Source organism: Paenirhizobium selenitireducens ATCC BAA-1503 (assembly GCF_000518785.1).
GTDB classification, from domain to species: Bacteria; Pseudomonadota; Alphaproteobacteria; order Rhizobiales; family Rhizobiaceae; genus Allorhizobium; species Allorhizobium selenitireducens.
The window spans coordinates 224,406-314,374 of the sequence record NZ_JAEG01000009.1; the positions used below are offsets into that span (position 1 = coordinate 224,406).

At 62.1% G+C, this 89,969-nt stretch carries 81 protein-coding genes and 1 pseudogene (1 of these 82 only partly in view); 41 read left to right on the forward strand and 41 right to left on the reverse strand.

Translation table 11 applies throughout. The features are described 5' to 3' along the window. From L867_RS25300 to L867_RS0114460, 13 genes are all read right to left on the reverse strand, one after another. A protein-coding gene (locus tag L867_RS25300; protein WP_037173433.1) for a PaaX family transcriptional regulator C-terminal domain-containing protein crosses the window boundary here: on the reverse strand, positions 1 to 179 show its 5' portion. 697 nt of this gene lie to the left of the window's left edge; the window shows 179 of its 876 coding nt (coding positions 1-179); the start codon lies at positions 177 to 179; the stop codon falls past the left edge of the window. 564 nt (positions 180 to 743) lie between these two features. Then, a complete protein-coding gene (locus tag L867_RS0114405) occupies positions 744 to 1,868 on the reverse strand; it encodes a zinc-dependent alcohol dehydrogenase family protein (protein ID WP_028737554.1) in 1,125 nt (374 codons plus the stop codon). A 27-nt stretch (positions 1,869 to 1,895) separates the two neighbouring features. Further along, positions 1,896 to 3,815 carry a sodium:solute symporter family transporter gene (locus L867_RS0114410; RefSeq protein WP_028737555.1) on the reverse strand — a complete coding sequence of 640 codons (1,920 nt, stop codon included), beginning with the start codon at positions 3,813 to 3,815 and terminating at the stop codon, positions 1,896 to 1,898. After that, positions 3,812 to 4,240, reverse strand: a complete 429-nt coding sequence (locus L867_RS27715; protein WP_028737556.1) for a hypothetical protein — start codon at positions 4,238 to 4,240, stop codon at positions 3,812 to 3,814. The genes L867_RS0114410 and L867_RS27715 overlap by 4 nt, the downstream gene beginning before the upstream one ends. Positions 4,241 to 4,314: 74 nt before the next feature. Beyond that, complete coding sequence (locus tag L867_RS0114420) at positions 4,315 to 5,976, reverse strand: flotillin family protein (protein WP_028737557.1); 1,662 nt, start codon at positions 5,974 to 5,976, stop codon at positions 4,315 to 4,317. A gap of 48 nt (positions 5,977 to 6,024) precedes the next feature. Further along, positions 6,025 to 6,726, reverse strand: a complete 702-nt coding sequence (locus tag L867_RS25305) for a bacteriorhodopsin (protein ID WP_169734078.1) — start codon at positions 6,724 to 6,726, stop codon at positions 6,025 to 6,027. 48 nt (positions 6,727 to 6,774) lie between these two features. After that, a complete protein-coding gene (locus L867_RS0114430; protein ID WP_232363933.1) occupies positions 6,775 to 8,136 on the reverse strand; it encodes an ABC transporter permease in 1,362 nt (453 codons plus the stop codon). After that, positions 8,136 to 9,527, reverse strand: coding sequence for an ABC transporter permease (locus tag L867_RS26915; protein ID WP_084638565.1), 1,392 nt, complete (start codon positions 9,525 to 9,527; stop codon positions 8,136 to 8,138). Before L867_RS26915 ends, L867_RS0114430 begins: the two co-directional genes overlap by 1 nt. Beyond that, on the reverse strand, positions 9,524 to 11,353 hold the full coding sequence (locus tag L867_RS25315) for a sugar ABC transporter ATP-binding protein (RefSeq protein ID WP_084638566.1): 1,830 nt from the start codon (positions 11,351 to 11,353) through the stop codon (positions 9,524 to 9,526). The genes L867_RS26915 and L867_RS25315 overlap by 4 nt, the downstream gene beginning before the upstream one ends. Before the next feature lie 109 nt (positions 11,354 to 11,462). Beyond that, entirely contained in the window at positions 11,463 to 12,629 is a 1,167-nt protein-coding gene (locus L867_RS0114445; protein ID WP_028737559.1) for an ABC transporter substrate-binding protein, read from the reverse strand. Between the two features lie 45 nt (positions 12,630 to 12,674). Further along, complete coding sequence (gene attM, locus L867_RS0114450; protein ID WP_028737560.1) at positions 12,675 to 13,445, reverse strand: AttM family quorum-quenching N-acyl homoserine lactonase; 771 nt, start codon at positions 13,443 to 13,445, stop codon at positions 12,675 to 12,677. Positions 13,446 to 13,638: 193 nt separating this feature from the next. After that, positions 13,639 to 14,487 carry an alpha/beta fold hydrolase gene (locus L867_RS0114455; protein ID WP_028737561.1) on the reverse strand — a complete coding sequence of 283 codons (849 nt, stop codon included), beginning with the start codon at positions 14,485 to 14,487 and terminating at the stop codon, positions 13,639 to 13,641. 30 nt (positions 14,488 to 14,517) lie between these two features. Further along, positions 14,518 to 14,907, reverse strand: a complete 390-nt coding sequence (locus tag L867_RS0114460; protein ID WP_028737562.1) for a hypothetical protein — start codon at positions 14,905 to 14,907, stop codon at positions 14,518 to 14,520. Between the two features lie 175 nt (positions 14,908 to 15,082). Here L867_RS0114460 and L867_RS25320 point away from each other — a divergent pair, with 175 nt between their 5' ends. Both L867_RS25320 and L867_RS0114470 read left to right on the forward strand, forming a co-directional pair. Beyond that, positions 15,083 to 15,907, forward strand: coding sequence for an IclR family transcriptional regulator (locus tag L867_RS25320; protein WP_051438987.1), 825 nt, complete (start codon positions 15,083 to 15,085; stop codon positions 15,905 to 15,907). A gap of 137 nt (positions 15,908 to 16,044) precedes the next feature. Continuing rightward, a complete protein-coding gene (locus L867_RS0114470) occupies positions 16,045 to 16,914 on the forward strand; it encodes an alpha/beta fold hydrolase (RefSeq protein ID WP_169734079.1) in 870 nt (289 codons plus the stop codon). Between the two features lie 45 nt (positions 16,915 to 16,959). Here L867_RS0114470 and L867_RS25325 read toward each other — a convergent pair whose 3' ends face one another. Continuing rightward, entirely contained in the window at positions 16,960 to 17,745 is a 786-nt protein-coding gene (locus L867_RS25325; RefSeq protein WP_051438988.1) for an IclR family transcriptional regulator, read from the reverse strand. 131 nt (positions 17,746 to 17,876) lie between these two features. On the opposite strand from L867_RS25325, the gene L867_RS0114480 reads away from it, so the two are divergent. Beyond that, the gene (locus L867_RS0114480) at positions 17,877 to 18,719 is read left to right on the forward strand and encodes an AraC family transcriptional regulator (RefSeq protein ID WP_037173436.1); all 843 of its coding nucleotides are present in this window, start codon (positions 17,877 to 17,879) and stop codon (positions 18,717 to 18,719) included. A gap of 468 nt (positions 18,720 to 19,187) precedes the next feature. Continuing rightward, a complete protein-coding gene (locus L867_RS0114485) occupies positions 19,188 to 19,616 on the forward strand; it encodes an RrF2 family transcriptional regulator (protein WP_028737565.1) in 429 nt (142 codons plus the stop codon). Between the two features lie 29 nt (positions 19,617 to 19,645). Here the strand turns inward: L867_RS0114485 and L867_RS0114490 are convergent, their stop codons facing one another. After that, positions 19,646 to 20,488 (reverse strand): ferritin-like domain-containing protein, encoded by an 843-nt coding sequence (locus tag L867_RS0114490; RefSeq protein ID WP_028737566.1) that lies wholly within the window; start codon positions 20,486 to 20,488, stop codon positions 19,646 to 19,648. Between the two features lie 160 nt (positions 20,489 to 20,648). Here L867_RS0114490 and L867_RS0114495 point away from each other — a divergent pair, with 160 nt between their 5' ends. Genes L867_RS0114495 through L867_RS0114525 form a run of 7 tightly spaced genes read left to right on the forward strand, consistent with a single transcriptional unit; the run spans position 20,649 to position 29,588 of the window. Beyond that, a complete protein-coding gene (locus L867_RS0114495) occupies positions 20,649 to 22,967 on the forward strand; it encodes a NosR/NirI family protein (protein WP_028737567.1) in 2,319 nt (772 codons plus the stop codon). 24 nt (positions 22,968 to 22,991) lie between these two features. Then, positions 22,992 to 24,911, forward strand: a complete 1,920-nt coding sequence (gene nosZ / locus L867_RS0114500) for a TAT-dependent nitrous-oxide reductase (protein ID WP_028737568.1) — start codon at positions 22,992 to 22,994, stop codon at positions 24,909 to 24,911. After that, positions 24,908 to 26,284 carry a nitrous oxide reductase family maturation protein NosD gene (locus L867_RS0114505; protein WP_084638568.1) on the forward strand — a complete coding sequence of 459 codons (1,377 nt, stop codon included), beginning with the start codon at positions 24,908 to 24,910 and terminating at the stop codon, positions 26,282 to 26,284. The genes nosZ and L867_RS0114505 overlap by 4 nt, the downstream gene beginning before the upstream one ends. Next, the gene (locus L867_RS0114510; protein WP_028737570.1) at positions 26,281 to 27,195 is read left to right on the forward strand and encodes an ABC transporter ATP-binding protein; all 915 of its coding nucleotides are present in this window, start codon (positions 26,281 to 26,283) and stop codon (positions 27,193 to 27,195) included. The genes L867_RS0114505 and L867_RS0114510 overlap by 4 nt, the downstream gene beginning before the upstream one ends. Further along, a complete protein-coding gene (locus L867_RS0114515; RefSeq protein ID WP_028737571.1) occupies positions 27,192 to 28,019 on the forward strand; it encodes an ABC transporter permease in 828 nt (275 codons plus the stop codon). The genes L867_RS0114510 and L867_RS0114515 overlap by 4 nt, the downstream gene beginning before the upstream one ends. Continuing rightward, on the forward strand, positions 28,016 to 28,591 hold the full coding sequence (locus L867_RS0114520; RefSeq protein WP_028737572.1) for a nitrous oxide reductase accessory protein NosL: 576 nt from the start codon (positions 28,016 to 28,018) through the stop codon (positions 28,589 to 28,591). The genes L867_RS0114515 and L867_RS0114520 overlap by 4 nt, the downstream gene beginning before the upstream one ends. Beyond that, positions 28,584 to 29,588 carry an FAD:protein FMN transferase gene (locus tag L867_RS0114525; RefSeq protein ID WP_028737573.1) on the forward strand — a complete coding sequence of 335 codons (1,005 nt, stop codon included), beginning with the start codon at positions 28,584 to 28,586 and terminating at the stop codon, positions 29,586 to 29,588. The genes L867_RS0114520 and L867_RS0114525 overlap by 8 nt, the downstream gene beginning before the upstream one ends. Before the next feature lie 432 nt (positions 29,589 to 30,020). Here L867_RS0114525 and minE read toward each other — a convergent pair whose 3' ends face one another. Genes minE through minC form a run of 3 tightly spaced genes read right to left on the reverse strand, consistent with a single transcriptional unit; the run spans position 30,021 to position 31,857 of the window. After that, positions 30,021 to 30,281, reverse strand: coding sequence for a cell division topological specificity factor MinE (minE, locus tag L867_RS0114530; protein ID WP_028737574.1), 261 nt, complete (start codon positions 30,279 to 30,281; stop codon positions 30,021 to 30,023). Continuing rightward, complete coding sequence (gene minD, locus L867_RS0114535; protein WP_028737575.1) at positions 30,278 to 31,093, reverse strand: septum site-determining protein MinD; 816 nt, start codon at positions 31,091 to 31,093, stop codon at positions 30,278 to 30,280. Before minD ends, minE begins: the two co-directional genes overlap by 4 nt. 29 nt (positions 31,094 to 31,122) lie before the next feature. Beyond that, on the reverse strand, positions 31,123 to 31,857 hold the full coding sequence (gene minC, locus L867_RS0114540; RefSeq protein WP_028737576.1) for a septum site-determining protein MinC: 735 nt from the start codon (positions 31,855 to 31,857) through the stop codon (positions 31,123 to 31,125). Between the two features lie 309 nt (positions 31,858 to 32,166). Here minC and L867_RS0114545 point away from each other — a divergent pair, with 309 nt between their 5' ends. Then, positions 32,167 to 32,370, forward strand: coding sequence for a cold-shock protein (locus tag L867_RS0114545; protein WP_028737577.1), 204 nt, complete (start codon positions 32,167 to 32,169; stop codon positions 32,368 to 32,370). A gap of 390 nt (positions 32,371 to 32,760) precedes the next feature. Here the strand turns inward: L867_RS0114545 and L867_RS0114550 are convergent, their stop codons facing one another. The 8 genes from L867_RS0114550 to uxaC all read right to left on the reverse strand — a co-directional run bounded on the left by L867_RS0114550 (position 32,761) and on the right by uxaC (position 39,967). Then, positions 32,761 to 33,105 carry a cupin domain-containing protein gene (locus L867_RS0114550; protein WP_028737578.1) on the reverse strand — a complete coding sequence of 115 codons (345 nt, stop codon included), beginning with the start codon at positions 33,103 to 33,105 and terminating at the stop codon, positions 32,761 to 32,763. Positions 33,106 to 33,107: 2 nt separating this feature from the next. Continuing rightward, the gene (kduD, locus tag L867_RS0114555; RefSeq protein WP_028737579.1) at positions 33,108 to 33,869 is read right to left on the reverse strand and encodes a 2-dehydro-3-deoxy-D-gluconate 5-dehydrogenase KduD; all 762 of its coding nucleotides are present in this window, start codon (positions 33,867 to 33,869) and stop codon (positions 33,108 to 33,110) included. Next, positions 33,866 to 34,699 carry a 5-dehydro-4-deoxy-D-glucuronate isomerase gene (gene kduI / locus L867_RS0114560; RefSeq protein ID WP_028737580.1) on the reverse strand — a complete coding sequence of 278 codons (834 nt, stop codon included), beginning with the start codon at positions 34,697 to 34,699 and terminating at the stop codon, positions 33,866 to 33,868. Before kduI ends, kduD begins: the two co-directional genes overlap by 4 nt. Positions 34,700 to 34,724: 25 nt before the next feature. Continuing rightward, on the reverse strand, positions 34,725 to 35,498 hold the full coding sequence (locus L867_RS0114565; protein WP_037173442.1) for a FadR/GntR family transcriptional regulator: 774 nt from the start codon (positions 35,496 to 35,498) through the stop codon (positions 34,725 to 34,727). Between the two features lie 9 nt (positions 35,499 to 35,507). Then, on the reverse strand, positions 35,508 to 36,788 hold the full coding sequence (locus L867_RS0114570; protein WP_028737582.1) for a TRAP transporter large permease: 1,281 nt from the start codon (positions 36,786 to 36,788) through the stop codon (positions 35,508 to 35,510). A gap of 3 nt (positions 36,789 to 36,791) precedes the next feature. Next, on the reverse strand, positions 36,792 to 37,406 hold the full coding sequence (locus tag L867_RS25330) for a TRAP transporter small permease (protein WP_051438990.1): 615 nt from the start codon (positions 37,404 to 37,406) through the stop codon (positions 36,792 to 36,794). 127 nt (positions 37,407 to 37,533) lie between these two features. After that, positions 37,534 to 38,511 (reverse strand): TRAP transporter substrate-binding protein, encoded by a 978-nt coding sequence (locus tag L867_RS0114580; RefSeq protein ID WP_028737583.1) that lies wholly within the window; start codon positions 38,509 to 38,511, stop codon positions 37,534 to 37,536. Between the two features lie 49 nt (positions 38,512 to 38,560). Further along, positions 38,561 to 39,967 (reverse strand): glucuronate isomerase, encoded by a 1,407-nt coding sequence (gene uxaC / locus L867_RS0114585; RefSeq protein ID WP_028737584.1) that lies wholly within the window; start codon positions 39,965 to 39,967, stop codon positions 38,561 to 38,563. Positions 39,968 to 40,181: 214 nt separating this feature from the next. Between uxaC and L867_RS0114590 the strand changes: the two genes are divergently transcribed. The 12 genes from L867_RS0114590 (at position 40,182) to L867_RS0114645 (ending at position 52,364) form a co-directional block, all read left to right on the forward strand. Beyond that, positions 40,182 to 41,237: a Gfo/Idh/MocA family protein gene (locus L867_RS0114590; RefSeq protein WP_051438991.1), complete on the forward strand. Its 1,056-nt coding sequence runs from the start codon at positions 40,182 to 40,184 to the stop codon at positions 41,235 to 41,237. A 185-nt stretch (positions 41,238 to 41,422) separates the two neighbouring features. Beyond that, the gene (locus L867_RS0114595; RefSeq protein ID WP_028737586.1) at positions 41,423 to 42,136 is read left to right on the forward strand and encodes a FadR/GntR family transcriptional regulator; all 714 of its coding nucleotides are present in this window, start codon (positions 41,423 to 41,425) and stop codon (positions 42,134 to 42,136) included. Positions 42,137 to 42,199: 63 nt separating this feature from the next. After that, a complete protein-coding gene (locus tag L867_RS0114600) occupies positions 42,200 to 43,174 on the forward strand; it encodes a sialic acid TRAP transporter substrate-binding protein SiaP (protein WP_028737587.1) in 975 nt (324 codons plus the stop codon). Positions 43,175 to 43,245: 71 nt separating this feature from the next. Then, positions 43,246 to 43,821 carry a TRAP transporter small permease gene (locus L867_RS0114605; RefSeq protein WP_028737588.1) on the forward strand — a complete coding sequence of 192 codons (576 nt, stop codon included), beginning with the start codon at positions 43,246 to 43,248 and terminating at the stop codon, positions 43,819 to 43,821. A 3-nt stretch (positions 43,822 to 43,824) separates the two neighbouring features. Further along, positions 43,825 to 45,231: a TRAP transporter large permease gene (locus L867_RS0114610; RefSeq protein ID WP_028737589.1), complete on the forward strand. Its 1,407-nt coding sequence runs from the start codon at positions 43,825 to 43,827 to the stop codon at positions 45,229 to 45,231. Between the two features lie 57 nt (positions 45,232 to 45,288). Beyond that, positions 45,289 to 46,350 carry an L-idonate 5-dehydrogenase gene (locus L867_RS0114615; protein WP_028737590.1) on the forward strand — a complete coding sequence of 354 codons (1,062 nt, stop codon included), beginning with the start codon at positions 45,289 to 45,291 and terminating at the stop codon, positions 46,348 to 46,350. 385 nt (positions 46,351 to 46,735) lie between these two features. Next, entirely contained in the window at positions 46,736 to 47,182 is a 447-nt protein-coding gene (locus L867_RS25335; protein WP_210163641.1) for an IclR family transcriptional regulator, read from the forward strand. 392 nt (positions 47,183 to 47,574) lie between these two features. Further along, positions 47,575 to 48,387: a transporter substrate-binding domain-containing protein gene (locus L867_RS0114625; RefSeq protein ID WP_051438992.1), complete on the forward strand. Its 813-nt coding sequence runs from the start codon at positions 47,575 to 47,577 to the stop codon at positions 48,385 to 48,387. Between the two features lie 64 nt (positions 48,388 to 48,451). Beyond that, positions 48,452 to 49,732, forward strand: coding sequence for an NAD(P)/FAD-dependent oxidoreductase (locus L867_RS0114630; RefSeq protein ID WP_028737592.1), 1,281 nt, complete (start codon positions 48,452 to 48,454; stop codon positions 49,730 to 49,732). Between the two features lie 16 nt (positions 49,733 to 49,748). Then, on the forward strand, positions 49,749 to 50,720 hold the full coding sequence (locus L867_RS0114635) for an amino acid ABC transporter permease (protein WP_028737593.1): 972 nt from the start codon (positions 49,749 to 49,751) through the stop codon (positions 50,718 to 50,720). Then, positions 50,710 to 51,594, forward strand: coding sequence for a DMT family transporter (locus tag L867_RS0114640; protein ID WP_028737594.1), 885 nt, complete (start codon positions 50,710 to 50,712; stop codon positions 51,592 to 51,594). Before L867_RS0114635 ends, L867_RS0114640 begins: the two co-directional genes overlap by 11 nt. A 17-nt stretch (positions 51,595 to 51,611) precedes the next feature. Then, positions 51,612 to 52,364: an amino acid ABC transporter ATP-binding protein gene (locus L867_RS0114645; RefSeq protein ID WP_028737595.1), complete on the forward strand. Its 753-nt coding sequence runs from the start codon at positions 51,612 to 51,614 to the stop codon at positions 52,362 to 52,364. A 40-nt stretch (positions 52,365 to 52,404) separates the two neighbouring features. Here L867_RS0114645 and L867_RS0114650 read toward each other — a convergent pair whose 3' ends face one another. Next, on the reverse strand, positions 52,405 to 53,217 hold the full coding sequence (locus L867_RS0114650) for a PfkB family carbohydrate kinase (protein WP_028737596.1): 813 nt from the start codon (positions 53,215 to 53,217) through the stop codon (positions 52,405 to 52,407). Between the two features lie 138 nt (positions 53,218 to 53,355). Next, the gene (locus L867_RS0114655) at positions 53,356 to 54,369 is read right to left on the reverse strand and encodes an SIS domain-containing protein (protein ID WP_028737597.1); all 1,014 of its coding nucleotides are present in this window, start codon (positions 54,367 to 54,369) and stop codon (positions 53,356 to 53,358) included. Positions 54,370 to 54,590: 221 nt separating this feature from the next. On the opposite strand from L867_RS0114655, the gene L867_RS0114660 reads away from it, so the two are divergent. From L867_RS0114660 to cysG, 12 genes are all read left to right on the forward strand, one after another. Then, a complete protein-coding gene (locus tag L867_RS0114660; RefSeq protein ID WP_028737598.1) occupies positions 54,591 to 55,322 on the forward strand; it encodes a GntR family transcriptional regulator in 732 nt (243 codons plus the stop codon). Positions 55,323 to 55,651: 329 nt separating this feature from the next. Continuing rightward, positions 55,652 to 55,831, forward strand: a complete 180-nt coding sequence (locus L867_RS27720; protein WP_028737599.1) for a hypothetical protein — start codon at positions 55,652 to 55,654, stop codon at positions 55,829 to 55,831. Then, on the forward strand, positions 55,768 to 56,106 hold the full coding sequence (locus L867_RS28170; protein ID WP_332308400.1) for a nitrate- and nitrite sensing domain-containing protein: 339 nt from the start codon (positions 55,768 to 55,770) through the stop codon (positions 56,104 to 56,106). The genes L867_RS27720 and L867_RS28170 overlap by 64 nt, the downstream gene beginning before the upstream one ends. A gap of 45 nt (positions 56,107 to 56,151) precedes the next feature. Continuing rightward, on the forward strand, positions 56,152 to 56,739 hold the full coding sequence (locus L867_RS0114675) for an ANTAR domain-containing response regulator (RefSeq protein ID WP_051438993.1): 588 nt from the start codon (positions 56,152 to 56,154) through the stop codon (positions 56,737 to 56,739). Between the two features lie 48 nt (positions 56,740 to 56,787). Beyond that, positions 56,788 to 58,056, forward strand: a complete 1,269-nt coding sequence (locus tag L867_RS0114680; RefSeq protein ID WP_037173448.1) for a CmpA/NrtA family ABC transporter substrate-binding protein — start codon at positions 56,788 to 56,790, stop codon at positions 58,054 to 58,056. Positions 58,057 to 58,404: 348 nt separating this feature from the next. Beyond that, positions 58,405 to 59,703, forward strand: coding sequence for a CmpA/NrtA family ABC transporter substrate-binding protein (locus L867_RS0114685; protein WP_028737603.1), 1,299 nt, complete (start codon positions 58,405 to 58,407; stop codon positions 59,701 to 59,703). Positions 59,704 to 59,900: 197 nt separating this feature from the next. Further along, positions 59,901 to 60,794: a nitrate ABC transporter permease gene (ntrB, locus tag L867_RS0114690; RefSeq protein ID WP_028737604.1), complete on the forward strand. Its 894-nt coding sequence runs from the start codon at positions 59,901 to 59,903 to the stop codon at positions 60,792 to 60,794. An 11-nt stretch (positions 60,795 to 60,805) separates the two neighbouring features. Further along, the gene (locus L867_RS0114695; RefSeq protein ID WP_028737605.1) at positions 60,806 to 61,603 is read left to right on the forward strand and encodes an ABC transporter ATP-binding protein; all 798 of its coding nucleotides are present in this window, start codon (positions 60,806 to 60,808) and stop codon (positions 61,601 to 61,603) included. A gap of 5 nt (positions 61,604 to 61,608) precedes the next feature. After that, positions 61,609 to 64,071, forward strand: coding sequence for a nitrite reductase large subunit NirB (gene nirB, locus L867_RS0114700; protein WP_028737606.1), 2,463 nt, complete (start codon positions 61,609 to 61,611; stop codon positions 64,069 to 64,071). A 169-nt stretch (positions 64,072 to 64,240) separates the two neighbouring features. Then, a complete protein-coding gene (gene nirD / locus L867_RS0114705; RefSeq protein WP_028737607.1) occupies positions 64,241 to 64,570 on the forward strand; it encodes a nitrite reductase small subunit NirD in 330 nt (109 codons plus the stop codon). Between the two features lie 47 nt (positions 64,571 to 64,617). Further along, positions 64,618 to 67,290, forward strand: a complete 2,673-nt coding sequence (locus L867_RS0114710; RefSeq protein WP_028737608.1) for a nitrate reductase — start codon at positions 64,618 to 64,620, stop codon at positions 67,288 to 67,290. Further along, positions 67,247 to 68,779 (forward strand): siroheme synthase CysG, encoded by a 1,533-nt coding sequence (gene cysG, locus L867_RS25340; protein ID WP_051438994.1) that lies wholly within the window; start codon positions 67,247 to 67,249, stop codon positions 68,777 to 68,779. Before L867_RS0114710 ends, cysG begins: the two co-directional genes overlap by 44 nt. Before the next feature lie 363 nt (positions 68,780 to 69,142). On the opposite strand, the pseudogene L867_RS26920 reads toward cysG, so the two are convergent. From L867_RS26920 to L867_RS0114765, 9 genes and pseudogenes are all read right to left on the reverse strand, one after another. Beyond that, a pseudogene (locus tag L867_RS26920) lies at positions 69,143 to 69,881 on the reverse strand (IS5 family transposase). 73 nt (positions 69,882 to 69,954) lie between these two features. Continuing rightward, a complete protein-coding gene (locus tag L867_RS0114730) occupies positions 69,955 to 70,773 on the reverse strand; it encodes a MipA/OmpV family protein (protein ID WP_051439001.1) in 819 nt (272 codons plus the stop codon). A 176-nt stretch (positions 70,774 to 70,949) separates the two neighbouring features. Next, positions 70,950 to 71,282 carry an ArsR/SmtB family transcription factor gene (locus L867_RS0114735; RefSeq protein ID WP_028737611.1) on the reverse strand — a complete coding sequence of 111 codons (333 nt, stop codon included), beginning with the start codon at positions 71,280 to 71,282 and terminating at the stop codon, positions 70,950 to 70,952. A gap of 130 nt (positions 71,283 to 71,412) precedes the next feature. Beyond that, positions 71,413 to 72,525, reverse strand: coding sequence for an ABC transporter permease (locus tag L867_RS0114740; protein WP_028737612.1), 1,113 nt, complete (start codon positions 72,523 to 72,525; stop codon positions 71,413 to 71,415). A gap of 2 nt (positions 72,526 to 72,527) precedes the next feature. Next, on the reverse strand, positions 72,528 to 75,284 hold the full coding sequence (rbbA, locus tag L867_RS0114745; RefSeq protein WP_028737613.1) for a ribosome-associated ATPase/putative transporter RbbA: 2,757 nt from the start codon (positions 75,282 to 75,284) through the stop codon (positions 72,528 to 72,530). After that, positions 75,281 to 76,345, reverse strand: coding sequence for an HlyD family secretion protein (locus L867_RS0114750; RefSeq protein WP_037173452.1), 1,065 nt, complete (start codon positions 76,343 to 76,345; stop codon positions 75,281 to 75,283). The genes rbbA and L867_RS0114750 overlap by 4 nt, the downstream gene beginning before the upstream one ends. An 82-nt stretch (positions 76,346 to 76,427) precedes the next feature. Then, the gene (locus tag L867_RS0114755) at positions 76,428 to 77,258 is read right to left on the reverse strand and encodes a DUF3313 domain-containing protein (RefSeq protein ID WP_051438995.1); all 831 of its coding nucleotides are present in this window, start codon (positions 77,256 to 77,258) and stop codon (positions 76,428 to 76,430) included. A 201-nt stretch (positions 77,259 to 77,459) separates the two neighbouring features. Continuing rightward, complete coding sequence (locus L867_RS0114760) at positions 77,460 to 78,797, reverse strand: sensor histidine kinase (protein WP_028737616.1); 1,338 nt, start codon at positions 78,795 to 78,797, stop codon at positions 77,460 to 77,462. Then, positions 78,798 to 79,469, reverse strand: coding sequence for a response regulator transcription factor (locus L867_RS0114765; protein WP_028737617.1), 672 nt, complete (start codon positions 79,467 to 79,469; stop codon positions 78,798 to 78,800). Positions 79,470 to 79,658: 189 nt separating this feature from the next. Here L867_RS0114765 and L867_RS0114770 point away from each other — a divergent pair, with 189 nt between their 5' ends. The 3 genes from L867_RS0114770 to L867_RS27420 are packed head-to-tail and all read left to right on the forward strand — an operon-like array spanning position 79,659 to position 84,155. Beyond that, positions 79,659 to 80,810: an efflux RND transporter periplasmic adaptor subunit gene (locus L867_RS0114770; RefSeq protein ID WP_028737618.1), complete on the forward strand. Its 1,152-nt coding sequence runs from the start codon at positions 79,659 to 79,661 to the stop codon at positions 80,808 to 80,810. A gap of 1 nt (position 80,811) precedes the next feature. Beyond that, entirely contained in the window at positions 80,812 to 83,988 is a 3,177-nt protein-coding gene (locus L867_RS25350) for an efflux RND transporter permease subunit (RefSeq protein ID WP_051438996.1), read from the forward strand. A 23-nt stretch (positions 83,989 to 84,011) separates the two neighbouring features. Further along, entirely contained in the window at positions 84,012 to 84,155 is a 144-nt protein-coding gene (locus L867_RS27420; protein ID WP_156951568.1) for a hypothetical protein, read from the forward strand. Between the two features lie 185 nt (positions 84,156 to 84,340). On the opposite strand, the gene L867_RS0114790 is transcribed toward L867_RS27420, so the two are convergent. After that, complete coding sequence (locus L867_RS0114790) at positions 84,341 to 85,018, reverse strand: hypothetical protein (protein WP_037173456.1); 678 nt, start codon at positions 85,016 to 85,018, stop codon at positions 84,341 to 84,343. A 137-nt stretch (positions 85,019 to 85,155) separates the two neighbouring features. Beyond that, positions 85,156 to 85,782 carry an NADPH-dependent F420 reductase gene (locus tag L867_RS0114795; RefSeq protein ID WP_028737620.1) on the reverse strand — a complete coding sequence of 209 codons (627 nt, stop codon included), beginning with the start codon at positions 85,780 to 85,782 and terminating at the stop codon, positions 85,156 to 85,158. Between the two features lie 97 nt (positions 85,783 to 85,879). Between L867_RS0114795 and L867_RS0114800 the strand changes: the two genes are divergently transcribed. Further along, positions 85,880 to 86,779, forward strand: a complete 900-nt coding sequence (locus L867_RS0114800) for a LysR family transcriptional regulator (RefSeq protein WP_028737621.1) — start codon at positions 85,880 to 85,882, stop codon at positions 86,777 to 86,779. 380 nt (positions 86,780 to 87,159) lie between these two features. On the opposite strand, the gene L867_RS25355 is transcribed toward L867_RS0114800, so the two are convergent. Beyond that, positions 87,160 to 89,142, reverse strand: a complete 1,983-nt coding sequence (locus L867_RS25355) for a recombinase family protein (RefSeq protein WP_232363936.1) — start codon at positions 89,140 to 89,142, stop codon at positions 87,160 to 87,162. Between the two features lie 385 nt (positions 89,143 to 89,527). On the opposite strand from L867_RS25355, the gene L867_RS28135 reads away from it, so the two are divergent. Continuing rightward, positions 89,528 to 89,659: a hypothetical protein gene (locus L867_RS28135; protein ID WP_269748267.1), complete on the forward strand. Its 132-nt coding sequence runs from the start codon at positions 89,528 to 89,530 to the stop codon at positions 89,657 to 89,659. 15 nt (positions 89,660 to 89,674) lie between these two features. Here the strand turns inward: L867_RS28135 and L867_RS26930 are convergent. Beyond that, on the reverse strand, positions 89,675 to 89,969 hold a 295-nt coding region (locus L867_RS26930), incomplete at its 5' end, for an integrase core domain-containing protein (RefSeq protein ID WP_156951569.1).

An 89,969-nucleotide genomic window follows, 5' to 3' on the forward strand; every position in this document is an offset into this window, starting at 1 on the left:
ACCAGTGTCTCGCTGATCCCGAGCCGCGCGCAGATCTCGACCAGCGTGCCCATCCAGAGCACGCCGCCACGCGGCACGACGATATCGCCGTAGATGGTGACGATCATTGCCGGGGCACGCACCGTGAACTGCTGCTGGATCTGTGAAAACCCTTCGAATCCGCACGCAGCCTCGGCCATCTTACCTCCCGATACCTGTCCGGCGGACACGCTCGCCCGTCCGGAAAATATTACAACATCGCGGCCGCAGGAGGTAGGGCCGTGACATATGAATGTCAAATCACGGGGCCGTCCGACGGCTTGCCACACCTCCAGATTGGCCGCGGCACAACGACAGAAGGCAAAGATAGCCTGAGGCGTCGAGGCGATGATCCTCTGGTGCAGTTTCCGCCGCGGGGCCGGGAAATCGAACGCACGCACCGTGATTTCAACCCGTGCTGAAGGCCGATCGATGAAGATGCCGGCAACTGCGCCGAGCTTCGCCCGGCCGGGCCGATCATGCCGCCCGGATGTTCGAACCGCTCAACGATGAGCGGTTCTTCGCTGATCCGGACGGCGCCGCACGCATTTATCCGGCATCGGCTTCAATCAAGCGGCTTGCGCGCCCTTGTCGCGAGCGATCCATCATAAGTGGTCACGCAACGCCTTTCACGGGCCTGAACGACGCGCTGCCTGCCGCATGGAATCGGGCGGCAGGTCGCACTGCTTGTGCATAGATGGCGGTACAGCTTAGCGCAAACGATCTCAGAACAGGATGACCTGCCGGATTGCCTCGCCGGATGCCAGACGCTCGAAGCCTTCGTTGATCTCGTCCAGCGTGATCCTGTGCGTCATCAGTTTCTCAATTGGAAGTTTTCCGGATTGCATCATCGCGGCAAAGCGCGGGATGTCGCGCACCGGTACGCAGGAGCCGACATAGGAGCCCTTTAGCGTCTGCTCGCCCACGGTCAGCGAAACGGCCGGGATTACCAGCTCGGCCTTCGGATTGGGCAAGCCACCCGTCACCGTGGTTCCGCCGCGCTTCGTGATGTCATAGGCGAATTTTAGTGCAGACGCTGCGCCCGCCAGTTCAACGGCCAGATCAACACCTCCGTGCGTGATCGACTTGACCTCGGCAATGGCATTCTCAACCGTCGGGTCGATCGCATGGGTGGCCCCGAGTTCAAGCGCCATGGCACGCTTGCTTTGCGAGGGGTCGACCGCAATGATCGTTTCGGCCCCCGCAGCGATAGCCCCGAGCAGGCCGGAAAGACCGACGCCTCCCAGTCCGATGACGGCACAGCTTTGCCCCATCTTCAGCTCGCCGGAATTGAGCACGGCCCCGACACCGGTCAGCACAGCGCAACCGAGCAGCGCTGCCTTGTCCAGGGGAATGGACTTGTCGATCTTCACGCAGGAATTCTCCGATACGACCGCATGGGTCGAGAAGGCGGACACGCCGATGTGATGGTTGACCGCTTCGCCCTTGTAGCGAAGGCGCCGCTCGCCGCAGATCAAGGTTCCCTTGGCCGCCGAGACCGCACCGGGCTCGCAAAGGGCGGGCCGGCCGGAGGCGCAGGGCACGCAGTGGCCGCAAGACGGCACGAAGACAAGCACGACGTGATCGCCGGGGGCGAAGCGGGTCACACCCGGCCCCACCGCCTCGACAATGCCGGAGGCTTCATGACCCAGCGCCACCGGCATGTCGCGTGGCCGATCGCCGTTGATCACCGAAAGATCAGAGTGGCAGAGCCCCGCTGCGGCCATCTTCACACGCAGTTCGCCGGCACCGGGTTCATCGAGATCCACCTCGACGATTTCGAGCGGCCTGGTGTCTTGGTAGGGACGTCCTGCTCCCATCGATCTCAGAAGCGCAATCCTGGCTTTCATCTCACTCTTTCCTTGTGTCGGTGGTTCTCAGTGACGTCCGAAGGACAGCGCGGTGACGACCGCTATGCTGAATCCGATGGCTATCGCGATCATGAAGGTGTTGCGCCGGCGGGCGCGTTCGTCCGCTGTCTGGACGGGCCTCAGACGGGGGCGCGGTGAATAGGCGGGTATGACCATGGCAAGCGGGCTTGCCATTTCCATCTTGTAGGAGAGGAACCAGACAAGGCCGAGCCCCGCGACCCACATCATCAGGCTCCAGCCCCACAGGGACGGCATTCCCAGCACCCACTGTCCATCCAGACCGACAAAGGCGAAATTGCCGAAGACGAGGCCCGGACCAACCGCGAGAAACATCCAGGCAAGCGAGACGGACCACGCGGTGGAACGAAGCGCCCGCACGCGGGGGCTGCTGCGCAGTTGATCGAACAGGAAGCGTCGTGCTTCCTCGCCCTCCTCGCCAAGGCCACGGCGCTGCGTAAAGGCCGACACGAGCAGCGTGACCGCAGCGTTGGCCGCAAAGCCCCAGGCGGCGGAATGGATGGTCCAGGGATTGCGGCCCCAGGGAAGGTCAAGACCAAAGGAGGACAGGACAGCGATGCCGAGCGGCTCTGTCAGCACCACGCCGGCAATGCCGAAACCGACGCCCGTGACCGCCCCAGGCCTGGTGATCCAGCGCAGCCAGGTCATGCCAAGCAGCGGGGTCCAGAGCTGAAAGGCCAGCGGTAGGGCCAGCGATGCAAGGAGCGAAAGCGCGACGGGCGTGAGAACCTGCATGAACACGCTGATCAAGGCCAGGATGCCGATCACCACACGCGTGATGGTGACCGTATCGCGACGCGACAGGGCATTGTGGAATATGGGTTTGTAGACATGCCGCACGAGTGACTCGCCGGCGGAAAGCAGGGCAAGCCCGGACATCAGCTGCACACCGGCCAGCAGGCCGATGAACAGCCACGCGGAGAACCAGGGCGAGAGGCCGGCGAGCAGGCCCGCGACACCGCGCGCGGGATCGATCAGTTCTCCAGCACCGATGATGGCCATGCAGAGCGCCATCACCGCGCCGAACGCTCCTGCCATCACCCAGGTCTGCCCGGCTGCAAACCCACGCGGGCTGGAGGTTGAAAGCACCACCTTCAGCGCCATCGGACTGGCCTGCAGCCCCATCAGGGCGAAGGCGAATGAGAGGTTTGCCAGTGCCGTGCCTTCGTGACCGGCCGCGGCTTCCTTGCCGACGCCCGCGGTGAACTGGACGATGCCTGCCACGACGAAACGGCTGGCCGTGGCGGGGTCTGCGGCAATCTTGGCAAGCCCTGCGTTGAGCGCCGCAAAGCCTCCGATGCCGATCAGCGAGAAACCTGCAAGGCCGATTATGGCCGCGACCGCAAACAGGGCCTGGAGCGCGCCCAGATACCCGACGGCTCGCATGCCGCCGATGGCTACATAGGCGAACAGCATGAGGCCGATGAGCGCCGCGGCCATTTCATGGGATACCGCACCCCCTCCCAGCAACTGCACCAGACGGGACAGGGCCGACATCTGCAAGCCGGCAAAGGCGACGGCAAAAAGGACCGCAACGATAGCTGAAAAGGCCGTCAGGAACTCCGATTGCCAATAGGCGCGCAGCAATTCTGCAAGCGAGGAGACCCGCAAGCGCTGGCCGAGCAGCCAGATGCGTTTGAAAAAGACGACGCCCGGCAGAGCAAGGGCGATGCCCGCCTGCAACAGGACCGCAAGGCCGAAACCGTGCCTGCCAATCTCCTCCGTACCGGCCAGAGCGGCCCAGCCGGAAATGCTGGCCCCGGCAAGAACGAGCGCCGAGATCCAGGGGGAAAGGCCATGCGCGGCCGAGAAGAAGGTCTGATAATCGCCATTTGCCCGCGCGCTGAGACGTGCCCAGTAGAGCGTGACGACGGCGTAGAACAATGCGTAGAGCGGTAGCCAGATCACAGGCCTTCCTCCCGCTTGTCTTTGGGCCTTACGTGGAAACGCGAAAACGCGCCGCGCAATCCGTGGCGGGTGAAGAGATAGGCAAGGAAACCGAGGGCCAGGACGCCGAACAGGGTAAGCCCGGAATAGTAATCCGTCGCGGTCATCGTGCTGCCGGTGGCGGAGAGCACAAAGACCAGACCCAGCAACCCGTATGCACCGAGCCCCAGGGAGGTTTCGCCGGCGGAAAAGCCGGCATTGAACACGCCGTTGACGATGATGTGGGCAACAAAGGCCACGACGATAATGGAGACGCCGGAGGCCGAAACAAGCCAGATGTCGGTCTTGATGCCTTCGAGAAACACCCCGAGCCCCAGAAAGCCGAGCACGGCCCATATCGCGAAGATCAGGATGGAGCGTTCTATACTGGAGCCGGATGTATTCATGGCACGTCTTCCTGCGAGCGGAGGGACCCGGCCGGGCAAGCCCGGCCGGCGTTCACGATCAGTTGGGGACGGGTCTAGTCCTTGCCGGCTGGTGCGGCAGCGGACGGTTCGGTGTAGACGATCTTCGAAAGATCGCTCAGCGTGTGCGGCCTGTGGATGGTATCGGCAGACAACCCGATTTCACCGAGAAGCGTGTCGACGAAGGGGGCCTGGGTGCGATAGCGCAGCGCCGAACTGACGACCTGTTCGGCAAGGTTACCCTCGCGCGGCGCGCCGCCGTCGGGGCCTGCGCCGAGCTGGCCGGAACCGCCATATCCGCCCGAAAGGCCGGGAAGTCCTTCGACATGCACGATCTTGATGCCGTCGATCTTCTCCATCGGCTTGACGCTTTCGCGGATGATGGCCGGCAGGTTTTCCACCAGCGCCTTGTGCAGGGCGGAGCGGCGGCTGGCATCGGAACGCATGTTTTCGGCCGCGTTCAGCTTTTCCCTCCCTTCGGCTTCCACCTTCATGCGACCTTCGAGCGCGGCAACGGCTATGCGATCGGCATCGGCCCGATCTTGGGCGGCTGCCTTCTCAGCTTCGGCAAGGATGCGCACCCGCACGCCTTCCGACTCGGCCTGACGTTCAGCCTCGATGATCTCGATGGCCTTCTGGCGATTGGCGATCTCGGTATCCCTGATCGTCTGGACGTTTTCCTGCGCCGCCACCATGGCCGCACGCGCGCCTTCTGCCTGGGTCTGCGCCTCGGAGCGCTCCTTTGACTTCAGCGATACCGCGATCTCGCGGGTCTGTTCCTCGATCTGGATGACTTCGCGGCGCCGAATTTCCATCATCTCCACTTCGCGTTCCATCTCGATGCGGATGCGCTCGACGGCTTCGCGTTCGCGCAGCTTTATCGATTCGATCTCGCGCTCGCGCTGGGCGTTCTCGGCGGCGATTTCAGATTTCTTCGACGCCCGCTCGATAGAGACCTGGGCCTCGTGCGACAGGCGGGCATATTCGCTGTCACGCTCGATCTCCAGGCTGCGTTTTTCGGCTTCGAGGTTCTTGGCCCGGATGGCGACGGCCGTATCCTTCTCGATATCGTTGCGCTTCTTTTTGCGGCTTTCGATCTGCTCGGTCAGGTGCGTCAACCCTTCGGCGTCGAAGGCGTTGGACGGGTCGAAGAGCTTGATGTCCGTCTGGTCGAGCGAAGTGAGCGAGACGGATTCGAGTTCGAGACCATCGAGGGCGAGGCTCTCGGCCACTTCCTGCTTCACCTCCTTCACGAAGGCCTGGCGGTTTTCGTGAATGTGCTCGAGCGTCATCTTGGCAGCAGCGCCACCCATGGCATCGACGAAGCGGCCCTGGATCAGATCCTTCAGCTGCTCGGCGTTCATGGTGCGGTTGCCAAGACTGCGCGCGGCGGTAGCCACGGCATCGGTATTGGGCGCGACCCGGACGTAGAACTCCACCGTCAACTCGACGCGCATGCGATCCTTGGTGATCAGCGATTTCTCGCGGGCACGGGTCACCTCCAGCCGCAGGGTGTTCATGTTGACTTCCGTGAAGTCGTGAAGGATCGGCAACACCAGAGCGCCGCCGCCCATGACGACCTTTTCGCCACCGAAGCCAGTGCGCACGAAGCTCACGTCCTTCGTGGAGCGGCGGTAGAGCCAGTGCAGCAGATAGGCGGCGACAGCAATGACGATGGCCGCCAGGATGATGATGGCAATGACGTCTGCACCCTTCATGGACGTGTTCCTTTTGAATGAGCAGGGGTTTCAGGCGAGTGATGAAGTTCACGCATGCGCGTTCTCCTCGGTGACGAGAATGGCCGTCGTCAGGACCGCGACGCCAAAGGCCATTCGGTTGAGTATATCGGCCAGGTTGTAGGCCACCGACAGGCTGCCATCATCGGTCAAGCCGGCGAAAGCGGTCAGGAAATTGCCCAGCGGATAGATGGCCCAGCCGATCGTGACGATCAGCCTCAGCCAGAAATAGCCGCGGCGCAGGTGGTCACCCGTGGAAGTGCGCACCACATCGTCCATGTGGCCGAAGAAGAACTCTCCCAGCAGGTAGAGCCAGAAGACCAGCCCGATGAGGAAGGAGAGCGTGGGATGCATGATCTGCGCCTCGCCGAGATAGCGGACGAAGACCATCAGCACGGAAACCACCAGGAGGCGCCAGAACAATCCGGCTGACAGCTTGCCGGCCGTGCGAGCAAGGAAGAACAGCGCGACCACCTGCAACGGCATGGACACCAGCCAGCCCTCATAGTGGTAGACAACCGGCACGCCGTGGCCGGCAAGCCAGACATCGCGCGCCTCGTGGACAGCGCCTATGCCGACAAGCGCGGCGATGGCGCAGAGTGATACGGGTAGCCGCCAGTTGCGGCCGACCCAGGCCGTGCCAATCAGCAAAAGTACAGTGGTCGCGGCCAGGCCGAACAGGGCGATCGAGAAGCTCGCCGCAGTCAGGTCGGAAGTCTGATAGACCGCCATCGTCATTGTCTCCCTTCAAGGAAATCGTCGTGTCGCATTGCGTCCTCCTCAGATCTGCGTCCGGATGTGCGGCGACCGTGCATAGAGCGCCACCATGGGAAGAATGAGCAGGCCGAAGATGAACTGCTGCCATTTGAAATCGAGCCCGATGCCCACCAGGAAGCTCGAAAGCACCTGGAGCACGAGCACGCCGATTACGGTGAAACCGTATCCGCCGGCGCCGCCGAGCAACGAGGTGCCCCCGACCACGACTGCGGCAAGTGTGAGGAAAAGATACTGGTCGCCCACCCCGATGAAGCCGCCGCCGGACCAGCCAAGCAGCAGACCGCCGGTGAGCGCGGCAAAGAAGCCGGAGAGCGCGTACATGATCACCCAGTAGCGCATTTCCGAAATCATCACGCGGCTCGCCGAGGTGCGGTTCACACCCAGCGCATAGAGGTAGCGGCCATAGACGGTCGTTCTCAGCCCGATGATGAGAATGAGGGAAATCAGCGCCCAGATGGCGATTACCGGCGGGAAGGGCAGACCGAAGGTCGAGCCGTTCATGGCCGAGATATTGGAGAGCCACGGGGGAACCGTGCCGAACACGTTGCCGGAATAGGCAGAACCGATCGACGTGACGATCTGGACCCCGCCGGAGATGGCAAAGCCGGTGCCGAGCGTGACGATGAGTGCCTGACCCTGAAGACGATAACTCAGCAGCCCATTGATCACGCCGAAAATCAGGCCGGTGAGCAGCACGATCATCGTGGCAAGCCATGGCGGAACGCCAAGGCCGATCAGGTAGAGCAGGCCGACATTGGCACCGCCGATGATGAAGGGAATGGAAAGGTCAAGCCCGCCCAGCAGCGCGACCAGCGTCTGGCCAATCGATGCGATGCCAAGGAAGGAGGCGAAAAGCAGCATCGACTTGATGTTGTTACCGGAGGCAAACCCCTCGATGTTCATCGATCCCACGGAAAACAGGCCGGCGAGCACCATGATGCCGATGAAGGCTGACCGGTTCTGCTGGAATTGCCGACCGAGCGTCCGCGTCAGGACAAGGATGGCGAGCAGGATGGCGAGCGAGATGACATTCCAGATGCTGAAAAAGCCTTCGATCGACAAGGACAGCAAAAGGAAGGCGGCAAGCACCAGTGCCAGGCCGATGAGCGGCCAGCGATACTGCACCCATGCCTGGCGGAGCGGACCCGGTCCGTCCGGCATGACAGCTTCTCCTTCGAGGAACTGCCCGATGATATAGCGCCACGCCCAGACGAAAAGCGCGAGCGTCGCGATTGCTGACAGGATGACGACCTGTACCGCCATGCCCTGGGCAAAGCCGAAGCCAGCCCCCAGTCCTGCCAGGATAGTGCCGATGACCAGGCCGAGGATACGCGCGGGGAGGCTGATCTGTTGCAGCTTTTCCATCAGTCTACGGCCTCCGTGTCACGGGAACTGCTATTTTCATGAATGACATAGGTGCCGCCCAGAACCAGGGCCCCGATGATCACCGCAACGGCCGGACCGATGCTCTTGCGGCTCGACTGGCTGAGCGCGATTCTGAGGAACACGGCGATGATGACGAGAAGGATGGCAAAGAAGGCCAGCGGCGCCGCTTCCAGCAGCAATGCGAGCGTTTCGGGCGACAGGGTGGAGATTTCGAGCGGACCGGTCAGAGCGGCCTGCATGTCCATCGGCCCGGGCACGTAGGCGGGCGCCGCGCCAAGGCTCGCATAATCGAAGGTCGCGTGCAGGATGATGCCGAGCACCACCACCGAAAGGGCGACGAAGTAAAGCAGCGGCGAGAAGTTGCGGATGTAGCGCTGGATCACCGGAATGAGCAGCGTCAGCAACAGCGAGATGACCAGGATTGCGCCGTAGGCAAGGTTGGTCACGAAGCTCTGCACGGCTCCGAAGTTATAGGTCGAGAGGACATAGGTGATCATGTAGAGGTTAAGCGCGCCGAGCGCCGAGCCGAATACGCCGCCGCGTCCACCTGCAAGGGACGCCCCCCCGAGTACCAGCGCAGTCACCGCAATCAGCGTGTAGGTCGTGCCCTGCGACGGGTCCCCGGACGAGATCAGCGCCGTGAAACAGATCGAGGCCAGTCCGGCAAAGGCGCCGGAGATGAGGTGGGCGCCGATGCGCACCACGGTGATCGGCACGCCGGAGGTGTAGGCCGCGCGCTCGTCCGAGCCCATCAGCCGCAGATGCGTATAGAAGGCGGTGGTGGTGAACAGCAGCCAGGCAACCGTCGCCAGAATCAGGATGATCAGCACCGGCGAGAAGATCGAGGTGCCATAGCCCCATTCGGCCATGAAGGACGGCGCCATCCCGCCTGGGCGTGGCAAGATGACCAGGTTGATGCCTGACAGCGCGAGATAGCCGGACAACGAGACAATGATCGGCTGCACGCGGACATAAATGACGATCAGCGCGAAAATCAGCTGGTAGGCAGCGCCGACAGCCATGCAGTACAGGAAGACCGGAATGGGATTTTCCAGCATGCCGGCGGCCGTCAGTTGGATCATCGTGACGTTGATGAAACCGATCAGCGGGCCAACTGACAGATCGACCGTGCCGCGGCCGGAAATGGTCGATGCCATCAGCGCATAGGTGGCAAGGATCAGCGGTGTGACCACGATGATCGCTGCCCCGATGCCGGAGGCCGTCATCAGGGTTGGCGTACGCAGCACCGCGATGGACAGCAGGGCAAAGAACAGCGTGATCGGCATCAACAGGTAAGGATTGGACCGTGCCCCCTGCAAGTCGGCTTTTGCCGCTGCCTGCGGCGATGTCTCGGTAACGGGAAGGCTCATTGCCGCCCTCCTTCGATCCGTGCGCCATTCTCCCCGAACTCGACGATCCTGATCGGCTTGACGGATGGCGCAGCGTTCGGCCGAAGCCCTGGCCTGCCCGGCGAGACCGCCACGGCATCGTCCGCAGACCGTGGGGCAACCGTTGCCAGCACCTTGGGATTGAGATGATCGGGGACATTTACACGGGCACTCAGACCGTCCTCGAGAACCGGAGCGCTGCCCGATCCAGCCGATGCGGGCGCGCCGGGACGAAGACCGTACGAAGATGTCAGCCCCTGGCCGCCGGTATGGCCGAACATCGCTTCCAGCACACGCTTCGGCTCCAGTCCCTGTCCGTCGAAGGCATCGAAGGGCGCGCCATCGCGGAACACGATGACTCGTGTGGCAAAGCCGAGGAATTCCTCGATTTCGGACGAGAGATAGATGACCCCCCTGCCCTCTTCGGCGTAGGTGCGCAAGTGCTTGTAGAGCTCGGCCTTGGCGCCGACATCGATCCCGCGTGCCGGGTCATTGAGGATGATCACGTCGGGCCGCATGGCAAAGCCGCGCCCGATCAGCACCTTCTGCTGATTGCCGCCCGAAAGGGAGGTAATGCGATCTTCCTTCACGCCAAACTTGATCAGCAGATTTTCAGCTTCCCTTTTGAAAAGAACGGAAAGCGTCGAGCGGTCGATGAAGCCGAGAATGCCGCCACGTTTCTTCTCGCGATACAGCGGCATCACCAGGTTTTCGAAGATGGAAAGCGATGCGAAGATGCCCTCGCGCTTGCGGTCGCCGGAGACATAGGCGACCTTTCCCGCGACGGCTTCGGCAAGGGTGCGCACGGGCGACCAGGCACCATCACGGCCCGCCACCTGCACCAGTCCCTCGCTGGCAGCCATCACGCCAGCCAGGATGCGAACAAAGGCATCCTGGCCCTGCCCGTCGAGACCGGCGACACCGACAACCTCGCCGCGGCGCAGGTCGAAATCGAAGGGCTTCGAACCGGGCCAGACGACCAGTTTTCTCGCCTTCATGGCGCGTTCTGCCGTCTTCGGCACCGGCACTGCCGCCTGGCCATTCTTGTCCGAGCGATCCTCGCCGGTCATCAACCGGAGCAGGTTCTTCTCGGTAATGTCGGCCTTTTCCAGCACGCCGACATCGCGACCGTCACGAAACACGGTGGCACGATCGGAAATGCGGACAAGCTCGGCAATGCGATGGGTCACGATCAGGATCGTCGTTCCGCGGTCGCGCAAGGCGCGCATTCTGGAGAACAGCCGCTCGGTGGAGTCAAAATCAAGGGCCGCGGAGCTCTCGTCCAGGATCAGGATCTTTGGCTCGGAAAGAAGCGCGCGGGCAATCGTGATCCACTGCTTGAGCCCGAGCGGCAGCGTGCCGACCACGGCATGGGGGTCCACCGGCTCGCCGGACAGCTCTTCCATCAGCTCGGCCGCACGCGCCACCTTCCGCTCCTGCGAGAGCGTCTTGGTAAACAGCCGGTCCGATCCCATGAAAATGTTGTCGACAACCGAGCTTTCATCCGCGACCAGCACTTCCTGGTAAACGGTCGATATCCCGAGCGCCCGGCTCTCGGCCGGTGTGGAGGGCGTTTCTCCGAGGATGGAAACTGTTCCACTGTCTACGGGCAGTATGCCCGAGACGACCTTGGCCATGGTGCTCTTGCCGCAACCGTTTCCGCCAACGATGGCATGTATCTCACCAGCCCGGGCAGAAAAGGAAGCGCCATCGAGCGCCCGGGTCGGCCCGAAATACTTTTTCACGCCGCGCACCAGGATAGTCTCCCGGCCGGCAGGCTCTGCGATATCTGGGACGGAGAACGTCATGGATCTACCCATCTGGCCGGAGTGCGACCGATGAAACGAATGAACAGTCAGGGAAGGGGCGTCATTGGCGGGGTAGCCGCGCCACTGCGGCGCGACTACCCCGTCATTGTCAGGGCTTGTAGGCGCGAGGATCGGCCGGCCGCAGGAAGAAGTCGTCCAGGTAGGACGGATCGTAACCCCAGCCCTTGGCGCCGACCTTGAGCCATTCGGCGCTGTCGAGATTGCAGTTCTCGTCCATTACCTTGGTGAGATCGTCATAGGTGAGCTTCACCGGATCGACGAGGACCGACTGAATCTTCGGGCCCTGGCCTTGAAGCGTGCGCATCATGATGTGCCACATCAGCTGGATATCGTCGGCTGCAGGCCACAGCTGGTAGGAGGCGTTGATGTATTCCGGGTTCTTGCGCCAGTAGCACAGCGCACCGAGTTCCCCCCCGATCGCCACCGGAATTTCGCCACGGCCAGCCTGCTGAACGGCGCGCAGAACACCCATTTCAGCGGCGGACTGCACGACGATGCCGTCCAGCTTGCCGGGATTGGTGGCAAGCCATTTTTGCACTTCGCCCTGGGCCACCTGGTCGGTCCACATGCCGGCGACCGAGCCGACGACCTTGATGTCCGGCGACGATGCAAGACCGGCGAGAACGCCACGATTCTGGCTGTCGGAGCCCGAGGTGCCGGGAATGCCCTCGACGACGAGCACGTTGCCCTTGCCACCCAGCTGGTCAACCATGGCCTTGCCGATCTCGTAGCCGCCAACCTGATAGTTTACCGAGGAATTGATGGCGTATTCGGAGGTCAGGTAACCGGTCATCGAGAAGACCGGCACGCCCTTGTCGGCGGCATACTTGACCGACGCATTGAGGGCCGTCGGGTTGGAGCAGCACAGGATGATGGCATCGGCGCCCTGATCCACCAGCTGGCGGATCTGCTGGATCTGCGTGGAGTCGTTCAGGTTGGACTGCGTAACGATCACTTCAGAAAGAAGTCCGAGCTTCTGCCACTCCGGCACGATGACCTTCTGCAGCTCGTCCATGGCAGCCGCACGCCACGTATTGCCGGCATAGGAGGAGGCATAGCCGATCTTCCACGGCGGGCCCTTCTTCGCCTTGAAATCCCTCCACTTGCTCGGCCCGATGGGCTGCATCGGATCGAGCATTTCCTTGTTGTAGAGCCTCTTGGCCACATCGGGTTTCAACTCGTCGACGCCCTCGGCAAAGGCTCCGGTAGCGGCAACAGCGAACATCGCGGCCGTGCAGAGTATTCTCGTTAGCATTTCAACTCTCCTCCTAGTTGCAGTCTTGATCATTCAGTCATGCGTTTAGTCGTAGAAATCCTGCGGGGACTTGCGGAAACCGGGCCACGTCACCGGATCGTGGCCGGTGACCACCATGGCATTGGTGTCGTGCGCAATGCGCCGCAGCTTGGCCACGGAATCGGCGGCCTGTGCCGACGATACGACGAGCCCCGGAAGGGCCCTGTTCTCCCAGTGGTCCACCGTATAGGCCGCATCGATGGTCAACAGGATCGGGCCGCTCTCCGGCAGTGTGATCAGGAAGGACTGGTGCCCCGGCGAATGGCCCGGCGTGAAGATCATCCGCACCGTCCCGTCGCCGAACAGGTCGTAATTGTCGGTGAATTCGCCCCCCAGGAACTTCCAGTTCAGGCCCGGTCGATCGAAATCGGCGCGGATATAGGCGCCGGCCGAAAACCAGTGCGGCTTGAAGGCGTAGTCATATTCAATGCGCTGGACGATGTGCTGCGCTTTCGGGAAGCGCCCGATGGCGCCTGTATGATCGAGATGCAGATGCGACTGCACGACGTAACGAACATCCTGCGGATTGATGTCGATCATCTTCAACTGATCGACGCAGTTCTCCGAGACCGCCATCACGGGATCATAGGCATCCACGACCGAGCCCCAGTGGCCGCGCTTGTCGATGGCGGTTTCCACCGCATTGCCGCCATCGATAACGACAAGACCCTGCGGATGCCTGATCAGGAACCACGGCACGGGAATTTCGAAATCATCCTCGCCCTGGTTCATCTTGATGTACTTGGTCTTGGTCTTCAGGGTTCCCGTCTGGAACATGTGCAATTCGATCCCCGAAGACTTGCGCCGCGAGCGCGACGCCTCCTTCGGGGCCGGGGAGAAACTGGGGCGCGGTGCCAGCGACGAGGTGTTGGTTGGCCGCGAGGGGGACGAGGCATCGGTTTCGATGCGGCGCCCCTTGTCGTCGAATTCAATGATCTTCATCGTTCAATACCCGCTTTCGGAATCGGCTTCAGGTGCGCGCTTCAACAAGACGAAGCGCCTCTTTCAAATAGACTGCGAAGAGCGGATAGTTTTCGGACATCGGGAAGTGACCGATGTCCTCCATCTCGATGTAGATGCCACCGGGAATTTGGCGGGCGGTGTTTTCGGTGGCTTCCGGCGGCGTCAGGTAGTCGTAGGTTCCAGTCATCATGATAACGGGGCACCGCTTCGTATCGATATTGCCGAGCTTGCCCCTGAGATCATGGTCGATCGAGTAGAAGAACAGGTCGCCTTTGAAGACCTCGGAACCCTGGGTGTAATAGTGCCATGTCAGCCAGCGATCCATGTCCGGGCTCTGCGGAGCCATGAGGTCCCACACGCCGCTGGCGCAGACCTGCGCCGCGTTGGCATGGGGATGCCGCCACCAGTCCAGATAGAAGCCAGGCGCGTGTTCCGCCGCCTCGACGGGAATGACCGCGCGGAACTTGTCCGGGTGATGAAGCGCCAGTTGCAGGGCCACGTTGCCACCAAAGCTTGATCCCATGAAGATGGGACGGTCGAGCTCGAGCGCATCGCAAAGCGTGATGATGAAGTTCATGTAGTGGCGCGCGGTCAGCGTATACTCTTCCTTCCACCACTCCCGATTGAGTGGCGGGTCAGTCTTTCCATGCCGCGCCAGGTCATAGGCGATGACGTCGTAGCGGTCCGTGATCGTCTCGTCCTCGAGAAGGCCGCGCCATTGGTGGTTATGGCAACCGGCCGTATGCTGACAGACAAGCGGGATGCCCGTGCCGTTCCTGAGGTAGAAAACCTTGTATTCGTAGCCGTCCACATCGATTGTGACGTAACGGCCTATAACGGGTGAGTGCTTCGCCATTCCGGATTTCCTATAAGTGATGGGACGTCATCAGACCGGCACGCCGACCTTGCGAAGCAGCTCGAACTGGACGGTGAAGTTGCGCAGATTCTGGAACATCGCGAGAAGATTGCCTTCGATCTTCAGGTCGCGACGAAAGCTCGCCGACCAGATGCCGTGATACATCGGCTCCGGAACAGGCTTGGCGAACTCACGCCATGTGGCGGGGCTCGCTCTCAATGCAAAATCATAGGAATCAAGTGGTTGCGGATCCGTGTTGATGCGGTAGACCTTACCGTCCACCATCTCCACGATCACCTTCTGGACCCCCATGTCCCACAGATAGCTGCACGTGAAATACCGCGCCATGGCACCGATCGTCGGGTCCCGGTCCGAGGCCTCGCCGAAACGGACCGCCCAGTCGCGCACGCTCATGACCATGCCTAAAGCCTCCACCGCTGTTCCATTCTGCTCGAAGCACCGGCATAGGCGCTTTCCGCATTTCAATCTATGTTCAGTATCTTGAACACTTTTCAGTGGACGGGACGCTAATCGCCATAATATATAGATGTCAAGAAAAAAAGCAGTTCCTCGTTGAAAGCTTCCGGATCTCTTCATGGCCACCAGCGACAGCAAGCAGCAACAGACGCCTGCACTGGAAAAGGGCGCCCGCATCCTTGATCTCGTTGCGAGATCAAGGGGCTTTCTCAGCCTCTCGGATCTCTCGCGGGAGTTGAAGATCGCCCCATCCAGCGTCCACTCGCTCTGCCACACGCTGGTCGGGCTGGAGCTGCTCATCAGGCGCACCGACCAGACATTCCAGCTCGGGCCGCATGTGATGCGCTGGTCGAACGCCTTCACCCTGCAATCCGACGTGGCCACCGAGTTTGCCGCGATCTGGGATCACGAACCGGCCCTTCCCCGCGCAACATTCACGCTGACGGTCCAAGACGGCACCGAAGTGGTCTATATCGCGGCACGCAATTGGGAGGGGTTCCGCACTGCGATCGAGTTTCGCGTGGGCATGCGCCTGCCCGCCGCCTTCACGGCGACGGGGAAAGCGTTTCTCAGCCACATGAGCGACCATGAAATCCGCCGCCTCTTCGCCGATGGCCTGCCGGCGGCAAGAACCGTCCGGAGCGTGCAGAATGTGGACGCGCTGCTGCTGGAATTGCGCGACATCCGCCGCGATGGCTACAGCTGCGACGAAGAGCAGATTGCTGACGGCATGGTGTGTTTCGGAGCGACCGTGCTGGACGCACAGCACCGGCCGATCGCCGGAGTTGCCGTCAGTCTCGCTTCTGATTCCGACGCCATGGCCGATCGTGCATCGATCATTGCAAACGTGCTGGGGATGGCGGCCCGCCTCTCCCATCGCATGGGCGCCGATATCGCCCGGTCCGGCGAGACGACCGCCAGGCTGCGCCGGGATCCATTCTAAAAAATGAGATTCTTTGGTAAGTTCCAGCAGGGCTGAGGCCTTATCAGCTACCTCTCATGGTGACATGATCCCCCACGGGAAGGCGCAAGGTCGGCATGACGACGCGACCGCGCAAGCCCGGCCTTGGGAGGGGATCAATGCTGCACTTCAGTCAGGACAGATGTTCGAATGCTGCGCGGATGACGAAACTGCCGGCCTCGCGGAGACGGCTTGTCAAGACCGACGCGGGGGTCTTGGACGTGCTGGATATCGGTAGCGGACAGACGCACGCTATCATTCTCATCACGCACGGGCTCGGCAGCCTGGAGTCGTTCCAGGAAGTCGCGGAAGGGCTGGAAACGAGATTTCCAGGCAAGCGCATCATTGCCTATTCACGCCCCGGCCGCGGTCGCAGCGAGGGTCCGAACCGGCTCGAGCCCGCCGACTACCTCTCCTTCGAAGCTTGCCTGACCATTCCGGCAATCATGCGTGCGCTGGGCCTCGTCTCCGCCGATTTCGTAGCCCACAGCGACGGCGCGGCAGTTGCCATGCTGTTTGCCTGCATGACACCCTGGATGGTCAACCGAATTGTTGCCATCGCTCCGCAGGTCTGTGCCGATCCGCAGTATGTCGCATCGACCGCGGCTCTACGCGCGGCTCAGAATCTGCCCGAGGCGCTCGAACGACTTGGAGCGACCCACCTCGATCCAGCGCTGGCCGTGCATTATTGGACCATGGCCCGGTTGGCCCTTTGCGCCAACCCCGATTATGTCCTCGACCGCCTCCAGAAGCTGAATGCACCTCTCCTGCTGATCCAGGGCCTGAAGGACGATCTTGGCGCTCCTCAGCAGATGTCCGCCATTTCTGCGCGCGTGCCGGGCCAGATGAACTGGGTGATCCTTCGCCAGGATGGCCACTACCCGCAGCATGACAGCACCGACGTGGTGCTGGACATGATTTCCGGACACCTGAAGCAGCCAGTAGCAAATATCCGAACGGAGCGCCTCCTGGCGCATGCAGCAATCTGAATGGCAGATCAGCGTTCTTTCCAATCCGCCCGCCGCATCGGGGTCTCAGCCGACCACCTCGGCTCCAAGCCGCTGCGAAAGCCGGGATGCAACACTGCATACATTGGCGGAGAAAGCTGCACGGTCATCCGCCGACAGATCTTCGGAATCCACGCTGATCAAGACCGCAGCAACCGGGCGGTTGAGCGAGTTGACGACTGCGGCGGCGAAATTCGTGACGCCACGCTGACATTGGCCAATCTCGACAGCAACGCCCTCGATCCTGATCTGGCGAAGCTCGGAACCGAGCGCTTCTACCCCCGCCACCGAATTTTCCGTAAGTGCCTCGGGGAAGCGCGCATTGAAGACCCTTTGGACCTCGTGATCTGGCCAACGCGCCAGGATCGCCTTGCCGGCAGCGCAGAAGGCGGCAGGCAAACGCATTCCGGGCCTGACGGCAAAGCGCGCCAGGGCGTTGGTCTGGCGGGCGGCGATGAACACCACGTCGACGTCGTCCAGAATACACAGGGAGACGACGGAATCGCTGACCTCCCCGGATTGATCCCAAATCGCCGCGAACTCCACCGCGATATCGGTCTGCCGCTCGAAAGCGTTGGACCATTTCACGATATGCGGACCCAGAACGAAAGTCTGGTCCGGACGGCGGATGAGCAAGCCGAGCTGCGCCAGGGTGGTGCAAAGCCCATGCACGGTACTCTTGGGAAGCGCGGTTGCACGCGCGAGGTCGGAAACGGTGGGATACCGTTTGGCACCGGAAACGATGTCCAGGATGATAGACGCCCTTTCCACCGCAGGAACCAGCTTCTGCCGCAGGGTCTCCTCTTCGCCCAACTGGTTCCTCCCGGATCGCTTGTCACTGTCGATATCCTATCACTTCACCCATCGGGCAAGTCAATTCGCCTTGACCGCACTTGCCTTGGTCGAGCTCTTTTTCAAACCGGGAATCTTGCTATAGTGACATCATGACGGCAGCTGTACGTGTCATGTTGGGTAGTTTTGGCCGGGTTGCGCTCGTCGAACTGGGGCATTGCCTGGTACGACATGCGCATCCCCATTACCATATGCTGTTCAAGGTGGCCGGCGCGGATACCAATTTCATTGTCGATGACAAGCTGACCCCCCTGACGGATGGCTCCGCTGTACTCGTCGATGCGTGGCGCCCGCACGAATTCGTCTACCGTCCCGGACAGCCTTCGACGCAGATCCTCGCACTCTACATGGATTCCGATTGGCTGGCCTCACTCGGCGCCGATAGCGGCGAAACAAACCCGCTGCATTTCTTCAGATCCGCTGCAGGTCACGTTTCCCAGTCCAGTCATCGCATCCTAATGGCGATCGTGGAATGCATGAATGGCACCTCACCTTCGAAGGCCGATACCGAATTTCTCCTGAGCCAGCTGGTGCTCTCCATTCTTTTTCAGCCTTCATGGTCGGACAATGCCCCGTCGCAAGCTGGAAGGCTCAACCTCGTCGACTGGCGCATTCGCAAGGCTGTCAAATACCTTCAGCACAGTCACGGCGACTTCGAAACGATCGCGGACGTCATTGCGGAAATGGGCATGAGCCGGGCGAATTTCTTTCGCCAGTTCAAAGCCTGCACCGGCATGTCCCCGGGCCTGTTCCAGAACGTGGTTCGCCTTGAGCAAGCCATCCGGCTTACGATCGATTCCCAGGACAGCTTGAGCGCTGCGGCAAGCAGTCTCGGCTTCTCAGATCCCGCTCATTTCAGCCGCTTCTTCCGGAACCACACTGCCGTCTCTCCACGGCTCTACCGACAGGGTGCATCCGATCTATTGGCACGTTAGGCTCTGCCATCCGCCGACCGCCATCAGCTTGATGAAGGATGCCGGCCCTTGACCGGGCGAGACACGCACGGCGCTGATCCATTCGGATGTTGTGACCCATTTCGCGCGGCCCTCAAAGTGCAACCGGCCAGTCTCCTGAACCAGCCGAACTGCGTGTCTTTGCGGGAGAGATCCAGCCCAACCTGCTGTTTCATTGTGATGTCCTCCCCTTCTCAGCGGGAACAGAGTGCCGTCGTCGGGGTGACCGGGATATGCCGGCAGCAATTGCGTCGCCATGCAGAGACGCCAGACAGGGCGCCCTGCCCGGCGTAGGCGTCAATCCCGACCCGGCCAGCCGAATTGCCGCGAACGCCATCCGAACACGCGGGGCTTTCAAGGCCTCCATGGATTGACAAATCGAATATAAGAAACGATATGAATCGCTTGCGCCCCTGATTGTACAGGGTTTGCTTTTCTGCGGCCCCTACGATGCAACTCACACAGTTCTCTGACTACGCACTTCGTCTCATGATGGTTGTCGCTTGCAAGAAGGGCGAACTCATCACGATAGAAGAGGCCGCAGTTACTTACGGCATTTCTCGCGCACACCTGATGAAGGTCGCTCAATTGCTTGTAAGGCAGGGTTTCCTGATCTCGGTTCGCGGGCGTTCAGGCGGCTTGACACTTTCGAGGCCGCCGGCAAGCATTTTGATCGGTGACATCGTGCGGGCGACCGAAACCGATTTCGCGATGGTCGAATGCATGCAGCGCGGCAATCGCTGCAAGATCACGCCGGCGTGCCGCTTGCGCGGGATTCTTGGCGATGCCGTTGCCGCCTTCCTGAACGTGTTGGATCGCTTTAGTCTTGAGGACTTGCTCCTGTCGCCTGAGGATTTCGGATTTCCTGCTGCGGCTTGAGACGTGATGGGCTGCCCACCTACCGATAGCTAGCCCTGTGCCCTGACTGCGTGAAGGCATCGGATGAGACTACCCGCCAGTTCCTGCGCACGGAGCTTGGTCTCCTCGTTCCTCGCCCTGTCCGAGAAATCCAGATAAAAGTCCAACAGAAACTGGCAAAGTGGCAGCAGACCTCCAGCGACGCGGTCAGAAACCGCTCCAAGCGACGGACAGGGGGATAGCGGCGGCACCAAGAGCTCCCGGCTTCTTTGTCGGGCCTCGCTGGCCAGCGCCGCCAATTGCTCTGCTTCCTTGCCCGTGGAGCGGAGAGCCCGTTCCTCCAGCAATTGCGAGAGCCGCGCTTCGAGGCTCGATGGCGTGGTGCCGGCGCCACTCACAGCAAGGTTTCGCTCATCGTGAAACGCAAGGCGCCGTGCTCGCCTGAGCGTCGCGACATGAGCCAGTTCCTCCCTCGCCATGCGCTCGGCGGCGTGGCGGATATCGTCGTTTTGCGCATGCGCCGCGACATAGGTCCAGAAGACGAAGGCGCGCTCCTCATTGCGCACCGCAGTGGAAAAGGCGCGGTAGGAACTGAGCAATTCGGGCGCGACGAGGAACGCACCCTCGTCATCGAACATCGGCGGCAGTTGAGGCACGGCGGGTGGAGTAGCGAGGTGCGCCCGCCCGATCCAGCGCTCGACATTGCCGAGATGCCCTTCTTCCTCCGCCCTCAGCGCCTCGAAGACCTCGGCAAGATCTGGACGGTCCTCGTGTCGCATGCGCTCAGCAAGCGCCACATAGCCGGCGATCGCCTCCTGCTCCATCGCCCGGGCGAGCGCCAACAGCTCGTCCATCGACTTGACGGCCCAGGGCTCGCCTCTGTTGTCCGTCATGACACTCCTCCAGATTGATCTCTCAGGCCTTCACTCGACCATTTACATCATGCCTAATAGATACATGTGTTATATTTGATTTGAATCAACGAGTTTTTGCATTAGCCTGAATAAACACCGCTTTGCCCCACGGGGCGGACCCCTGAAAAAGACGAGGCCGATGACAGAGCGCGCGACACTTCAGCACCGCATTCCTTCACTTCCGGCCTTGTCTGCGCTTGTCGTGGTCGTCCTGCTGGCGATCATTTCCTTCGCGTCACCCGGCCATGCCGCAGGCCAGCTTGCCGCCTATCTGGAAAAGGTCGAGCCGGGCGAGCTGTTCGACGGAGCCGACCGGTTCGGCGAGCTCAGCGGCGATCCGGCGATCGCGCCGGTCACGCGCGGTGACGAACTGCTCGGCTATGCCTATCTCAATTCCGACTTCTCCAGCTCCATCGGATATTCGGGCAAGCCGATCCATATCGTCGTCGGCATCGATCCAAAGGGCGTGATCCGCGGCTTCAAGCTGGTCGACCACAAGGAGCCGATCGTCCTGATCGGCATTCCGGAGGAAAAGGTCGTCGCCTCCATGAATGCCCTGATCGACAAGGACATGGGCCGCGTCGCCTCGGGCGCCGAGCGCCCGCCGCAGGTCGACATCGTCAGCGGCGCAACCGTCACCGTGCTGGTCATGGGCGACAGCGTGTCACGCGCCGCCGTTCAGCTCATTCGCAGCAATCGCCTCGGCGTGGACCTGGCGACCGGCGTGGCGGCCGCGACCGAAATTCGCAAGCTCGACCTGTCAAAGACCGAAACCGGCGACTGGCAGACGCTGCTCGGCGACGGCTCGGTACGCAGCCTGCGCATGACGGTCGGCGAGGTCTCCGACGCCTTCCGCCAAGCGGGACAGACGATCTCGGCCGACAAGCCGGAAACGAAGACGCCACAGGACCGCTTCATCGACCTCTATCTCGCCCCTGTCAGCGTTCCGGCGATCGGCCGGTCCCTTCTCGGCGACGCCGCCTATGACCGTCTGGCCCACAAGCTGAAGCCCGGGCAGTCGGCCATTCTCGTCGCCGGCGAAGGCGCCTATTCGTTCAAGGGCTCGGGCTATGTGCGCGGCGGCATCTTCGACCGGATCGAGCTGCTGCAGAGCGGCCAGGGCGTGCGCTTCCGCGACCGGGACCATACCCGCATTCCCGCCCTTGCCGCCGACGGCGCGCCGCGCCTGCGTGAAATCGCGCTCTTCGTCGTGCCGACCGAATTCGTCTTCGACGTCACCCAGCCGTTCGAATTGCAGATGCTCGTGCAGCGCAGTGCCGAGGGGCGCAACAAATCGGTGCTGCCCTACAACCTTTCCTACATCCTGCCCGACAAGTATGTGACCGTCGAAAAGCTCGCAGCACCGGCCGCCCCCCCGGCCGCGGCCGTTCCGGCGGCAGGGGCCGATCAGGCGCCGGCTCCCGGCGGCGACAGGCTGACCGACCAGCAGGTCGCAGACGGCCAGCCGCTGTGGATGCGCATCTGGGACATGAACCGCATCAACATCGGCATCACCATCGCCGCGCTCCTCGTGCTGACCGGCATCTTCTTCTTCCAGGACTGGCTGGTGAAGCGCCCGGTGCTGTTTGCCTGGGTTCGCCGCGGCTATCTCCTGTTCACGCTCGTCTGGCTCGGATGGTACGCCAATGCCCAGTTGTCGGTGGTCAATGTCCTGACCTTCGCCAATTCGCTGATGACGGGCTTCAACTGGGAATTCTTCCTGTCGGCGCCGCTGATCTTCATTCTCTGGGCCTCGGTCGCTGCCGGGCTGCTGTTCTGGGGCCGCGGACCGTTCTGCGGCTGGCTCTGCCCCTTCGGCGCGCTGCAGGAGCTGACCAACAACGTCGCGCAATGGCTGAAGGTGCCGCAGATCCGCCTGCCCTGGGGCCTGCACGAACGCCTCTGGCCGATCAAGTACATCATCTTCCTTGGGCTTTTCGGTCTGTCGCTCTATTCGCTGGCGCTCGCCGAAATGTTCTCGGAGGTCGAGCCGTTCAAGACCGCGATCGTGCTGAAATTCGCCCGCGAATGGCCCTTCGTCATCTTCGCGCTCACCATGCTGTCGGCCGGCCTGTTCATCGAGCGCTTCTACTGCCGCTATCTGTGCCCGCTTGGTGCCGCACTCGCCATCCCCGGCCGCATCCGCATGTTCGAATGGCTGAAGCGCTATCCCGAATGCGGTTCGCCCTGCCAGCGCTGCGCCAAGGAATGTCCCGTCCAGTCGATTCATCCGGAGGGGCAGATCAACGTCAACGAGTGCATCTACTGCATGCACTGTCAGGAACTCTACCACGACGACCACCGCTGTCCGCACATGATCCAGGTGCGGCTGAAGCGGGAGAAGTTCTCCGCCCTTTCGACGTCGACGTCCCGGGGCGAGGCCCCGGCCAAGGTCGCCGTCACCCACAATGGCGCTCCGATCGGCAAAGCCGGCGGCGCGACCGAACAGACTGCGTGATCAACCAACCAAGGAGAGGCAATCATGTCAAACGAAGAGAACCAGATGCGCTTGAACCGGCGCCAGATGCTGGGTTCCACGGCTTTCGTGGCGGCAGCGGGTGCAGCGACCGTCGGGGGAGCGATCAGCCTCACCGGTGGCTCGGCGACGCCGGCGGCAGCTCAAGGCTCGGATGAGCACAGCTATGAAGTGAAGCCCGGCGAACTGGATGAATATTATACCTTCTTCTCCAGCGGTCAGTCAGGCGAAGTCCGCATCGTCGGCCTGCCGTCGATGCGCGAACTCATGCGCATCCCCGTATTCAACCGCTGCAGCGCCACCGGCTGGGGCCTGACCAACGAGAGCCGCAAGGTGCTGTCCGAGGGCATGCTGCCGGAAGACCGCGAATTCATGGCGGATCGCGGCGGCATCTTCATGAACGGCGACCTTCACCACCCGCATCTCTCCTTCACCGACGGCACCTATGACGGCCGCTATCTCTATGCCAACGACAAGGCCAATACGCGCGTCTGCCGCATTCGCCTCGACGTCATGAAGTGCGACAAGATCATCCAGCTGCCGAACCAGCACACGGTTCATGGCCTGCGCGTGCAGAAATATCCGAAGACCGGCTATGTCTTCTGCAACGGCGAAGACCGCGTGCCGATCCCGAACGACGGCAAGATCCTCGACGACCACAAGCAGTACCACGCCATCTTCACCGCCGTGGACGGCGAGACGATGAAGGTCGCCTGGCAGGTCATGGTCGACGGCAATCTCGACAATGTCGACGCCGACTATCAGGGCAAATACGCGTTTGCGACCTGCTACAACTCGGAGGAAGGCGTCAATCTCGCCGAGATGATGGGCAACGAGCAGGACTGGATCGTCGTCTTCAATCTGAAGCGGATCGAGGAAGCCGTGGCCAAGGGCGACTTCAAGGAAATGGGCGGCGTCCCCGTCATCGACGGCCGCCACGGTTCGCCCTATACGCGTTACATCCCCGTCTCCAACAGCCCGCACGGCATGAACACAGCCCCCGACGGCATCCACATCGTCGCCAACGGCAAGCTGTCGCCGACCGTCACCGTCTTCGACGTGCGCAAGTTCGACGACCTGTTCGACGACAAGATCAAGCCGCGCGACTGCGTTGTCGCCGAGCCGGAACTGGGCCTCGGACCGCTCCACACAGCCTATGACGGCAAGGGCAATGCCTACACCACGCTGTTCATCGACAGCCAGGTCTGCAAGTGGAACATCGAGGACGCCAGGAAGGCCTATGCCGGCGAGAAGGTCGATCCGATCCGCCAGAAGCTCGACGTGCACTATCAGCCGGGCCACAATCACACCTCGATGGGCCAGACCAAGGAAGCCGACGGCAAGTGGCTGATCTCGCTCAACAAGTTCTCCAAGGACCGTTACCTGAACGTCGGTCCGCTGAAGCCGGAGAACGATCAGCTGATCGACATTTCCGGCGACGAGATGGTCATCGTCCACGACGGCCCGTCCTTCGCCGAGCCGCATGACGCCACCATCGTCCATGCCTCGAAGATCAACCCGGTGCATGTCTGGGATCGCAATGACCCGTTCTTCGCCGATGCGGTCGCCCAGGCCAAGATCGACGGCGTCGACCTGATGGCCGACAGCACGGTCATCCGCGACGGCGACAAGGTCCGTGTCTACATGACCTCGGTCGCTCCGGCCTTTGGTCTGGAAAGCTTCCAGGTCAAGCAGGGCGACGAAGTCACCGTCTACGTGACCAATATCGACGAGGTGGAAGACCTGACCCACGGCTTCGCCATCATCAACTACGGCATCAACATGGAAGTCGGCCCGCAGGCCACCGCCTCGGTCACCTTCAAGGCCAACAAGCCGGGTGTCTGGTGGTATTACTGCTCGTGGTTCTGCCATGCCATGCACATGGAGATGAAGGGCCGCATGTTCGTCGAACCCAAGGCGGCATGATGATTGCTCGTCTCCTGACGACACGACTTGGAATGGCGGCCGTCCTGGCCGCCATTCCAGCCATGGCCAGTGCGGCGGACCTTGCGGTCTCGCCGACCGGTCCCGCATTGCAGGAAATCATCGCCGGGGCGACCGCCGGAGACGTGCTCGCCCTCGAGCCGGGCGCCTATGCCGGGCCGATCACCATCGACAAGCCGCTGGTCATTGCAGGCAAGCCGGGGGCGACGATTGCCGGCAACGGCAAGGGCAGCGTGGTAACGATCGGGGCCCCGGGCGTGACCGTGCGCGGGCTTTCCGTCAGCGGCTCGGGCCGCGATCTCACCACCCGCGATTCGGGCATCTATGCCGGCCAGGCGGCAACCGGCGCGATCATCGAGGACAACACCGTCACCGACAACCTGTTCGGCATCTACCTCTATGGCGCAGTGGACTCCGTTGCGCGCAACAACCGCATCACCGGCCTCCAGAGCGGACGCATGAGCGAGGCCGGCAGCGGTGTGACCATCTGGAATGCGCCGGGCGCCAAGGTGCTCGGCAACGACATCCGCTTCGGCCGCGACGGTATCGCCACCATGGCCAGCAAGCGCAACGTCTTCAGCCACAACCGGTTCAGCGACCTGCGCTTCGCCATTCACTACATGTACACGGACGACAGCGAAGTCACCGACAACGTCTCCACGCGCAATTCCGTCGGCTATGCGATCATGTATTCCAGCCGGCTGAAGATCATTGGAAATCTCTCCGACGGGGACCGCGACCACGGCCTGTTGCTCAACACCGCCAAGAGCTCGGAAGTGCGCGACAACACGGTCATCGGCCGGATGCAGCCGGTGGACCGCTGGCTTTCCGCAGGCACGCAATCGGGAGAACACGGCCTGCCGAAAACGGCGAACGATGCCGTCGTCGCGGCGAACGGCGAACGCCTCGGCCCGGAAAAATGCGTGTTCATCTACAATGCCAACAAGAACCGATTCTTCGACAACCTGTTCGAGAACTGCGCGATCGGCATCCATTTCACCGCAGGCTCGGAAGGCAACACGATGACGGGCAACGCCTTCATCAACAACCGCAACCAGGTCAAATATGTCGGCACGCGCTATCTCGACTGGTCGAACGAAGGTCGCGGCAACTATTGGAGCGACAATCCGGCCTTCGATCTCGACGGCGACGGTATTGCCGACAATCCCTATCGGCCGAACGATCTGATCGACCAGGTGCTGTGGACCTCGCCGCAGGCGAAGATCCTGATGTCGAGCCCCGCGGTCCAGGTGATCCGCTGGGCCCAGGCCCAGTTTCCGGCGCTCCTGCCCGGCGGCGTGGTCGACAGCCATCCCCTGATGGCGCCCATCGCACCGAAGAAGGCGATCCAATGACGGCGACGGTAACCACAGCCGGCGTGTCCAAACGCTATGGGGCGGTCCAGGCGGTGAAGGACGTGACCTTCACCTTGAACGCCGGCGAGACCATTGCCCTCGTCGGCCACAATGGCGCCGGCAAGACGACGCTGATCAAGCTCATGCTCGGCCTGATCCGTCCGACGACCGGAACCGTCAGCGTGCTCGGCGAGGATCCCGCCCGTGGCGATTTTCACGTCCGCCAGCGGCTCGGCTATCTGCCGGAGAGTGTATCCTTCCATATGGCGCTGACCGGACGGGAGACGCTCGCCTTCTATGCCAGGCTCAAGCGGGTGGAACTTTCTTCGGCCGATGCCCTTTTCGAGCGGGTGGGCCTGGCGCAGGAGGCGGCAGACCGTCCGGTGCGCACCTATTCCAAGGGCATGCGCCAGCGCCTCGGGCTTGCCCAGGCGCTGCTTGGCGATCCGCGCGTCCTCTTGCTCGACGAACCGACCAGCGGCCTCGATCCCGCGCTTCGACGCAACTTCTACGACCTCATCACCGATCTCCGCGCCGGCGGCGCGACGGTGCTTCTGTCGTCGCACGCGCTGACCGAACTTGAGGATCGGGCCGATCGCGTCATCATCGTCAATCGCGGCATCAAGATCGCCGACGGTACGCTCGACGAGCTGCGCCACATCGCCCGGCTACCGACCCGTATCGGCGTCAGGCTGGCCAACGACGATTCGGCTCCCGGCTGGACCCGGGGCGGCACCGACTGGAAGCGGACGGCAGCAGGTCTATTCGAGGCCGACGTGGCGCCCGAGGACAAGATCGCGCTGCTCCATGACATGACGACGGACCCTTCCCGGCTCGCCGCGCTGACGGTCGCCGAACCGACGCTCGACGCGCTCTATGCGCATTTCCTCGAAGGGCAGTCACAGGCATGACGAATATCCTCATCATCGCTCGCAAGGAGATCCAGGAGGGCCTGCGCAATCGCTGGGTTCTGGCGACGACCCTGCTGCTTGCGGCGCTGGCGCTGACCTTGTCCTTCCTCGGCAGCGCGCCGACCGGCAATGTCGGCGTCAATCGCCTCGACGTGGTGATCGTCAGCCTGTCGAGCCTCACCATCTTCCTCGTGCCGCTGATCGCGCTCCTCCTGTCGCACGACGCAATCGTCGGCGAGTCCGAGCGCGGCACCATGCTCCTGCTGCTGAGCTATCCGATCGGTCGCAGCGAGGTCATTTTCGGCAAGTTTCTCGGCCATCTGGCAATCCTCGCCTTCGCCACGGCGATCGGCTATGGCGCAGCGGCGGCCGCCCTGACGGTGACCGGCACCGATATCGCGATCGAAAGCTGGCGCGCCTTCCTGTCCATGGTCGGCTCCTCCGTCCTGCTCGGCGCCGTCTTCCTCGCGATCGGCTACCTCTCCAGCACACTGGTGAGCGAGCGCAGCACGGCAGGCGGCATCGCCATCGGCATCTGGCTGTTCTTCGTACTGATCTACGACATGGCGCTGCTCGGCGGGCTGGTCGCCGCCAAGGGCCAGGCCGTGCCCGCCTTGTTGCTCGACCTTCTTCTGCTCGCCAACCCGACCGACGTCTACCGGCTGCTCAATCTCGGATCGGGCAATGCCGGCGCACTGTCGGGCATGGGAGGCATCGCCGCCCATACGGGCCTCACCGCACCGGTGCTGATCGCAGCGCTGGCGCTCTGGACGATCGTGCCGCTCGGCTGCGCAACCGTCATCTTTTCGAGGAGGGAAGTATGAGACTTTCCATCGCCATCGGCGCACTCGCCGCATCGCTCCTGCTCTCCGCCTGCAGCAGCGAGGACGAAGCGGCCATGCCGCCACCCTTTGCGCTGACCGAAGAGGCCATGGGCCGCTATTGCGGCATGAACGTGCTGGAACATGCAGGCCCCAAGGGCCAGATCATCCTGCAGCAGATCCCCGAAGCCATCTGGTTCTCCTCTGCACGCGATACGCTGGCCTTCACCATGCTGCCCGAGGAACCGCGCGACATCGCAGCAATCTACGTGTCCGACATGAGCAAGGCGCCGAGCTGGGACGAGCCGGGTGCCGAAAACTGGATCGATGCGAAGAAGGCATTCTTCGTCATCGGCAGCGCCCAGCGCGGCGGCATGGGCACCGAGGAAGCCGTCCCCTTCTCCGTGGAAGCCGACGCCAGCGCCTTTGCCAAGAAACACGGCGGCCGCCTGGTCAGGTTCGCCGACATGCCCAGGGACTATATTCTCGGCTCAGGCAGCGAAGCACCGACGGACGGTTCCGCATTCGATCCGGAAGCCACCAGCAAGGACGCAGAGGGACACGATCATGGCTGACACCATCACGCGCCGCCGGGCGATCTGTATCATGGCTGCCACCGCGGGCCTCCCGCTCATACCCTTCGTCGGCCCGGCACTCGCCGCGGCCGATCCTGTCGTCTGGAGAGGCCAGGCGCTCGGGGCGCCGGCGACACTGATCCTCAATCATCCCGACAGGGCGAAAGCCGAGGCCCTCGTCCGCCGCGTCGTGGCCGAAGTCGAGCGGCTGGAGTCTATTTTCAGTCTCTACCGCGATGATTCGAGTCTCCGCGAACTGAACCGCGTGGGTGCGCTTGCCGCGCCGCCACCGGAGTTGGTCACTCTGCTTGAGCGTTGCGACGAGTTTTGGGCTGCAAGCGGACGCAAGTTCGACCCGACGGTCCAACCGCTCTGGGTGCTCTTTGCTCGTCATTTTGCCACACGGGGTGCAGATCCACGCGGCCCGTCGAGGCAGGAAATCGATGCGGTGGCATCACTTGTCAGCTTCGATGCCGTGAAGTTCAATCGCGACCGGGTCGTCTTTTCCCGCCCGGGCATGGCGCTGACGTTCAATGGCATAGCGCAGGGGTTCGTCACTGACCGCATTGTTGATCTTCTCCGTCAGGAGGGCATCACGAGTAGCCTGGTCAACTTGGGTGAAAGCCGGGCGATTGGCGCACGCGCCGATGGAACCCCCTGGCGTATCGGCCTTAGCGAAACGGAAGATGGTGCAACCATTGATGAGATGGCCGCGCTTGTCGACAAGGCAGTCTCAACCTCAAGCCCGTTCGGCTTTCATTTCGATCCGGCTTTGCACTTCAGTCATCTCATCGATCCGCGCCTGGGAAGCATCGAGCCCCTCTATCGTCGGTTGAGCGTGATAGCCCCCGACGCTGTCACTGCCGATGCCTTGTCAACGGCATTTACGCTAACCGCACTTTCCCAGGTGCGATCCTTCGTTCAAGCCAGCAGCGACATTTCGGTCGATCTGATGACAATCCAGGGCGAGCATATGCGCCTCGGCCCGGCCAGCTAACGCACCACGCTGAAGTAGCCACGGCTTGATCGATGGGTTCCACGCGCCGGCGGCTGCACCGTGCCCCTCATTTGGCGGACGGGTAGAAGCGAAGTCTGGATCTCAAGGAACTCTATTCCATCGGGATCGACCTCGCGCTCGAGATCTGTTCACTGGTGGGAGTGCCCGAGTGCTTCTGACCCGGCGAAAATGGCTAGATTTCGGGGATTGCAGGACGTTCTCTTGGAACGGGAAGGCGAAGGGCGCGCGTCGCGCGCCCCTGGCCCCGGCAAGGATGCTGTCCTTGATTCAGGTAGCGCGTTCCTGCCGCAAAGCTACCAGTGTGTCATGCAAGGTAGTACCACGTCGCAGGCCACAAGAGATCGAGCCCCTTGCATGAGGCAAGGGGGCAAGCCCAGGGTTGGCGCAACCACGTTGATATGCGGCGTTGTCTCAAGCCGCCAGCCTGGCGCCGTCCAAAGGTATCTCAACCTCGATCTCGAGGATCGACACATGCTTGTCGCGCTCCATCGTGACGTGAACCTTGTCGCCGTCGACCTGAACGTGCCGGGCAATCACGGCGAGGATCTCCTCGCGAAGCACGGCGACCAGATCGGAACCGGCAGAAGCGCGTTCGTGGGCAAGAAGAACCTGGAGACGCTCCCGCGCGGTCGGGGCCGACCTCTGTTTGCGGAACAGTTTGAAGATACTCATGCTGCCCTCCGCGCGAAAATCTTGCCGAAGAGCCCCCGCTTCTCGCCCGGGATCTCGATGGGCAACTGCTCGCCGCAAAGCCGGCGCGCGGCGTCGAAATATGCAAGCGCCGGTGCGCTGCGGGCGTCGGCAAGGGTGACCGGCGCACCGATATTGGAAGCGCGCAGCACATCCATGCTTTCCGGAATGATGCCGAGAAGCGGGATCGAGAGAATGTCCAGCACGTCCTCGACCTTGAGCATGTCCCCGCGCTGGGCCCGCTGGGCGTCATAGCGCGTGAGCAGCAGGTGCTTTTCCATGCGCTCGCCGCGTTCGGCCTTCACGGTCTTGGCGTCGAGCAGCCCGATGATGCGGTCGGAGTCCCGGACCGACGAGACTTCCGGATTGGTCACCACGACCGCCACGTCCGCGTGACGCATGGCCAGCGTCGCACCGCGCTCGATGCCCGCCGGGCTGTCGCAGATGACCCAGTCGAAGTAGCGGCGCAGGTCGTTGATGACCTGTTCCACGCCCTCGGGCGTCAGGTTGTCCTTGTCCCGGGTCTGGGAGGCGGGCAACAGGAAGAGGGTGTCCACGCGCTTGTCGCGGATCAGCGCCTGCTGCAGCTTGGCGTCGCCCTGGATGACATTGACCAGATCGTAGACGACCCGGCGTTCTGCCCCCATGACGAGGTCGAGATTGCGCAGGCCGACATCGAAGTCCACGACCACGACTTTCTCGTTTCTCTGCGCGAGCGCTGCACCCAGCGCGGCACTGGAGGTGGTCTTGCCAACCCCGCCCTTGCCTGACGTGACGACGACTACCTTCCCCATCTTGTTCTCCTGTTCCTGGCCATCTCGGTTCATTTGAGTTTGTCTGCCTTCAGCGTTTCGTCGTCGAGCCACCATTGGACGGGTTGTCCGCGAAGCTCCGGCGGCATGTCCTCGGCCATCTTGTAGATGCCGTCGATCGCCACCAGCTCGGCTTCGAGCTTGCGGCAGAAGATGCGGGCGGTCTGGTTGCCGAGCGAACCGGCCATGGCCCGGCCGCGCAGCGCGCCGTAGATATGGATGGAGCCGCCAGCGATGACTTCGGCGCCTGAGGCGACCGAGCCGATTACGGTCACGTCCCCATCGGCAAAGGTGACGGACTGGCCCGAACGCACGGGTTCGCGGATGATCAGCGACTGGAGCGCCTGCCGCATGACGGCCGGCTCTTCGACCTTCGTTTCCTCGTTGCGCGGGACTTCCGTCCGTTCGCTCGTCGCCACTTCGAAATCGGCGGCCGGGCGTCCGCCCTTCAGGGCCGGCGGCATTCCGGGCTCGATCAGCGAAGGCCGTCCGCCCTCGATCCCCATGACGCTTACATTGCGGGTGCGAAGCTCCGCCAGCAGGTCCTTCAGCTGGGGACGATCAATCGCCAGATCGGTGACGTCGAGGACCACCGGGCGGCCGAGGAAGAAGCCCGCCGAGCGCGCGGCGAGATCGTCAAGCCTTTCCAGCCACTCGTCGAGCGGCAGATCGGGCGACAGGACGACCGCCATGAAGGAGCGGCCCTTGATACGGATCGAGCGGGCGTCTGTTAGCACTTTGGTCATCTGGGTTAATGATTGGTAACCCTTGCTAGCCTCCCTATGGTTAACAAAGCGTTAACGCTGCGCGTCAGGCTTGATGCCGGCTGAGTCTCGCGAACGCCGGCCAACGGGCCATCGCAGCCAGCGGCAAAGCAGCCTGCGGCAAAGTCTGCGTCAGCACGATATCGAGATCAGAGCGCTCGATCCTTCAGGCGTGACCTGCGCGGGAGAGCGTTTGTCTCATCCCAATCTCGGTTCAGCCGTTGAATGGCAGCCGCTCCCGCTATAGGTTGCCTTTCGCGTGAAGCCGCAAGGACAGAAGAGGAAATGGAAATGGCAACTGGTACCGTAAAATTTTTCAACGAGGACAAGGGATTCGGCTTCATCACGCCGGAAAACGGCGGAACGGATGTATTCGTTCACGTTTCTGCTCTGGAGCGGGGCGGCTCGCTCAGAGAAGGTGACAAGGTCAGTTTCGATATTGGCCAGGATCGCAAGACTGGCAAGTCGAAGGCCGAAAACGTCAGCGTGCTCTGACACCGGGCCTGCGCAAACAGCCTGACCAAAAACATCGGGCAGGCCATTCGCGTCGCAGATGTGTGAGCACCCGGAAAATTTGCACCCTCTGGCCCTGACGTATCGATGGGCCGGTCGGTTACAAACCGGGGCCTTGCCGACCGACGATGATCCGTTCGGGGGATGGACTTTCCATCAAAGTCCATCCCCCGAACAACACTAATTGCCGACCTCCGGGCATTTCAGCACCGTCGGCGCCCGGAACGTCGTCGCTCCGCGCCCGCAGGATGGCTTGGAACTATTCATGATGATCCGCTTTCGTGAGGTCCTCTTGACGCCCCGGCGATGGTCCGCTTTTTGATCTCGACGTGGATGGCATCCTCAAAGGAACTCACCACACTGTCGGAGGGCCTATCGCTCCAGGAAGTCGGCGCGGTGCGGCGTGAAGCAATCGACCAGCCGACCCTTTTCCAAAGCCCTTACCCCGTGTTGCAGGCCAGAAGGCACGATGAAACTGTCGCCCGCCGCCAGCATCTCGGTCCGACCGTCGATCGTCACCTCGAAGGCGCCCTCAGCGACATAGCTCGACTGTACATGCGGGTGGGAATGCATCCAGCCCTCGCCGCCTTTCTCGAAGGCGAACTCCACCATCATCAGCTCGTCCGTGAAGCAGACCACGCGGCGCCGGTTGCCGTCTGGGGTCGTGGTCCACTCTCCCTCGGAGGCGCGAACGAAAATGTCTCTTTCCTTGGTCATGATCACCTCGCCAACCAGCCGCCGTCGACGGGAATGACGGCGCCGTGCATGTAGTTGGATGCGCGGGCGAGCAGGAACACCGCGGCATCGCCGATATCGTCGGCCACGCCCCAGCGACCGGCCGGGATGCGCTCGAGGATGGCCTTGCTCCGGTCCGGATCGCTGCGCAACGCCTCGGTATTGTTCGTCTCGATGTAGCCGGGAGCAATCGCGTTGACGTTGATGCCCTTCGCCGCCCATTCGTTGGCCAGTAGCCGGGTCAGCCCGAGAACGCCGTGCTTCGACGCCGTGTAGGACGGCACACGGATACCGCCCTGGAAGGCGAGCAGCGAGGCGAGGTTGACGATCCGTCCCCCGCGCTTCGCCGCGAGGCAGTTTCGGCCGAAGGCCTGCGACAGGAAGAACAACGACTTGAGGTTCACGTCCATCACGTCGTCCCAGTCCTCCTCGGTGAAGTCGACGCTGTCGGCTCGGCGGATGATGCCGGCATTGTTGACAAGCCCATCCAGCGGACCGGCGGCCATCAGGTCATTCAGCATGGCGACCGCGGCCTTCGTGTCGCTGATATCCGCGTTGACCGACAGGAAATCGGCCCCTTGAGCCGCTACCAATCTCGCCGTCTCGTCCATCGCCGACCGGCCGATGCCGACCACGGCGCCGCCGGCGCGGGCTATCGCCACGGCAATGCCCTGTCCGATGCCGGTATTGGCGCCGGTAACGGCGATCCGCTTGCCCACCAGCTCGAAGGCGGAAAGGTCGGTCACCGCAGCTCTCCCATCGCGACGGGATCAACGTCGGTGTAGTCGACATTGTCGCCGGCCATCGCCCAGATGAAGGCGTAGTTGGCCGTGCCGCAGCCCGAGTGGATCGACCAGGCGGGCGACAGCACCGCCTCTTCGTTGGCGATCAAGATGTGGCGAGTCTCGGACGGTTCGCCCATGAAGTGGAAGACCCGGGCCGTCTCGGCGAGATCGAAATAGAGATAGGCCTCCATGCGACGGTCGTGCACATGGGCCGGCATGGTGTTCCACACCGATCCCTTCGCGAGCTGCGTCATGCCGACGACCAGCTGGCAGGTTTCGATCGTCGTGGTGAACTGGAAGATCGAACGCTCGTTGGAGGTTTCGGGACTGCCGAGGTCGAGACGCTTGGCCTTGTCGAGGGTGATCGGCCGCGTCGGGCATTTGCGGTGCGCAGGCGCCGACAGGAGGTAGAATTTCGCCGGATTTTCCGCGTCGGACGAGGTGAAGCTCACCTCTTCGCCGAGGCCCACATAGAGCATGTCCCGCGTGTTCAGCCGGTGCGGCTCGCCGCTGACGACGACGGTGCCCTCGCCGCCGATATTGACGGCAACGAGCTCGCGGCGCTCGAGGAAGGACTGCGTGCCGACCGGCTTGATCGCCTCCAGCTTCAACGGCTGGCGAACAGGAACCGCGCCGCCGACGACCATGCGGTCGTAATGGGTGTAGGTGAGGCTGATCTTGCCCGGCTCGAACAGGTTGGCGAGGTGGAAATTGTGGCGCAGCTCATCCGTGCCCATCGTAGCTGCGGCTGCAGGATCTATGGCGAAGCGGGACGTGTATTCGGTCGTCATTTAACCTTGCTTTCGTTTGGAAATTTCAGGTCTGCGTCTCGCGCGACGCGCGTTGCTGGTAGCCGGCCTGCTGGCCGGTCAGGCGTTGCCGGTAGCGGTCCTGTGCCGCCTTGAGATGCGCACGCATCGCGTCGCGCGCGGCATCCGCGTCGCCGGCCGAGATCGCCTGAAGGATCAGAAGATGCTCGCGCTGCAGGCGGCTCAGATAGTCCTCCGACAGCACCTCGATCGAGAACCACGGCGAGTTGCGGTCGCACGGGATGGTGCGGTCGCCCAGCGCGTCGAGGATCTCGACGTAGAACGGATTGTTGGTCGCCGCGGCGATTTCGCGGTGGAAGGCGAAGTCGGCCTTTCCGGTCGGCTCGCCGCGGTGCAGCAAGCGTTCGAATTCGAAGAAGGCCTCCTGGATGCTCGCCTCCTGCGAGGGGCTTCGACGTTGCGCAGCGAGCCCGGCACTTTCGATCTCGATGCCCATGCGCACTTCCAGCACGTTGACGGCCTGGCTGATGCGGTTTCCCATGTCGGCGGTGATGGCGCTGATCTTGCGCGTCGGATGGTCGAGAACGAAAACGCCGGCGCCGTGCCGCGCCTCGACCAGACCTTCGGCTGCCAGCACGGCCACGGCTTCACGTACAACCGTGCGGCTGACGCCGAAGATCTCCGTCATGCGCGATTCGGTCGGCAGCTTTTCGCCGACGGCGAATTCGCCGGCGAGGATCTGGCTGCGCAGCGTCTGCACCACCGTCTCGAACAGCTTCGGCTTGCGCTCCACGCGTGCATCCAACAGATTTTCAGTCATGGCCATTTCCTACTTGAAGACCCCCGGCAGCCAGAGTGACAGGGACGGGATATACGTGACCATCAATAGCACGACGATGCCGGCGCCATAGAAGGGCCAGATCGAACGCATGGCTTCCCACACCGAAATCTTTCCGACCGCGCAGGCCACGAACTGCACCCCTCCGACCGGCGGCGTGTTGAGCCCAATGCCGTAATTGAGGATCATGATCACGCCGAAATGCACCGGATCGACCCCATAGGCCATGGCGATCGGCAGGAAGATCGGCGTGGTGATGATGATCGTCGGCCCCATGTCCATGAACGTGCCGAGGACCAGCATCAGCACGTTGAGCAGCAAGAGGATCACGATCGGATTTTCGGAGAGCGTCTGCATCCAGGCGACCAGGGTCGCCGGAACCTTGAGGAAGGCCATGAGCCACGAGAACGCCGCCGCGCAGCCGATGATCAGAAGCACCATCGCCGTCGTGCGCACCGCTCCCATGGTGGCGTGGACAAAATCCTGCCAGCGCAGTTGCCGATAGACGAAGACGGTGATGAGCAAGGCATAGATAACCGCGATGCAGGAGCTTTCGGTCGCGGTGAAGATACCCGAACGCACGCCGCCGAAGATGATGGCGATAAGCAGCAGGCCGGGGATGGCGGCGGCGAAGAGATGCAGCGCCACCACGAAGCCCGGGAAGGGCTCGGTCGGATAGCCACGCTTGCGCGCGACGATATAGGCGGTGACCATCAGCACGCCGGCGAACAGCAGGCCGGGGATGATACCGGCGGTAAACAGGTCGGCGATGGAGATCGTGCCGCCCGCCGAGATCGAATAGATGATCATGTTGTGCGATGGCGGCAACAGCAGCGCGATCAGGGCGGCCATCGAGGTGACGTTGACCGCATAGTCGGCACCGTAGCCGCGCGCCTTCATCTGCGGGATCATCAGGCTGCCGACGGCTGCGGCCTCGGCCACGGCCGAGCCGGAGATGCCACCGAACAGCGTGGAGGTCAGGATGTTGACCTGGCCAAGCCCGCCGCGCAGATGTCCGACGACGGTCGCGGCAAAGGCGACGATGCGCCCGGCGATGCCGCCGCGAACCATGAGGTCGCCGGAATAGATGAAGAAGGGGATCGCGAGCATGGAGAACACGCTCATGCCCGAATTCATGCGCTGGAAGACCACCAGCGGCGGCAAGCCCATGTAGAGGACCGTCGCCAGGCTCGAGACACCGAGGCAGAACGCGATCGGCGTGCCGATCAGCATCAGGAAGGTAAACGTTCCAAAGAGGATCCAGAGTTCCATCGCTTAGCCCTTCTTGCCTGCATGCTCGGCGACGCCCTGAACGAAGTCGGCGGCGTCTTTCTGAACGTCAGGAATGTTTTCGAGCTCGACGGCCACTTCCGTCGGGGCGATCCCGTCGAGAATGTCGTCGATCGGGGCGCCGAGCGCGCGCATGACGATACGTTCGAGGGAAAAGAGCGCGATGAGGACTCCGCCGCCCACCAGCGGGATGTAGTCCCAGGCGCCGGATATGCCGAGGGCCGGCAGCGTCGTGCTCCAGGTCAGCGTGACCAGGTTGCTGCCGTACCAGACCATGCCGAGGCCGAAGGCGAAGATGACGATGTCGGAAATCATCCGCAGCCACTTTTTTGCGGCCGGCGGTAGCGCATAGAGGAGCACGTCGAAGCCCATGTGGTTGTTTTCCCGCACGCCGACCGCGGCGCCGAGGAAAATGAACCAGCTCATCAGGATGACCGCGCCGGATTCGGTCCAGCTCGGCGAATCGTTGAGCACATAACGGCAGAAGACCTGCCAGGCGACGATGGCCGTCATGACCACGAGCCCGGTGCCCGCACAATAGAGGGCGACGGTATTGAGCCTGGACAGAATGGGCAGGCCTAGTCGGAGTTGGTTGGACATGGGGTTTGGCGCCTCCTGACCCTTCAGGTGCCCGAAGGGCCGGACCATGGGTCCGCGATCTAATCTGTCGAAAGCAACGCTTGCCCCTCCGTGGCCGTGGCCAGACGGAGGGGCCTCGGCGCTACGCTTACTGCACCGCCTGCACGTCGGAGACGAGCTTCTTCAGGACCTCGTCGGTGATGTGCTTGTCGTAGACAGGCTTCATGGCATCGATGAAGCCCTGCTTTTCGACCTCGTTGATCTCGGCACCGGCATTCTCGACCAGCGCGCGCGATTCCGCGGTCTTGGCCGCCCACAATTCGCGCTGCTTGGCCACGCTGTCCTTGGCCGCCTGCTTGAAGATCTCCTGATCCTCGGGCGTCAGCTTGTCGAAGGCCGCCTTGTTCATGACGAACACTTCCGGAAGGATCGTGTGCTCGTCCATCGAATAGTACTTGGCGACTTCGAAATGCTTGGCGGTGTCGTAGCTCGGAAAGTTGTTCTCGGCACCCTCGATGACGCCGGTCTCGAGCGAGGAATAGACCTCGCCATAGGGCATCGGCGTGGCGTTCGCGCCGAGTGCGGCGGTCATGTCGACGAAGATGTCCGACTGAATGACGCGGAACTTCATGCCCTTGATGTCGTCGACCGTCTTGATCGGCTTCTTCGAGTTGTAGAACGAGCGCGCGCCTGCGTCATAAAAGGCAAGCACAACGAGACCGGCCGGCTCGAAGGCTGCCTTGATCTGGTCGCCGACCGCGCCGTCCATCACCTTGTGCATGTGATCTTCCGAGCGGAAGATGTAAGGCAGAGCCGGAACGATCGTCTCCTTCACGGTACCGTTGAACGGCGCCATGGACACGCGGTTGAGCTCGATGACGCCGGAGCGGACCTGCTCGATCGTGTCCTTTTCCTCGCCGAGCTGGGCCGAGTGATAGACCTCCACGGCATAGCGCCCCTGCGTGCGCTCCTTGACGAGTTCGCCGAAATATTTGACGCCCTCGACGGTCGGATAGCCGTCCGGATGGGTATCGGACGATTTCAGCACGGTCTCGGCCGAGACAGCGCTGGCGAAAAGCATCGAGACAAGCGCGACACCGGCCCACAGTTTGGTCATTTGCAACATTTTCTCCTCCCAGTTGGCGGACGTTGTGTCCGCTGTTGCAGTCATAAAGTCAGAGTTTGTACGCCCTCTTCGCCAGGCCATAGGCCAGGTCGAGCGCCAGTTCATGCGCCTCGTCCTCCCTCAGCCGATGCTCGGCGACGAGGCGTCCGAGGAAGGCGCAATCGACACGGCGGGCGACGTCGTGGCGCGCCGGGATCGACGGAAAGGCGCGGGTATCGTCGTTGAAGCCGACCGTGTTGTAGAAGCCGGCGGTCTCGGTGGTCATCTCGCGGAACCGGCGCATGCCTTCCGGGCTGTCGTGGAACCACCACGCCGGCCCGAGCTTGAGCGCCGGATAGACGCCGGCGAGCGGCGCCAGTTCGCGCGCATAGCTCGTCTCGTCGAGCGTAAACAGGATGATCGAGGCACGGGGATCGGTGCCGACGGCGTCGAGCAATGGCTTCAGCCCGCGCACATAATCCGTGCGGGTGGGAATGTCGAAGCCCTTGTCCCGGCCGAACTTCCCGAAGATGGCGGGGGAATGGTTGCGCCATGAGCCGGGATGGATCTGCATGACCAGCCCATCCTCGATGCTCATCCTCGCCATCTCGGTCAGCATCTGCGCCCGAAACAGCGCGCGCTCGTTCTCGTCGGCTTTTCCGGTCCGCACCTTGCCGAACAGGATCTCGGCCTCGCCGGTGCCGAGATTGGCGGTCTGCGCCGAGGAAACACCGTGGTCGGTCGCCGTCGCACCGAAGGACTGGAAATATGCGCGGCGATTGCGGTGCGCGTCCAGATAGCCCTGCCAGCGTCCGGTATCGCAGCCGCTGATATCGCCAAGGGTGTCGAGACCGTCGAGAAAGCCCTCGAAATCCGGATCGATCACCGAATCCGGGCGATAGGCCGGGACGACACGGCCCTTCCAGCCGCTGTCGCGGATCTTTGCATGCCTGGGTAATTGATCGAGGGCACCGTCCGTCGTCGAGATGACTTCGATGTTAAAGCGTTCGAACAGGGCACGCGGCCGAAAGGCGTCGGTGGCCAGTTGGGCAGCGATCGCATCATAGCAGGCGTCGGCATTCTGGGCGGTCAGCGGCGACGTGATGCCGAAGAGGTTCTCGAGCGTGTAATTCAGCCAGAGCCGGGTCGGCGTTCCGCGAAACAGGTAGTAGTTCTCGGCGAAGAGGCGCCAGATCCTGCGGCCGTCCGTCTCGACCGGCGAACCGTCGAGCGTCGGTACGCCGAGGTCCTCCAACCGGATACCCTGGCTGAACAGCATGCGGAAAATATAGTGGTCGGGAACGATCAGCAGCTGGGCCGGGTCCGGAAAGTTCTCGTTCTCGGCATACCAACGCGGATCGGTGTGGCCGTGCGGACTGACGATCGGCAGATCCTTCACCGCGGCATAGAGGTCAGCCGCTATGGCGCGGGACGCCGGGTCGGCGGGAAACAGCAAATCCGGGGCGACAAGGCTCATGAGATAGACCGCTCCTCCTTCGGCCGACAAAGGGGTAAAATCAATCAGACGTCATGTCAACATACAAAAAAACATCAGTCGTATGATGACTTTTGCTTGACCGCATGGGCTCGCCTGCGCACTGATAGCGCCTCGGACGGGCGGGAGGAGCCGCGCTGCCGATCATCGATACTGCCATCGCTGCCGCTGAAGTCCCGGTGCTGGGGCAATTCGCATGCTGGAGGAACTTGCCGTGACGGTCGCCCAACCCCGAAAACTGCGGGCCGGCATCATCGGCCTCGGAATGGCCTCGGGGCCGCATGCCCTGAGCCTGCTCGACCTGCAGGACCGGGTCGAGGTGGTCGGCGCCTTCAGCCCGACCGAGGCGCGGCGAAAGGCCTTCGCCGATCGGTTCGGGCTGCCCGTGGTCGACAATGCCGACAGCATCTTCGACGATCCGTCCATCGACTACGTGATCGTCCTGACGCCGCCAAACACGCATCTGGCCCTGGTGGAGCGCGCCGCAGCGAGCGGCAAGCACGTGCTTTTGGAAAAACCGCTGGAGATCTCGCTGGAGCGATCGCGGCAGGTCATCGAAACGGCCGAGCAGGCCGGCATCAAGCTCGGCATCGTGCTGCAACGCCGGTTTCGGCCCGTCTTCACGGAAACGGCAAGGCTGATCGGCGAGGGCATGCTGGGTGAGATCGTCTCGGCCTCGCTGCGGCTCTGCAATTGGCGGGATCAGAGCTACTACGACGCGCCCGGCCGCGGAACGCTGGCGCGGGACGGCGGCGGCGTGCTGCTGACCCAGGCCATCCACACCATCGATCAACTGATCGTTTTGGCAGGTCTGCCCACCCAGGTCACCGGCTTCGCCGCGACCAGCTCCGTGCACAGGATGGAAACCGAGGATCTCGTCCACGCCGCCCTTCGCTTCGACAACGGTGCGCTCGGCGCCTTGAGCGCAACCACGGCGGCCTATCCCGGCTTCCCCGACCTCATCGAGATTGTCGGCACGCGCGGTACGGCCCGGCTTGAGGGTGACGGCGGGATCATCCATCTCATGGACGGGCGCCGGATCGACCTGCACGACGGTTCTCCCGACGGCGGCAGCGGCGCAGACCCCATGGCCTTTTCCCACGCCAACCACCGCGCAATGCACCAGGATTTTCTCGACGCGGTCACCACGGATCGGCAGCCGCGCGCCTCCGGCGCCGAAGCGCTGAAGGCCCATCGCCTGATCGACGCCATCTTGCGCACCTCGGCGACCGGCCAGCTTGTGGATGTCTGACGAGCGGCGCGCCGATCGAGGAAGGACAGCCTCAGCCATGCCCCTGCCATGGCTAGAACGAAGCCTGGCCGGCAAAGGCACAACCAAGCGGGGTTGACTCCAAGAAATTTTACGCTCTTATGGAGAAATTGGTAAGGCCACCTTACCACATGCATGGGGAGATGCGTGTTGAGGGAGTTCGCGGGATGTTTGTGACCTTGGAGCCGCGCCGCCTGTACAGGCAGGTCGCGGACCAGATACGCGTGCTGATCGAGGCGGGCGAGCTGGTTGTCGGCGGACGGCTGCCGGCGGAGCGCGACCTCGCCGAACGGTTCGGCGTTTCCCGCCCGACCGTGCGCGAGGCCCTGATCGTGCTGGAGGTCGAGGGCTATATCCAGATCCGCATGGGTTCGGGCGTCTACATCGCTCAGAAGCCGGCAACGGTTCCCGTCATCCGGCCGGCCGAGGAGGTCGAAGGTCCCTTCGAGATCCTTCAGGCCCGCTGCATCGTCGAGAGCGCCATCGCCGAAGAGGCCGCCCGGCACCCTTCGCCCGAGGGCATCGCCCGCCTCGACGAGATGCTGGCGCGCATGCAGGCCTCGGTCGACCAGCCGGAGCGTGCCATCGCCGCCGACTTGGCCTTTCATGCCGCCATCGTCGACATGGTCGGCAATGCGGCCCTGCGCCATTTCATCAGCCTTTTGATCGACAAGCGGACTTCGCCGTATTTCGAGAAGCTGGCGAGCTATTTCGAAGGTCCGCACACCTGGCAGCGAGCCGTCGAGGAACACAAGGCCATCCGCGACGCCATCGCCGCCGGCGATTCGTCTGCGGCGCGCGAAGCCATGCGTCGGCATCTGACGCTGGCGCAGAAGAGATTCTCAGAAAGCTTCGGGGAGGAGCCGGTGAGAGAAGACTGATCCTGGCGCCCTTGTGGCGGAGGATCGGGAGACAGAAGTCTGAAATCAATTCGGGAGGAAAGAATGACATTCAGATTGACAACCGTATTGGGCGCAACCGCCCTTGTCCTGGTCTCAGCCCTGGCCGCACAGGCCGAAACCGTGCTCAAATGGGCGCATGTCTATGAAACGTCGGAGCCCTTCCACACCGAGTCGGTGTGGGCTGCCGAGGAAATCGCTAAGCGCACCGAAGGCCGCTACAAGATCGACGTCTTTCCGGCCTCGCAGCTCGGCAAGGAAGCCGACATCAACCAGGGCCTGAAGCTCGGCACCGTCGACATCATCATCTCCGGCTCGAGTTTCGCCGCGCGCGACTTCAAGCCGATCGGCGTGACCTATTTCCCCTACATCTTCCGCGATCCCAGCCATCTCCTGGCCTATACCAAGAGCGACATCTTCAAGCGGCTCTCCAAGGGCTATGAGGACGCCACCGGCAATCACATCGCCTCGGTCACCTACTACGGCACCCGCCACACCACCTCCAACAAGCCGATCGCGAAATGCGCCGACATGGCCGGCCTGAAGATCCGCGTACCGGATGTCCCGGCCTATCTCGCCATGCCCCGCGCCTGCGGCGCCAACACCACGCCGATCGCCTTTGCCGAAGTCTATCTTGCGCTTCAGAACGGCACCGTCGAGGCCCAGGAAAACCCTCTGACGACGATCGAGGCGAAGAAGTTCTACGAGGTGCAGAAGAATATCGTGCTCACCGGTCATATCGTCGACCACCTGAACACGGTCGTTTCCAAGACCCTGTGGGGCAGCCTCTCAGACGCCGACAAGGCGATCTTCACCGAGGTCATGCAGGAAGCCTCCGCCCGGGCCACGAAGATCATCGAAGAGCGCGAAGACAAGCTCGTCGGCACCTTCAAGGAAAAGGGCATCAACGTCGTTGAAGTGGACAAGTCCGACTTCGAAAAGACCGTGCTCGAAAAGGTGACCTTCGAGGAATTCGGCTACGACAAGGCCGACTGGGAAGCGATCCGCGCCGTGAAGTAAAGGCGCGTCTCCCGGCGCCCCCGCGGCGCCGGGTTTCACCCTCGTGAATTCCGCTCGCTGGAGCTTTCAACATGACAGACCCAAAACACGCGCCAATCAGCGTGGACGAGATGGCGCATGCGTTCGAGGAAGAGACCGGCCCGGCCGATCTGTCGCGCTACGCCGTGGAAGACTGGCTGACGCTGGCGATCTTCTGGGGCATGGCCCTTTGCGTCTTCCTGCAGTTCTTCACCCGCTATGCCCTGAACAACAGCCTGGCCTGGACGGAAGAAATCGCCGCCAACTGCCTCGTAGTCATCGTCTTCCTCGGTTCCGTCATGTGCGTACGCATGTGCCGCCACATCCAGGTCGATCTGCTTTACCGGCTGATGTCGAAGCGCAGCGCGCGCCTGCTGCAGGGGTTCGTCGACCTCGTCGTCATCGGTTTCTTTGCCTACACCACCTGGCTGATGTGGCGCTATGTGGCGGTGGTCGGCAGCGAGCGCATGGTCACCGTGGACCTGCCGCGCGGCATCGTCTTCTACACGGTTCTGGCCGCCTTCGCCCTGATGTTCCTGCGTTCGGTGCAGAACCTCGTCAAGGACATCACCAGTTCCAAAACGGTTCGTGAACAGGCTGAAGAAGCCGACATCCCGGCAGGAGTTTGAACAGTGCTGCTTCTCATTGGTGCATTCCTGCTTCTCATGATCCTCGGCACGCCGGTCGCGGTTGCCATGGGTGTGGCGTCGCTGTCCTATCTCCTGGTCTATGGCGTCGCGCCCGACATCATCGCCGCGCAGCGCATGATTGCCGGCGTGGAGAGCTTTCCGCTGATCGCCGTTCCCTTCTTCATCCTCGCCGGCAATCTCATGAACATCGCCGGCGTCACCGGCCGCATCTACCATTTCGCCCTGTCGCTGGTCGGCTGGATGAAGGGCGGCCTGGCCCAGGTGAACATCATCGGTTCCGTGGTGTTCTCCGGCATGTCGGGCACCGCGCTTGCGGATGCGGCGGGCATCGGCACGATCGAAATCAAAGCGATGAAGGATCACGGCTATCCGGTCGAGGCCGCCGTCGGCGTGACCGCGGCCTCGGCGACGCTCGGACCCATTTTTCCGCCGTCCCTGCCCTTCGTCATCTACGGCATGATGGCCAATGCCTCGATCGGCGCGCTGTTCATGGCCGGCATCCTGCCCGGCATCGTCATCACCGCGCTTCTGATGATCACCGTCTACATCTTCGCCCGGCGGAACGGCTGGGGTTCGGATACGCCGTTCGAGCTGCGGCGGTTGGCCGGCGCCTCGCTGGAAGTCGTCGTCGTGCTGTGTTTCCCCGCGGCGATCTATCTGCTGATCATGGCCGGCCTTTCCGTCAATGTCGCGGTGCTGATCGGGCTGGCCCTGCTCGTGGCGCTCGACTGGTACTTCGATTTTCACGCCGTCATGGCGCTGATGACGCCGGTCCTCCTGATTGGCGGCATGACGATGGGATGGTTCACGCCGACCGAAGCGGCGGTCGCCGCGGTGATCTGGTCGCTGTTCCTCGGCCTGGTGCGCTACCGCACCATGACCTTCCGGGCGCTGGCCAAGGCCTCCTTCGACACGATCGAGACCACGGCTTCGGTGCTGTTCATCGTCACGGCGGCATCGATCTTCGCCTGGCTGCTGACGGTCAGCCAGGCAGCGCAGCTGTTCTCGGACTTCATGTTCTCGCTGACCGACAACTGGTGGACCTTCCTTATCCTGGTCAACGTGCTGCTGCTGATCATCGGCGCTTTCCTCGACACGATCGCGGCCATCAGCATCCTGGTGCCGATCCTGCTGCCGATCGCCGCCCGCTACGGCATCGATCCCGTGCATCTGGGCCTCATCATTACGCTCAACCTGATGATCGGCCTCCTGACCCCACCCGTCGGCATGGTCCTCTTCGTCCTGTCGCGGATCTCGAAACTGTCGGTGGAACGCACGACCATGGCCATCCTCCCCTGGATGATCCCCTTGTTCGTCGCCCTCTTGCTGATCACCTTCATCCCGGCGCTGACGCTCTGGCTGCCGACGCAGCTCGGCCTCATCCGCTGACCGACCCGCCTGCGCGCTTCGGCGCGCGGGCGCCATTGTTATAAACAGAGAGAAAACATGCTGACGCGGGTGGCACGCCTATACGGAACACGCGACTTGCGGGTCGAGACGCAGCCAATGCCGCCGCTCGGACCGGGCGAGGTGCTGCTGTGCATGGCCGCCGGCGGGATCTGCGGATCCGATCTGCACTATTACCAGGACGGCGGGTTTGGTCCGGTGCGCGTCCGCGAACCGATCATTGCCGGCCATGAGGCGTCGGGCTTTGTCGAGGCGGTCGGCGAAGGCGTCGATCCCACCAAAATCAGGCCCGGAATGCTGGTCGCCGTCAATCCGTCACAGCCCTGCGGCCAATGCCACTATTGCCGGCTGGACCAGCCCATCCACTGCCTGTCCATGCGCTTCATGGGCAGTGCCATGCGCGTGCCGCACGAACAGGGCATGTTTCGCGACCGGATGATCGTGCCGGCGATCCAGTGCCACCCCGTTTTCGGCGATGTGACGCCGGCGGAAGCCGCCTGCGCGGAGCCGCTGGCCGTCTGCCTGCATGCCGTGGCCCAGTCGGGTGTGCTGACAGGCGCAAAAGTCCTGGTGACCGGCGCCGGGCCTATCGGCCTGTTGACCGTCGCGGCGGTCCGCCATGCAGGCGCCGCCGAAATCGTCGTCACCGATCTGAGCGACGCGGCGCTTTCCCGGGCCCCGGCCATGGGCGCCACCGCCACGCTCAACGTGGCGAGCGACCCCGACGGTCTCGCTCCCTGGCAGCGGGACAAGGGACAGTTCGATGTGGTCTTCGACTGCTCGGCGGCGGGTCCCGCGCTGCGCTCGGCCTTCGCAGCCCTGAAGCCGCGCGGCACGCTCGTGCAGGTCGGCGTGACCGGCGACATCACCATTCCACTCAACGCCCTGGTCGGCAAGGAAATCGTCTGGCGCGGCTCGCAGCGCTTCGACCGCGAATTCGCCGAGGCGGTGGCGCTCATTTCCAGCCGGACCATCGACGTCCGGCCGATCATTTCCCACGCATTCCCGCTCGAACAGGCGACCCAGGCCTTCGAGCAGGCCGGCGACCGCAGCGTCGCCTGCAAGGTCCAGATCACCTTCGGCGACGCCCTCAGACCATAGAGGACAGAAACGATGAGACATGCATGGCGGTGGTTTGACCCTCTCGACAAGGTGACGGTGCGCGATGCGGCGCAAGCCGGAGCGGAAAGTATCGTCAGCGCCCCGCACGCGGACAAACTGGATAGCATCCCATGTTCCTGAGCGGCTCGAAACGACGGAGCTACCGGTATCATCGGTGAGCACTCGCGCTCCTGCTTTGACTCAAGTTCCAAAGGATTATCCCCGCCGAAATCGTGCACGCAACTCCGCGAGACTTTGCACCTCGCTGTGAAGTGGCGGCGGAGTTGGAGCGTCCGCACTCGGGAATCCATGTAACCGATTGATCGCTCTTTCATGTCGACCAGGAAGTAGGTTGGAAAGAGGTGCGATTTGGAGAAAGGGTAATATGGCTGCCGACGTGGGCGAAGAGGAAAAACAGAAAGCGTCACGCAGCCAGACGCTCGTGCGTGGGCTCAAGATCCTCGATGCGGTCTCCGACCGACCGCGCAACATCGCGGAAATAGCGTCGCTGACGGGGCTCACCTTCAGCACCGTGCATCGAATCGTGTCGGTGCTGCTGGAGCGACGCTATCTCAAGACCGAGAACCCGCGCGAATTCGCCCTCGGTCCGCGCCTGAACGAACTCGGTTTCGCTGCCTGTTCCCAGACCGATCTGGCGCGCGTGGCCCGACCGCGGCTGGAGGATCTGTCGCGCGAGACGCGCGACACCGTTCATCTGGCGCAACTCGACGGCTGGGAAGTCGCCTATCTCGACAAGCTGCGCGGCGCCCGCCCGGTTGAGATCAGTTCGCGGATCGCCTGCCAGGCCCACGCCGCCGGCAATACTGCATGATTTGACCGCTTGATGAATGCATCCGCGCGCTCCTCCCAGATAGCGCGTCTTCGTTTCTGGCATGCGCTTATTATGGCGCAGGGGAAAAGGGTGAGCCAAACGCAAATTGTGTCCAACAAGCGGACAGAACCCTTCAGGCAGGTCAATGCGAAATTCAGAAGCGTGTCTTCGCGACCCTGCCGGACAGACGCAAGAGAGGCCACGGCGCCAGGCGCGCGCCCGCAATTCCATCAACGCCGCGAATAGCACTATCAGTTTGTTTCATGGCCACCTGCTGCATTCCCGCTTGACTCGATCAGCATCCGTTTTCAAGATGTGTTGTCAGACATCTTACATATCCGGGAACAAAAAAGGCTGACATGCCGAAGGAGGACTGCTTGAACAGATTGCTCATGAAACTCGCCATTGGCGCCACCGCCCTGGCAATGGCCGGCATGGCCCATGCCGGCACGACGCTCGACCGCGTCATGGAAAAGAAGGCCATGGTCGTGGCCACCAACAGCGGCTGGCCGCCGCAGAGCTTCCTCGACGACAACAACGAGATGGTCGGCTTCGACATCGACGTGTCGCGGGAAATCGCCAAGCGTCTCGGCGTCGAGGTTACCTTCGAAACGCCGGACTGGCAGACCCTGACCGGCGGCCGCTGGCAGGGCCGTTACGATCTGGGCGTCGGCTCCGTCACCCCGACCAAGGCGCGCGCCCAGGTCATCGATTTCGTCGGGATCTACTACTACAGCCCCTATGTCTACGTCGTGCACAAGGACAGCGAGGCGAAATCGGTCGCCGACCTGAAGGGCAAGATCATCGGCGTCGAGACCGCCACCACCTCCGAGGACTTCGTCCGCCGCCAGCTGGAAATCGATGCACCGGGCCTTCCGCCGATCGAATACAAGCTGGAGCCGGGCGAAATCCGCACCTTCGCCGACAGCATGCTGCCCTTCGACGACCTTCGCCTTGGGCCGGGCGTTCGTCTCGATTCCGTGATCGCGCCTGAGCAGACCGCTCAGAACGCCATCAAGAACGGTTATCCGCTGCGCGTCATCGAAGGCGAGTACGCCTTCCGCGAACCGCTGGTGGTGATCGCCGAGAAGGTCGATCCGGAATGGACCGCCAAGGTCGGCGGCCTGATCGAGGAGATGAAGAAGGACGGTACGCTCGCGACCCTGACCACCAAGTGGTACGGCAAGGATTATAGCGCCGACTGATCGACAAGCCCGTGGCGGTCTTCAACACCCGCCGCGGGCTTTCCCAACCACGGATGCTTCCCCAATGTCTTATCCCGATACCTATTACGCCCGCACCATGGCGGACACCGCCACCCGCCCGTCTCTCTCCGGCCCGGTCGAATGCGACACCGTCATCGTCGGCGCAGGCCTTGCTGGTCTGACAACCGCGCTTGAGCTGGCAAGGGCCGGCCAGCGTGTCGTCGTCCTCGAGGCGCAGAGCGTCGGCTTCGGCGCATCCGGCCGCAATGGCGGTTTCGTCGGCCCGGGCTATTCGACGGGAACGGATGCCATCGCCCGCATCGCCGGCACTGAAAAGGCGCATCGGCTCCATCTCCTGTCGATCGAGGGCATGGACTATGTGCACAACAGCATTCGCGACCTTTCCATCACCGATGCGGCGCCCACGAGCGGCGTGCTCAGCGTCCTGCGCTACGACGGCGGAGCGGACCTCAAGGCCCATGCCGACGAGTCCCGGCGCAAGTATGACTACGAACTGGAATACCTGGAGACCAGCAAAGTCCGGCAGCGGCTCAACTCGAAGCGCTATTTCCAGGGGCTGCGCGACGGACGCTCCTTCCACATTCATCCCTTGAACTATCTGCGCGGCCTTGCCGCCGCGATCGAGACGCTGGGCGGGCGCATCTACGAAAATTCCCCTGCAGTCAGCGCCAGGCTCGACGGCGCGTCCAAGCAGATCGTCACGGCGGGCGGGCGGGTCGATGCCCGCCAAGTCGTCTTTTCCACCGGTGGCTATACCGGAGCCCTGAACCCGCGCCTCAAGCGCGCCTTCCTGCCGATCGCCACCTATGTGATGGTCAGCGAGGAGGCGCCCGACCTGATCACCTCGGCGATCGCCACGACCGACGCCATCGGCGACAATCGCCGCGCCGGCGACTACTACCGCGTCGTGGACGGCGGCCGTCGTCTGCTCTGGGGCGGGCGCATCACGACGCGGGCAGGGTCCACCGAGGCCCTTGTGCGCGAACTGCGCAGCGAAATGGTCAACACCTATCCGCAACTGGCCGGCTTGAAGACCGAACTCGCCTGGTCGGGACTGATGTCCTATGCCCGTCACCTCATGCCCCAGATCGGCGAAATGGCGCCGGGCGTCTGGCATTGCACGGCATTCGGCGGACATGGCCTCAACACCACCGCGATCGGCGGCAAGGTCGTCGCGGAGGGCATCCTCGGCACCAGCGACCGTTACCGGCTGTTCGAACCGTTCGGGCTGGTGTGGGCCGGCGGACTGGCCGGGCTTGCCGTCGCCCAGTTGACCTATTGGAAACTGCAGATGCAGGATTGGTGGCGCGAGCGCGCGGCCTGAGAAACGGGATCCCACGATGATTGGCCGACTGATACTTACTTATCCCGAAACATCACGCCGCCTCGGCGGGCTGCTGACGCTGCTCGTCTTCGTGGCGGCAATCTACAGCCTCGGCATATCCTCCGCCTGGATCGGATACATCGTCCCGCCGGCTGCCGGCTGGCTCGAAGGCAATCCCCAGCGCGGACGGCTGGTCTCGGCGCTCGTCATCGCGCTGATCGCCGTGGTCAACTGGAAGGCTTTGCGGCAGTTGTCCCGCCGCCAGCAGATCGTCGGCGTCTGGCTCGAGCTCTTCGCCCTGCTGATGGTGTTCTTCTACTCCTTCGACCTGTCCTTCACCTTCATCGCCAAGAAGATCGGCTTCCTGATCAGCCAGGGCGTCGTCACCACCCTCTACATCTCGGCCATCTCGATCGTCATCGCGACGCTCATCGCCCTTGCTGGCGCGATCGCCAAGCTGTCGAAGAACGGCGTGATCTACGGACTGGCGACCTTCTACACCTCGCTTTTCCGCGGCCTGCCGCTGCTCATGCAGATCTACATCATCTATCTCGGACTACCGCAGGTGGGCTATGTCATCGGGGCGGTACCGGCCGGCATCCTGGCGCTCTCCCTGTGCTACGGCGCCTATATGACCGAGATCTTTCGCGCCGGCATCGAGAGCATCCATCGCGGCCAGAGCGAAGGCGCAACCGCACTGGGGCTCAATTCGAGCCAGACCATGGGTCTCGTCATCCTGCCCCAGGCCATGCGCGTCATCATCCCGCCGACGGGCAACCAGTTCATCGCCATGCTGAAGGACTCCTCGCTGATCTCCGTCGTCGGCGTGTGGGAACTCATGTATCTGGCGCGCACCCAGGGCCAGACCGAGTTCCGCCATATCGAGATGCTGATCACCGCGTCGATGATCTACTGGCTGCTGTCGATCGGCCTGGAGTTCATCCAGTCGCGGGTCGAGGAACGGTTCGGGCGGTTCAATGTCCGATAGGACGGTTGGCGAGGCCGGCCCCGGCGCCGAACCCCGGGCCAACGGGCGGGGAATCCTCATCGCGGTCATGGCCTTTGCCGTGTTTTCCGGGACGGATGCCCTCGTCAAGGTGCTGGCGATCGGGGTGTCGGCACCGCAGGTGACCTTCATGGTCACCTTGATCGCGCTCGTCGCCCTGGTCGCCTACGCCGCCGCCACCGGCCAGCTGCGCCTCTTGCTGCCGCGTCATCCGGGGCTCGCCTTCCTGCGGGCGCTTTTCCTCGCAGCCGATACCATCCTGATCCACTACGCCTTTTCGGTGCTGCCGCTGGCTGACGCCTATCTGCTGGCCTTTCTCACCCCGCTCCTCGTGGCCCTGATGGGCTTCGTGCTGCTCGGCGAGAGGCTCTCCGCTCTTGCCTGGATCGGTGTCGTGGTCGGGTTCGCCGGCGTGGCCGTCGCCCTCAAGCCCGGCCTCGTCGTACTCAATCTCGGCCATCTCGCCGCGTTGGCGTCCGCCGTCTTCTTCGCGCTTTCGCTCATTCTGCTGAGGAGAACCAAGGCGCAGGAAAGCGACATGGCGCTTGTCGCAAGCCTTCTGCTCGTGCTGACGCCGGTGGCCCTGGCCGTCGCCATGACGACCGGCAGGGTCGTGCCCATCGGTCTTGCACAGACGGGCCTCGTCATCCTTGCCGGCCTCCTGCTGCTGGGCGGCCATGCCCTGCTGGTGCGCGCCTTTCGCGTCGGCGAGGCATCCGTCGTTTCGGCCTCGCAATACAGCCAGATCATCTGGGGCTGCATCTATGGCTTCGTCCTGTTTGCAGCCCCCATCGAACTCCACACGCTCCTCGGCGCGGCAATGATCGCCGTGTCAGGGTGGCTCGTGCTCCAGTGACAACAAGGAACAAGACCATGGCCAGCGCGCCTGCAACCGAACCCGCGATCATCCTGGAAGGCGTCCACAAGTGGTACGGCCATTTCCATGCCCTGGACGATGTCTGCCTGTCCGTCGCGCCGCGCGAACGCGTCGTCATCTGCGGGCCGTCGGGTTCCGGCAAGTCGACGCTCATCCGCTGCGTCAATCGCCTGGAAGCCCATCAGCAGGGCCGCATCATCGTGGGCGGGGTCGAGCTCGACGAGGATGAAAAGAAGGCCTGTGAAATACGCCGCGACGTCGGCATGGTCTTCCAGCATTTCAATCTCTTTCCGCACCTGACGATTGCGGAGAACTGCATGCTGGCGCCGATGTGGGTGAAGAAGATGCCGAAGGCCCAGGCGCGCGAACTGGCGATGCACTTTCTCGGGCGCGTGCGCATCCCCGAACAGGCCGACAAATATCCGGGGCAGCTGTCGGGCGGTCAGCAGCAACGCGTCGCGATTGCCAGAGCCCTGTGCATGAACCCGCGTGTCATGCTGTTCGACGAGCCGACCTCGGCCCTCGATCCGGAAATGGTCAAGGAAGTGCTGGATACCATGGTCTCGCTGGCAGAGGAGGGCATGACCATGGTCTGCGTCACCCACGAAATGGGTTTTGCCAAACGCGTGGCGGACCGGATCATCTTCATGGACCACGGCCGGATTGCCGAGGAAGGAACGCCCAAGGCGTTCTTCGAGAACCCGCAGACGGAACGCGCGCAGCAGTTTCTCAGCCAGTTGCTGCACTGAGGTACCGGGAGGCGGCGTCCGAAAGGACGCCTCAATCCACTTATAGCGGCGCCGGATCCTGCGGAAAACCGCCGATATGGCCGCATGTCACGGCCGCGCAGTCCCGTCCCCTTTCGAGACAGGCCGCAAGATCGTGCCCGCGAAGCCGGGCATCGAGAAAGCCTGCGATGAAGCTGTCGCCGGCACCCGTGGTGTCCACAACCTCGACCGGAGCGATCCCGGCATCGGCCCACGTCCGCCCGTCGGTCGCCAGCGAACCTTCGCTGCCGCGGGTCACCACGGCCATCCGGGCGCCCTGGGCAAGAAGATCCCGCGCCAGCGCTTCGGCGCCTTCCCTGTCCTCACCCGCAGAACCAAAGGCGATGCCCAGTCCGGAAACGCCGAGATGGGCCTTGTCGTTGTTGACCGAGATGTCCTGCGACAGGCCGACACCCTGCGCGGCGAGCGCCTGGCGAATCCGGCCACCGTCGGTGATCCATCCAAGATGGACGTGATCCATGGTCGCCAGTACGGACATTTCCTCCGCGCTGGGAAGATAGTCCCGGCAGACGCCGAAATCCTCGAAGGCAAAGACCCGATCGCCCGAGGCCGTCAGTTCGATATTGGTGTAGGCCGTCGTGCCCGCCACCATGCGCAGATGATCGGTCAGAACGCCGCTCCGTATCAGGAGATCGCGAACGCGTGCGCCGTCCGCATCCAGTCCCACCGCGCCGAAATAGGAGGTTTCGTGCCCCAGGAGCGCCAGTTGCACCGCCACATTGATGGCATTGCCGCCCACCAGGGTCTGCCCCACCGGCGGCATGAAACGATCGACGCAATTGTCACCCACGACGGCAAATCGCAAACGGGACATGGAACCTCTATGGCTTCTTCACGGGGAGAAGCCGCAGGCGCCCCGGGACGCCTGCGGCCTGTGTGGTCGTCACCGTCGACCCGGAGCGCCCGGGGGCGGCCTGGCAATGACGCGGGTCGATCTTGGTATCAAGGCGCCTTAGTAGGCAACCCGCTTGTAGTAGCGACGCGTGGTCAGCGGATGGTTTCGCATGACCTCGAGATGCGCGCTGATCCGCTCCAGGACCGTGGCCAGCAAGATCGGCGAAACGAGGCGACGTACCTCCTGGGAAATACCCGGCAGGTCGAACTGCGCCGTATCGAGAACGGCGAGCTTGTCGGTATAGGTCGGCACGAAATTCTCTACCCGCTCGGCGAGCGGACGGCACTCGTCCTCCCCTTTGAAAAGGATGACGCTGACGCCCTGCTCGACAAGCTCCAGCGTTCCGTGGAAGAAGTCCGAGGCATGCACCGGGCGCGTCTTGATCCATTGCATCTCCTCGAGAATGCACATCCCGTAGTAGAAGGCTTCCGGCCAGGCGTTTCCGGCCCCGGTGATGATGTGGAAATCGGACCCGGCGAGGACCCTGGCGAAGGCTTCCGCCTTCGGCTCATAGGTGCGCTTGACCTCCAGCAGCAGCTTGGGAAGGCTCTGTAGCTCCGAGACGATCTGGTCGTGGTTCAAAAGCTCGCCGCGATGCTTCATGATCGAAAGCGCGATCAGGAGCGACTGCAGGTAGAAGGATTCGCACGACGTATCGTCTTCGGCAAAGTTGACGAAGACGTGGTCGCCACCCTTGCCGAGCGGCGTTTCCGCATGGCCGACAAGCGTGAGAACGGTTGCGCCGATTTCCTTGACCTTGGCCAACAGCGCGACGCTCTCCTTGGTCGTGCCCGACAGGGACGGCATGATCACGATGGACTTGGCGGTCATGTTGGCGGAGCCGGTGATCGCCAGTTCCGCCGTCATGTCGAGGAATGCCGGGAAGCGCGACCGGCGCTGCAGCAGCTGGCAGGCAGGCTGCATCAGGATCGCAGCACCGCCGGTTCCGAGGAAAAAGACATTCTCGGCACCCGCCTTCAGGCAATCGGCGATCACCTGGTCGAATCGCTTGGCAAGCTCTGCCGCTCCGGACTGGATACGAAGAAAGCGGGGTTCGTCAAAATTCAGCATGTTCTGGCTCTCACTCATAGACCGCGGCATCGACCGCCTTGCGCATTTGATTGTGTTGTAAGACAACTGACATCTCCGGAGAATTCTGTCAAGCGTACGCCGCTGAGCCTCCTTAAGGGGGAAGTATGGATCCCCACCGGCGTCGCCATATGGTCAGGCTTGACCGGTCAGAATTTGTCAGACAATGAAGAAACGAGACACATGAACAACGAGGCACCGAGGTGGACGAACCCATCCGCGATCCGCGCACCCTGGCCATCAGGCTGCGAGACCGAATCGCCGAACTCATTCGCGACGAAGGACTGAAACCCGGCGACAAACTTCCGACGGAAGCCCAGCTCACCGACCGTTTCAAGATTTCGCGGCCCGCCTTGCGCGAGGCGCTGAAGCTGCTGGAGCAGGATGACATCATCTACGTGACGCACGGCAGGGGGCGCTTTGTCTCCGCCATGTCTGCGGTGCAGGTGGAGCGTCCGATCACGGTCTTCGAGAGCGTCACCGACATGACGCGACACTACGGCTATTCGACCAGCAACAAGGTCCTGTCCATTTCGGAAGAGGCGCCCGACAAGATCGTCCGGGAAAGGCTGAGGCTCGGTCCGAAGGACCGTGTCATCCGGCTGGAGCGGCTGCGGCTGCAGAACGACGTGCCGATCCTCTACTGCGTCGACTTCATTCCCCGCGGCCTCATCCCCGCCAAGCTCTATGACATCGACTGGTCGGGCTCCCTGCTCGACCTGATGGAACAGAATCGCCAGCGGCCGCGCATGTCCGCGGCGACCGTCTCCGCCGTGATGCTGCCGGAAGACGTGATCGAGCGAAACGATCTGCGCGACTTCGGCCCGGCCCTGAAGATCGTCGAGACCTGCTTCAACGCGGCCGGCGAACCGGTCAATCACGCCGTCGACTACCATCGCGGCAGCCATTTCTCCTTCAGCCTCGTCCGCAAATAGACCACGCGAACCGCCGAAAGCCTGCGGGCAAAGAAACAGAAGCACCCTCTCCGTCACTCCTCACAGCCCATCGGCACGGCACAAGCGATTGCGCCGGCTGTTTGTACCGCCACAGGCATCGGCTTTGCGAGCTCGCTACTCTTTGCCCGCGTGCCAAGTCACCGCTCCAGAACGGATTGAATGCCGTCCGTTGGCAGCAAGACGCCGGCCAAAGGCCGATCCTCGCTGCAACCACCGCGATGGAATGTCGACCATTCCCGGACAATCGCTTCATGACGGGGCGATCGACACGGGCACGCAAGCCTCGTCAGTGGGGTGTTTCAGTGAGTATGACCGACATTTCCATCCGCAACCGTCTCTGGCTGGCGGTGGCGTTGTCCCTGTTGGCGGCGAGCCATCTTGCCGCCGTCCAGCTCTCAGGCATGTGGAGCACCCAGACCCGCATGTGCGAGGTCGTGATTCTGAGCGAAAACATGGCCAGGAACGGGCAAGCGGCAACGCCATCCTGACGGCGGGTGCGGGCCAACCGGCTCGGATCGCCGCCTTCTCCCGGTTCGCGGGTACCCGGGATGCGCTTCTGAAGAACCTTCGGTCCATGCAGAGCGACGATGTTCGCCCCGCCTGGGCCTGCGCGCGCAACAGTGCGGCGATCACCGCAATCGAAGGCGCCCGCGACCGGATCCTTACCGGCGACACCTTGCCACATGCCGGTCAAGGCGAAGACCACTGGCGCGTCAAGCAAATGCACAATTTTTATGCCATTTCATTTTCGGCACAAAAATAGGCAGACATACTTGCGCACCCCGTGCCATTGCGGCATGAATTTGCCATGAAACATCTCGACCTCACCATCCTCGTCATCGATGAGAATGCCGTACGAGCGGCCATCATCGAAGAGGGGCTGCGCGAGGCCGGCCATGTTCATGTGACCGTTGCGCATGAAGTTCAGGGCATTGCCCGCACCATCGAGACCCTCGCTCCCGACGTCATCATCATCGACATCGAAAATCCAAACCGGGACATGATGGAACATCTCTTCCAACTGACCCGGTCGGTCAGCCGGCCGATTGCCATGTTTGTCGATCGCTCCGATACCGCATCGATTGAAGCCGCCGTGGATGCAGGCGTTTCGGCCTATATCGTCGACGGTCTGCGCAAGGAGCGGGTAAAACCGATCCTGGACATGGCCGTCAGTCGCTTCAATGCGTTCAACCGACTGCGGCGTGAACTCGCCGACGCACGCAATGCTCTTGAGGAGCGCAAGGTGATCGAGCGGGCAAAGGGCATCCTCATGAAGATGCGGGGCCTGTCGGAAGAGGAGGCCTTCACGCTGATGCGCCAGACAGCCATGAACGAGAAGAAGCGGCTTGCCGACATCGCCCAGTCGGTGGTGACAGCCGCCGGAATGATGCTGTGAGGGGCAGAGGTCAAGCCCCTGATGCCCGGAGGGGCTGGAGTGTTTAGGATGACGACGATCAAGAGCAATGACGGGGGTCTGGCCTTTCCGGCCAGGATCGGCGAACCCGAACAGAAGACCCTGCGCGCCGGGTTCATCCCGCTGATGGATGCATCGGTCCTGCTGGCAGCAGCAGAGATCGGTTTTGCCGCCCGCGAAGGATTGTCGCTGGATCTCGTGCGCGATGTCTCCTGGGCGAATGTCCGCGATCGGCTGGCCTTCCGGCAGTTCGATATCGCCCATATGCTCTCCCCCATGCCGGTGGCTTCGGCACTCGGGCTCGGCTCCAATCCATCGCCAACAATGACCCCCTTTTCGCTTGGCCGTGGCGGCAACGCCATCACGCTATCGGTTCGCGTTTTTGAACGTATGCAACAGGTTTCAGGGATAACAGATCATTCCGGAGCCCTGGAAAATGCAAGAGCACTCGCCGCCGTCATTGCCGGTCGGCGGGCTTCGGGCGAGGCACAATTGACGCTCGGAATGACCTACCCCTTCTCGTCGCACAACTACGAATTTCGTTACTGGCTAGCCGCCGGAGGCATCGACCCCGACCTGGACGTCAAGCTGGTGGTCGTTCCCCCACCCATGACTTCGGATGCCCTTGCAGCGGGCGTGATCGATGGCTTCTGCGTCGGCGCGCCCTGGAATATGATCGCGTCTGAACGAGGTGTGGGGCGCATCGTAGCAGCCAAACAGGACATTTGGCCTTCAGCGCCGGAGAAGGTGATCGGCATCCGCCCGGATTGGGCGGAGCGCAATTCCGACACTGTCAGAAGGCTGATCGTTGCACTCGACGCTGCTGCCTGCTGGTGCGATCAGGTCGAAAATCGGACACAGCTTGCCGAGCTTCTCTCGCAAGACCGTTACATCGCAGCACCGGTCGACATCATCAGGCAAGTGCTTGAAGGGGAGTTTTCCCTGGACGCCAAGGGCACCAAGCGCGTCGTCAAGGATTACTTCCTGTTCCATCGACAGGCTGCGAACGAGCCATCCGCCCGGCAGGCCCTCTGGATCTACAGCCAAATGGTGCGCTGGGGGCAAACGACGCTCAGCCCGGGATCAGCCAAAGCTGCGGCATCCGCCTTCCGCAGCGATATCTACCGTGAGGCACTGGGACTAGCCGCAGCACCCGATGATCTATCGCCTGCCGGGATGGCACCGGATGACGCCTTCATGGATGGCATGATCTTCGACCCTACAGACATAAAGGGCTATGTTGAGGGGTTTGCTGTTCGCTCTCATCATGCCGCATTGCGCGCTTCGGATGAGGCCTGACGAGATTTGCACTGCACAATGATTTGGCGGCCGTTCGGCAACAACGCTTTGAATTTGTGCATCCGCATCCCGCGCAAGACGCGGAAAAAAGTTCAAAGAAGAGAAAGTTGAACTTGGAATCAAGTATTTACGAGAAAAGCAAAAAACTGGCACGGTGATTGCTTTGAAGAATATGCCGCGGTCAATGGCGACCGACAGGCAGATGCGCGCTTAATCAGCGCCGGGAACCATCAGACACCGACGTCGCAGGCTTCCTTGCTGTCAGGACTTAACCGTCCGGACAAAGCAGGTTGGCTCGCGGCGTTTTTTTGTATTCCGAATCTCCGTCACACCAGAGGGACGCTTGCCATGACGAAGACTACAGGAACGGCCGTCACGCGCCGCAGCATACTGAAAACAACGGCTACGGCAGCGCTGATCAGCGCGGTTCGCACCGCATTTCCCTCGGGCGCCTTTGCGGCTGCGGCCGGCCCGGAGGTCAAGGGCCTGAAACTCGGCTACATCGCACTCACCGACTCCGCACCGCTGATCATCGCCAAGGAAAAGGGACTTTTCGACAAGTTCGGGCTGACCGAAGTAGAGGTTCTGAAGCAGGCATCGTGGGGTGCCACGCGCGACAACCTGGTGCTGGGCGGTGCCGCCAACGGCATCGATGGCGCCCACATCCTCACCCCCATGCCCTACCTCATGTCCACCGGCAAGGTCACGCAGAACAACGTGCCGGTACCGATGGCGATCCTCGCCCGCCTGAACCTGGACAGCCAGGGCATTTCCGTTGCCAAGGAATATGCCGCAACGGGCGTGCAGCGTGACGCCTCCAAGCTGAAGGAAGCATTCGCCGCCAAGAAGGCTGCCGGCAACGAGATCAAGGTCGCCATGACTTTCCCTGGCGGCACGCATGACCTCTGGATCCGCTATTGGCTGGCTGCCGGTGGCATCAACCCGGATACGGATGTCTCCACGATTGTCGTTCCGCCCCCGCAGATGGTGGCCAACATGAAAGTCGGCAATATGGACGCCTTCTGCGTGGGCGAGCCATGGAACGAGCAGCTGGTCAACCAGGGCATCGGCTTTACCGCCTGTACCACCGGCGAGCTTTGGAAGGGCCACCCTGAAAAGGCGCTCGGTGTCAGATCCGAATGGACGGAGCAAAATCCGAACGCCGCCAAGGCCTTGCTGATGGCCGTGATGGAAGCCCAGATGTGGGCGGATAGCATGGATAACAAGGAGGAAATGTCGGCGATCCTGGGAAAGCGTCAGTGGTTCAACGTGCCACCGAAGGATGTCGCCGGACGCCTCAAGGGAACGATCAACTATGGCAATGGCCGGGTGGTCGAGAGTTCGGGGTTGGAGATGAAGTTCTGGAAGGATCACGCCTCCTATCCCTTCAAGAGCCACGACGCCTGGTTCCTGACGGAGAATGTCCGCTGGGGCAAGTTCGCGCCCGACACCGACATCAAGGCCCTGGTCGACAAGGTCAACCGCGAGGACATCTGGCGCGCCGCCGCCAAGGATCTGGGCCTGGCCGCCGCCGACATTCCGACGTCCACCTCGCGCGGCGTGGAAACCTTCTTCGACGGCAAGGTCTTCGATCCGGAAAACCCGAAGGCCTATCTCGACAGCCTGACGATCAAGGCCGGCGCGTGATTTGCCTTCTCCCCAGCGGGGAGAAGGTGGCCCGGTAGGGCCGGATGAGGGGGAGCGAAGCTCACGCATGTTGTGCACTTGGCCCCCTCATCGCCTCGCATACGCTCGGCACTTCTCCCCGCTGGGGAGAAGAGGAAAGCCGATCCGCTCGCAGCTCCAGACGAAGACCGATGACTGTAACCGGTAAGGACCAGACCATGACCGCAACCGCCCGCAAGACCGAGGTGCCGATCACCGTCCCGACGACCAGGGGCGGGACCGTCGTGCAGATGGTGAAACGCCCGGCCCGCAAGCTCGACCTGAGCCGCATCGGCGCAAGCATGGCCCGCAATGTCGTGCCGCCGCTCGTCGTCGCGGTGCTCCTTCTCGCGCTCTGGCAGTTGACCTGTTCGCAGCCGGGCTCCAGCCTTCCGCCGCCATCTCAGGTCTGGATCGACAGTTTCGACCTGATCGCCTACCCCTTCTTCAACTACGGCCCGCAGGATATCGGCCTTGCCTGGCGCGTGCTGATCTCGCTTGAGCGCGTGGCAATAGGCTTCAGTCTTGCGGCCATGGTCGGTGTGTTCCTCGGCGCCTTGGTCGGCCAGTCGATCTGGGCGATGCGTGGTCTCGACCCGATCTTCCAGATCCTGCGCACGGTGCCGCCGCTCGCGTGGTTGCCGCTGTCCCTTGCCGCCTTCCAGGACAGCAACCCCTCGGCGATCTTTGTCATCTTCATCACCTCGATCTGGCCGGTGATCATCAACACCGCCGTCGGCGTGCGCAACATTCCCGACGACTATCGCAACGTCGCCAAGGTGCTGCGCCTCAATCCGCTGGAATTCTTCGTGCGCATCATGGTGCCAGCCGCCGCCCCTTACATCTTCACCGGCCTGCGCATCGGCATCGGCCTGTCGTGGCTGGCGATCGTTGCCGCCGAAATGCTGACCGGCGGCGTTGGCATCGGCTTCTTCATCTGGGATGCGTGGAATTCCTCGCGCCTTACCGACATCATCGTGGCGCTCGCCTATATCGGCGTAACCGGCTTCGTCCTCGACAAGCTCGTGGGCCTGCTCGGCTCGATCGTCACCCGCGGCACTGCCAAGAACTGAGGAGACGAGCCATGAACGCCTACCTTAAAATCGATCACGTCGATAAAAGCTTTGAACGCGCTGGTACAAAAACCGAGGTGCTGAAGGATATCTCGCTCACTATCGGCAAGGGCGAGTTTGTCTCCATCATCGGCCATTCCGGCTGCGGCAAGTCCACGCTTTTGAACCTCATTGCCGGCCTCACCCGCGTTTCGGCCGGCGCCGTGCTGCTCGACAATGTGGAGGTGAACGCACCCGGCCCCGAACGCGCAGTCGTGTTCCAGAACCATTCGCTGCTGCCTTGGCTTACCGTTTATGAAAACGTCAATCTTGCCGTCTCGAAAGTGTTTGCCGGTAAGAAGAGCCGGGCGGAAAAGCACGACTGGGTGATGCGCAATCTGGACCTCGTCCAGATGGGGCATGCCAAGGACAAGCGCCCCGCCGAAATCTCGGGCGGCATGAAACAGCGCGTCGGCATCGCCCGTGCACTTTCCATGGAACCAAAGGTCCTGCTGCTCGACGAACCCTTCGGCGCGCTCGACGCCCTGACCCGCGCCCATCTGCAGGATGCGGTGATGGAGATCCATGCCCGGCTCGGCAATACCATGATCATGATTACCCATGATGTGGACGAAGCGGTGCTGCTCTCCGACCGCATCGTGATGATGACCAACGGACCCGCCGCCAAGATCGGCGAAATCCTCGATGTCCCGATCCCGCGTCCGCGCGACCGCATCGCGCTGGCCGCCGACCGCACCTATCTCAAATCCCGCGAAGCCGTGCTCAAGTTCCTTTACGAACGGCACCGCTTCGTCGAAGCCGCGGAGTGATGGCCATGCCAGAGGGAAGAACTGAAAAACTCGTCATCATCGGCAATGGCATGGCGCCGGGGCGCATGCTGGAACACCTGTTCGAACTGGCACCCGGCCAGTTCGAGGTGACCATCTTCAACGCCGAACCACGCGTCAACTATGACCGCATCATGCTCTCGCCGGTTCTGTCCGGCGAGAAGACCTACGAGCAGATCGTCATCCATGGCGACGGCTGGTATGTCGACCACGGCATCATGCTCTACAAGGGCCACAGGATCGTCGCGCTCGACCGGGACAGGAAGACCGTCACCTCCGACCACGGCGTGACGGAGAGCTATGACAAGCTGGTGATCGCCACCGGCTCGGTCCCCTTCATCATTCCCGTCCCCGGTAGCGACCTGCCGGGCGTCATCACCTATCGCGACCTCGACGACGTGCAGGCCATGCTTTTGGCCGCCCAGTCCCGGGACAGGGCGGTGGTCATCGGCGGCGGCCTGCTCGGCCTCGAAGCCGCTGCCGGCCTTGCCCAGCGTGGCATGGATGTAACCGTGCTGCACGTCATGCCGACCCTGATGGAGCGCCAGCTCGATCCGGCCGCCGGTTACCTGCTGCAGAAGGCCGTCGAGGAGCGCGGCATCAAGGTGATCTGCAAGGCGAACACCAAGGCGATCGTCGGTGACGGCAGAGTCGAGGGCGTCGAGCTCGACGACGGCCGGATCATCCCGGCGACGCTGGTGGTGATGGCCGTGGGCATCCGTCCGAATGTCGCTCTCGCCAAGGAGGCGGGTCTCGCCGTCAACCGCGGCATCGTCGTCGACGCCGGCATGCAGACCTCCGACGGAGACATCCTGGCGCTCGGCGAATGCGCCGAAGTCGGCGGCATGGTCTACGGTCTCGTCGCCCCGCTCTACGAAATGGCGCGGATCGCCGCCTCGCATCTCTCCGGCGACCGCACACCCGCCTTCGTCCATTCCGACACGCCGACCAAGCTCAAGGTCACCGGCATCGAGCTCTATTCGCTCGGCGATTTCGCCGATGGCGACGACCGCCAGGAAATCGTGCTGCGCGATGCCACCGCTGGCGTCTACAAGCGCCTCGTCATCAGGGACAACCGCATCATCGGCACGGTGCTCTATGGCGAAACCGCCGACGGCGCCTGGTTCAACGACCTGAAGAAGAAGGGCACCGACATCTCCGCGATGCGCGACACCCTGATCTTCGGCCAGGCCTATCAGGGAGGGTCCCCGCTGGACCCTATGGCGGCCGTTGCAGCCTTGCCGGATGATGCGGAAATCTGCGGCTGCAACGGCGTCTGCAAGGGCAGAATCACCTCCACGATCACGGCCAAAGGCCTGACATCGCTGGACGACGTGCGCGCCCATACGAAGGCCTCGGCCTCTTGCGGTTCCTGCACCGGCCTTGTCGAGCAGCTGATGGTTCTGACGCTTGGGGACCAATACAATCCCGCAGCCGTGACACCGATGTGTACCTGCACCGAGCTTGGCCATGATGACGTGCGCCGGCTGATCAAGGCCAAGGGCTTGAAGACCATCCCGGCCGTCATGCAGGAACTGGAGTGGAAGACCTCCTGCGGCTGCGCCAAATGCCGCCCGGCGCTCAACTACTACCTGGTCTGCGACTGGCCGAACGAATATGCCGACGACTACCAGTCGCGCTATATCAACGAGCGGGTGCATGCCAATATTCAGAAGGACGGTACCTATTCCGTCGTGCCGCGCATGTGGGGCGGCGTGACCAATGCGGCCGAACTGCGCGCCATCGCCGACGTGGTCGACAAGTTCGAGATCCCGATGGTCAAGGTCACGGGCGGCCAGCGCATCGATCTGCTCGGCATCGAGAAAGAGGATCTGCCCGCAGTCTGGGCCGATCTCGGCAAGGCCGGCTTCATCTCCGGCCAGGCCTATGCCAAGGGACTTAGAACCGTAAAAACCTGCGTCGGCTCCGACTGGTGCCGCTTCGGAACGCAGGATTCGACAGGCCTTGGCATCCGCATCGAGAAATTCATGTGGGGCTCCTGGACACCGGCCAAGCTGAAGCTCGCCGTTTCGGGCTGTCCGCGCAACTGCGCCGAAGCGACCTGCAAGGATATCGGCGTGATCTGCGTAGACTCCGGTTTCGAGATCCACTTCGCAGGCGCCGCCGGCCTCGACATCAAGGGCACCGATATTCTGGGTCTCGTGAGGACCGAGGACGAGGCGCTCGAGCACATCGTGGCGCTCACCCAGATGTACCGCGAGCAGGGCCGCTATCTCGAGCGCATCTACAAATGGGCGAAACGCATCGGCCATGACGAGATTCGCCGGCAGATCATGACCGATGAGGTCAAGCGCCGGGCCTATTACGAGCGCTTCGTCTTTTCCCAGAAATTCGCCCAGGTCGACCCGTGGTCGGAACGTGTCTCGGGCAAGGACAAGCACGAGTTCAAGCCCATGGCGACCGTCGGCTATTCGGCGGCGGCGGAATAGGTCTCCCTCTTCTCCCCAGCGGAGAGAAGTGCCGAGCGCATGCGAGGCGATGAGGGGGCCAGTGGCACAAGCGCCCCCTCATCCGACCCGACCGGGCCACCTTCTCCCCGCTGGGGAGAAGAGGCAGCCGGCGCTTCGAAGTTGGACAATAATTGAGGAAACGAAACCCATGAACTGGATTGCCATCGGTCATATCGACGAAATCCCGCTTCGCGGCGCACGCTGCGTCAAGACTCCGGAGGGCAAGATCGCCGTGTTCCGCACGGGCGACAACGAGGTCTTCGCCATCGAGGACCACTGCCCCCACAAGGGCGGCCCGCTTTCCCAGGGCATCGTGCACGGCAAGGCCGTGACCTGCCCCCTGCACAACTGGGTGATCTCGCTCGAAACCGGCCGCGCGCTCGGTGCCGACGAGGGCGAAGTCCGCACCATCGCGGTGCGCAACGAGGGCGGCCACCTGTCGATCGCGCTCGAAAGCCTGATGATGGCGGCGGAGTAGGCGGATGAGGAGCAAGGGTAGGCAGAGACAAATAGGGGGAACTGCGAATGCCCACTGAAACCCGCACCACCTGTCCCTATTGCGGTGTCGGCTGCGGCGTGATTGCCACGGTCGATGATCATGGTGACGTCAGCGTCAAGGGTGACCCAGATCATCCGTCCAATTTCGGCCGCCTGTGCTCCAAGGGCTCAGCGCTCGCCGAAACGCTCGATCTCGACGGCCGCGTGCTGGCCCCGGAAATCGCCGGGCAGCCGGTCGGCTGGGATCAGGCGCTGGATCTGGTCGCCACCCGCTTTGCCGACACCATCGCCGAGCACGGCCCCGACGCCGTCGCCTTCTACGTCTCCGGCCAGATGCTGACCGAGGACTACTACGTTGCCAACAAGCTGATGAAAGGCTTCATCGGCTCGGCCAATATCGACACCAATTCGCGCCTCTGCATGGCATCCTCGGTCGCGGGCCATCGTCGTGCCTTCGGGGCTGATACGGTGCCCGGAACCTACGAGGATCTGGAGCTTGCCGATCTGGTGGTGCTTGTCGGCTCCAACATGGCCTGGTGCCATCCGGTCCTCTACCAGCGCATCGCGGCTGCCAAGCTCGCCCGGCCCGGTATGAAAGTGGTGGTGATCGATCCGCGCCGCACGGCAACGTCGGACATTGGCGATCTGCATCTCTCCATCCGCCCGGATGGCGATGTGGCCCTGTTCAGCGGGTTGCTCGCCCATCTGGTCAACGAGGGCGTGATCGACCAGAGCTATATCGCAAGCCACACCCGGGGCTTTGCCGAGGCCTTTGCGGCAGCTGATCTGTCCATGGCCGATCTTATTGAAGCGACTGGCCTGCCAGCCAGGCAGATCCGCCAGTTTTTTGAGCTCTTTGCAAGGACCACAAAGGTGGTCACCTGTTACAGCCAGGGGGTCAACCAGTCATCCAGCGGGTCAGACAAGGTGAACGCGATCATCAACTGTCACCTGGCGACAGCTCGCATCGGGCGCCCCGGCATGGGGCCGTTTTCACTGACCGGCCAGCCGAATGCCATGGGCGGGCGTGAGGTGGGCGGGCTTGCCAATATGCTGGCGGCGCATATGACGCTGGAAAATCCCGATCACCGTGAGCGCGTGCAACGCTTCTGGAACGCGCCGCGCATGGCCGACAAGCCGGGATTGAAGGCGGTCGAGATGTTCGAAGCGGTGGCCGACGGGCGCATCAAGGCGCTCTGGATCATGTCCACCAATCCGGTCGTTTCCATGCCGGACGCCGATCGGGTGAGGGCGGCCATCGCCCAATGCCCCTTCGTGGTTGTCTCCGACATCGAAAGCCGCACCGATACGGCGCGCCTGGCCCATGTGCTGTTGCCGGCCACCGGCTGGGGCGAGAAGTCCGGCACCGTCACCAATTCCGAACGGCGCATTTCGCGCCAGCGGCCCTTCCTCGCCTCGCCCGGCAAGGCGCGGCCGGACTGGTGGCAGATGACGGAAGTGGCGCGGCGGATGGGGTTCGCGAAAGCCTTTCCTTACGAAAATGCTGCCGGGATCTTTGCCGAGCACGCACGTCTTTCTGGCTTCGAGAATGGCGGCGAGCGGGATTTTGATATCGGCGCGCATGGCAAGGACGACCAAAGCGCCTATGATGCGATGGTGCCCTTTCAGTGGCCGCAGCCAGAAGGCCGGTTGCCTGCCGATACCCGCTTCTTCGCCGAAGGTCGCTTCTATCATTGCGATGGCAAGGCCCGCTTCGTTGCAACGCCTGCCCGCATTCCGCACCGCACGGACGCGGCGTTTCCGCTGGTGCTGAATACCGGGCGGATCCGCGACCATTGGCACACCATGACGCGCACCGGGAAAAGTGCGCGCCTGTCTGCCCACATCGCCGAACCCTTTGCCGAGATCCATCCGCTTGATGCCGCAATCCACAAGGTCACCCATGCCGATCTCGTTGAGCTTTGCGCCGAGAACGGTTCAAGGGTGATCGTGAGGGCGCTCTTGTCGGAACGGCAAAGCCCGGGCTCCATCTTCGTGCCGATGCACTGGACGGAAGAAACGGCCTCACTTGCCCGCATCGATGCGCTGATCCCGCCCCTCACCGATCCGGTCTCGGGGCAGCCGGCCCTGAAACATGTCGCGGTATCGATGACACGTTTTGCTCCGAGCGCTCACGCGTTTGCTGTGAATACCCAAAAGCCTGACGCGCTTGATGCCAGCTATTGGGCCCTGGCGAAGGCCGATGGTGGATATCGTATGGAACTGGCCTTCGACCAGCCAATAGGCGACTGGGAAGCCTGGGCACGGCGTATCTTTTCCATCGCGCAAGACGCCACCCTGTCCGGCTATGCCGATCATCATGGCGGCGATACGAGGCTTGCCTTCTTTGTCGAGAACCGGCTGGTTTGCGCCCTGTTCGTCGCCCGCACACCGGTGTCGGTGTCGCGCAACTGGCTCGTGGGTCAGTTGGGCCAGTCCCAACCAGACAGCCACCAACGCAATGCGCTTGTTGCCGGTCGTCCGGCTAGGGACCGGCCGGACCCTGGTGCCACCGTCTGCTCCTGCTTCAGCGTGGGCGTCAATCAGATCGCAGCCGCCGCGAAGAGCGGCTGCGTCACCGTTGAAGCGATCGGCACAAAACTGGGGGCCGGAAGCAATTGCGGCTCCTGCCGCCCGGAAATCAGGAGGATTCTCGATGCAACAACAATCGACACGAGCATCGTCATCGCCGCGGAGTGACAGCTCCGAGCGCATTTCAGATCTCGCCAAACTGCCCCTCTTCTGGGATCTCGCCGGCAAGTCTGTCGTTGTCGCAGGCGGATCCGAAGGTGCCGCATGGAAAGCAGAACTCTTGATGGCAGCCGGTGCCATCGTACATGTCTATTGCCCCGAAGACGCGCTTGGTGACACGATGCAAACTCTGCTGCGCAAGGCCGAAGATCCGGAAACGACCAAACCGCCCGCAGCCATTCTCCATGCACATCAATGGCATCTCGGCATTTTTGCCGGGGCCTCGATGGCGCTTGCAGATTGCGAGACCGACGCGGAGGCGCATGCCTTTGCCTGCGCTGCCAAAGCCGCCGGCGTGCCTGTCAACGTGATTGACAAGCCCGCCTATTGCCAGTTTCAGTTTGGCTCGATCGTCAATCGGTCGCCCGTGATCGTTGCCATCTCGACAGACGGCGCAGCCCCGATCCTGGCACAGGCCATTCGCCGCCGGATCGAGACGCTTTTGCCCCCCGCATTGAAGGACTGGGCCCGCCTGGCACACAATATCCGTGAGGAGGTGAATATCAGACTCACTCCCGGCCCCCGGCGCCGCAGATTCTGGGAGGGCTTTGTCGATTCTGCATTTTCCACCACACGCCCCCCGACCGAGACAGAGCACGCAGGTTTCCTGAAGAAAGCCTCGATCCTTGGCGACGCCCCGGCAACCGGTCGGGTCACTCTGGTTGGCGCAGGGCCGGGCGATGCCGAACTGCTGACGTTGAAGGCCATGCGCGCCTTGCAGGCTGCAGATGTCATTCTCTTCGACGATCTCGTATCCGACGAAGTTCTTGAACTGGCACGCCGTGAAGCCAAGCGCATGCTGGTTGGAAAAAGGGGTGGCCGGGCGAGCTGTCACCAGGAAGACATCAACGAGATGATGGTGAAATTTGCCCGGGCCGGCAAGCACGTGGTCCGGCTGAAGTCAGGCGATCCGATGATATTCGGACGCGCAGGCGAGGAGATCGAACGGCTCCGGCGCGAGGGTATTGCTGTCGACGTGGTGCCCGGCATTACCGCAGCTATCGCCATGGCGGCCGCACTCGGCGTCTCCCTGACGCACCGCGACCATGCCCAGCAGGTCCGCTTTGTGACCGGGCATTCAAGGCATGGCGAGCTTCCGGACAAGCTCGATTGGAAAGGTCTCGCGGACCCGAACCAGACGACTGTGTTTTACATGGGTGGGCGCATGGCAGGCAGGATCGAGCAGACTTTGCGCAACAGCGGCATGCCCGCCTCGACCCCCGCAGTGGTCGTCTCGGCGATCAGCCGCTTCAACGAACAGCGCTGGGCCGGGTCCCTCGGACAATTGCGAGCCGCCGTCGATGATCTCGGTCTGGAAAGCCCTATTCTGATCGGCGTTGGCCAAGCCTTTTCGGCTTCGACCTCGACGGCACAAGCCGACAGGCCAATGGTTCGCTCCCTGTCTCCCGATCATTCAACATTGCATGCGTTCAGATAGCATTCGCGTTTCTGAATGGCCCAAGAACGGACACAGTCCGCACACAGCCGAAAGCCCCGCTGGCGAGAGCCGCGCGGGGCTCTCGAACCTCTCCAAAGCAATGTTGAGAGATAGGCTTAATTATGGAACATTCCCCCCAAAATCGAAAGCTGTTGCCAGGATTCACCAAATTGCCACTATTGCTACGGCAGGTTGAATAAAAATGCGCTGGCGATGTTTCAGATCGGTTTGACCGCTGCCACCAGCATCTCGTTGCTGACGACATTCTCGCGAGCGTAAAATTCCTAAAATAGAATTAGGCTCACCATGCAATGAAGACGCGAAGAGAATTTCTAGGCTCAGGACTCATTAATCGAGCCAGTATCAGCAAGTCGCTGCGGTGAGGATCGCGGATAGGAAGGTTTGGGCGCATCGGTCGTATCTGGTAGCGATGCGCCTCCAGTCCTTGATCCTGCCGAACATGTTCTCGATACGATATCGTTGCCTATAGAAGACTTTGTCGTAGTCGGCCGGGTTGCGTCGCTTCTTGCGTGGTGGAATTCAGGGCGAAATATCCTTGTCTTTCAATCTGTTGCGAAACCAGTCGGCGTCGTAACCACGACTTGCCAGCAATTCCCTGGCTTTAGGCAAGCGATCGAGCAGGTGCCGGGCACCCTGGTAGTCGCTGGCCTGGCCCTGGGTGAGGAAAAACAACAACGGCCGCCCCAATCCATGACGGCGTGCAGCTTGGAATTCAGACCGCCTTTCGTTCGTCCGATACAGCGGGAAAGAGCCCCTTTTTTAGCAGACTGGCTGCGGTGCGATGGGCTTTCAGATGGGTGGCGTCGATCATCAGCCTGTCGGGTTGGCCTGCTTTCCCCGCAAGCGCCTCGAAAATCCGGTTGAAGACGCCGAGCCTGCTCCGGCGGATGAACCGGTTATAGAGCGTCTTGTGCGGGCAGTATTTTCTCGGCGCATCCTTCCACTGAAGTCCATGTTTCAAAACGTAAATGATCCCGCTCACGACCCTCAGATCATCCACGCGCTCGATGCCGTGGGCCAGAGGGAAATAGGGCCGGATGCGGCTGAACTGGGATGGCGTCAGCAAGAACAAATCACTCATGGCAAATCCTCCTGCCATGAGTGAATCAAAACAACGCCAAATTGGGAAGGAGCTTAGTTAATACGGCCTGAGCCTAGAAGCGGTACACCACTCCAAGCATGGCGAACGGCTGTACATCATCCTTGACGAGCGGACTGTCCTTTGCGTCACCCAATAGAAAGCCAGCTCCGGCCGAGCCAGTGACGAGCCAGTTCTCGGTCACCATGTAGGTGATTGAGGCCTTGAGATCGACGCGCTTCACGCCCGCTTCGGCATCGTATTGGGCGAGACCCGATCCGGCTGACTGGCCCGCAGTTATGCCGAAATATGACGCCATGTGCTTGTCGTCGGCCCAGGTGCCAGAGACATCGGCCGAGAAAATGAAGCGCTCGTATCGGTAGGATGCCTTGGTGCCGACCGTGCCGGTCAGGCCGTCACTGCCGCCGATCGTCTTGTCGATCTTTCCGTACACCTCGAACGGACCCCGCTCGTAGCTGACGATACCGCCGATGACGCCACCGGCATCGATATCGCCCAGGCCACGCAGATAGTCGGAATCATCTTCCTTGCGGCCGAGTTCGTAGCCCCCCTTGATTCCGACCCGGAAGCCGTTTGTCTCGTAGAGATCGACAGTGACTCCGGTAATATCGACGCTGACGCGATCGCCAAACTCCGCCGAGAAGATCGGGAACGGATTGATGTCGAACTTGTCCGAACCTTCGTACTCCGGCATGTAGATCGCGCCTGCGCCCACGGTCACTTTCCAGTCCGCCAGCCGGTCGCGGAAATCGCCATATCGGGCGGTATCGAACGGCTGGGGAGGAACGATCGCGGCATCGGAAGTTTCGAGGTCGGCTGCAAGGGCTGCCATCGGAAGAATGGCAAGCGCGGTTGTGAATGCTGCCAGGCGCAGGGCCTGTCGATCAAGTCTGCACTGTTGCGTCCGGGAGGCGCGCGCTTTGCAATGGGTCACTTCATAACTCCTGTTGTGGTCTGTGGAAAACACATCGCGCGCCCTGTCATGACGGTTGCAGCGGGCTGGACCGACTGAACCGAGCGTGCGGACGACATGTCGATTTTGGGACGGGTTCAAAGGGATTTCCCTTTTGTCGCAACACTGCCCCTGCCGAAATTCGGGCCTAACTCATCGAGCGCGGCGAGAAGCAGTTTTACGGAAGGCGACGAACTGGAATAATAGATCGTCTGTGCTTCACGCCGGCCTTCGACGAGTTGCCTTCCGCGCAGCTTTGAAAGATGCTGCGACAAGGCCGACTGGCTAAGGCCGACATGGGTTGCGAGTTCACCCACCGAATATTCGCGCTCGATCAGCGAGCGCAGGATCAAGAGACGTTTCGGGTTGGCTGCTGCAGACAGAAGACCTGCGGCCACAGCGCAATGATCAGACATTCTGGCGGTGTTCATCAGATTTCCCCGGTTGCGTTGCCATGACCAGCCCCTCGGCGGGATGAAGCACACACTGTCGGGGAAGGATTGCCGCAACATTACATACGGTTTTGCAGTTTCGCCGGGATGCCACGGGCCAGCAGGGCCGTCACTTGAGAAACGCCCGGAACCTTTTCAACGAAAACGCAAACAGGGCCGCACCGATCACCACCAGCATGACGATCTGCGGCCAGACGACATCGAGACCGGCCCCGCGAAACAGGACGGCTTGAGCAAGGATGATGAAGTGCGTGTTCGGAGCGGCGAACATGATCCATTGCACCACTCCCGGCATGCTTTCGAGCGGCGTCGAGCCGCCGGACAAGACCTGGAGCGGCAGCAGGACCAGCATGAGCAACAGCCCGAACTGCGGCATGGAGCCCGCCGCGGTTGCAAGGAAGATGCCGAGCGATGTCGTGGCGAAGAGCTGGAGAATGGCGGCAAGCAAGAACAGGAGCAGCGAGCCCTGAAGCGGTATGGCGAGCAGGCCTTGCACAATGACCACCAGCGAGAACGACGAGGCGATCAGCACGACAAGGCCCATGGACCAGATCTTGCTGACCATGATTTCCAGCGGCGTGACCGGCATGACCAGAAGATGCTCGATCGTCCCGTGCTCACGCTCGCGGATGAGCGCGGCGCCCGCAAGCACGATCGAGAGCATGGTGATGTGGTTGATGATGCCCGACACGGCGCTGAACCAGCCGGCATCGAGCTCCGGATTGAAGCGGGCGCGAACGCTCAGGTCAATCGAGAGATCGCTTTCGGCCCGATAGCCTTGCAGGAACTCTGTGACCTCGCCGCTGACGATGTTCTGGACATAACCGCTTCCCGTGAAGGCCTGGGTCATGCGGGTCGCGTCGACGTTGAGCTGTATGACCGGTGAGCGACCGGCCAGCAGATCGCGCTGGAAGTTCGGCGGTACATCCAGCGCGAAGGTGTCGAGCCCCTCGTCCATGCGCCTGTCCATCTCGGCGATCGAGATCATCTGCGGCTGTGTGAAGTAAGGCGCGTAGAAGGAGGTGATGATCCTGCCGGAAAGCGGCGACTGGTCCTCGTCGACGATGGCGATCGGCGCCCGGTTGAGCGTTTCGGGCGCCGATGTGGCGGCGGTGTAGACCGAAACCGTGAAGGCGAAGACGATCAGGACCATCATCACCGGATCACGCAGAAGGCCGCGAAGTTCCTTGATGCCGAGTTGCAGGACGTTCGCGGACAACATCCTTACCTCTCCTGCTTCTTCAGAAGGAGCGTCGCCGTGGCGAGCAGAACGGGCACGGCAACCGCCAGCGGAAGGAGCGTATTCCACAGTTCCGCAAACCCCAGGGCCTTCGAGAAGGCGCCACGCGAGGCCGTCATGAAATATGTCGTCGGATAGAGTTTTGCGATCACCGCACCGGCCCCTTCGAGGGAGGAAACCGGATCGGTGAGGCCGGAATACTGGGTCGCGGGAAGCAGCGTGATCAGCGCCGTGGCAAAGATCGCCGCGATCTGGTTCTTCATGAAGGCGGAGATGACGAGACCGAGGCCTGTCGTTGCCGTCACGTAAAGAAGCGCGGCCAGGACGAAAGCGGGGAAGCTGCCGGTGAACGGAACCTGAAACACGAACACCGCGAAGATGGTCAGCAACAGGAAGTTCAGCATGGCAAGCGCGATATAGGGAAGCTGCTTGCCGGCGAGGAATTCGAACTTCGTGACGGGCGTGACATAGAGATTGGTGATCGAGCCCAGTTCCTTCTCACGCACGACGCTGAGCGCCGCCAGCATCGACGGGATGAGAAGGAGCAATAGCGGAATGACTGCCGGCACCATGGCGACCAGGCTCTTCACATCCGGGTTGTAGCGGTAGCGCACCTCGATGCTGAAATCGGGCTGTGTCGCCGTCCGCCCCAGCACCTCCCTGGCCTTTGCAGAAAGCCATGTTCCATGCATTCCACGGAGGTAACCGCTGACGGTTTCGGCGCGTTTCGGATTCGATCCGTCGATCCAGCCGCCGATCTGGACGTTCTTTCCGCGCAGCACATCGCGGCCGAAGCCGGGGGGAATTTCCAGCGCCAGATTGATCTCGCCGTCGCGCATGCGACGATCCATGTCCTGATAGTCCGTGATGGGCAGCTTTTCGATGAAGTATCGCGAGCCGGCCAGCTCAAGGACATAAGCACGGCTGATGGTGGAATCGTCATGATCGAGGACGGCGAATGTGAGATCTTTCACGTCCATGTTGACGCCAAAGCCGATGACGAACAGGAGGATCAGGCTTCCGAGCAATGCCATGGTGGCGCGGATGGGATCACGCACGAGTTCTAGCGTTTCGCGTCGCGCATAGCTGAGCATGCGGCGAGGATCGAAGAAGCGGTGGACGGATGGAGCCCGGCAGGGGGCCGTGGGGTGTGCTCCATCCGCCCTGTCAGCCCGAGGGACGGCCACAGGCTGATTGGCATGTTCGTGGGTTGCTTCTTCGAGATAGGCGATGAATGCTTCCTCCAGATTGGCCGCATCCTTCTTCCCGATGATGGCTTTCGGCGTATCGCTGACCAGAACCTTTCCGGCGTGCATGAGCGAGATACGGTCGCAGAGTTCCGCCTCGTTCATGAAGTGGGTCGAGACGAAGATGGTGACGCCATCCTTGCGTGAAAGATCGGCGAGGATCTGCCAGAAGCCGTCGCGTGCGATCGGATCGACGCCGGAGGTGGGCTCGTCGAGAATGAGGATATCGGGTGCATGGATCACGGCGACGGCGAGCGAAAGGCGCTGGCGTATGCCAAGCGGCTGCGCATCGGGCACCGCGTCCATGACGGCGCCGAGGTCGAACCTGTCCGCCATATCTTTGATCCGGGCTGGAATGCCGTCTTCATCCAGCTTGAACAGGCGCGCGTGCAGGTCGAGATTTTGCCGAACGGTCAGTTCGCCGTAGAGCGAGAAAGACTGGCTCATATAGCCGACACGTTGTCGAACACCCATGTCGTTGGGGTCCACCTGGTGCCCGAAGAGTTTTGCCGTGCCTTCGCTGGCCGCGAGAAGCCCGGTCAGCATCTTCATCGTGGTGGTCTTGCCGCAACCGTTGGAGCCGAGGAAGCCGAAGATCTCGCCGCGCGGGATCCTGAAGCTCACACTGTCGACCGCCGTGAAGTCGCCGAAACGCATCGTCAGGTGCTCGGCTTCGATGGCATAGCCGTCATGGCCCAGCCGGATCGGCGCAATCGTGACCTTGTGGTGCCCCTGCCGGTCTTCTTCCGGCAAGAGTTCGATGAAGGCGGCGTCGAGATTGTCGGTGCCGGTCCGCTCCAGAAGCCCCGCGGGCGCGCCGGTGGCAAGAATCCTCCCGGCGTTCATCGCCACCAGCCAGTCGAAACGGGCCGCCTCCTCCATGTAAGCAGTCGCGACAAGTACGCTCATGCCTGGCCGTTCACCGCGAATGCGATCGATGAGTTCCCAGAACTGGCGCCGCGACAGGGGATCGACGCCGGTGGTGGGCTCGTCCAGGATCAAGAGGTCGGGATCGTGAATGAGCGCGCAGCAAAGACCAAGTTTCTGCTTCATGCCGCCGGAAAGCTCGGCGGCGGGCCGGTCGCGAAACGGAGAAAGTCCGGTCGCCTCAAGCAGGTCGGCAATGCGCGCCGTGCGTTCTTCGCGGTCCTGGCCGAACAGCCGGCCGAAAAAGTCGACATTCTCGAAGATCGACAGCGTATGGTAGAGGTTCTTGCCGAGCCCCTGCGGCATGTAGGCAATGCGAGGGCAGATACGCCGACGATGGGAGGAGGAACTCATGTCTCCTCCAAGAACCTCGAGTGTCCCTCCCTGCATGGCGCGTGCGCCTGCGATCAGCGACAAAAAGCTCGACTTGCCCACGCCGTCCGGTCCGATCAATCCGACCATCCGGCCAGCCGGAATGTCGAGCGTGATATCGCCAAGCGCCGTTGTCTTTCCATAGACCAGGCGGAGGTCCTGCAAGCGGACGATGGGATTGCCGGTCCCACTCATCGCACCAGGTTGCCTTCAAGAAGAGCGGGCCAAGGTGTGGCGGGGTCGACACGGACATAGGCCGTTCCCGGCAGGCCGGTCTTCACGTCTTCGAGATAGCGCTGAAGCAGATCGGGCGGGATCTGCGCGCGCACCCGGAACATCAGCTTCAGGCGCTCCTCCTCGGTCTCCACGGTTTTCGGCGTGAATTGCGCGACATCCGCGACGAAGGAGACCTTCGCGGGGATCACGTGCCCCGGAACCGCATCCATGACAAGGCGGACTTCCGATCCGATGCTGATCCGGCCCGCCTGCTCGGTGGCTAAGAAGAAGGTCATATAGACATCTGTGATGTCGATCATGTTGACGACGCGGCCGCCACTCGAAAGCACCTCGCCGGGCTGGGCGACGCGATACTGGATACGCCCATCCCGTGGCGCCTTGAGTGTCGCATCCGCGATGTCGACTTCAAGGCTTTCGATCGACGCCTTTGCGGCTTCCACTGAAGCCTCTGCATCGATGACCTGCATGTTCGCTGCACCGATGCCCGCTTCGGATGCCGCTTGTGACGCCCGCGCGGCCGCCAGCGTCGCTCTTGTCCGACGCTGCGCGGACCTGTCGTCATCAAAGACCTGCTGCGAGATCGTATTGCCGCGGATGAGTTGTTCCGACCGGGCCAGCCTGCTCTCGGCCGCATCGAGTTCGGCTTGCCGCTGTTCAACGACGGCTGCAGCGGATTCGCGTTCGGCTCGCCGCTGGGCAACAACACTCCTGGCGGTTTCGATCGAGATCTTGGCGCGGCGAAGCTGGGCCTCGGCCTCCCTTTTTCGAGCGACAAGCTGAAGCGTATCCATCTGCGCGACCGTTTGGCCGGATTTCACGAATGCACCTTCCGAGACAAGGATGTCCTGCAGTCGTCCGGCCGTCTTCGCGGAGATGTCGATTTCCACGGCCTCGATCCGGCCGTTCCCGCTCGCTATGCCCGCAGGCAGACCGGCGCCGCCGGTCTGCGTCCACAGGACGTAGGCTGCGATACCGGCAATCGCGATTGCCCCGATGTAGATCCAGCGCCTGCCTTTCAACGTCCAGCGTCTCCCTGCCCCCGGAACGGCCCTGCCAACCCGGGTGAAGGGGCTTGCATTGTGCTGCCGATGTGCATCTTCACTATTGCCCGGCAGCTTTCGGCTGCTTGTCCGTCCATTGCGGCGGTGCGCCGACCTTGTCCGCGATGATGCCGGCCAGACCCGGCGACCTGCCGAAGGTGTCGCAGGCCGCATATTTGGGCTTGCCGCCGAGCGCGGATTGCATGCGCTGCCCCGACGGCAGGGAAAGATCCAGACCTTTCGGCTCCTTGCCGGTCATGAGCATGCGGGAGAAGTATTTCCCGAAATTCGCCGCCAGACTGTAGGCATCCCCGACTTCGGACACGCGCGCATTGTTGGTGATGGAGTTGGCACCCTTCGACCAGACGACCGCGGCTCGCTGCATGCCGGCACTGTCGATCGCCTCGGCTTCCACCGCCAGACCGCCTAGACCGGCCGGAAGACGCGGAATGCCGACCGGAAGCGCAAGGCTGCTCCCAAGCGAGACAGCCGTCGAGACGCCCGCAATGGCCTTGTTGGTCGGAACGATATCGGTGACGACGGCTCGCACAGTCAGGTCCGCGGGTTGACCGGCCGGCACCAGTTGATACTTGTCGCTGAGCGCCACGCAGACAGCACGGTCCAGGGCGTTCGTAACGAGAGAGCGATCCTGATCGGCCTTGATGCGCGAGGCGGCATTGGTCGAGAACGTGGTGGGCAGGATGGAGACGGTCCTGACAGCCGTCAGTCCCTGGGCGTCCACGAAACTCCGTGACTTCGTGAACTTGCCCTTGGCGGGACTGAGCTGGTTGTACGAGGTCAACGTTCCACCCTCCGTCAAGGGAACAGACGTACAACCAGAGGCGAGCAGGATAAGAGGCAGGCCCATCCCTGCAAGAACCGATCTACGCATCACCGGTCACCGGAAACACGGTATGTTGGATTCAGGTCGTCTCTTGCTGCTCATATTGCTCGGCCTCTGTCACGGATCACTATGTGCTGGACAGTGGGCACGAAGCATTGCGGCAGCATTACATAGGCCCCTTCGGCCAACGAAATGTCGCCCGGGCCATGGCTGCCCGTCGGAAGCCTGCCGTACTGAGACCTTCCAAGATCAGAACTGGATGGTGAAAGTGGTTCCCGACGCCGCGCTGTCGATAGTAACCCGGCCGTCATGATTGGCGACGATCTGCTTGACCAGGCTCAAGCCGAGCCCGGCGCCTTTGCTGCGCGGTGTGACACGATAGAACGGCTCGAAGACCTGCTCCCGCTGCTCTGCGGCTATCCCCGGCCCTTCGTCGGAAACCGCGATCCTGCCGTCTGCGGAGACGGAAACGGAGATCGTGCCGGTATTTCCACCGTGATCGATGGCATTGCGCACCAGGTTGCTGATCGCTCGCGGCAGGGCGGAGGGGCTTCCCTCCCGCTCGAACCTGTCCACCTCGCTGTCAAAGGAAATCTCGTAACCTGCCGCGATGGCCAGCGGCGCGAGATCCGCGACCACCGTGCGGGTGATGTCCACGAGATCGACAGTCTCGTGGGGGTTGGTCGCCTGATCGTTGCGCTCGAAGTCGAGAAGCTGTTCGGCGGTTTCGCCCAACCGCGCCACGTCCTGCATCAGTCTGCGACGCTCCGCCCCTTCGGACATCCCGTCGATCCGGGTCTGCATGATCGCAATCGGCGTCCGCAGTTCATGCGCCGCATCGATCAGGAAGCGCTGCCTTGCCTGGAACTGTTCCTCGAGCCGTTCGAGTATGCTGTTGAAGGCAATGATCAGCGGAACCACTTCCTTGGGCACGTCCTTGACCGGAAGCCGTGACCCGGAACGGCGGGGATCGATGTCCGGCGCCTTTCGAACGACGGAGTTCAGACCGGCGAGAGCGCGCCTCACTATTCGCGGAACAACGAGAAAGATTGCGGGTAATGCGATAACCAGAAGCGGAACATAGATTGGATACGTCTTCCTGAGCATCATCAGGAACGTGTCAGTCCTATTGGAATGGCCTCCATACATCACCCGGACCTCCCCGAGCGGTGTTTCAACGACATCGATGGAGGCGCTCTCATTGGTGTCGAGAGAGCCGCGTATGTCCGCGTCCTTTATGAGATGGAGATAGGGTGCCAGATCTGCATACGCAGTGGGCACCTCCCCATAGGATGCCGTCTTTCGGTCGGCTGTCGCCACAACAAACCAGAGACGATCACTCTCTGTGCTCCATGCGCGCAGCTGCGACCCTTCGACAATCCTGATTCCCCCCTGTTGATCGCGCGCAAGTGAATTTTGAAGGGCGTGGGTGAGCCGGTCCTGCATTCCCACATTGGGTGACAGGATCAAGGCTCCATAGATGCACAGGCCAGTGACCACAACAGCGACAACCGCGACGAAGACCACGCTTAGCTGCCAACTGAGTTTCCACCAAAGGGATCCGGCCGAGATGTCTTGCGCATCCATTTACTCTTCCCTCAGAAGGTATCCGACGCCGCGGATGTTGTGGACCATCACCCCAGCCGAGGCGTCCGACAAACGCTTTCGCAAACGGGAGATATGCGCGTCGAGCGCATTCGACTGGATTTCTTCTTCGTAATTGTAGACGGCGGCTTCGAGCGTGGAGCGCAGGACGGTCTTGTCCTTGCGCTTGGCAAGTGCCAAGAGCACCAGAAGCTCACGCCGGGGGAGATCGAACGGCGCCGCATTGACCGTCACGTGCAGATGAAGTGGATCGATCACGATGCGTCCGACCATGATCTGAGGCTCGACCAAGTTGGCCGGTCGCCTGAGCAAAGCGCGCAAGCGCGCCATCAGTTCCTCGACCAGGAACGGCTTGCCGAGGTAGTCGTCGGCACCTCCGTCGAGGCCCTCGATCCGCTCCATCGGCTCGTTTCGAGCCGTCAGTACGATGACTGGAGTGTCGACCCCTGCCCGCCTGAGCTTCGGGATGAAGGTCAACCCATCACCATCAGGAAGCCTCCGGTCGAGGAGAATGGCATCGTAGGTGTTCTGGCGCGTCAGCTCGCAGGCGTCAGCGAGCCGCATCGTGTGGTCGGTGACGATGCCCTGCTTGCCCAGAGCAGCCGTCAGGGCATCTGCCAGTTCCTTTTCGTCTTCGATCAGCAGAAGTCTCATGGCCAGCGCCCCTTTCATGTCTGCCTTTTCCACCTTCAAGGTTGCGGCAGCATTGCGGTCAGCATGATTGCGCCCGGTAATGCTCCTGCAATTGTCGGCACCTAACCATGAGAACAACCGGTCGCCCAGATATGCGACGAGGCCGCATCGAAGCGGCCGTGTTGAACTCGATGGGGAAGGATGCGCGTCATGGCCTTCAATTGGACAGCGAAAATTGCCAAGGCAGGGATACTCCTTGGCGGATGCATTCTTGCTTTCATGTATCTCGATCCTACCCGTGGCACGGTCGATGCGAACGAGCGGATAAAGGATATCGTGGCATCTGCGGCCCGGATCAGCAAACCGTTCGAACTGACGCATGCCGAGGTGACGAGTGTCGAGTCCGTCTCGATGGTCGAGCGTCTGCGTGTGAGCGGTGAGCTCCAGCCGGTCAACCGGGTGGTGATGCGGGCAAAGACCGGAGGCAAGATCCTCAATCTCGCCGTGCGCGAAGGAGAGAGGGTCAGGGCTGGCGACGTCATTTTGCGCTTCGAGACGGATGATCTTCGATCGACACTGCTGCAACGCGAGAGCGACCGCGACGCCGCCGAGGCAGAGCTGACGCTGGCCACGCAGGCACTGAGCCGGGCCGAGCAGCTTGCCGCCAAAAACGTCACGTCGAAAGAACAACTGGAAAAGGCCAAAAGCGACGTCACCGCGAACACATCGAGGGTCCAGAGCCTTTCTGCGCAAGTCGATATCGCCCGCGTCGCCCTTCGCGATGGGGAAGTCACGGCCCCTTTTGACGGCGTCGTTGCAAGCCGCGCGGTCGAGGCAGGCTCCCGCGTCAGCGCGGATGCCGAGTTGCTGACCATCGTCGATACCAGCGTCCTGGAAGCGAAGGTCCTGGTTTCCACCCGTGACATTACACGCGTTGCGGCAGGCCAGACCGCCGAACTGACGATCGATGGCATGGAAGGACAAACGATCGAGGGGACGGTCGCGCGGATCAATCCGGTTGCCGAAAGCGGCACGCGCTTCGTCCCGATCTATCTGCGGCTCTCCAATCGCGACGGACGGCTCTGGGGAGGAATGTTCGCCACCGGCTCGATCCTTGTCCGAGAAAAAGACGATGCGCTCGTCGTTCCGGTCATATCGCTGCGCAAAGACAGCGCAGGCGACTATGTGCTCAAGCTGCACAACGGCCATCTTCAGCGCCAGCCGGTGACCGTGAGACAGGACTGGAACGGTGGTAGTCTGATCGAGATCGCCGACGGCCTGAAGGACGGCGATACAATCGTGACCGCTCCCCTGCCAGAGCTGCAGCCCGATGTTGCCGTGACCCTCAACAAGGCCGGCTGAGATGTTCCTCACTCGCATCTCCGTCACCCATCCCGTTTTCACCACCATGATGATGATGGCCCTGCTGGTGATGGGCATCTTCTCCTTCCAGCGGCTTGGGCTGGACCAGTATCCCAATGTCGACGTTCCGATCGTCGTGGTGATGACGACCTATCCGGGCGCCACACCGGAAACCGTCGAGACAGAGGTCACCCGCCCGGTCGAGGACGCGCTGAACTCAATCAGCGGGCTGGATGAGATCACATCAACCTCCTATGAAGGGCGTTCGGTTGTCACGGCCAAGTTCAAGCTGGAGGTCCAGGGTGCGGTCGCGGCGCAGGACGTGCGCGACAAGGTCGCCGCCATTGAAGCCGACTTTCCCGACGATGTCGGCAAGCCGATCATATCGCGGTTCAACCCGTCCGACCAACCGATCCTCTCCATCGCCATCAGTTCAACGTCGCTGGACGTCCCATCCCTGACGACGATTGCCGACCAGCGCGTCCTTCGCCAATTGACCACCATTTCGGGCGTCGGCCAGGCGTCGCTGGTGGGCGGCCAGACGCGCCAGATCGACGTCTCCATCGACGATACGCGGATGCGGGCACTTGGAGTCGGCATCAACGACGTGATCAATGTTCTGAAATCCGGGAACCAGAACAGTCCTGCCGGGAGCGTTATCAGCACGTTTTCCGAACGCACGATACAGGTGCAGGGTCGGATCGAGCAGCCCGAAGACCTGCTCGACATGATTGTCGCCCGTCATGGCGGCGGCCCCGTCTACTTGGGTGACGTCGCGACCGTCTCGGACGGCGCAGCCGACGCCGAAAGCCGAGCCCTATACAATGGTGAAACGGCGCTCGCCATCGATCTTGTAAAGGTGCAGGACGCCAACACGGTGCAGGTGGTCGATGACGTTCGGGCACGTCTCGATCAGCTCAACGCGGAACTCGCGTCCCAGAACGTGCAGTTGCGCGTCGTCACCGATGCCTCGACAGACATTCAGGAATCCGTCGCCCAAGTGCAAGCGACGCTGATCGAAGGCGCAGCACTTGCCGTCGCCATCGTCTTCCTCTTCCTCAACTCCTGGCGCAGCACCGTGATCACCGGCCTGACGCTTCCGATCGCCATGCTCGGAACGCTGGCGGTTATCAGCTTCCTCGGCTTCACGCTCAACACGATGAGCCTGCTGGCGTTGACATTGTCGATCGGCATCCTGGTGGACGACGCCATCGTCGTGCGGGAGAACATCACGCGGCACCTTCACATGGGCAAGTCGCACCTTCGGGCGGCGCTGGACGGCACCAATGAAATCGGGCTTGCGGTGATCGCGACGACGTTGACTATCGCCGCGGTCTTCCTGCCGGTCGCCTTCATGGACGGCATCGTCGGTCGCTTTTTCTACGAATTCGGAGTCACGGTTTCCGCCGCAGTCCTCATCTCACTCTTCGTCGCCTTCACCCTCGATCCGATGCTGTCCAGCGTCTGGTACGATCCCGATGCGCGTCCGGATGCGAAACGCGGACGCATCGGGCGTCTGATCGTGCGCTTCGATCAGGGCTTCGAATGGCTGGCCGATCGGTATCGGCAGGTGATCGGCTGGACGTTGCGACATCGTCTCGTGACGCTTCTGGCAACCGTCGGCATCTTCATCAGCAGCCTGTTCATGGTGCCGCTGGTCGGCGCGGAGTTCGTGCCCGGCGCCGACGAGGGCCGGTTCCAGATCAACGTGACGGCACCGGTCGGCTCCTCCCTCGACTACACCGCGGCGAAAGTGCGACAGGTCGAAAATGCGCTCAGGGAATTCCCCGAGATCGAGACGGTCTATTCGACCATCAACACGGGCGGGACGGTCAGCAAGCACCGCGCCGCAGTGCTGGTGCGCCTCGTGCCTCTGGAAGAACGTGAACGAACCCCGCTCATGCTGGCAAACCCGATCCGCGAGCGGCTGTCCGTCATTCCGGGCATCGAGATCGCCATCGTCCAGGAAGGGCTGGGCGGCGGCGACAGCCCGATCCAGCTCAGCGTCCTTGGAGACGACCGCGCGGTCATCGAGAAGATCGCCTCGGATCTGGCCGACGACATGCGCAGGATAGCCGGCATGGTGGATGTGAATTCGAGCGCCAGGGAAGTGACCTCCATCCTTTCGGTGCGCCTGAAGCGCGAGGCGGCAAGTGATCTCGGCATGACCAGATCCGATCTTGCCGCCTCGCTCTCTCCACTGGTCGGCGGCGAGGAGGTCTCGAACTGGAGCGATGCCACCGGCGAAACCCACGATATCGTTGTGCGCCTGCCGAGCGGGCAGCGCGCCAATCCGGCCATGATCGGCGAGCTCATGCTGACGACCGGACGAACGGATGCGAACGGAGCACCGATCCTGGTCCAAGTCGATCAGGTCGCCCATATCAGGAGCTTCCCGGCGGCTTCCGAAATCCGCCGTCTGGACAATCGCCGTGAGGTGCTGGTGTCCGCCGATGTATCGGGCCGCACGCTTGGCGACGTGACCAGCGAGTTGCAGACGCTGATCGACAGCCGCGATCTGCCCGACGGCTACCGCATCCGTTTCGGCGGCGAATCGGAGAACATGCAAGAAACAATGGGGCATATGGTGACCGCGCTCGCTATGGCGGTGATCTTCATCTACCTCGTGCTGGCCTCGCAGTTCGGCAGCTTCCTGCAGCCGATCGCAGTCATGGCGGCCCTGCCTCTGTCGCTTGTCGGCGTGCTTCTCGGCCTCATGGTCGCCGGTAGCACGATCAACATGTTCTCGCTGATCGGCTTCATCATGCTGATGGGCCTCGTCACCAAGAACGGTATCCTGCTGGTGGACTTTGCCAACCAGGAACGGCGGCGTGGCCTCCCCCTGAATGAGGCATTGATCAGCGCAGGAGCCATCCGCTTCCGGCCGATCGTCATGACGACGCTGGCGATGATCTTCGGGATGATACCGCTCGGCATGGCGGTGGCCGGCGGCGGCGCGCAGCGTGCTCCAATGGCCCATGCCGTCATCGGCGGGCTGATCAGTTCCACTGTCCTGACCTTGATCGTCGTGCCAATGATCCTGTCGTACATTGATAGCATCACGCGCCGTCTGGCCCGCTTCATGCCGAAAGCGCCGGACGATCACGGCGAGGAGACTGCACACTCGGGCACGCGGGATGGCTACGTCGAGCAGCCTTCCCCAGACCCGTCATCCTGAGACGCGCGACCTCACAGAAACCCATGAAACTCAGCATCGACCTCGGAATCGTGGTCTATCTGCTGGTCTTTCTGCTGGTCTTTCTGTTGGTGACAAGCCGGTCTCTGTTTGCCCGCGTGCGCAGGCATCGAATGATGCCTGAGCGTCCGATCACTCTCTTCACCTGAGCAGGAGGATGCTCAGGGGCCCGGCCAGGAGAACAGCAAGAACGATGATGGGGTGGAGATACCGTAGAAGAAGCCTGATAATGGTTCTGTAGACTTTCATGGGAACTGCACCTGATGGAATTTCACCAAGTGAGCCTGGGCTTGCCGGATTGCAGCAGCATTACCGTTTCAGCCCGCCCCCCTGTTTACAATTTAGGGGTCAGCTTCAGGTTCCGGAAATAGGCAACCGTCCCGGATTCCAGCCATACGCCCACACCGCCACGCTGGTCGGATCCCAGTTTCAGATCGCTGACGATCAAAGCCGGTCGTTGATTGCCGTCAAGATAGAGTTCTGCCCTTTCTCCGGAAACGACGATCTTCATATGGATCCAGCGTTCAAGGTCCAGCTCGGCATAGCTCTCGTACTTTTCTGGAAATTCTCGCCTGAGCCTGTCGAACCGGTAATCAGGATAGGCGACGTACTGGACACTGTGATTGCGGCGGACCTGATCGTCAGCGACACTGTTCGTCGGCCGCAGATAGATGCTTTCGAAACGCCCCTCGTCATCGATGCGGAAGGCCAGGCCAATGAACCCTCGCGCATACTCAGGCGCGTCTGGCGCAAGCTCACTGGCGAGTTCGACATCTATGGCGCCATCGGAGAGATCCAGCGGCAACCATGCCATGAAGTCGCGGTCCGTCAGCTTTTCCGTTTGCGGATCCTGAACTGCTTCCGATGGCATGGTCATCTTGAAGGCCGGGACGCCCTGATAGATGCTTCGTTCAAGCGAAACGCCCGACAGCACAAAATCACCGACCGAAGGGTCTGTAGCGCCCATCGAATGGCCATCCGGAGCAAGAAGCCTGCCATTGATCCATGACATTGAGCTTATCAACTCGTGTTTCCCTTCCTTTGGCAAAGCAAGCCGGATCGGCGCGCTTTGCCAGACTCCTAAGTGATCTGCTGATTACCTCATGGATTGACGGACGGCGAAACTGCCGTCCGTCATGCGTCTTCGTGTCAAACGCGAACCCAGGCAGGCGCCACGGTCGGACCCATCCCGAGGAAAAAGCCGAAGTGGATGTTCATCTCGCCGATTGGCTCGAGGAAGCGGCTGTTGCTCAGCGGACCGGCATTGATGGCCTCAAACGAGAGCTTTTCCGCCAGCTCGCGCACCGTCGCGGTCGCAGCCTCGTCATCGCCTGCGACGAACACCTGCAATGTCTTGCCTTCGCGCGCCTCCGGCATGATCAGACCAGCGAAAATCGTGTTGAAGGCCTTGATGACCTGGGCGCCAGTAGCAAGCTTCTGAATTTCTTCCGCCGCGGAAGTGGTATGACCCAGCAGCAGTTCCTTGTAGTCAGCGGTGATCGGGTTGGTGATGTCGATCAGGATCTTGCCTGCGAGATCTCCGGCTTCAGCCAGAACGGGGGCGACGGCTTGATACGGCAGTGCCAACAAGACGATGTCTGCGAGTTTTGCAGCCGCAGCAATACCACCGCCTTCAACATTGGGGCCAGTTTCGGTTGCCAGTGCTGCGGCCTTGGCCGGATCACGGTGACCGATGACGACATCGATGCCATTTGCTGCGAATGCCCGGGCAAATCCCGAGCCCATGTTTCCTGTTCCAATGATTGCGACTTTCATTTCCATATCCTCTGTTGTCGATGAAAGACACTTTGGCGCCGAAACGAAATCAGATAAATCTCGCGAATATCGCATGACTTGAAACAAGGCATTTCAAATGGATCGTTTGGCTGGAATGGAAGTGTTCGTCAAAGCCGTGGAATGTGGATCCTTCAGTGCCGCGGCCGACGTCATGCAGATGTCGTCCCAGCTTGTCGGCAAACATGTCCAGAAACTCGAGCAGCACCTCGGCGTCCAACTGCTGCACCGCTCGACGCGTCGCCAAAGCCTGACCGACTTCGGCCGGATCTTCTACGAGCGAGCGAAGATCATCCTGGCAGAGGTCGAGACCGCAGAAAGCATGGCAGAAGAAACGCGCGCCGTTCCAGGCGGACGCCTGCGCATCAACGCTCCCGTCAGCTTCGGCATGCGAACCCTTTCCCCGCAATTGCCCAAATTCATGAAGCTGTACCCGGAGGTGTCGGTCGAACTGACACTGGCCAATCGCGCTGTCGACCTGATCGACGAAGGCTACGATGCCGTGTTCCGTGTCGGAGAGCTTTCGGACAGCGGATTGATTGCACGGCGGCTTTCGCCCTATCGGCTGGTTCTTTGCGCCTCGCCAGACTATCTGGCGAAGGCTCCCTCCTTAAGGTCGCCGCAGGACCTCACACGTCACGAATGCCTGGGATTTTCCCATACGGAACTGCGCACCCACTGGACGTTTGATGGCCCAGGTGGACGGGACGTCGTATCCGTCACAAGCCGGCTTGTGGCTGATCATGGCGAGCCTTTGCTTTGCGCAGCCCTGGAAGGCCTGGGGATCATGTTGCAACCATTGGAACTTGTCCGCGACTACCTTGAAGGCGGTCAGCTCGTGGAGCTTTTGCCAGACTACAAGGTGCCGACACGGCCTTTGCACGTCCTCTATGCGCCGGACCGACGATTGACACCGAAACTGAGAAGTTTCCTGGATTTCGTCGCCGCAAATTTTGGAGCGCGAGCAAGCGAGACCTGAGGACGCGGGCAACCGATCGACTTTACGGAAAGGGTGATTGTCTTGGACCGACTTGAATGTGACCCCATGTTCGCGGCAATCATCGAAACAGGCAGCTTCGCTGCGGCGGCGATGCGTCTTGGGACGAGCACAGGCCAGACTGTTGATCTCCATTGAGAGTTGACCCGGCGTTTGCGTGAACCCTTCGGGCTGGACCACCGGACACGGAAAAACTGATACACTCTGCGGGCCTCAATCGGAGAAGGCTCGTCAAGCCCCGAGGTCCCTATCGCCTGCATTCGACGCCGTTCAGGTTGCAGCTTTGCCAGGATATCCGAAACGGCATCATCGGACGGCGTGACGCACAGCGCACGTATGGCGTATCGGCCAACCTCATCCAGCTATGGCTGACGCAGTTCGATCGTGGCGAGTTGAACGATGAGGAGGCTGAGGTCACTCTCCACGACCAGTTGGGCAATGAAGAAACGCGGACGCCGGCGGACGACAAGCTCCGCAAGCTGGTCACCCGCATCGATCTCGTGCTCGATGGTGCGGGAACTGGTGATCGTCCTGCGCGGCGATCTGGCGGCGATCCTGCCCTTCGCTTCTGGCAAGAGGAAGCCCGAGTTTCCAACGAGAGGGCAATTCTTGAACACCGCATGAACCGATCGGGGACATCTAAAGGCGAGAAACGCAAAAATCCCGCAGCGTTTGATGCTACGGGATCGCAGGGATGGTTGGTTGCGGGGGCTCGCTTCAACGAATGGCATAAAAGGGCTGTTCTGCGGCCCTCCGGCTTCCGCATTGGCAAGGCCGAGAATGCCAAACAGCTCGCCGCGTAGCTCTGCATGAACCTCATCGCGCTTGGTGCCGGGGGTCAGCACGATCTCGCCGATCAGCGAGCGCAGCGCCTCAGCTGCCTGCCTGCCGCCATCTGGATCATCGAGCGCCTCCGTCAGACGTTCCACCCGCAGCCGGTAAAGGTTGGCGACGTTGGGGTGGATATCCGGGATGTCGTCCGGGGTCTGTGACAGGCGGGCGGTGATCTCAGTCTTCTGCCGTTCAAGATCATCCATGCGCGCCTTCATCGACGGCTGGTACATGCCATCCTCGATGGCGGAGATAATCCCGGCGATTGCTTTTTCGATCTTCGCGAGGTTTTTCCGGTCGATTGCAGCCTGCGCGCGGCGGTCATGGTTCAGCCGGTTCATCTCCTCGGCATAGGCTTTCACCGCCTCTGCGACCGCTTGCGACGATACCAGCTTGTCCTTGATGCCGAACAGAACCCGCGCCTCGATCTTCTCGCGGGTGATGGACCGACCATTGTCGCAGGTGCCACGTCGGTGATGGTTGAGGCACGCATAGCGGCCCGGCGTGATGATACCGAACTTGCCGCCGCAGCATCCGCAGGTGAGAAGGCCGGTCAGCAGAGACACGGGTCTGACTGTCAGATGCAGCCGCTTCATCCGCCCTTCGAGCGTATTGGCCGGGTTCGGGCCGAAGATCGCCGATATCTGCTTCTGCCGGTTGCGGACTGCCTGCCAGAGATCGTCTTCGATCATTCTCAGATGCGGCACTTCCGTCCTGATCCACTGGCTTTCCGGGCTGGGGCGCGAGACCCGCTTACCGGTGGATGGGTCCTTGATAAACCGCTGACGGTTCCAGACGAGAACGCCGGTATAAAGCTCGTTGTTAAGAATGCCGGTGCCGCGCGTGATATGGCCGCGAATGCTGGTGTCGCCCCATGCCCGTCCAAGCGGGCCGGGAATGCCTTCACTGTTCAGATCCGTCGCTATCGCCTTCGGGCTCTTGCCACTGGCGAACTCCCGGAAGATGCGGCGAATGATGTCGGCTTCCTCGGCAATGATCTCACGGTCGCCCCGGACCGGCTCGCCATTGCCGTCGAATTGCTTGAGTACACGGTAGCCGTAGCAGAGCCCGCCGCCTGCCTTGCCTTTCTCCACCCTGCCCCGCAAGCCGCGATGCGTCTTCATCGCGAGGTCTTTGAGGAACAGCGCATTCATCGTGCCCTTGAGGCCGACATGAAGTTCGGAGATTTCACCCTCGGCCAGGGTTACGATGGTGACGCCTGCAAACTTCAGGTGCTTGTAGAGTGTGGCGACATCCGCCTGATCGCGGCTGATGCGATCCAGAGCCTCGGCAATGACCACCGTGAACAGGCCGCGCTGTGCATCTCTGACCACCTGCTGGATGCCATGGCGAAGAATGGTGCTGGAACCCGAAATCGCCGCATCCTGATAGCTGCCCGCCACCTGCCAGCCTTCGCGCCGCGCATGTTCGTCGCAGAGGCGGAACTGATCTTCAATCGAGGCTTCCCGCTGGTTGTCGGAGGAGTATCGGGCATAAAGGGCAACACGGGTCATCGGCATGTTTCCTTCTCTCGCATCGGTTTCATGCATACGGCGGCTGCGCGGTCGCCGGTGGATATTGCGGGTGCTGTCTTCAGCGCCCGCACCCCGCCTTTCCTGCTTCGCGGCCAACCGCCGGGCCGAAGGCGCTCGGTCAAGGCTGGCGCGGCACGCGGCACCGCAAAGCGGCTTGGGCCTTGAGGGAGTGGCTTCGACCTGGCCCACTCCCCGCAGACTAGCAAAGGAGGTTTTCGCCTCGATCGGAATCGTATGCGCAAGCGGCGGCTTGGTGCAAGTCGTTTGAGGCCGTTTGCCGACAGTCAAAGCGAGACTATTCCGCCTCGGGTTCGTCTCTGCCCGAACGGTTGTCACCATTGTCGTTGGCCGCAACCCACGCCGCATGATCCTCCCGCGCCATCTGTCGTCCGATCAGCCGGGCAATGTCGATGACGACCCGTTCAAGGTGTTCACCAGTGGCGCGGCGCGTTTCTTCGGCACTGCCGTCTACGTCCGCAGGGCGCGTATTGTCTGACCTTGCCCCCAAGTTTTATCCAGTTTTGAGTTCGCTCCGGCGGTTTTGTGTTGCTGTATTAGGGGCGGTAGCGGCGGGTTGCGGTGCGGCGCCGTTCCGGCTGCGCAGTACCGCATCACGTCGCGGGTTGATGGTCTGAGCAAACTCGGCTGGTGTGAGCCAGCCGAGGCCGGAGTGTGGTCGATGATCGTTGTAGTCGTTGCACCAGGTTGAGAGCGTTGATCGGGCCTGGTTCAAGGACGAGAAGAGCGTCTCGTTCAGGAGCTCATCCCGCAGTCTGCCATTGAAGCTTTCGATGAAGGCGTTCTGG

Bases quoted from the DNA above. Each gene is read 5' to 3' on its own strand.
- L867_RS0114405 (WP_028737554.1), bottom strand. From the start codon at position 1,868: ATGAAAGCCAGGATTGCGCTTCTGAGATCGATGGGAGCAGGACGTCCC.
- L867_RS27715 (WP_028737556.1), bottom strand. From the start codon at position 4,240: ATGAATACATCCGGCTCCAGTATAGAACGCTCCATCCTGATCTTCGCG.
- L867_RS0114420 (WP_028737557.1), bottom strand. From the start codon at position 5,976: ATGAAGGGTGCAGACGTCATTGCCATCATCATCCTGGCGGCCATCGTC.
- L867_RS25305 (WP_169734078.1), bottom strand. From the start codon at position 6,726: ATGGCGGTCTATCAGACTTCCGACCTGACTGCGGCGAGCTTCTCGATC.
- L867_RS0114430 (WP_232363933.1), bottom strand. From the start codon at position 8,136: ATGGAAAAGCTGCAACAGATCAGCCTCCCCGCGCGTATCCTCGGCCTG.
- L867_RS26915 (WP_084638565.1), bottom strand. From the start codon at position 9,527: ATGAGCCTTCCCGTTACCGAGACATCGCCGCAGGCAGCGGCAAAAGCC.
- L867_RS25315 (WP_084638566.1), bottom strand. From the start codon at position 11,353: ATGACGTTCTCCGTCCCAGATATCGCAGAGCCTGCCGGCCGGGAGACT.
- L867_RS0114445 (WP_028737559.1), bottom strand. From the start codon at position 12,629: ATGCTAACGAGAATACTCTGCACGGCCGCGATGTTCGCTGTTGCCGCT.
- attM (WP_028737560.1), bottom strand. From the start codon at position 13,445: ATGTTCCAGACGGGAACCCTGAAGACCAAGACCAAGTACATCAAGATG.
- L867_RS0114455 (WP_028737561.1), bottom strand. From the start codon at position 14,487: ATGGCGAAGCACTCACCCGTTATAGGCCGTTACGTCACAATCGATGTG.
- L867_RS0114460 (WP_028737562.1), bottom strand. From the start codon at position 14,907: ATGGTCATGAGCGTGCGCGACTGGGCGGTCCGTTTCGGCGAGGCCTCG.
- L867_RS25320 (WP_051438987.1), top strand. From the start codon at position 15,083: ATGGCCACCAGCGACAGCAAGCAGCAACAGACGCCTGCACTGGAAAAG.
- L867_RS0114470 (WP_169734079.1), top strand. From the start codon at position 16,045: ATGCTGCACTTCAGTCAGGACAGATGTTCGAATGCTGCGCGGATGACG.
- L867_RS0114480 (WP_037173436.1), top strand. From the start codon at position 17,877: ATGACGGCAGCTGTACGTGTCATGTTGGGTAGTTTTGGCCGGGTTGCG.
- L867_RS0114485 (WP_028737565.1), top strand. From the start codon at position 19,188: ATGCAACTCACACAGTTCTCTGACTACGCACTTCGTCTCATGATGGTT.
- L867_RS0114490 (WP_028737566.1), bottom strand. From the start codon at position 20,488: ATGACGGACAACAGAGGCGAGCCCTGGGCCGTCAAGTCGATGGACGAG.
- L867_RS0114495 (WP_028737567.1), top strand. From the start codon at position 20,649: ATGACAGAGCGCGCGACACTTCAGCACCGCATTCCTTCACTTCCGGCC.
- nosZ (WP_028737568.1), top strand. From the start codon at position 22,992: ATGTCAAACGAAGAGAACCAGATGCGCTTGAACCGGCGCCAGATGCTG.
- L867_RS0114505 (WP_084638568.1), top strand. From the start codon at position 24,908: ATGATGATTGCTCGTCTCCTGACGACACGACTTGGAATGGCGGCCGTC.
- L867_RS0114510 (WP_028737570.1), top strand. From the start codon at position 26,281: ATGACGGCGACGGTAACCACAGCCGGCGTGTCCAAACGCTATGGGGCG.
- L867_RS0114515 (WP_028737571.1), top strand. From the start codon at position 27,192: ATGACGAATATCCTCATCATCGCTCGCAAGGAGATCCAGGAGGGCCTG.
- L867_RS0114520 (WP_028737572.1), top strand. From the start codon at position 28,016: ATGAGACTTTCCATCGCCATCGGCGCACTCGCCGCATCGCTCCTGCTC.
- L867_RS0114525 (WP_028737573.1), top strand. From the start codon at position 28,584: ATGGCTGACACCATCACGCGCCGCCGGGCGATCTGTATCATGGCTGCC.
- minE (WP_028737574.1), bottom strand. From the start codon at position 30,281: ATGAGTATCTTCAAACTGTTCCGCAAACAGAGGTCGGCCCCGACCGCG.
- minD (WP_028737575.1), bottom strand. From the start codon at position 31,093: ATGGGGAAGGTAGTCGTCGTCACGTCAGGCAAGGGCGGGGTTGGCAAG.
- minC (WP_028737576.1), bottom strand. From the start codon at position 31,857: ATGACCAAAGTGCTAACAGACGCCCGCTCGATCCGTATCAAGGGCCGC.
- L867_RS0114545 (WP_028737577.1), top strand. From the start codon at position 32,167: ATGGCAACTGGTACCGTAAAATTTTTCAACGAGGACAAGGGATTCGGC.
- L867_RS0114550 (WP_028737578.1), bottom strand. From the start codon at position 33,105: ATGACCAAGGAAAGAGACATTTTCGTTCGCGCCTCCGAGGGAGAGTGG.
- kduI (WP_028737580.1), bottom strand. From the start codon at position 34,699: ATGACGACCGAATACACGTCCCGCTTCGCCATAGATCCTGCAGCCGCA.
- L867_RS0114565 (WP_037173442.1), bottom strand. From the start codon at position 35,498: ATGACTGAAAATCTGTTGGATGCACGCGTGGAGCGCAAGCCGAAGCTG.
- L867_RS0114570 (WP_028737582.1), bottom strand. From the start codon at position 36,788: ATGGAACTCTGGATCCTCTTTGGAACGTTTACCTTCCTGATGCTGATC.
- L867_RS25330 (WP_051438990.1), bottom strand. From the start codon at position 37,406: ATGTCCAACCAACTCCGACTAGGCCTGCCCATTCTGTCCAGGCTCAAT.
- L867_RS0114580 (WP_028737583.1), bottom strand. From the start codon at position 38,511: ATGTTGCAAATGACCAAACTGTGGGCCGGTGTCGCGCTTGTCTCGATG.
- uxaC (WP_028737584.1), bottom strand. From the start codon at position 39,967: ATGAGCCTTGTCGCCCCGGATTTGCTGTTTCCCGCCGACCCGGCGTCC.
- L867_RS0114590 (WP_051438991.1), top strand. From the start codon at position 40,182: ATGCTGGAGGAACTTGCCGTGACGGTCGCCCAACCCCGAAAACTGCGG.
- L867_RS0114595 (WP_028737586.1), top strand. From the start codon at position 41,423: ATGTTTGTGACCTTGGAGCCGCGCCGCCTGTACAGGCAGGTCGCGGAC.
- L867_RS0114600 (WP_028737587.1), top strand. From the start codon at position 42,200: ATGACATTCAGATTGACAACCGTATTGGGCGCAACCGCCCTTGTCCTG.
- L867_RS0114605 (WP_028737588.1), top strand. From the start codon at position 43,246: ATGACAGACCCAAAACACGCGCCAATCAGCGTGGACGAGATGGCGCAT.
- L867_RS0114615 (WP_028737590.1), top strand. From the start codon at position 45,289: ATGCTGACGCGGGTGGCACGCCTATACGGAACACGCGACTTGCGGGTC.
- L867_RS25335 (WP_210163641.1), top strand. From the start codon at position 46,736: ATGGCTGCCGACGTGGGCGAAGAGGAAAAACAGAAAGCGTCACGCAGC.
- L867_RS0114625 (WP_051438992.1), top strand. From the start codon at position 47,575: ATGAAACTCGCCATTGGCGCCACCGCCCTGGCAATGGCCGGCATGGCC.
- L867_RS0114630 (WP_028737592.1), top strand. From the start codon at position 48,452: ATGTCTTATCCCGATACCTATTACGCCCGCACCATGGCGGACACCGCC.
- L867_RS0114635 (WP_028737593.1), top strand. From the start codon at position 49,749: ATGATTGGCCGACTGATACTTACTTATCCCGAAACATCACGCCGCCTC.
- L867_RS0114640 (WP_028737594.1), top strand. From the start codon at position 50,710: ATGTCCGATAGGACGGTTGGCGAGGCCGGCCCCGGCGCCGAACCCCGG.
- L867_RS0114645 (WP_028737595.1), top strand. From the start codon at position 51,612: ATGGCCAGCGCGCCTGCAACCGAACCCGCGATCATCCTGGAAGGCGTC.
- L867_RS0114650 (WP_028737596.1), bottom strand. From the start codon at position 53,217: ATGTCCCGTTTGCGATTTGCCGTCGTGGGTGACAATTGCGTCGATCGT.
- L867_RS0114655 (WP_028737597.1), bottom strand. From the start codon at position 54,369: ATGCTGAATTTTGACGAACCCCGCTTTCTTCGTATCCAGTCCGGAGCG.
- L867_RS27720 (WP_028737599.1), top strand. From the start codon at position 55,652: ATGACCGACATTTCCATCCGCAACCGTCTCTGGCTGGCGGTGGCGTTG.
- L867_RS0114675 (WP_051438993.1), top strand. From the start codon at position 56,152: ATGAAACATCTCGACCTCACCATCCTCGTCATCGATGAGAATGCCGTA.
- L867_RS0114680 (WP_037173448.1), top strand. From the start codon at position 56,788: ATGACGACGATCAAGAGCAATGACGGGGGTCTGGCCTTTCCGGCCAGG.
- L867_RS0114685 (WP_028737603.1), top strand. From the start codon at position 58,405: ATGACGAAGACTACAGGAACGGCCGTCACGCGCCGCAGCATACTGAAA.
- ntrB (WP_028737604.1), top strand. From the start codon at position 59,901: ATGACCGCAACCGCCCGCAAGACCGAGGTGCCGATCACCGTCCCGACG.
- L867_RS0114695 (WP_028737605.1), top strand. From the start codon at position 60,806: ATGAACGCCTACCTTAAAATCGATCACGTCGATAAAAGCTTTGAACGC.
- nirB (WP_028737606.1), top strand. From the start codon at position 61,609: ATGCCAGAGGGAAGAACTGAAAAACTCGTCATCATCGGCAATGGCATG.
- nirD (WP_028737607.1), top strand. From the start codon at position 64,241: ATGAACTGGATTGCCATCGGTCATATCGACGAAATCCCGCTTCGCGGC.
- L867_RS0114710 (WP_028737608.1), top strand. From the start codon at position 64,618: ATGCCCACTGAAACCCGCACCACCTGTCCCTATTGCGGTGTCGGCTGC.
- cysG (WP_051438994.1), top strand. From the start codon at position 67,247: ATGCAACAACAATCGACACGAGCATCGTCATCGCCGCGGAGTGACAGC.
- L867_RS0114735 (WP_028737611.1), bottom strand. From the start codon at position 71,282: ATGAACACCGCCAGAATGTCTGATCATTGCGCTGTGGCCGCAGGTCTT.
- L867_RS0114740 (WP_028737612.1), bottom strand. From the start codon at position 72,525: ATGTTGTCCGCGAACGTCCTGCAACTCGGCATCAAGGAACTTCGCGGC.
- rbbA (WP_028737613.1), bottom strand. From the start codon at position 75,284: ATGAGTGGGACCGGCAATCCCATCGTCCGCTTGCAGGACCTCCGCCTG.
- L867_RS0114755 (WP_051438995.1), bottom strand. From the start codon at position 77,258: ATGCGTAGATCGGTTCTTGCAGGGATGGGCCTGCCTCTTATCCTGCTC.
- L867_RS0114760 (WP_028737616.1), bottom strand. From the start codon at position 78,797: ATGGATGCGCAAGACATCTCGGCCGGATCCCTTTGGTGGAAACTCAGT.
- L867_RS0114765 (WP_028737617.1), bottom strand. From the start codon at position 79,469: ATGAGACTTCTGCTGATCGAAGACGAAAAGGAACTGGCAGATGCCCTG.
- L867_RS0114770 (WP_028737618.1), top strand. From the start codon at position 79,659: ATGGCCTTCAATTGGACAGCGAAAATTGCCAAGGCAGGGATACTCCTT.
- L867_RS25350 (WP_051438996.1), top strand. From the start codon at position 80,812: ATGTTCCTCACTCGCATCTCCGTCACCCATCCCGTTTTCACCACCATG.
- L867_RS27420 (WP_156951568.1), top strand. From the start codon at position 84,012: ATGAAACTCAGCATCGACCTCGGAATCGTGGTCTATCTGCTGGTCTTT.
- L867_RS0114790 (WP_037173456.1), bottom strand. From the start codon at position 85,018: ATGTCATGGATCAATGGCAGGCTTCTTGCTCCGGATGGCCATTCGATG.
- L867_RS0114795 (WP_028737620.1), bottom strand. From the start codon at position 85,782: ATGAAAGTCGCAATCATTGGAACAGGAAACATGGGCTCGGGATTTGCC.
- L867_RS0114800 (WP_028737621.1), top strand. From the start codon at position 85,880: ATGGATCGTTTGGCTGGAATGGAAGTGTTCGTCAAAGCCGTGGAATGT.
- L867_RS25355 (WP_232363936.1), bottom strand. From the start codon at position 89,142: ATGACCCGTGTTGCCCTTTATGCCCGATACTCCTCCGACAACCAGCGG.
- L867_RS28135 (WP_269748267.1), top strand. From the start codon at position 89,528: ATGATCCTCCCGCGCCATCTGTCGTCCGATCAGCCGGGCAATGTCGAT.